Source organism: Streptomyces sp. NPDC127177 (genome assembly GCF_042672475.1).
GTDB lineage: Bacteria > Actinomycetota > Actinomycetes > Streptomycetales > Streptomycetaceae > Streptomyces.
The window spans coordinates 1-111,427 of sequence record NZ_JBHXUW010000004.1 but is presented as its reverse complement, the minus strand read 5'-3'; the positions used below and the strand labels follow the sequence as shown (position 1 = coordinate 111,427).

Here is a 111,427-nt window from a genome sequence, read left to right as displayed (position 1 = left end):
TCGACGCCCGATGCCTCCAGGCCCGATTCAGCGAGCAGACGGCGCAGCCCTTCATCGACCTCGTGGATCACCGGCGGGCCATCTCGCGGGGCGGCTGCCAGTTGCCGATGACCACCAGGAAGTCGGTTCTCACCGGGGAGAACCCCGGCCCCCTGGCCGTGATGGTGCGCGGTCCCGTCTCGTCCTTGGCGAGGATGAGCAGCTGGCCGATGAACGTGCCGTCCGGCTTCGGCACGGTCGGCGCCGCGGCCGCGGTGATCCCCGGCTTCCAGGTGAACCGCACGGGTGCTCCGGGCGGGAAGTCCTTGCCGCGCACCGAGGTCACGAAGCCGGGTTTGCCGATCGCAGGCACGGCGACGATGCGCGGCTGGAGGATGCGCAGTCGCTGCCGCGCGGTGTTGTCGCGCGGGTCGGCGTCCGTTCCGGTGGTGGTGAGTCTGCCGGTGACCTGGCCGGTCAGGGCCTTGTCCGGGCTGAGGACGACGCGGACGACGGTGCTCGCACCCGGGGCGAGGTCCGGCAGCGCGCACACCCAGGAGGTGTCGCAGCCGGGCGGGGGTCCGTTGTCCGGGATGCCGGCGGGCAGGCCGACGCGCAGTCGCAGCCCGGTCGCCAGTGCCTCGCGGCCGTTGCGCACGGTGTACGTCACCACGACGCGTCCGCCGACGTAGCCGGGGTTCGGCTGGGCGGTGACGCGTACCCCGGGCCCGGCTTCGGGCTCGTCCGGCTGCGGGGGAACGGTGGGTGGCGTGGTGGTGGGTGGCGCACGGGTCGGTGTCGGGGGCGCCGGTGTCGTGGTCGGCGGCGGGGCGTCCTCACGCACCGGCACGACGGTCCGCCCGGCGTTGTCGCTGGGCTGCGGGTCCTGAACGGCGCCCGTGACCGACCAGTCGAACGGTGCGTCGCCGGGGGTGACTCCGACGACGGTGACGTCCACCGGGACGGTCGCGCCCGGCGGGACCACTCCCACATCGCACTGGAGGGAGTCGGCGTCGCAGGTCCCATCCGGCGGGGTCAGTCGGGTGATCCGCGCCCCGGGTGGCGGAGCTATGGTCAGCCGGGTGCCCGGAGAGGCGGCGGGGCCGTTGTTCACCACATCGACGCGGACCGTCGTGGAGCGGCCGACGGCGACCGCCGGGACGTTGGCGGGCGCGTGGACCGCGAGGTCGACGGACTGCTGGACGCTGGGCTCCTTCTGACGTCCCGGGAGGCCCGTGGTGAGGGGACTGAGGGCGCAGGTCGCGATGTCCAGGAGGTACAGCTTCTCGGGGCTGTTGGCCGGGAGCGCTTCGCGGGAGCTGATCACCAGGCCCGTCCCGTCGGAAGTCCAGGCGGCGTCCCGCGGCTGGAACGGGCCTGTTACCGAGGTGTCCGGCAGCTCCTGCCGACAGCCGTCGGGGACGTTGTGTGCGGCTTCCGGGAGCAGTACCTGGCAGCCGCCGTCGGCCGTCGACACCAGGAGGATGCCGTTGTGCTCGTCGGTCCGGCCGCCGCCGTTCTTCCGGTTGAAGGCGATGCTGAGCCCGTCCGGTGAGAAGGCCGGGCTGTCGTCGATGACCTCGCAGTCGCCCGGGCAGACCGTGGCGCTCAGATCGCGCTGGGCGGTCAGGTCGTCGACCGGCGCGGTCCAGATGTGTTTGTTGCCGCCGCCCCCGTCGATCACCTGGTTGCGGGTGAAGGCCAGGGTGGTGCCGTCGGAAGACCAGGTGGGCTGGGCGTCACCGCCCTGGGGCTGCCCGGCCGGTGGGGTGACCTCGCCGGTGATCGCGCCGGTCGCCACGTCCGCGACGAGGATGCGGCTGGGACCCGCCGCTTCACCGACGCCGCCCGGCGAGGTGCGGGTGAAGGCGAGGTGCTTGCCGTCCGGAGAGAAGGTCGGGTCGGTGTCCCAGTCGTTCGCTTCGCGTCCGTCGAGCTGCATGTACTTCTCGTTGGTGCCGTCGGCATCCGCTCTCCAGATGCGTTCGACACGGTTCTCGGGTGTGCCCTCGAAGCGGGTCAGCACGATCCCGCGGCCGTCGGGCGTGTAGTTCTGCCGTTCGGTCCACGGGTCGGACCCTGCCCCGGGCCGGAAGAGCGGGTCGTGGGACGGATCGGTGTCGGTGTCGGCGGCCGGGTCCTCGTTGAGGATCGTCAGGCCGAGGTCGCGCGGGTCGGACCCGTCCGACCTGGAGTCCTGCAGCGTCACCACGTGCGGTCCGGACGCCGAGGTGCGCTCGACCACCACTCCCCCGCCGCCGAGCGAGCCGATCCAGGTGGGCGACTCGACCTCCCGGTCCTCGCTGAGCACCAGCTCCGGTGTGCTGTCCGAGTGTTTGGGCACCCTGAACACGTGGTCCCAGTCGCCCTCGCAGTCACAGGTGCGGTCGGGGCTCAGGAACAGCACACCGTCCCCGTCGGGCAGCCATGCTGCCCCGTGGGTACGCCACTGTGCCTGTACGCCCGCGAGCAGCTGCTCGTCGGTGCGCCCGTCGGTGACCCGCAGCCGGGGGCCCGCGTCGGCCGAGGCGGTGTACGCGATCAGGTCCCGGTGGGCGGCGTCGTCGACCGGATTCCACGCGGGCTCGGTTGCCTCGCCGTTGGCGGGGTCGGTGACCCGGGTGGTGGTGCCGCCGCCCAGCGGACGTACGTAGATCTGCATGCCGGCCGCCGGGTCGCTGCCGCCGGAGTACGCCAGGCGCTGCCCGTCCGGGGAGACCGTCGGGCACTCCTCGTCCCAGGGGGTGTCGGTGAGCCGCTTCAGGCCGGTGCCGTCGGTCCGCACCGTCCACAGGTCGCGCTGCTTGCCGCCGTCGGTGCCGCCTGGTTCGGCCGAGTCGAACACCACGGACCGCCCGTCCGGTGTCAGTTGCGGGTGCCCGGCGTACCGGCCGCTGGTCAGCTTGCGCACCGAACCGTCGGCGGCCCGCAGGTAGACCTGCGGTGCCTTCTCGTCGCGGCGGCTGACGAAGACCATCGTGTCGCCGAGAGCGGACGGCTGGAGGTCGAGGTGGGCGGGGCCGTCGCCGAACAGCGGAGGGCTGGTGGCGTCGGTGTCGGGCGCCACGGTCTCGACCCGGCCGAGACTGCGGTGCCGGGTGCCGGCGTACGCGATCCGGGTGGCCGCGGCGTCGGCCGCCTGCGGCCGGGATTCGGCGCTGCCCTCCCCGGAGGCCGTCGTCACCACGAGGAGCGGGATCAGGAGCAGCAACGAGGCCCCGAGTCTTCCCGGGCGGAACCGCCCACCGGGGCCGGCGGTGCGCATCACGGTCCACCTCGCAGTCTGGTGCGTCATCTGGTTCTCCCCCGCCACCCTGCGACAGCCGCGAACGGTGCGGCAGGGCGGCGGGGCCGTACCCGGGGGAAGCGCGTGGTGCGCTTTCGGGCAGTTCCGGATGGCCCGGACGGCCTCAGATCAGGCCGTTGCGCAGTGCGTAGCCGACCGCGTGGGCCCGGTTGCGCAGTTGCAGGCGCGTGATGATCTCGTGCAGGACGTTCTTGACGGTGCGTTCGGAGTACGCGGTCTTGCGGGCTATCTCCACGGTGTCCATGCCTTCCGACACCAGGCGGAGCATGTCCGCCTCGCGCGTGGTCAGTGTGGACAGGGACAGGCTGCGCGGGTCGAGCGCCGAGCGCTGGAGGCTGCCCACATGTGTGAGCAGCTTGCCGAGCAGGTCGCCCGGGAGTACGCCCTCGCCGTTGGCTATCGCCAGCACCAGGTGGAGGAGTTGGTCCTGGCCGGCCTCGGCGCGCCGCAGTACCGCGGCGACACCGCACTCGATGACGCGTTGCAGTGCGCCGGCTCCGAGGGTGCCGACGACGAGGCCGGTGCGGGTGGCGCTGTTGTGCCGTAACCGGTGCAGCAGGGCCGTCACGTGGTCGTCGACGGTGTCGACGACGACCAGCGACACCTGGGCCGTCTCCGCGTCGGCCTCGTCGAGGAGGCTGACCTCGGGGCGTCGGCGTAACTGCTGCACGACGCCGACGTGCAGGACCGGGTCGGCGGCGTAGACGGCCACGGTCACCTGGTCCGAGCGCTCGGGGCGCGCGGTCCGGTGCGAGGAGGCGGACTGGATGGAGACACGTGGTGCGGGAACGGACATGGCCGGGCTGTACTGCTCTGGGCAGGTCATGGGCGGGGTTCCTGTTTCATGAGTGCGTGGGCGAATGACGAAGGGGCGGGGCCGCCGGTCGGACGCGGGCGGGCGGCGCGCGCGAGACGGGCGGCAGAATCAACGGCTCACCCGTACAACGGAGTTGGTCTTGACTTCCCGGGCATCGCGGCTGCCCGGATGTTGCCCTCGTGCTCCTCGCGGCGGTCCGGGTGCGGTCCTACCGTGGCGGCGTGACGCCTTCTGCAGCCCCTTCCGGCCCCAGTGCCCCCGGCCGCGACATCCCGGCGGTGACCGTGGCCCCGGGCAGCACCGCGACGACCACCCTGACCGTCCGCAACGACAGCGACATCGTCGAGGCGTACAGCCTGGAGGTCGTCGGGGACTGTGCCCCCTGGGCCACCGTGGAGCCCCCTCGGGTCTCCCTTTACCCCGGTACCTCCGAGACGGTGACGATCCGTCTGGAGCCGCCCCGTTCTCCGGAGACCCGGCCGGGCGAGACACCTCTTGGTGTGCGGGTGCTGCCGACCGAGCACCCGGAGTCGGTGCGGGTTCCCGAAACCACCGTGCACGTGGAGGAGTTCCACGAGCTGCACAGCGAGTTGGCTCCGCGTCGCCGGCGCGGCTGGCTGCGCGGCCGCTACCGGGCGGCGGTGCGGAATCTGGGAAACGCCCCGGCGCAGGTGGAGTTCACCACCGGTCAGGCGGGCGAGGAGCTGCGGTTCACCTTCAGTCCGGCGAAGCCGAAGCTGGAGCCGGGCGAATCGGCGGAGGTCCGGCTGCGGGTGCGCACCGGCAAGCCGGTGTGGTTCGGCTCCCCGGTGGTGTGGCCGTTCACGCTGGACGCCGCCGAGTCCGTTGAGGACCAGGCCGACGCACAGCCGGACGAGATCACCGTCCGGGCGCCGCTGAACGCGGAGTTCGTCCAGATCCCGGTCTTCCCGAAGTGGCTGATCGCGGTGCTCGCCGCGCTGCTCGCGCTCTTGCTGGCCTGGTTCACCCTGGTCCGCCCGGTGGTGCGCAGCGCCGCGAAGGAGGCCGCGACCAAGGCGGTCCAGGCACGGCCGACGCCGGGCGGCACTCAGGACGGGCAGTCTCCGGGCGCCGGCTCCGGCGGCGGTGCGGACGCCGGGGCCGGCGGCGACAAGGGCGCGACGCCCGGAGCGAGTCCCGGAGCCACGGCAGGGACGGGCGGGGACGGCACTTCGGCCGGTGGGGGCCAGCAGAGCTCGGCGACCATCGACCTCAAGACATCCGGCGGCGCCTCCAACGCGGGCACCTACAAGGTGCCCGCGGACCAGGAGTTCGGGATCACGGACATCGTCGTCGCCAACTTCCAGGGTGACGAAGGGGTGCTGACCATCACGTTCGGCGACCGCAAGATCACCACGATCGCGCTGGAGACCTTCCGCAACCAGGACTATCACTGGGTCACCCCTATCAAGATCACCGAGAACGACACCGTGACCGTCAACGTGACCTGCGCGAAGCCGGGCACACCGGCCACCGGGCGTCGGGCGTCGGGCTGCCACGAAGTCCTGAATGTGAGCGGTGTGCTCAGCCCAGCCAGGCAATGAACCAGGCCTTCCGGGACAATATCGACCGGTGAGGTGCCGTCCGAAACGGGAGATTTATCGCTTCGTCCGAAAATCGACACCGGGTCCGGACACGGGCGGACACGCGACACGGTGACCTCGGACAGCGCCGCACGGAGCGCCGGCCCTCCGGCGATCCCCCACACCGCCTCACTCGCCACCCCGTATGATCCAACCGCTGACGGACGGGCCCGCCCTGGTGACGCCCGGCGCGCGGAACGTCCCGCGGGATGACAAAGTGGCCGACTTTCGCCGTGACAGGTGACAGTGCGACCGGCGTACGCCGGCGGCGCCGGCCCGCACCTCGCACGTCCGAGTGACCACCCCCTCGGAACCCTCCCCCGGCTCCCCCTGAACACCCCGGCACACGGGAACATCCGGGAACACCCGACTCCGTGCATCACCGCGCCATCAGGTCCGGCCGGAATGAATCACCGAGATGACGCGCGTGCATATATCCGCTGGCCACAGCCCTGCCGCGACCTCTCGATCACCCCTGGAAACCAAGATCTCCGGCTCCGCGCGCTAGCCAGCGTGTCACTAAGTGACATACTGTCGTTAGAAGACACGCGAGGAGAGGGTGATGACGCGCATGACGGAGAAGCAGCGCAGCGGCGGAGGGATGAGCGAGCAGCGACGGCTGCGCCTTCGTCTGGAGATCTCCCGGGAGGCGGCGCGCCTGTTCTGGGAACAGGGAGTCGCCGCCACGAGCGGTGATCAGATCGCCGAGGCCGTGGGACTCTCCACACGCACCATCTGGAGACACTTCCGCAGCAAGGAGAGCTGCGCCGAGCCGGTCGTCATGCAAGGGGTGGTCACCCTGCTGAGCGTGCTGCGCCGCTGGCCCCGGCAGAGCTCGCTCGAGGACCACCTGAGCACGGAGCTGAGCAGGCTCCGTCACGAGGCGCCGCCCGTCGACCTGGCCGACGAGATGCTCGCCATGAAGATGATCCGGCTGGCCGACACCGAGCCGGCGCTCCGCACGGCGTGGCTGATGGCCTGCGACCAGACCGAGCGGGAGATGTGCGTGATCATCGGCGACCGCCTCGAGCGCCGGACCGGCGACCTGGAGGTCCGCATGCACGCCGCGGCCGCGGCCGCTGTCGTACGGGTGCTGGACGAGCACATCGGGGCCGCCCTGCTCGCCGGCGCCGACGTCACCGAGTTCGAGGACGTGAAGGCCGTATCCCGGCGCTACGCCCACGCGATCCGCACGGCAACGGGCGGAGTCGTCGGCGACCCCGTCGCCTGAGTGCCGCCGGGCGCCCCGCGCCGGGCGCCGGACAGCAGGCGCCGCACAGCTGGAAGCCGCACCGCCCGTACCGAGACGAACCCCGAAGGAGTGTCGTCATGTCGACTGTTTCCCGAGCCACCCGCAAGGCCCCGCACCTCACCGTCGAGGAACTCTTCGGAGCGCCCGTCCGCGCCGGTGCGTCGATCTCACCCGACGGCGCCAGAATCGCCTTCCTGGCACCGTGGCGGGGGCGGCTGAACGTATGGGTGGAGGACGTCGACGGGGAGTCGGAGGCTCGCTGCGTCACTGCCGACGGCAACCGCAGCGTGCACACCTTCCACTGGACGGACGACCCCCGGTGGCTGCTGTACGAGCAGGATGGCGACGGCGACGAGATGTGGCACGTGTACCGCGTCGATCTGGAGAACCCGGATGCCGCGGCGGTCGATCTCACCCCCTTTCCCGGCGCCACGGCCACGGGCTTCGAGACGAACATCTCGCGGCCGGGCAAGGCGCTCCTGCACCTGAACCGCAGGAACCCGGTCGAGTTCGATCTCTACGAAGCCGACATCGCCACGGGTGAACTGACGATGCTCGCCGAGAACCCGGGCCATGTCGCCGGCTGGACGCACACGCCCGGCGGCGACCTCTACGCGCAGACCTGGACGGCCGACGGGCACATCGAGCTGACGCAGTGGGATGTCGGGACGGGGAACACGCGCCCCGTCACCACGTTCGACGGCACCGACCACCCCCTTGGCATCACACCGTTCCGGCTGACACCGGACGGCACCGGAGTGTGGCTCGGCTCCAACCGGCACACCGACCGGACCGTGCTGGTCCGGCTCGATCTGGCCACCGCCGAGGAGAGTCCGGTCGACAGCCACCCGCGCTACGACCTCGACACACGTTGCGCCGTCTTCCCCGCCCTTCCGTCGCCGCTCATCCACGACCGGCGCACGGGTGAGCTGATCGGCGTGCGTTACCTCGGCGAGCGGCAGGTGATCCACCCGCTGGACCCGCACTTCGCCGCAGTGCTGGAGAACCTGGAGAAACTGTCCGACGGCGACGTCGGCGCCCTGTCGAGCGACGTCGGCGGGCAGCGCTGGATCGTCCGTTTCACCCACGACCGGGACCCCGGCGTCACGTACTTCTACGACCACTCCACCGGTCGGAGCCGGCTGCTGTTCCGGCCGTACCCGCACCTCGACCCCGACACGCTCGCCCCCATGGAACCGGTCACCATCACCGCACGTGACGGTCTGGCCCTCCCCTCCTACCTGACCCTGCCCGTCGGTGTCGCGCCTTCCGCGCTCCCGATGGTCCTGCTGGTCCACGGCGGGCCGTGGAGCCGTGACAGCTGGGGCTTCGCCCCCGTCGCGCAACTGCTGGCCAACCGCGGATACGCGGTGCTCCAGGTCAACTTCCGGGGCTCGACCGGCTACGGCACGTCGTTCCTGAAGGCCGGGATCGGGGAGCTGGCGGGGAAGATGCACGACGACCTCATCGACGCCGTCGACTGGGCCGTCGACAAGGGGTACGCGGACCGGGACCGCGTCGCGGTCTTCGGCGGCTCGTACGGCGGTTACGCCGCCCTGGTCGGTGTCGCCTTCACCCCGGACGTCTTCGCCGCGGCGGTCGACTTCTGCGGCGTGTCGAACCTGGTGACGTTCCTGCGCACCGTGCCGGACTTCGCGAAGCCGCAACTGACCAACAACTGGTACCTGTACGCCGGCAACCCCGACGACCCGCGACAGGAGGCCGACATGCTGGCCCGTTCGCCGATCAGCCGGGTGGACCGGATCCGCGCGCCGCTGATGGTGGTCCAGGGCGGAAACGACGTCCGGGTGGTCAGGGCCGAGTCCGACCGCATCGTCGACGCGCTGCGCAGCCGCGGGGTCGAGGTCGAGTACCTGGTCAAGGACAACGAGGGCCACGGGTTCGTGAACCCGGAGAACAACATCGACGTGTTCCACGCCGCAGACCGCTTCCTCGCCCGCCATCTGGGCGGACGGCCGGGCGCGGAGTAGCCGAGCAGCCGTCGCTCCTCGGCGCCGGCCCGGAGCCGAACACCGGGACGCCCCGCCGGCCCACCGCAGAGGGCGGCCGCCGGAAACCGTACGGACACCCAACCACTTGGGGAGTTGAACCCGCATGACCGAACACGTACCCACCACCCACCCGGCACCCGCCCCGCAGGGGCAGGGCAACAGCCCGGGAGGTGAGCCGAAGCAGACACCTCTGGAACAGATGGGAGGCACGACGGGCCTGGTGTACATGGCGCTGCCGATCGTGGCCTTCGTCCTCGGCAACGCCTCCTTCGGACTGCCCGGTGCGATCGGCACCGCCCTCGGTGTCGGAGTGGCGATCTCCCTGCTGCGTCTGGTGCGCAAGGAGCCTCTCCAGCCCGCGCTCTCCGGCCTGTTCGGTGTCGCGGTCGCCGCGTTCGTCGCCTGGAAGACCGGATCGGCGAAGGGATTCTTCCTGACCGGCATCTGGAGCAACGTCGCACTCGGTGTGCTCTTCCTGCTCTCGGTCCTCGTGCGCCGACCGCTGGCCGGAGTCGTCTGGGGCGCGCTCAACGGCACCGGAACCACCTGGCTCAAGGACAAGGCCTCGCGGCACTACTACGACATCGCCACACTCGCGCTCGTGGGGGTGTTCGCCGCCCGGGTCGTCGTCCAGCAGTGGCTCTACGACGGGGACCGCACCGGGTGGCTGGCCGTAGCGAAGATCGCGATGGGCTACCCGCTGCTCGCACTCGCCTTCCTGGTGGTCCTCTGGGCCGCCCGGCGCTCCGGCAGCCGGCTCGGGGCGGGGGCCGCGGAGCCGCCCACCGAATCCGGCTGAGCCGCCGCCCGCCAGAGCCGCCGTCCGTGCGCCCCGTCGACAGAACGCAGAGGAAGAACGATGCGCCCGTCACTGCCCCAGAACCTGTACCTGCTCTGCTACACCGTGGACAAAGGGAAGTTCGAGCTCACCAACCTCCAGGGGCGCGGTCAGCTGCTGCGCGCGGGGGCGCTGACCGAGCTGGCCATCGACGGGCTGGTCTCCGCCGAAGGAGGGAAGGTCGCGCGCCGCGCCGCCAAGCCGCCGGGCGACCCGTTCCTCGCCGAGGTGTGGCGGGATCTGCCCACGGAGAAGCCCAAGCGGTGGCTCCAGTTCGTGCACAACAAGGCCCACACGGCCGAGAAACCAGTCCGCGACCAGCTTGCCGCGACGGGTGCGGTCACGGTCCATCACGAGAAGCGGCTGGGCCTGCTCCCCGTCGACCGGGTCGTCGTCAACGGCCCGGACCAGGTACTCGCACTGCAGGAGAGCGTACGCAACGCGGTACTCGGCGGCGCCGATCCGGCGGAGATCCCGGTGGACGAGCTGACCATGGCCGTGTTCGCCGCCGAGGTCGAGGTGACGAGCGTCCTCACCGGAAAGGAGCGTCGCGAGCACCGGTCTGTGCTGAAGACGCTCGCCGCGCGCTACGACGGCATCGTCCCGGGTCTGCGTGCGGCGCTGCGTGACTCGTATCTGTCCAGCAGGGCTGTCGGGGGCGGCTGGGGGAAGTGAGCACGGTGGCCCAGCGCCTTCCTCGCGGAGCGATTGGGGCGTTTCGGCAACGCGGCGAGGCGCCGTGGCTGACGCCGCCTGCCTCGCCAGGGGCTACGGGAAAGCCCTCAGGTGTGGCTGCCGGTCAGAGTGGCGTACACGACCACGTTGTCGGCGTAGCGGCTGTCGTCCCTGGAGTAGTCGCCGCCGCAGGTGATCAGGCGGAGCCCGGCGTGGTCGAGGTTGCGGTAGACCTCGACCGTGGGGAACCGGTCCTTGGGGTAGAGGGCGGTCCGGTCCACGGTGAAGTCCGCGGTCCGGCCGTCCGCACGCCTGACGCTGATCCGGTCGCCGGGAGCGAGCTTGCCGAGGCCGAAGAACACCCCAGGGGTGCCGTTCCAGGTGACATGGCCCGCGATCACAGCGGGCCCCACAGCTCCCGGCGTGGCGCCGGGGCGGTACCAGCCGGCCTTGGCCGGGTCCCTCGGGGTCTCCATGGCACGGTCCTTCCCGAGCCCCAGGTCCTCCAGGGTGGAGGTGACCTTCAGGGACGGGATCGTGATGCTGACGGGCCGGGACGCGGGCAGCGGTGCCGTGCGCGGCTCGCCGGCCGGCGACGAGGCCGGCGACGAGGCGGCCGGCGTCTCCTCCCGTACCGATGGCTCTGTTGCGGCCCCCTTGTCGGCGGCAGCGGGTGGGGCGGGCTGCTGGCGGCCCAGTCCCAGAGCCAGCAGCAGCCCACCGGTCAGGAGCAGAGCCGCGGCGACGGCGACGAGCACGCCATCGCGCTGCCGGAACCTCGTCCGGTGCCCGTCCTCGTCACGCGTCTCTCGCTCCTTCATCGCTCCACCTGTCCCTGAGTCTGTCGCCGGGCCCTGCCTTCACCCGGCATCGGCATCCATGGGTGCGGTATGCCTCAGCCGTCGTGCCGGACGTCGGCCGTACGCGTCCGGCGCCGTACGACGAACAGTCCGCCGGCCGCGAGGACGGCCGCGCCACCCGCTGCGAGCAGGCCGGGCGACTCGACACCCGCGGTGGTCCCGCCGCCCGTCTCGACACCGCCCGCGGGCATGGAGCCGACGGCGGCGCCCTTGACCATGCCGCAGCTCGCGGGAGCGGTGGCCTCCTGGGGCAGCTTCGGGTCGAGTTCGCTCTTGCCCTTGCCGAAGTCGTACTTGGCGTTCCCGTTCGGGTCGATACCGTGCTGGACGACGTGCAGATCCTTGATGTGGTCGGCAACGGCCTGGGAGACGGTGATGGTCCGGGAGTAGCTGACCTTGCCGTCCTTGTCGGCGACGGGCATCCGGTCGACGGCGAGGCCGCTGTCCTTGGACGTGTCGCCCTTGGTCGTCAGGGAGATGTTGATGTCCCCGTACATCGGCAGGCCCTCGGCCGTGGTGATGATGCCGTCACCGTTCTTGTCCGCGCTCTTGTCCGGGCAGCGGAAGTCATGGCCGTCGGTCGAGCCGTGGATGTGCTGGGCGTGCGGCTGACCGGGCACAAGCCCCTCGGCCTCGATCTTCACGGTGAGCTGGTCGCCCTCCACACTCACCATGGCCGTGCCGTGCGCCCCGGAGTCGTTCAACTGCTCCAGGTCGATCTGGTACGTGTCGCCGTCGGCCGCTTTCGTGGTGCTGCCGGCGGCATGGCCGTCGTGCGCCATGGCGGGCACGGCCGCGCAGAGGGTGAGTGCGGCGGGCACGACGAGCAGAGCGGTCAGACGGGTTGAACGGCGGGCTATCACGAAGACGCATCCCCTTCCGGCGGCTCCCGTACGGAACGGGAACCGCGTTCGGTCGCTGATGTCGTCTATTCGGTGCCGACGGCGAGAAGGATTGGTCCGAGTACGAAGTCCGTTGCCGTACCACACCCCGAGCACGACCAACACCCTTACCCATTAGGCGCGTTGACGACGTATGAGTGCGGTGAACGCGGGCACACGGGCTCCACCCGACACGTGGATACAGTCGAGAACAGGAGCCCGGACCATGCTCGCAATCGTCGCAGCCGTCCTCTTCTTCATCGCCTTTCTGATCAACGCCGCCGACATAGCGACGAACGACGCGTTCTCCTCCGTGAACGTGATGCTGCTCGGCCTGACGGCCCTGGCCCTTCACGTGGGCGGGATCGGCGGCGGATGGGGGCGGGGCCGGTCGCACAGGCGCTGATCCGCCGCCCCGGCCCGCCGCCGCGAACCGACCGGCGAAGGCGGGCCGGGTGGCTGCGGACGCGGGGCAACCGTCGTGACCGTCGAGTGGCGCGCCCTGGCCGGCGGACATATTTTGCCGACGAGGGGTTGTTCTGCCCCGCACTGCCCGAATGGCGGAAGGTCGAGAGTCGTGAGCCCCCACAGTGACGACCCGGAGCGCCTGGAGCCCGAGACGGGGCCCGTGCCCGAAGGGGGCCCGGAGTTCCGCCCGTACCGCCACCCCGCCGCGGGCTGGGGTGCGGCGAAGAGCGTGGGCCGGTTCCTGGCACGCGAGGGCGCGGTGGTGGACGGGCCCCGGGCGATCATGAAGATGAACCATGAGGACGGCGGGTTCGACTGCCCCGGATGCGCCTGGCCCGACGACACCAAGGGCCTGCATCTGGACATCTGCGAGAACGGGATCAAGCACGTCACCTGGGAGATGACCCGCAAGCGGGTCGGACGCGAGTTCTTCGCCGCCCACTCGGTGACCGAGCTGTCCGGGTGGAGCGACTACGACCTGGAGAACCAGGGCCGGCTGACCGAACCGATGGTCTACGACCCGGATACGGACCATTACGTCCCGATCAGCTGGAAGGACGCGTTCGAGGTCGTCGGTAGTGCCCTGCGCGGACTGGACAGCCCCGGCCAGGCCTCGTTCTACACCTCCGGCCGGCTGGGCAACGAGGCCACGTTCCTGTACCAGCTGATGGCCCGTGAACTGGGCACGAACAACCTGCCGGACTGCTCCAACATGTGTCACGAGGCCAGCGGCCGTGCCCTGCAGGCCTCGCTGGGCACGGGCAAGGGAACCGTCGACCTCCAGGACTGGGAGAGTGCCGACGCGCTGTTCATCCTGGGCGTCAACGCCGCCTCCAACGCGCCCCGGATGCTCACCGCCCTGGCCGAGGCCCACCGCCGGGGTGCCCGGATCGTGCACGTCAACCCGATGGTCGAGGCCGCCGCCACCCGCACCATCGTCCCCCACGATTTCGTGGACATGGCCCTCTTCAAGGCGACCCCGACCAGCACGCTGAACCTGCAGCCCCGCATCGGCGGGGACATGGCTCTGCTGCGGGGCATGGCGAAGGCGGTCCTGGAGCGGTCCGGGAGCGACCCCAGGGCTCTGGACCAGGAGTTCATCGACCGCCACACCACCGGCTTCGATGAGTACCGCGCACTCTGCGGGGCCACCCCGTGGGAAGAGATCGAGAAGCAGTCCGGTCTGAGCCGCGCCGACATCCTCGAAGCAGCGCGCGTGTACGGCGAGGCCGACCGCTCCATCGTCAGCTGGTGCCTGGGGCTGACCCAGCACGAGCACGGCGTCGACACCGTGCGCGAGATCGTCAACCTCCTTCTGCTGCGCGGCAATCTGGGGCGCGAGGGCGCCGGCCCCTCCCCCGTGCGCGGCCACAGCAACGTCCAGGGCAACCGCACCTGCGGCATCGACCACCGCCCCTCCGACGCGTTCCTCGACCGCCTCGCAGAGGCCTGCGACATCGAACCGCCCCGTGAGCACGGCCTGGACACCGTCCGCACCATTCCGGCGATGCACAGCGGTGACGTGAAGGTGTTCGTCGCCATGGGCGGCAACTTCGCCCTCGCCGCGCCGGACACCCCTTACACCTACGCGGCCCTGCGCTCCTGCGACCTCACGGTCCAGGTGAGCACCAAGCTGAACCGCAGCCACGTCGTCCACGGCCGCCGAGCCCTCATCCTCCCGTGTCTCGGCCGCACCGAGAAGGACCACCAGCGCAAGGGCATCCAGAGCACGTCCGTCGAGGACTCGATGAGCATGGTCCACCTGTCGGTCGGCATGAAGCGCCCCGCCTCACGGCACCTGCTCTCCGAGCCGGCCATCGTGGCGGGCATGGCACGCGCGGCCCTGCCCGACAGCGCCACGCCCTGGGAGTGGTACATCGAGGACTACGACCGCATCCGGGACACCATGTCCAAGGCGCTCGACGGCTTCGAGGACTTCAACCGCCGGGTGCGGCTGCCTCTCGGCTTCCGCATCAAGCAGCCCGCGCGCGAGCTGGTCTTCCTCACACCGTCCGGACGCGCCGAGTTCTCCACCGCCGTCCTGCCCGACGTCATCCCCGCGCCCGGCACCCTGGCACTCGGCACGATGCGGTCCCACGACCAGTGGAACACCACGATCTACTCGGACAACGACCGCTACCGCGGCATCAAGAACCTGCGCACACTCGTCTTCATGAACAGGGCCGACATGCGCGACCGCAAGATCGCCGACATGGGACCGGTGGACATCACCAGCACCGCGAAGGACGGCAGCAGGAGGTCGCTCAACGGCTACCTCGCCATCCCCTACGACATCCCCCGTGGCTGCGCCGCCGGCTACATGCCCGAGATGAACGTGCTGTGCGCACTCAGCGACTACAGCACCCAGAGCGACCAGCCGATCATGAAGCACGTCAAGGTCACCATCGGACCTGCGGCCTGAGCAAGGGCCGTTCGCGGCTTGAACGGGCCGTCACCGACAATGGGTGCGTGCTCATCATGGACGCTGTCATGGAGCCGTTCGACGCCGTGGACTTCGGCCCGTGGCCCACCGCCGCGCCGGGCCCCGACCGCCTCCTGGCCCTCTCCGACCGGATGTCACCGCTGGAGGTCGGTACGGCGATGGCAGTCCTGAGCAATTACAACGACGGCTCCGAAGATCCGGACGGCCCGGATACGGATGCCTGCGTCCGTATCCGGAGCCTGCTGAACGCCGATCCCGTCATCGCGCCGGGCGGCATCCTGCTCCAGGACACCGCGAGCGGTGCCACGAGCGGTCCGGGGTGCTGCTTCGGCCTGGAGAACTGGCGCGACTGGCTCGGCCTGATGAGCGGTGAGGATCTCTGGCTCGGCCACGACACCGCCGTGCGCGTGGAGCACAGGGACGCACTCGTCAGGTTGTGGCCCGAGGGCGGCCCACCGGCCAGGACGCCCATCGAGCTCCCCCTCGCCGATCTGCCGGGTCTCCTCCAGACCGTGCACGACAAGCTCACCGGTTTCCTGGCCCTAGCCGGGGACTGGGCGTCCCGGTCCGCGCCCGCTTCGGCTCCCGCTCTGGTCGCGAAGCTCGGCGCAGACCTCGGCATCGGGGTGGCCCCGATGCCGACGTCTGCGCCGCCGGCCGGGTAGACCGTCCTTCGTGCCCGCGGACGTCACGCCTGATGCGCGGCGCCCACAGGCCGGGGGCGCGACGGTTCCGTCCCCGACTGTGCGACCACCGAGGCCGCCACCTGCGACGCGAACGTCAGCATCTCGGCCACCCGGTCGCGGGGCAGGCGTGCGGCACCGCCGTCGCGGAACGCTCCCGCGTCGCCGAGCCAGTTGAGCACCGCGGCCATGAACGCGTCACCGGCGCCGATCGTGTTGACCACGTCGACCCGTACCGCGGGAACCGATACCGGTCCGGTGCCGCCCGTGAAGGCCGTACTGCCCGCGGAACCGCGGGTGAGCACCACCAGGCGGTTGTGCGCGGCCAGTTGCTCGCAGGTCTTCTCGGGAGCAGCGCCGGGCCAGAGCGCGGTCACATCCTCGTCGCTGACCTTGAGGATCTGGGCGAGTTCGCACAGCTCGCGCAGCCGGCGGCCGGTGGAGCCGTCCAGCGTGCGGTCCTCGCGGACGTTGGGGTCGACCACCAGCACGGAGTGTTCGGTGGCCGCCCGCGCGGTCGCCGCCACCGCCTCGGCCGCCGGCGGGACGACCGCGGCGAGTCCGCCCGCGTACACGGCGCCGAAGCGAGCGACATCGGCCGTGCGCTCCGGCAGCCGGAAGGTGGCCGTGTCCTGCAGGTGGAAGTGGTAGCCGGTGCCGTCCGGGCCGGGGTCGGCCACCGCGAGCGCGGTGGGCAGCTCCGAACGGGCGCACAGGCCCAGTTCCGTACCGGCCGAGACCAGCCGCTCCTCGATCAGCCGGCCGAAGCCGTCGCCGCCGAGCGCGCCCGCGAACCAGCTGGGTGTGCCCAGCCGGGCCAGCCCGGCGGCCACGTTGGCGGGCGCGCCGCCGGGCTGGGCCCGGTGCGTCCGCGGGTCCTCCGCGGACGGCACCAGGTCGATGAGCGCCTCGCCCATCACCAGTACGGCATCGGGGCCACCGGTCACGGCTCGACCACGATCTTGCGGCCCTGACCCGCCTTGAACCGCTCCAGTGCCTGCGGGTACTGCTCCAGCGGCAGCCGGTCGCTGATGAAGACCGCGGGATCGATGACTCCCCCGGCGAACAGGGCGGCGGCGCGCTCGTAACTGTGCAGCACGGCCATCGAGCCGGTGATCGTGATCTCCTGGTTGTAGATCTTGTACGGCTCGATGACGGCCGTCGTCGCGTAGTCGGCGACGCCGAACTGGAGGAAGGTGCCTCCCTTGGCGACCCGGGCGAGGCCGTCCTGGATGGCGCCCGCGTTGCCGGTGGCGTCAACGACGACGTCCCAGCCGCGTACCGTCTCCAGTTCGTCGGCCGAGGCTGCGGAGCGCGACACGCCGAGGCCGACCGCGGTGGTCAGCCGGTCCGGGTTGACGTCCAGGATGTCCACGGAGGCGGCGCCGGTGCGCTTGGCGAGCTCCAGCATCATCAGTCCCATGGTGCCGGAACCGTAGATGAGCACCTTGGCTCCCAGCGTGGAGCTGAGGACGTCGTAACCGCGCACCGCGCAGGAGAGCGGTTCGATCAGGGCGGCGGTGGCGACGTCGACGTGGTCCGGGAGCTTCACGCAGTTCGCCACCGGGGCGACGGCGAACTCGGCGGCACCGCCCGGCTTGCTGACGCCGATCGCGTTCCAGTTGTCGCAGAGGTTCCCGCGCCCGCTGCGGCAGTAGTGGCACTCGTGGCAGTGCAGCGACGGGTCGACCGCGACGTTGTCGCCGACGGCCAGCTCGGTCACCTCGGAGCCGATCTCCACGATCTCCCCGGCGAATTCGTGACCGGGGATGATCGGCAGCGAGGGTGCGAACTCGCCCTGCAGGATGTGCAGATCGGTCCCGCAGAGCCCGCAGGCCTTGACGGCGACGACGACGTCCCGGGGCCCCGGGGTGGGGTCGGGGACGGTCTCGACCGAGACCTTGCCGACGGACTCGATGATCGCAGCCCTCATTTGACAGCTCCAAGCGAAAGGCCCTGGACGAGTTTGTCCTGGGCGGCGAAGCCGGCGGCGAGCACCGGCAGGGACACGACGACGGACGCGGCACACAGCTGGGCGAGGAAGAGCCCCTGACTGGTGACGACGCTCGTCAGGAAGACGGGGGCGGTCTGGGCCGTCACCCCGGTGAGCACGCGGGCGAAGAGCAGCTCGTTCCAGCTGAAGATGAAGCAGATCAGCGAGGTGGCCGCGATTCCGGGTGCTGCCACCGGAGCCACCACCCTGGCCAGCACCGTGGGCAGCCGGGCGCCGTCGACCTGTGCGGCCTCGATGATGGAGACCGGTACGTCCGCCAGGAACGACTGCATCATCCATACCGCGATCGGCAGGTTCATCGACGTGTAGAGGATGACGAGGAACCAGATGTTGTCCAGCATCCCGGTGTTCTTGGCGAACAGGTACACGGGAAGCAGCCCCGCGACGACCGGCAGCATCTTCGTGGACAGGAAGAAGAACATCACGTCCGTCCACTTCTCCACGCGCTTGATGGAGAGCGCGTACGCGGCGGGCAGCGCGAGCACGAGCACGAAGAGCGTGGAGAAGACCGACGCCGTCACGGAGTTGATCAGCGGCGGCCAGGGGCTCGCCCCGCCGCCGGCGCCGAAGAACACCCGGTAGCCGTCGAGGGTGAGGGGCGCGCCGAGCGACGGCGGGTTGGTCGCCGCGTCGGCCTCCGAGTGGAAGGAGGTGAGCAGCATCCAGAGCGCGGGTGCGCAGAAGGCGATGCCGACGATCCAGGCGAGCAGGCCGAGGACGGTGGAACGCCGCCTGCCCCTGCGTGCCGCTCGTGCGTGGTCGGCGCGGGCCGGCTGGGCGGTGCGCGGAACGGTGAGGGTGGTCATGCGCGGTTCGCCTCCTCACTGAAGAGGGACGAGACCACACGCAGGGCGAAGGTCGCGACGACGATGGTGCCGATCACCACGACCACGCCCGCGGCGGACGCCAGTCCGTATTCGTGAGCTTGGTAGAAGGTCTGATAGATCGTGTAGGGGAGGTTCGCCGTGCCGAGACCGCCGGCGGTGATGGTGAACACCGCGTCGAAGTTCTGCACGATGTAGATCGACCCGAGCAGTACGCCGAGCTCCAGGTAGCGCCGCAGGTGCGGCAGCGTCAGGTAGCAGAACATCTGCCAGGCGTTCGCACCGTCCAGCCGTGCGGCCTCCATCTGCTCGGCGGACCGGCTCTGCAGCCCGGCGAGCAGAATGAGCATCATGAACGGGGTCCACTGCCAGACGAGGGCGGTCGCGACCGCGGCCAGCGGCATGTCGGAGATCCAGTCCGGCTGTGCGGGGCTGTCGACACCGAACAGACCGGTGAACCAGGCCCAGCCGCCGTTCAGGAGGCCGTACTCGGGGTTGTACAGCACGTGCTTCCACATCAGCGCCGCCGAGACGGGCACCAGCAGGAAGGGAGTGATCAGGAGGGTGCGGACGAAGCCACGGCCGATGAACTTGCGGTCGAGCAACAGGGCGAGGAGGAGCCCGAGCACGACGCTCACGATCACGACGCTCGCCGTGAGCAGGACCGTGGTGAACACCGAGTCCCGCAGGCTCGGGTCGCTGAACACCTCTCCGTAGTTGGAGAACGCGCTGAAGCTTCGCTTGTCGGGTGCGAGCGAGTTCCAGTCGAAGAACGAGACCACGACCGTCGCGACGAACGGAAGCTGGGTCACCGCGATCAGGAAGATCAGGGCGGGCAGCAGAGGGGCGCGGGTGGCCCAGACGCGGGCCCGGCCGGGGGCCTTCACGGCCCTGGGTGGTGCGGCGCCGGCGCCGGGGGCGCCGGCGGGCGAGACTTCCGGAGTGGAGACCGATGCACTCACTTCTGCTCCTTGCCGACCTTCTCGGCGAGTGCCTGCGAGGCCTTCAGCGCGTCGGCCACCGATTTGCGGCCGGCGATGGCTGAGCTGATCTCCTGGGAGACCTTGGTGCCCAGGTCGGTGAACTCCGGGATGTCGACGAACTGGATGCCGACGGTCGGCCGCGGCTGGGTGCCGGGGTCACGGGGGTTCGCGCTGGAGATCGCCTGCTGGGTGACGCTCGCGAACGCGGAGGCGTCCTTCAGGTAGTCCTTGTTGGAGTACGTGGACGCGCGCTTGCCCGCGGGCACGTTCGGCCAGCCGACCGTCTTGCCGACGAGGTTCTCGTAGTCCTTGCTGGAGGCCCAGGAGATGAACTTCCAGGCGCTGTCGGTCTTCTTGGACGCCTTCTGCATGCCCCAGGCCCAGGTGTAGAGCCAGCCGGAGCTGTCGGTCTTCTCGACGGGTGCGGCGACGTAGCCGACCTTGCCCTTGACCGGGGAGCCGGTCGCCTCCAGTGATCCGGCGCCCGCGGTGGCGTCGTACCACATGGCCGTCTTGCCCTGCGTCATGTTGTTGAGGCACTCGGCGTAGCCCGCCTGGGGCGCACCCGCCTCACCGTGCTTCTTCACCAGGTCGACGTAGAACTGGACGGCCTTCTTGAACTCCGGGGAGTCCAGCTTCGCGTTCCAGTCCTTGTCGAACCAGGTGCCGCCCATGGTGTTGACGACGGTGGTCAGCGGGGCGATCACCTCGCCCCAGCCGGGCAGGCCGCGCAGACAGATGCCCTTCATGCCGCTCTTGGCACCGTCCGCCTTGGCCGCCAGGTCGGCCACCTGCTGCCAGGTGGGCTTCTCGGGCATCTTCAGGTTCTTCTCGGCGAAGATGTCCTTGCGGTACATCAGGAAGGACGACTCGCCGTAGAACGGCTCGGCGTAGAGCTTGCCGTCCTCCGCGGTGAGGGATTCCTGGAGCGGCTTCAGGATGTCCTTCTGGTCGAAGGCCTTGTCCTTTGCCGTGTACTCGTCGAGCGGGTGCAGCCAGCCGTTCTTCGCGTAGAACGGCACCTCGAAGTTGCTGATGGTGGCGACGTCGTACTGACCGGCCTGGTTGGAGAAGTCCTGGGTGATCTTGTCGCGTACGTCGTTCTCCGGCAGCACGGTGAAGTTGACCTTGATGCCGGTCTCTTTGGTGAAGTTGGCCGCGGTGAGCTTCTGCAACTCGACCATCTGCGGGTTGTTCACCATGAGGACGTTGATCGATTCGCTGTCGCCGGACGTGCTGCCGCCGCCCGCGCCGCTGCACCCGGCGAGCAGAGCCGTGAGGGCGGCGCCGGCGCCCAGACGCATACTCAGCCTGCTTCGACGTTCCTGAAGGTGGGGCATGTGGTTCTCCTGATCGCTCATCATCGAGGGATTTGTAAGGGCCATGTCAGCCGATCGGGCTGACGGGCAGGGAGGCGGGTGCTGCGGTAAGTGCGGTGGGACGGGCTGGGTTCGGTGGTCAGACGCGGATGACCTGCGGGCCGAGTCGCGAGTAGCGCTGCGCCTCGGCCGAGGGCAGGCCGGTGTCCGTGACGATGTACTCGAAGTCGCCGACCTCGGCGAAGCGGCAGAAACTCACGGCGCCGAACTTGGTGTGGATTCCGGCGAAGACCCTGCGGCGGGTACTGCGCATGGCCTGGGCCTTCACTTCGCTCACGGCCGGGTCCGGCGTGGTCAGGCCGTATTCGCGGGAGATTCCGTTCGCTCCGACGTACGCCAGGTCGATGACGAATCCGGCGAGCATCCGGGTCGTCCAGTGATCGACCGTGGCCATCGTGGAGCCGCGGAGCCGTCCCCCGAGGAGCAGCACGGTGATCTTCTCCGCGTCGGCGAGGACTGTCGCCACGGCGAGGGAGGCGGTGACCACGGTCAGTGGCCGGTCCCGGGGCAGCGCCTCGGCGACGAGCATGGGGGTGTAGCCCTCGTCGACGAAGACCGTCTCCGCGTCACCGAGGAGGTCGGCCGCCGCCGCCGCGACTCGGGACTTCTGCGGGACGAGTTGGCTGGTGCGCGCGGCAAGCGTCGTCTCGAAGCCCGCGCTCTCCACCGGGTAGGCGCCGCCGTGGGTGCGGCGTACGAGGCCGTGCTCCTCCAGGGTGTGCAGGTCGCGCCGGACGGTCTCCTTGGCGACCTGAAGCGTCCCGGCCAGTGCGGTCACTTCCACCGACCCGTCCCGGCGGGCAATCTGGAGGATCTCTCGTCGGCGCTCGTCGGTGTCCACGACACACTTCCCTGTATTGCTGCGGCTCAGGCCCCGTTCGGGCTCATGAGTCGTTTGTACAAGCAAGGGACCCACGACGACCAGGCTCTTCACAGCTTCACATGTGCCCGTTCGCGCCCGCTTCACCACCGGTATACGAGCTGGTCATCCGGCATGAAGCGATTTCATTCACGGTGGCCGGTGTCCGATTGACCCAATGATCGCGCCCGAACGGCGCCCGCGGCAGACGACCGAATCCGACCGGAGCCCGAGTCGCTGCCCGTTTCGCCCGGACCCGGTACAGGTGCCTTCCGGCCACTGCCGGTGGTGGTCAGAGGACCGGGGGTCGTCCCAGCCGGGTCATCCGCCACACCGTGCGCCACTTCATGGCTCCGCGGGGGCCGCACGGCGTCCGCAGCCCCTCGGCGAAACCACCCCACCAGGCCCTCGCACCGGCCGCCGACCGCATCCGTGCCATGGCGAGCAGAATCCACACGCCTAGGTAGACGGGGATCAGGGGGACGGGCAGACGGCGGCGCGCCAGCCACACCCGGTTCCGGGCGGTGAACCGGTAGTAGGCCGGGTGCCGGGCCGGGGACGTCCGCGGATGCTGCAGGACGAGCTCGGGTTCGTAGAGGATCTTCCAGCCCCCGTCGAGCGCGCGCCAGGCGAGGTCGGACTCCTCGTGGCCGAAGAAGAACTCCGCCGGCCACAGGCCGATCCGCTTGAGCATGGGGATCGAGAAGGCGTGTCCGCCGCCCAGGAAGGCGGTGACCGGACCACCCCGCATCGGATCGTCCGCGCGCAGCCGCGGCACCCAGCGGCGCTCCGTCACCCCGTGCTCGTCGGCGACCCGGAAGCCGACGACGCCCAGCTCGGGGTCGTCCGCGAACAGGTCCCGGACCCTGCGGAACACATCGTCGGCGATGAGCAGTCCGTCGTCGTCCAGTTCGACGACGACATCGACATCGCCCGACTCGCTCAGCATCTCCAGTCCGACGTTGCGTCCGCCCGGGCAGCCCAGGTTCTCTTCCAGCGGGATCTTGGTGACGTCCGCCGCGACATCGGTGAGGGGCGTCGCGTTGCCCACCAGGACCACTCTCGCCGCGGGCACGTCCTGCTTCGCCACCGAGGCGAGCAGATCGTCCAGTTCCCTCGGGCGCGTGCCCATCGTGACGATGACGACTCCGAGGCGAGGCAATGACATGGCGGCGTACTCCAGCGATCGGCGAAGCTGCTGATCCTAGTGCCGGGCGGTCGACCCCCCGCTCACCGCGCGAGGGCGCCCAGGGCGGCCTTCGCCGCGCCGGCGATGAGCGCGTCGTCGCGCTCGGCGTCCTTGGTGCTGCGGCGGGAGAGGACGGCGAGGACGATCGGGGCCGCGCCGGGCGGCCAGATGACGGCGATGTCGTTGCGCGTGCCGTAGCCCCCCGTACCGGTCTTGTCGCCGACCCGCCAGCCGCCGGGGGTACCGGCGCGGATGGTGTGGTCGCCGGTCGTGTTGCGCCTGAGCCAGTCGGTCAACACGGCCCGCTTGTCCGCGGGGAGGGCGCTGCCGAGGACGTACGCGCGCAGGTCGGTGGCGAGGGCGCGCGGTGTGCTGGTGTCACGGAGATCGCCGGGGGTGGCGTCGCTGAGCGCCGTTTCGTAGCGGTCGCAGCGGGTGACGTTGTCGCCGAGAGAGCGCAGGGCGTCCTGCAGGACCCTGGGCGAACCCAGTTCGTGGAAGAGGAGGTTGGCCGCGGTGTTGTCGCTGTAGCGGATGGCGGCGTCGCACAGCTCGCGCAGCGTCATTCCGTCGGCGACGTGCCGCTCGGTGACCGGCGAGGCGCTGACGAGATCGTCCCGGCCGTAGCGCACCAGCCGGTCCATCTGCCGGAGGGAGTTCCGGTCCAGCACCGCACCGGCGAGCAGAGCCTTGCAGGTGGAGGCGTAGGCGAAACGCTCGTCGGCCCGGTGGGTGACGGTGCGTCCGCTGCCGGTATCGAGCGCGTACACCCCCAGCCTTGCGTCGAACTTCCGCTCCAGTTCACGGAAGGCACGCTCGGTGCGCGGGTCGGCCGGGGGCGAGGAGGAGCGCGGGCCGGACGGCCTCGGCGCGGCGGCGTCGGTGCCGTTCGTACAGGCGGCGAGAGGGAGGGCGGCCAGCGCGGTCAGTACGGCGCGGCGGTGGACGAGGGTACGAGTGCGCATCGGCATACGGGCTTTCTGCTCGTCTGTTCAACGGGTCGGACTGCTCGGGAACGGGACTGCGACCGGTCCGGTGTCGGGGTCGCCGGGCGCGCCCCGCGCCTGCCCAGGAGTCAAGTCCGCCCCCCGACCGCATGTCGAATACCATCTCGGCATCTGCCTCATTCACATGCCGTATGACCGCACGCCAGGAGGTACGGAGTGCTCACCGAACGACACCTGGAAATCTTCGTCGCCCTGGCGGAGGAGGAGCACTTCGGTGCCGCCGCCCAGCGTGTCGGCATGACCCAGCCGCCTCTGTCACAGGGTCTGCGCAGAATGGAGGCGCTGCTGGGGGTCCGCCTGTTCGACCGCGAGCGGGGGGTGTTCCTCACCGAGGAGGGGGCCCTGCTGCTTCCGCACGCCCGCCGCGCCCTGGCCGCGTTCGCGGAGCTCCGCGAGACCGGTGCCCGGGAGCGGGCCGACGGCCGGCGGCTGCGGATCGGACTCGCCCCGGAGGTACCGGCACCGCTCGCGGCAGAGGTGGCGGCCGCGCCGGTCCGGGCCGGTGAGCGCGCCAGGACCGGCATGGTGACGGCACCCACCGCCACGCTGCTCGCCGACCTCGCGGCCGGGCGCGTCGACATCGCGGTGATCCGGCATCCTTCCGTACTGCACGGACTCGCCGCGGGCAGGGTGATCCTGCTCCCGACCTGGGTCCTGGCGCCTGCCGGGGCCGGCAGGGCGGTGCCGACCCGGCTGCCCGTCGCGGTACGTCCGCGCGCCGAGGCGCCGGCGGCCCATGACCTGTTCATCGACACCCTGGCCAGCCGAGGACGCCGCGTGGAGAGCGTGGTGGTCTCCGACGAGCGCGCGGGGCTCGCGCTCGTGGCAGCGGGTCAGGCGGTCCTCGTCACGGCGGACGAGGCGCTGACGGCGTCCGGCGTCGAGCGCCGGGCGGCCACGGACCCGCCGCTCCCGCTGCGCCTGCGAGTGGCCTGGGATCCCCGGCGCCCGGGTGCCGAGGAGAGTGCCGGCACGGCGCAGCTGCTCGAGGACGCCCTGGCCGGGAAGGTGGCACCGTGAGTCAGCCCCGGCGCGGCGGTGGCGTCGAGCGCACCATCCGCACCATGTTCGACGATGCGGGGGTGCGCGGCTGGCTGCACGTGGCGGAACTGCGCCGCCCGTCGGTCCGGGTGGTCATCGACGCGGACGAACAGCTGCCACTGGGCTCGGTCTACAAGGTGCCGCTGATGGCCGCCTTCTGCCGCCTCGTGGACGCGGGGCTCGTCGACCCGTGCCACCGGATCACCCTGGAGGCCGCCGACCGGGTGCCCGGCCCGACAGGCGTCTCCGTCCTGCGCGACCCCGTCACCATGTCGCTGCGCGATCTGGTGACGCTGATGATGACCATCTCCGACAACACCGCGGCCGCCGCCGTCCTGCGGTCCGTCGGCGCCGACGCGGTCGACACCGTCTGCCACGAACTGGGCCTGCCGGACACCCGCATCCACGGCGGCGTCGTCAGCACGTTCAGCCGGCTGGTCACCGAGACGGGAGCACCGTCGCTGGACGCGGCCCTGGCCCGGGTGGCGGACAACGACACCGTCGTACCGGCAGGCGTGTACGACCCGGCCTTCGAGGCATCCAGCACACCCGCGGACATGGCACGGCTCCTGCGGGCGATCTGGACCGGTGAGGCCGCATCCGCCGACGGCTGCGCGTTCATGCGCGAGGCCATGCGCAGGCAGCCCTGGACGCACCGGCTCGCCTCGGGTTTTCCCTACGACGACGTCACCGTGTACGGCAAGACCGGTACGTTCGGCTCCCTCCGTCACGAAGCCGGCGTCGTCGAACTCGCGGACGGCAGCACCTACACCGCGGTGGTCTTCACCCGGGCGGCCCGCGCCGACAGCAGGCTGCCGCGCGCCGACGCCGTGATCGGCGCCGCGGCGCGGACCGCGGTGGAGGAGCTGCGGGGACTTCAGGACACCTGAGGACCGGGCACGCGATTGCCCCGAACACCGGGCCGCCGTCCGCGTTCTTGGATAGCGTCAAGATCATGACGAGAACCGAGTGGTCCGTGCTCCAGGAAGCCCATGACTCGATACGCGCCGCCGTCGCGGGAGTACCCGCGGACGGCTGGCATCTGCCGACCCCGTGCGAACAGTGGGACGTCACCCAGGTGTTGCAGCATGCCATCGGTGACCAGGCCGCCTACGTCTCGAAGATCACGGGCGGTCCGGGGCCGTCGTACGACCCCTTCTCCCCCTCCGGCTCCCTCGACGGCTCCCCTGTCGAGCTGCTGGAAGCGGCGCTGACCGCCTCCGCGGACGCGTTCGGCCGGGTCGGCGCCGCCGACTCCGAAGTGCCGGTGCCGCTGCCCCCGTTCCAGCTCTCAGCCGAGCTGGCGGTGGGCGCCGCCGCGCTCGACCTGGCCGTCCACGCCTGGGACATCGCCGTCGCGACCGGCGGACCGTCGCCGCTGAAGCCCTCGCTCGCACAGGCGTTGCGGCCGGTCGCGGACGCCCTGGTGGAGCCCCTGCGCGGCTTCGCCTTCGGCTCGGCGATCGCACCGGCGCCGGGCGCGGACGACACCGCCTCGCTCCTCAACCAACTGGGCCGACGGGCGGACTGGAAGCCCGGCAGCCCGTCCTGAACCACGCGGGCGCCGCCCCGGTCCGGTCAGGGCCGGACGGAGCGGCGACCGCAGCGGGTCACCTCCTGCGCCACTCCTCGGCCAGCAGCTCGTACGACCGCACCCGGTCCGCGTGTCCGTGAGTGATCGTGGTGATGAGCAACTCGTCGGCTCCGGTGGCCTCCTGGAGCTGAGCCAGCTGGTCGGCGACCCGGCCGGGGGATCCGACGAACTGGGTGTCGAGGCGGTCCTGGACCAGGGCCCGGTCCGCGTCCGACCACACGTGGGCGCGGGCCTCGTCAGGTGTGGGGAACTCGATCGCGCCCTCCGCCGAACGGATGCTGCGCACCCAGGGGCCGTAGCCGGTGGCCAGTTCACGGGCGGTCTCGTCGTCCTTCGCGACCACGACGTCCGCGGAGACACTGACATAGGGCTTGTCGAGGACGTCGGAGGGCTGGAACGCGGCGCGGTAGCCCTCCGTCGCCTCCAGCACGGTGGCCGGACTGACGTGGTAGTTCGCCGCGAACCTGAGCCCGTTGCTGCCCGCCACCTGGGCGCTCTGGCCGCCGCTGCTGCCCAGGATCCAGAGCTCGATGTCGGCGCCCTCCCCCGGGACGGCACGCGCCTCGATGCCGTCCGCGGAACGGTACGTGCCCGCCAGCAGTGCCAGGATGTCGTCGACCTGCTCGCCGTAGTCCTGCGATTCGGCGTGCGGCTGCTGGAGCAGCTTGCGCTGGAGGGCGATGCGGGGCGAGCCGAGCAGATGCTCGAAGGAGAACCGGGGCGGGATGCGCAGGCCGTTGGGGGCACGGCCGTCGACCACCGGAATCGCCGGCGGCGGCGTCGCTCCCGAGCCGGGCGGCCGCCCGCCGGAACGGCCGAGCCCCAGGTCCAGCCGTCCCGGGTGCAGCGCGTCCACCAGGCCGAACTCCTCGACCGTGGACAGGGCGGTGCGGTGCCCGAGCTGCACGGCGCCCGAACCGAGCCTGATGACCGAGGTCGCGGAGGCCGTCAGGGCGAGGACGACGGCGGGCGAGGTACCGGCGACGCCCGGGTTGAGGTGGTGCTCGGCGAACCAGTAGCGGGCGTACCCGAAGCCCTCGGCCCGTCGCGCCAGGTCGATCGAGTTGCGCAGCGCCTCGGGGGCGGTGGAGCCGGACGCGACCGGGACCAGGTCGAGGACCCCGAGAGGTATGTCGGACATGACGGGAGGTCTCCTCAGTGGTCGGCGGGAACGGGTGCTGGTGCGGGCTCCGCGAGGACCGGGCCCCAGGCGAACGGCGGATCCGGGATCTCCCGGCGCAGCACGGGCGCCACGTCCGAATGGAAGAGCTCGAGCGAGTCCCGGTGCCGGCCGGCCGTCAGACCGGCCGCGTCCGCCTGCAGATGGAGGACGGTGTGTCCGAACTCCTCGTGGTAGCGGTGCACCTTCTCGATGACCTGCTGCGGGCTGCCGATCAGTGCCGAACTGCGCTCCACGAAGTCCTCGAGGGTCGTGAACACCGGGTCCAGACCCGACTTCTTCTGGAACGCCAGATTCCCCTCGAACACCGGCCGGTAGGTGTCGAGCGCCTCCTGCGAGGTCCGGGCGACGTAGAGGCCTGCCGTTCCCGCGCCCACGGCGATGTCCGCCGGATCGTGTCCGTGGAACTCCCAGCGCTCACGGTAGTAGCGGATCAACTCCGCATAGGGCTCTACGGGGTTGGTGACATTGGCGGAGAAGATCGGGTCGCCGTAGCGGGCGGCGAGATCGACCGACTCCCTGCTGGTCGCGCTGCCGTGCCAGACCCGGATCGGCTGCTGGAGGGGGCGCGGCCACACCTCCGCGTCCTTGAGCTCGGGGCGGAAGCGGGTGGTGGCGGTGACCTTGTCCTGGCGCCAGATCTGCCGGAACACCTCGTAGCTCTCGGCGTTGCGGTCCCACTGGTCCTCGGGCGTGACCTGGAACAGGTCGCGCTGGGCGGCGCCGTTGCCCTTGCCGATGATCAGTTCCAGCCGCCCGCCGGAGAGGTGGTCCAGGGTCGCGTAGTCCTCGTAGGCCCGCACCGGGTCGAGGAGGCTGAGGGTGGTGACGGCCGTGAACAGCCGGATCCGGGAGGTGAGGGCGGCTATGTGGCTGAGCACGACCGGTGGTGAGGAGGAGATGAAGGGACGCTCGTGGCGCTCCCCCACGCCGAAGCCGTCGAAGCCCAGTTCCTCGGCGAGGAGCGCGTTGTCGAGCACTTCCCGGAACCGGTCGTTGGTCGGCTTCTTCACCCCTGTCACGGGGTGCGGGGCGTGCACGATCAGGGTGATGGCGAGGAATTTCATGATGCCTCACGCTCGTCGCGTACGTCGTCGGGGTGGTCCAGGCCGAGATGGTCGCGCAGGGTGGTGCCCTCGTACTCCGTCCGGTACACACCGCTTTCCTGGAGCAGCGGGACGACCCGGTCGGCGAATTCGTCGAGGCCACCGGGTGTGATGTGCGGGGCGAGGATGAAGCCGTCGGCGGCGTCGGCCTGGACGAAGTCGTTGATCGTGGTGGCGATGGTGGCCGGGGAGCCGACGAAGGACTGGCGGTTCCCGGTCTCGATGACCAGGTCGCGGATGGACCACTTGTTGGCGGCCGCTCGCTCGCGCCATTCGCGGGCGGTGGCCAGCGGGTCACGGTACATCCGCACCTGGGCACGGCCGCGGGCGATGGTGTGCTCGCCGAGGTCGGGGTCGATGTCGGGGAGCGGGCCGTCCGGGTCGTACCCGGACAGGTCCCGGTTCCAGACGAATTCGAGGTGCTTGATCGCGGTCGCGCCGCTGACCTGCCGGCGGCGGACCTCGCGGGCCTGCTCCTCGGCTTCGGCGTCGGTGTCGCCGATGACGAAGGTGGCCGCGGGAAGGATCAGCAACTGGTCGGCGCGGCGGCCGTACCGGGCGAGGCGGCCCTTGACGTCCGTGTAGAACGCCTGTCCCTCCTTGCGGGTGGCGTACCGGCTGAAGATCGCGTCCGCGCCGGCCGCCGCGAATTCGCGGCCCTCCTCGGAGTCGCCCGCCTGGAAGATCACCGGGCGGCCCTGCGGGGAACGCGGGACGTTGAACTGCCCTTCGATGTCGAAGTGCTGCCCCTTGTGCACGAAGGCCCCGGCCTTCGCGTCACTCAGGAACGTGCCGGTCTGCCGGTCGGCCACGATCTCGTCCCCGCGCCAGGAGTCGAAGAGCTCGTTCGTGGTGGACAGGAACTCCTTGGCCCGGGAGTAGCGCTCCTCCTGCGGGAGGAAGCCGCCGCGGCGGAAGTTCTCGCCGGTGAAGGCGTCCCAGGAGGTGACCACGTTCCAGGCGGCGCGTCCGCCCGAGAGGTGGTCGAGGCTGGCGAACTGGCGGGCCACCTCGTACGGCTCGTTGAAGGTCGAGTTGATGGTGCCGGTGAGGCCGAGGTGCTCGGTGACGGCGGCGAGCGCGGTGAGGACGGTGAAGGTGTCCGGGCGGCCCACTACGTCCAAGTCGTATATCCGGCCGCCCTGTTCGCGCAGCCTCAGCCCTTCGGCGAGGAACAGGAAGTCGAACTTCGCCCGTTCGGAGGTGCGGGCGAAGTGCGCGAAGGAGCTGAACTCGATGTGGCTGCCGGCCTCCGGGTCGCTCCACACCGTGGTGTTGTTGACTCCGGGGAAGTGGGCCGCGAGATGGATCTGCTTGAGCGGTTTGCTCATGGTCGGGGGTCCTTCCGGCTCAGGCGGTCGCGGTGGCGGCGTAGCGGTTGGCGGGGCGGGTGAGCCCCAGCAGCCCGCGCAGGGTGTCGGCCTCGTACTCCCGGCGGAAGACGTTCCGGCGCTGGAGTTCGGGGACCAGCCCCCGGGTGATGGCCGGAAGGTCGTGTCCGGCCACGGCGGGGCGCAGCCGGAATCCGGTCAGTCCGGCCGCCGCCAGGTCCTGGAGCAGATCGGCGAGCTGGGCGGGCGTTCCGGTGAAGATCTGTGCGTCACTGGTGTAGGGGCTGCCGGCGAGATCGTCCAGGCGTTCCCGGCGGGCGGCGGCCTCGGCGGGGTCGTCGTCCAGGAAGACCACCAGGTCGCCGAAGATGTGCAGGGTCTCGTCGGCGCGGCCGGCCACTGCCTGTTCGGTGCGGATCTCCGCGGCGATGGCGCGGGCCTCGTCGGCGTCGTGCGGGGTGACGTAGCCGATGTCCGCGGAGCGGGCCACCAGCCGGTACGGGACGCTCGCGTGGGCCAGGGCGCTGACGATCGGCTGGCCCTGGGGCGGCCGGGGCGTGATCGAGGGGCCCTTCACCCGGAAGTGCGAGCCCTCGAAGTCGATGTAGTGCAGTTTCGCGCGGTCGATGAAACGGCCGGTGGCGACGTCCCGGATCTCCGCGTCGTCCTCCCAGCTGTCCCAGAGCCGTCGCACGACCTCGACGTAGTCGGCGGCCTCGTCGAACACGCCGTTCACCAGTTCCTGCCCGGCAGGGGTCCCGTAGTCCTCGATGCCGAACGGCGGGAACGTGCGGCGGCCGAAGTGCGCGGCCTCGTGCCGGCGGATCGTGACCTTGAGGCGCAGTCCCGCGCGACCGGTGCTCACGTAGTCGAGGGTGGCGATGGCCTTGGATATGTGGAACGGCTCCGTGTGCGTCGCCACCACCGTCGGGACCACGCCGATGTGCCGGGTCAGGGGGGCGACCCGGGCCGCGATGAGGACGGCGTCCAGGCGTCCGCGTACCTGGTCGGTCCGGTCGTCCGGCTCGGAGTAGGAGGAGGACTGGAGGCCGAGGGCGTCCTCGATGGTGACGAAGTCGAGCAGTCCTCGCTCGGCCTCGGTGACGAGGTCGGTCCAGTAGGCGGCGGTGAGCAGTTCACTGGGGCGGGCCACCGGTTCGCGCCAGGCGGCGGGGTGCCAGCCCGCGCCGTCCAGGGCCACGGCGAGATGCAGAGGAGAGGGTGACGAGGACACGAGAGAGGTGCCTTCCTGATCGACCGTACGAGGAAGCCGGGCCCGGACACGGGGGCGGCTGCGAGGGCTACAGGTCAGGAACAACAGAGCGCGCCGGCGACGCGCAGGAGGTCGATGTGCTGCCGGGAGTAAAGGAGCGGGCGGCTCGGCATGGCGGCATGGCGGCGGGACACGGTACGCACCTGCCTCACCTCCGCCTCCCCGGCGCGGCGGGACCCGGGGTCCTCGCCGTCCTCGCGCACGCGGACCCCTGGGGGGCCCGCCCGGTCGTCCTCAAGCACAACTGCACGGCTACGCCATTTCTTCCGGCTGCCGGGCCTCTTCTTCTTCCGGTTGTCGCGGCTGTCCGTCCGGGGTACGGACGAGCAGGAACCGGGTGCGGCGGCGCAGGGTGAAACCGATCGACTCGTAGAGCCGGATCGCGGGGGTGTTGCTCGCGGCCGCGTGGAGGAAGGGGGTGTCGCCGCGTTCCCTGATGCCCGACGCGACCGCGCGCACCAGCCGGGTGGCGAGTCCGCGGCCCCGGTGGTCGGGGTGGGTGCAGACGGCGCTGATCTCGGTCCAGCCCGGCGGGTGCAGGCGCTCCCCTGCCAGGGCGATCAGCCGTCCGCGGTCCCGGATGCCGAGGTAGTCGCCGAGGTCGATGGTGCGGGGCAGGAAGGGGCCCGGCTGGGTGAGGGCGATCAGGTCGAGGATCTCCGGTACGTCGGCGGGGCCGAGCCGCAACGCCTCGGGGGCGGGTTCGGCGCGCAGCGTCGTGTCGACCAGTTGGACTCCGTCGCCACTGCGCTCGACCGTCCACCCGTCCGGCACCGTGCGGGCGCCCGAGACGGGGGTGCTGGCGCCGGGGCCGACCAGTGCGGCGAGGTCTTCCCAGGCCTGTGGGTCGGCGGGGTCCGCGAGGGCGCTGAACGGGGAGACGTCCGTGGGGTAGCGGGCGGCGAGTCCGACCCGTTCGGCGAGGTGGGCGTGCGGGCCGGTCAGCGCGGCCCAGGCGGCGTTGTCCAGGATGTGCGGATGTGCCGGTCTCGGTGGCGGGGCGTGATGGACGCTGGTGGACATGGCGGTGCGGAGTCTCCGTATCTGGGACGTGGCCGGGACGGCGCCGGGCTCGTGGCGGCGCCGTCCTCGGCGTGGGCGCGGGTCAGGAGTTGTCGAGCGGCAGACCGGGCGGGTTGACCAGGGAGGAGGGGACGGCCTCGTTGGAGAGGTTCCAGGCGGCGAGCCACTTGGCGTACTGCCCGTTCTTGATCAGGTGGTTGATCGCGTCGGCGAGGGGCTTCGCCAGTCCGCTGTCCTTCTTCGCGGTGGCCGCGATCAGCCCCTGGAGCGTCTCCCCCGCGCCGGAGAACTTGCCGGCGTTACGCGTCGGGTTGGGGGTCTTCGCGGTCTGGGTGATGTGGTACGAGATACCGGGGTTGGGGCCGAACGAGAGGTCGATCTTCCCGCTGGACAGGGCGAGGGCCGTGGCGTTGTTGTCCCGGTAGTACTTGACGGTGAGCTTCTTGCCCGCCTTCGCCAGCTTCGCCTTCCACTCCAGCAGGATCCTCTCCTGGTTGGTGCCGGCGCTGACGGCGACGGTCCGGCCGGCCAGGTTCCGGTAGTCGCCATCGAAGTTCCAGGTGCTCTTCTTCAGCGCCTCGAAGGCGAGGTTGTCCTGCCGGTACGAGGCGAACTCGTACTTCTTCTTGCGTTCCTCGGTGTCGGTGACGTTCGCGATGGCCACATCGACCTTGCCGCTGTCGACGCCGACGAACATGTTCTCCCAGGTCGAGTTCTTCAGCTCGGGCTCCAGTCCGAGGACGGCCGCGACCAGTCGGCCGAGGTCGGGTTCCGCGCCGGTGAGGGTCTTCTGGTCCTCACCGACGTACGCGAGGGGCGCGAACCCGGCGGGAAGCGCACCCACGCCGATCACCAGCTTGCCGCTGCCGGCAACCGACTTGGGCAGCTCGGCGCTGATCGACTTCACCTCGGACACCTTGATGTCGGTCGGCTTGGCTGCGCCGTTGGAGAGCCGGCCGACCGCGACCGTTCCGGACGGTGCGCTGTCGGTCCTGGCCGCGGCGTCGCCGTCACCACCGCACGCGGCGAGCCCGGTGGCGAGCGAGGCGATGGCGGCGGAGGCGGCGATACCGCGACGGAGTGCGCTGCGGCGTCCGCTGCGGAGGATGAGGGTGCGCATGGTGGCTGTCCTTGTCGGGTGCGGTGAGGGTGTGCGGGGAAGATGGAGGGGGCTGGGCCCGGCGGCTTCAGAAGGAGCCGCCGGGGTCGTGCCACGGAGCGGCCAGGGGCCGTGCCACGGAGCCGCCGGGGTTCGTGCCACGGAGCCGCAGGGCCGGGGTCAGAGCACCTTGCTCAGGAAGTCCCTGGTCCGCTCGTGCCGCGGGTGGTCCAGTACCTGCTCGGGCGGGCCCTGTTCGACGATCCGGCCGCCGTCCATGAAGACGACGCGGTCGGCGACCTCGCGGGCGAAGCCGATCTCGTGCGTGACGACCAGGAGGGTGGTTCCGCTGCCGGCCAGATCCTTGATCACGGCCAGCACCTCGCCGACCAGTTCGGGGTCGAGCGCGGAGGTCGGCTCGTCGAAGAGGATCACGCCGGGCCGCAGGGCCAGGGCGCGGGCGATGGCCACACGCTGCTGCTGCCCGCCGGAGAGCTGACGCGGGTAGGTGTCCGCCCGGTCCGCGAGCCCCACCCGGGCGAGCAGGCCGCGGGCCAGCTCCCGTGCCTCGGGTTTGGTCAGCTTCCCCGTCGCCACGGGAGCCGCGGCCACGTTGTCCAGGACGGTCAGGTGCGGGAAGAGGTTGAAGTTCTGGAAGACGAAGCCGATCCGGCTGCGCTGCGCCAGGATCGCGCGCTCGCTCAGCTCCTTGAGACGGCCGCGCTGCCTGCGTACGCCGATCAGCTCGCCGTTCAGGCTGACGTGGCCGATCTCGGGCTTCTCCAGGTGGTTGATCACCCGCAGGAGGGTGGACTTGCCGGAGCCGGACGGACCGAGGACGACCGTGACCTCCCCTGGCCGCACGGTCAGCGCCACGCCGTCCAGGACGCGTTGGGAGCCGTACCACTTGTGCACGTCGTGCACCTCGACAGCCGCGGGACGCACCACTGGCGTCCCGGCCGCGTCCGCCGCCGGCGTCGCGTCCGTCTCCCCTGTCGTCACAGCCGATTCGGTCGACTCCGCCGTCCCGGTCGCCTTGGCGCTCATATCGCCGTCTCCTTCCGGACCCGGGCCCGCAGATCGCCGAGGCCGGTCCGCAGCTTCTGCAACGGGGTCGGGGGCAGGGTCCGCAGCGCGCCCCGCGAGTAGTGCCGCTCGACGTAGAACTGGATGACGGACACCACGCTGGTGAGGATCAGGTACCAGGCGGTTGCGACCAGCAGCAGCGGCACGATGTCGCCGGGGTAGGTGCTGCCCATGCTCTGTACGGAGCCGAACAGGTCGAGCAGCGAGACGTAGAACACCAGCGAGGTGCCCTTGATCAGGCCGATCAGCTGGTTGACGTAGTTCGGGGTGATGGAGCGCAGCGCCTGCGGAAAGACGATCTTCGCGAACTGGTACCGCTTCGGGAGTCCGAGGGCGGAGGCCGCCTCGTGCTGGCCCTGGTCCACCGAGAGGATGCCGCCGCGCACCACCTCGGAGGCGTATGCCGCCTCGTTCAGGCTGAGGCCGATGACGGCGACGACCATGTCGGTGGCCAGGCGCGACTCGTCGAAGCTGAAGAACGCGGGGCCGAACGGCACACCGACGCTCAGCGTCCGGTAGAGCGCGCTGAAGTTGTAGAGGAACAGCAGGACGACGATCAGCGGCACCGATCGGAAGAGCCAGGTGTAGAGCCAGCTGACCGCGCGCAGCACCGGGCTCGGGGAGAGCCTCGCCAGGGCCAGCAGCACACCGCCGAGGAGTCCCAACGCGGCGCTGTACACGGCGACTTCGAGGGTGATGAGCAGTCCGTCGAGAATGGTGGGGCGCAGGAACCAGTATTGGAACCGGTCCCACTGGTAGAAGGGGTTGGTCACCAGGCCATGGAGGATCTGGGCGGCCAGTACGAGTACGACGGCCGTGACGATCCAGCGGCCGGGACGCAGCAGCGGGCGGACCCGCTGCGCGGCCAGGGGCTTCGGCTCGGCAGGTGGAGCGGGGCGGGGGGCCGCCTCGGTGGGCGGCGCCGAGCCGGAGGACACAGCGACGCCTGGGGATTCACTCACGGAGGGCTCCAGCGGATACGGACAGCCCGGACCGCTGACGGCAGCGGCGCCGCACCGGTCGGACATGACTCGGCGGGACGCGGCGCACAGCACGGGACGGGGGCCGGGCGGGGAGAGGACACACCGCGAAAGCGGTGGACGTCAGAAGCTCAGAAGGCCGGTCAGCCTTGACAGAGCGCGCGACAAGCGGCGGTACACAGAGCGCTGTTGACGCGCTGCAGGTCGACGGAGCGGTTCGCGCAGAGCAGGACGCGGCCGCGGGACCGCCAGGCAGCCATCCCCTCAGCTGCGTTCATCGCCCTCACCGTCACCATTCCGCCCCGCGGGGCCTCGCGCTCACCGAACGTCGTCAGGTCCGGTCCTCACCTGGGGCACCCCACCGCCGGGCGGCGGGCCAGGGCGTTCAGCGAATCCCCGGCGCCGTTCTGCGCCGCAAGTTAGGCATGCACCGAAAGGAATGTCAACGCCGGTGACCACCAGGCGAGACGGCCCGTACGGCCTTCTTGACGGCGTCACGCGGCGCACCGAAACTGGCATGGACGGTCACGATTGTCAGCGCCCCCTGCGCGGGATCCTTCCTGCTCACGAGGTCATCGGCCCCGGCCCGCTGGCAGGCAACCCTTCCACCGCGACGGGGTGCCCCGGGTGACGACCGGGTCCCGCCGGCGCGGCGGGGCAAGCGTGGTCTCGCGTCTCGCGAGCCCCGGAGTCGGGACCGGTGGGATTTGTCCAGGAACGGCTTGACGAGGCGCCTGCACATCGATCTGCTGCGTGTCTCCAGCGCTTACTAGCCCGGCAGACCCGGACGCGTACAGGTCCGTCCGATCGTGATCCGGACCGGTGCGAAAGCGCAGTCGTTCCCCACCCGGCCGCCCATGCCCACAAGGCGGCGGTGGCTTCCTCGTTCCCACAGGGATCCCCAAAGGGAGAGTCATGCCCGAGACAGCTTCGCGCGGTTCCAGCACAGCCAACTCGATCACATGCGGCTCGATTTCACCCGGACCGAGCCCACGCGCCGCACATCCGCGTCCGCCGGCGGCCGTACCGTCCTCCCCCATCCACAGCCGGATCGGCGTCGGTCTGGCCGGTGGCTTCTATCCGGCTCCGCACCGCTACGAGCTTTTCCTGTCGGCGAGTTGTCCGCGCTCGCTGCGTATCTCGATCACCCTCGGCCTGCTCGGTCTCCAGGACTCGGTCGCCACCACACGGCTGGGACACCCCGCCGAGACGCCCGAAGCCTTCGCCTCGCTGCGCAGCGCGTACGAGGCCACCATGCACCACTACGACGGGCCGCTGACCGCGCCCGCGCTGTGCGACCGGTGGAGCGGACGGATCGTCAGCAACCACACCCCCGACATCCTCAGGGACCTGGCCGGCCTGCTCTCCGGGCACGACGAGGCCTGCCCCTCCACGCTGCGTCCGCCGGAGCTCGCCGCGGACATCGAAGCCCTCCGTGACCTGCTGGACCAGCACGTCACCCCGTCCGCCGAGCCCTCGGAGCGATCGGCGGCGCTCGACCTGGTGGATCAGTACCTCGCCCCGCGGCCCTATGTGCTGGGTGAGGAGCTGACGGCTGCGGATGTGGACCTGTGGGTGGCGCTCGTCCATCTCGGGCCGGCCGTCCTCGCCACACACCCCCGGCTCGGGGACTACGTGCGCCGCCTCGGCGGCCACCCCGCCTTCCCCGACAGCAACGACGTGGCGACCGTCACGGCTTCCGGTCAGGCGCCGACGTAGGCGGCGAGGTGCTCGCCGGTGAGGGTGGAGCGGTCGGCGACGAGGTCGGCTGGGGTGCCCTCGAAGACGAGCCTGCCGCCGTCGTGGCCGGCGCCGGGGCCCAGGTCGATGATCCAGTCGGCGTGCGCCATGACCGCCTGGTGGTGCTCGATCACGATGACCGACTTACCCGAGTCCACGAGCCGGTCGAGCAGGCCGAGCAACTGCTCGACATCGGCCGGGTGGAGTCCGGTGGTCGGCTCGTCGAGCACGTAGACGCCGCCCTTCTCCCCCATGTGCGTGGCCAGCTTCAGCCGTTGCCGCTCACCGCCGGAGAGTGTGGTGAGCGGCTGGCCGAGGCTGAGGTAGCCGAGCCCGACCTCGGAGAGTCTGCCGAGGACGCGGTGCGCGGCCGGGGTGTGCGCCTCGCCGCCGCCGAAGAACTCCTCGGCCTCCGTCACCGACATCGCGAGCACCTCGCTGATGTCGCGGCCACCGAGGCGGTATTCGAGCACCGAGGCCTGGAACCGCTTCCCCTCGCACTCCTCGCAGACGGTGGCGACGCCCGCCATCATCGCGAGGTCGGTGTAGACGACACCCGCGCCGTTGCAACCGGGGCAGGCGCCGTCGGAGTTCGCGCTGAACAGCGCCGGCTTCACATCGTTGGCCTTGGCGAACGCCTTGCGGACCGGGTCGAGCAGTCCGGTGTACGTCGCGGGGTTGCTCCGTCGTGAGCCACGGATCGCGCTCTGGTCGATCGGCACGACGCCGTCCAGGCCCGAGACCGAGCCGTGGATCAGCGAGCTCTTTCCGGAACCGGCGACGCCGGTGACGACGGCCAGGACCCCGAGCGGGATGTCGACGTCGACGCCGCGCAGGTTGTTCTCCTCCGCGCCGCGGATCTCCAGCGTGCCGGTGGGCTCGCGCAGCGACTCCTTGAGGGCGGCCCGGTCGTCGAAGTGGCGTCCGGTGACCGTGCCCGCTGACCGCAGCCCGTCGACCGTTCCCTCGAAGCAGACGGTGCCGCCAGCCACGCCGGCGCCGGGACCGAGGTCGACGACGTGGTCGGCGATCGCGATGGTCTCCGGCTTGTGCTCCACGACGAGCACCGTGTTGCCCTTGTCCCGCAGGCGCAGCAGCAGGCTGTTCATCCGCTGGATGTCGTGGGGGTGCAGGCCCGCGGTGGGTTCGTCGAAGACGTAGGTGACGTCGGTGAGGGAGGAGCCCAGGTGCCGGATCATCTTGACGCGCTGCGCCTCGCCACCCGACAGCGTTCCCGACGGCCGGTCGAGTGCGAGGTAGCCGAGGCCGATCTCGACGAACGAGTCCAGAGTCTGCCGCAGCGCGGTGAGCAGGGGTGCCACCGAGGGCTCGTCGAGACCGCGGACCCATGCGGCCAGGTCGCTGATCTGCATCGCGCAGGCGTCGGCGATGCTGATCCGCTTGATCCTGGACGACCGGGCCCCTTCGCTGAGCCGGCTACCGTCGCACTCGGGGCAGGTGGCGAAGGCGACCGCCCGCTCCACGAAGGCACGGATGTGGGGTTGCAGCGCTTCCTTGTCCTTGGACAGGAACGACTTCTGGATCTTGGGGATCAGTCCCTCGTAGGTGAGGTTGACGCCCTCGACCTTGACCTTGGTCGGCTCCCGGTAGAGAAAGTCCTGCATCTCCTTCTTGGTGTACTTGCGGATCGGCTTGTCCGGGTCGAGCAGCCCCGACTCGGCGTAGACCCGGACGGTCCAGAAGCTGTCCGACTTCCAGCCGGGAATGGTGAACGCGCCGTCGGCCAGCGACTTGGAGTCGTCGTAGAGCTGGGTGAGGTCGATGTCGGAGACGGTGCCCCGGCCCTCGCAACGGCTACACATGCCTCCGGTGCGGTTGAAGGTCGCCTTCACCGCCTTCTTGTTGCCGCGCTCGACGGTGATGGCGCCGCTGGCCCGGACGGAGGGAACGTTGAAGGCGTACGCACCGGGCGGGCCGATGTGCGGCTTGCCGAGCCGGCTGAAGAGGATGCGCAGCATCGCGTTGGCGTCGGTGACCGTGCCGACGGTGGAGCGCGGATCGGCGCCCAGTCTCTGCTGGTCGACGATGATCGCGGTCGTGAGCCCGTCCAGGACGTCGACCTCGGGCCGGGCCAGTGTGGGCATGAAGCCCTGCACGAAGGCGCTGTAGGTCTCGTTGATCAGCCGCTGCGACTCGGCGGCGATCGTGTTGAACACCAGCGAGGTCTTGCCCGATCCGGAGACACCGGTGAACACCGTGAGCCGCCGCTTCGGGATCTCGATGCTGACGTCCTTGAGGTTGTTCACGCGCGCGCCGTGCACACGGATCATGTCGTGGATGTCGGCAGCGTGCGGGGCAGGCGACTTGGCGTCCGTCCTGGTGGCCATGGTGATCGTTTCTCCATCTGTCCGTCGGGGGCCGGGCCTGTGATCGCTGCCCAGCATTCACGCTAGCCGCGGCGCGTGGAGCACGCTTCTTCATTCCTGACCGGCCCCGCCGGCCGCCACCGCCCGTGTGACGCCCCTGGACCGTTTCCGCGCCCCAGGTCAGGGGCGGTAAGCAGGACATATTGCCACTGCCCGGCACCGGGTCCATGCTTGTGGGCATGGGTGACGAGGCCGGCCCCGAACTCACCGCGTACGTCAAGCGCGCTCTCCGAGTCATGGAGGCCGCCGGGGCGCACGCGGCAGGAGCGCCCGTCCAGCAGCTGGCCAGGGAGGCCGGACTGCCCCTGACGACCGTCCAGGAGCTGCTGAAGGAGCTCGCGCGGGACGGCTATCTGACCGTGCTGGACGACGGCATGGTCACCCTCTCCGGCAGCCGCTCCCCGCTGGGTGCCGGGCGCGACGACACGCAGTCGCTGAGCCGGGTCCGGCCCGTCCTGACGTCCTTGCGCAACGACCTCTCGGCCGCGGTCTACCTGACGGTGTACGAGGAGGGCGAGATCCGTGTGATGGAGATCGTCGACAGCGCCCGCGCGCCCCGCGTGGACCTCTGGGTGGGTTTCCAGGACGCCGGACACGCCACGGCGCTGGGCAAGGCCGTGCTGCGCGAACTGGACGAGCAGGCGCGCGCCGATTACTTCTCCCGGCACCCTCTGACCGATCTCACGCCCCGCACGATCACGGGCCGTGAGGAACTGTTGCGTCAGCTCGACTCCTCGCCCGCCGGACCGGTCGTCATGGACCGCGAGGAGTACGCGCGCGGCACGACATGCGTCGCTGTGCCCGTGTACAGCGGGGACCGGATCGGCTCGCTCGGTATCTCCTTCCGCTCGGACCGGATGTACCGGACCAGCCGGGTCCGTGCCGAGCTGCTGTCGTCGGCGATGCGCGTGACCCTGGGCCTCTCGCTCCCCGACCAGGGCGGTCCTTGACCAGGGCGGCCCTTCCGGCAGTCCGACCGGAAACCCCTGGAAGTCCGGTGCCCGGCGCGATACGGTCGCCGGGATGACAATCCACTCTGTTCACAGATTGGGGGACCCGTCCGCGCAAGGTGAGTGCTGATGCTCACCGAGACCGCGAACAGGGACTCCTGTTTCCCCTACTGGCTGCGCGTGCGCGAGTTCGCCGTGCCGCCCTCCATGATCGAGACCGCGACCGCCCGCCGTTCCGCCGGGGACTGGGCAGGTGCGTGCGCCGCAGCGGGCGTCGACGTGGATCTGAATCTGCGTGCCGTCGCACGCGCTCATGGCAGCGCCCTCGCCACCCGAATCAGGGCGGATCTGCGGCATCTGGCCCCTGACCTGCTGCGTTGGCATATGCCGCGGATCGCCCCCGACGGTCTTCTGCGCCCCGGCCTGACCATCGCGCTGGCCCGTTACGGAACCGGCGACCGCGAAGGACCGCGAGCGGTGCAGCTCGTGGTCCGGACCCCGCCGGCCTGGGCGGACGGCGGTCAGCGGATCAGCCTCGCGCTGTGGGACGGTTCCCTCTCCGGGACGGGCGCCCGCGGCCATCCGCATCCGCGCCCCGGCCGGCGGTTCCGGCTCGACCTGCACCGCCACCTGTGGGACGCGCGCAGTTCCGACGAACTGCGGGCCCGGTCAGGAGCGGGCCCGGTCCGCCCCGACGACCGTCATGTGCTGACCCCGGAGGCGCTCGGACCGGGGCCGCGGCTGTACCGCCCTGCCGTCGGCCGGTGGGCGGACGAGGCAGGAATCCTGCTCCGCGCCGAGGGTCTGCCGCCGGCCGCGGCCGTGGTCGTGCGGCTCGGGGCCCGGCGCCGGCTGCGCCTGGAGCCGCCGCCGGGGGCCGCGCACGGCCCGCCCTCACTGGTGGTCCCGGCGGCGCCCGGTGACGAGGGCGTCCGCGCGCTGCCGGTCCTGCCCGACGCCGCGACCTGGCTGCCACCCGACCTGGACCTGCTCCGCGCCGGTGAGATCGGGGCCGACCGGCTGCACCCCCTGGTCGCCGCGGCGCTCGTGCCGGGCCATCCGCCTGCCGCTTCCCGCCGGACGCCGGACCGGGCGGGAGAGCCCCGTCCGGTCGAATGCCGCGGCGACCTGCATCGCATCGGCCTGGTCGACGGGGTGCTGGCGGCGCTCGACCACGACCCGGCCGAGATCCGCCGCGAGGAACTCCTGGTCGCCCTGACCGGCACTCCGCTCCCCTGCCTGCGGGCCATCGACGAGGCACACCGGGAGCCGCACTGCCTCGCCGGCGTCCGTGACCGGCTGATCCATGGCGACACCGCCGGTGCGCTGGCTGTCGTCGAGGGTCTGCTGGGCCCCGACGCGATGCTGCGCAACGGCGCCCTCCGGGACGAACTGGAGGCGGCCGCGCGACGACGGGTCGTCTACGGACTCTTCAGAGCGGGCCTGACCGGAGGCGCGCCCGGCCCTGGGCGCGACCGCATCCCTCCGAACGGTTCCCATCCCCGTTCCCGCTCCTGCGACCGCACCCCGCGTCCACGCCTCGCGACCCTTCGCTGACCCGGGGCCCCGCCCTCCGCCCACGCCCACCACGAACCCGTAGCCCCACGCGCCCACGCGCCCCATCACGGTCCCGCGCTGCCCCGCGCCCGCCACGAACCCCAAGGTGATGAGACATGACCACATGTGCCCCGCCCGACGCGACCGGCGTCCCCGCCACCCCCACCGTTACCCCTGTCCCCCGGCTCGACGTCGCCGGTGAGCTGCTCGGCCTGCTGCGCGACACCGGAACCGAACCACGCCCCGACGCACAGCTGGAGGCGCTGACCCTGGCGGTCGCCGCCGATCTGCCGGTGCTTCTGTGGGGCGAACCGGGGATCGGCAAGACCGCCGCCCTGACCCAGCTCGCGACGGCCCTGGATCTGCCGCTGACCACGGTCATCGCCAGCGTGCACGAGCCGTCCGACTTCTCGGGGCTGCCCATCGTCGGGGAGGACCCCGCGGAGCAGGGCGTTCCGATGGCCCCGCCGGACTGGGCGGTGCGACTGGCACGGGCAGGCCGCGGGCTGCTGTTCCTCGACGAACTGTCCACCGCTCCCCCGGCCGTTCAGGCCGCACTGCTGCGTCTGGTCCTCGAACGCCGCATCGGTTCGCTGCGACTTCCGCCCGGCGTGCGGATCGTGGCGGCCGCCAATCCGCGGTCGTCGGCGGCCGACGGCTGGGAACTGAGCCCTCCCCTGGCCAACCGGTTCGTCCACCTCCAGTGGACCCACGACCACGAGGTCGTGGTGCGCGGCCTCGGTGGGGTCTGGCCCCGGGCGACACTGCCCCGGCTCGCCCCGGACAAGCTCCCGGACGCGGTGGACTTCGCCCGCCGTGCCGTCTGCGGACTCCTCTCCGCCCGCCCCGCGCTCGTGCACCGGCTGCCCGGCAACGAGACGCGCAGGGGCGGACCGTGGCCCTCGCCCCGGAGCTGGGACATGACGCTCACCCTGATCGCCTTCGCGACCGCGGCGGGCTCCTCCCGCGAGGTGCTGTCCTCGTTGGTACGCGGCACCGTGGGCGACGGTCCCGGCCTCGAACTGCTGGCGAGCCTGGACCGGATGGACCTTCCCGACCCCGAGACGCTGCTCGCCGACCCGGAGCGTGCCGAGCTGCCCGAGCGGGGGGATCTGCGTCAGGCCGTGCTCGACGGGGTGGTGGCCGCGGTCCGCAACCGCCCCGAGAAGTCCCGATGGGACGCGGCGTGGGCGCTCCTCGTACGGGCCCTGGAGTCGGGGGCGCCGGATCTGGTGGTCGTCCCCGCGACCACGCTCGCCGCGCTGCGGCAGGAGGACTGGGACGTCCCCGCGTCGATCGAGCAGCTCGCCGGGGTCGTGTCCCTGTCCCGCCGGGCCGACCGGGCCGCGGTCCGTACCGCGACCGCCGCCGCGAAAGCCCGCCGATGACGGCCCGGACACCGGGAGCGCCCGGAGCACCGGGCGCACTGGACCTCGACAAGCTCTTCGCGGCCAGACTGCACGCCGCCCGCGTGCGCCCCTACCTGGCGACGGCGCTGTTCGCCCTGCACACCGTCGAGTCGTGGCGGGTACCGACGATGGCCGTGGACCGGCACTGGCGGTGCTACGTCTCCCCCGCGTTCGTGGCCGCGACTCCGGTGGAGGAACTGGCGGGGGTGTGGGTGCACGAGATCTCCCATCTGCTGCGCGACCACCACGGGCGCGGCGACCGGGTCGCACGGGAGCGCGGGCTGAACGGCCCCGGGGACCGGCTGCGGATGAACATCGCGGCGGACTGCGAGATCAACGACGACGTGTTCGGGGAGGGGCTGGCCCGGCCCGAGGGCGCCGTCGATCCGGAGTCCATGGGACTCCACGACGGCGAGCTCATGGAGGACTATCTGCGGCAGTTCCGGCTCGGACCGCACACGCGGGACCTCGTCTGGCTGGACTGCGGCAGCGGCGCCGACGGACTGGAGAGGGAATGGGACCTCGGACCGAACGGTGCGCACGGACTCAGTGCGCAGGAACGGGACATGGTCCGGTTCCGGGTGGCCGAGGGCATCAGGGGGCGCCCGGGAAGCGCCCCGAAGGGGTGGCAGCGGTGGGCGGAGGAGGCGTTCCATCCCCCGCAGGCGTGGCGGGAGTTGCTGGGCGCGGCCGTGCGCTCGGCGGCCTCGGGCTCCGGGGCGGGCCAGGACTACACCTACGGCCGGCCGTCCCGGCGCTCGGCGGGGGTGCCCGGCGCGGTGCTGCCGAGCCTCCGTCGCCGGCCGCCCCGGGTCTCGGTGATCATCGACACCTCCGGCTCGGTCAGCGACGCCGAACTGGGCAGCGCGCTCCTAGAGGTCGCGTCCATCTCCCGCGCCGTGGGCGGCCGTCGGGACCTGGTCGGCGTCCTGTCGTGCGACGCGGCCGCCGGCGTCGTGCATCCGCTGTGCCGTGCCGAGGGAATTCCCCTGATGGGCGGTGGCGGTACGGATCTGCGCTCGGGTTTCGCCGAGGCGGTCCGGGCACGGCCCCGCCCGGACGTCATCGTGGTCCTCACCGACGGGCAGACGCCCTGGCCGGACACCCGGCCAGGGTGCCGGACGGTGGTGGGGCTGTTCCCCCGGGAGCACTCGCGCCGGTCGTGGAGCGAGGAGGACCCCGACTACGTGCCGGACTCACCGCCCGATTGGGCGCGCACGGTCGTCATCGGTTCGGCTCCCGGCGGCCGGTGAGCCCTGGGGCGGGTGCGGGGAGACGAAGTCGGCGGCGCGCCCGTCACCGCCCGTCACCGCCCGTCACCCTCCCGGGGCGACGACGGATAGCACACGAAGAGGATGCCGTGGACGTCCGCGTCCACCGCGCTGTAGACGTGGGGCACGTCTGCCCGCCAGTGCGCGGAGGCTCCGGGGCCGACCGTCGTCGTGTCGTGCGGCGGGCCGACGACGGCGGTGCCGGTCAGCACCATCAGGCTCTCCCCCGTGCCCGGTACGTGCGCGTCGGACTCCTGCGTGACGCCCGCACGGATGGTCACACGGAACACATCGGTCACCGCGGCGCCGTCCTCGTGCCGCTCCAGCAGCATCGCGGTGACGGCGCTGCCCGACACACCGGGGAGAGCCGCGCCGGAGGCGCTCTCCGGCGCGGGGTCGCTCAGTACGGCACTGAGCGGGCAGCCGAGGGCGGTGGTGAGCGCGTACAAGGTCTCGAGGGTGGGGTTGCGCAGTCCGCTCTCCAGCTCGGACAGCGTGCCCTTTCCCACCCTCGACCGCCGGGACAACTCCGAGAGGGAGAGGCTCTGTTCGCGCCGCAGCGCCCGCAGCCTGCGCCCCAGGTCCTCGTTCAGTCCCATCGGCGTCCACCCACTCCGCGTATCCGGTTGACGGGTGTCGGCCCGCCTCTCTAGTGTTCCACAAACAGAACGTTCCGTATACGGAACACACTCGCACCGTACAGGGGAAGTGGCCCACTCATGCTCGCGATCAGCCGCATACGCTCGGCCGCACCACCCTCGGCCGTGGCCGCCGGACTGATCGCCGTCATGGTGGGGGTCACCAGCTCGGCGGCCCTGGTGTTCACGGCCGCCAAGGCGGCGGGAGCCGACTCCCGCGAGATCTCCTCCTGGATGCTCGCACTCGGCGTCGGTCTGGCCTGTACCTGCATCGGCCTTTCGCTGCGCTACCGGGCCCCTGTCGTCACCGCGTGGTCGACGCCGGGGGCCGCACTCCTGACGACCGGTCTGAGCGGAGTGTCCATGGCACAGGCCGTCGGTGCGTTCGTCTTCTCCGCGCTGCTCATCCTCGTCAGCGGGGTGACCGGATGGTTCGGCCGTGTCATGAGCCGGATCCCGGTGCCGCTGGCGGCCGCACTGCTGGCCGGAGTCCTGCTGCGGTTCGGCACCGGGCTGTTCAGCACGATGCACGGCAGCTTCGGCGTCGCCTTCCCGATGTTCGTGCTCTATCTGCTGGGCCGCCGCCTGCTCCCCCGTTACGCGGTGCTGCTGGCGCTGGCCGCGGGGGTGGTGGCCACGGTGTTCACCGGCGGGTGGCAGCTGGGCAAGGTCACGTTCGCCCTGGCCACACCGGTCTTCGTCACGCCGGAGTTCGACTGGAGGGTCCTCGTCAGCGTCGGCGCACCCCTGTTCGTGGTCACGATGGCCTCGCAGAATCTGCCCGGTGTCGCGGTGATCCGCGGCGCGGGCTACGACGTGCCGGTGTCCCCGCTGATGAAGTGGACCGGGGCCGCCAACGCCGTACTGGCACCGTTCGGTGCGTTCGGCCTCAACCTCGCCGCCATCACGGCCGCCATCTGCACCGGCGAGGAGGCGCACCCCGACCGGGACAGGCGCTACCTGGCGGCCGTCTGGGCGGGCGTCTTCTACCTCTGCGTGGGTCTGCTCGGAGCGACCGTGGCCTCGCTCCTCACCGCGATGCCGCAGGCACTGGTCCTGGCCATCGCCGGAATCGGCCTGCTCGCCACGATCGAGTCCTCGCTGACCACCGCCCTGGCCGAAAAGTCGTCGCGGGAGGCAGCAGTCGTGACCTTCCTCGCCACGGCTTCCGGAGTGACGCTCCTGGGGATCGGGTCGGCTTTCTGGGGGCTGCTGGCCGGTCTGATCACCAGCGCGATCGCCTCGATGGGGCGCCCCGGTCGCAAGGCCTCCGCGCCGGCTCCCGCCCCCGAACCCACACCGCGCCAACTCCGCGTCCCGTAGCGCCCGTCGGGCCCGCCACCCACCGGGGCCGCCGCCCCTCGGCACTCCCCCGTCCCGTCCGTTGTCCCGTCCGTTGTCCCGTCCGTGGGACGGGGTTGCCGTGCGCGGCAGGAGCGCGGTGGGATGGACTCCATGCCGAAAGCGCTTCCACCCGTCTCCGCCGAAACCCTGGCGCCCTTCGACCACCTGGACCACCGCTACCGCGGTGAGAATCCGATACGCACCCTCGGCCATCTCTTCCACCCCGACCGCGGCAAGCTGGCGCTCGCGGTCCTCGTCTTCATCGTGAAGCACAGCCCCATCTGGCTGCTTCCGCTGATCACGGCCACCGTCCTCGACGTGGTCGTCCAGCACGGCCCGGAATCCGGACTCTGGCAGTCCTCCGGCATCCTGCTCTTCATCCTCGTCATCAACTACCCGCTCCACCAGTGGTACGTACGGCTCCTCGGCGGCAGCATCCGGCGGATGGGCACGACTTTGCGCTCCGGGCTGTGCCGCCGGATGCAGCAGCTCTCCATCGGCTATCACGCCCGGGTCAGTTCGAGCGTCCTGCAGGCCAAGGTCGTCCGCGACGTGGAGTCGGTGGAACAGATGGTGCAGCAGAGCGCCGACATGGGGCTCGGCGCCGTCGTGACCCTGGTCGGCGGGCTCGTCGTCATCGGCGTGCGCGTGCCCGCGTTCCTGCCCGTCTTCCTCGTCGTCGTGCCCGCGGCCGGTCTCCTGGTGATGAAGCTGCGCGCGCGGCTGCGCAGCCACAACGAGTCCTTCCGCCGCGAGGTGGAACAACTCTCCTCCCGCGTGGGCGAGATGACCACGCTCATCCCCATCACCCGGGCCCATGGTCTGGAACGGACCGCTCTGGTCAGGGTCGACGGCTCGCTGAAGCAGGTGTTCGCCGCCGGTCTGCGCCTGGACACGGTCAACGGCCGGTTCGGGTCACTGGCGTGGGTCATCCTGAACACGCTCGGCGTGCTGTGCCTGACGGGCTCCGCCCTGGTCGCCTACCACGGCTGGATGCCCGTCACCGCCGGTGACGTGGTGATGCTCAGCTCCTTCTTCACCGTACTGACCGGATCCGTGACCACGCTGCTCGGTCTGGCCCCCGTGCTCACCAAGGGGCTGGAGTCGGTACGTTCGGCGGGCGAGGTGCTCCAGGCCCCCGACCTCGAACGCAATGCCGGCAAGACGCAGGTGGAACAGGTGACCGGCCGGATCGACTTCGAGGACGTCGGATTCGCCTACGACGACGCGGCCCCGGCGGTCGACGGGTTCACCCTCTCCGCACGGCCGGGCGAGACCATCGCGCTGGTCGGAGCCTCGGGTGCGGGCAAATCGACCGTGCTCAACCTGCTCATCGGCTTCATCCGCCCCACCTCGGGCCGCATCATGCTGGACGGGACGGACATGGCCGGCCTCGACCTTCGCAGCTACCGGCGGTTCCTGTCGGTCGTGCCGCAGGAGTCGATCCTCTTCGAGGGCAGCATCCGCGACAACGTGACCTACGGAATGGGGGACACGGACGAGGCCACGCTGACCCGCGCCCTGGAGGACGCGAACGCGCTGGACTTCGTACGGGAACTGCCGCTCGGTCTGGACACGGTCGTCGGCCAGCGCGGCGCACGGCTCTCGGGCGGTCAGCGGCAACGGCTCGCCATCGCCAGGGCGCTGATCCGTGACCCCCGGGTACTGGTACTGGACGAGGCCACGTCCGCACTGGACAACCGCTCGGAGGCCCTCGTCCAGGAGGCCCTGTCGCGCCTGGTGCACGGCCGGACCGTCTTCGTCGTCGCCCACCGCCTCTCCACGATCCAGGGCGCCGACCGCATCGTGGCGATGGAGGGCGGCCGGATCTCGGAGGTGGGCACGCACGACGAACTGCTGGTCAGGGGCGGGGTGTACGCGGGACTCCAGCCGGCCCACCCGTGACCCGGGAGCCGACCCGTCCGTCCGGGCCCGGCCGGTGACACGGCCGGGGCCAACCACGGCGCATCACGTCGGCCGATCATAAGGTGTCCCGTGTGATCGTCAGTGAGCGTGGAGTGAGACGTCGGCCGGGCTATGCGGCCGCGGCCGTGGTGTTCGCCATCGGGATGGCGGGCACCACCCTGCCCACACCGCTGTACGGGCTCTATCAGGAACAGATCGGCTTCTCCGAGCTGATGGTGACCGTCGTCTTCGCCGCCTACGCCATCGCGGTCATCACCGTGCTGCTGCTGGCGGGCAACTACTCGGACAAGGTCGGCCGCCGGCCCGTGCTGCTGTGCGCGATGGTGTTCTCGGCCGCGAGCGCCGGCTGCTTCCTCCTGGAGCGCGGTCTGCCGCTGCTCTTCGCGGGACGGCTGCTGTCCGGCTTCGCGGCCGGGCTGCTGAGCGGTGCGGCAACGGCTGCGGTCATCGAACTGGCGGCGCCCGCGCAACGGGCGCGGGCCGGGTTCGCCGCCACGGCCGCGAACATGGGGGGCCTGGGCTGCGGGCCACTGCTGTCCGGGCTCCTCGCGCAGTACACGCCCTGGCCGTTGACGCTGCCGTTCTGGGTCCATCTGGGACTGGTCGCGGCGGCGTCCGCGATCACCTGGTTCCTGCCGGAGACCGTGGCGGAGCCGAAGCGGTGGCCGCGGCCGACGCCCCAGGGGATGACGGTGCCACCCGAGGTGAGGGGCGTGTTTCTGCCGGCTTCGGTGGCCGCCTTCGCGGGCTTCGCGCTGCTCGGGCTGTTCACGGCCGTCGCGCCGAGCTTTGTCTCGCAGACGCTGGACGTGCACAACATGGCCGTCACCGGGGCCGTGGTGTTCTCCGTCTTCCTGGCCTCGACCGCCGGGCAGTCCCTGACGCAACGCATCGGCGCACGGCACGCGCTGCCCGTCGGGTGCGGCATCCTCATGGCAGGCCTGTTGCTGGTGGCTTCTTCGCTGGTCGTGGAGTCCCTGGTCCTGCTGGTGCTCGGCGCGCTGTGCGGGGGCACCGGGCAGGGGCTGGCCTTTCGAGCGGCGCTCACCCTGGTCAGCGGCGCGGCCCCGGCGGAGCACCGCGGCGGCACGATCTCGGCGTTCTTCGTCGTCGCGTACACCGGGATCTCGGTACCGGTGGTGGGGGTCGGAGCCATCGCGACATGGCTCGGTCTGCGCCAGGCCGGACTCGTCTTCACCGGCTGCGTGCTGCTGCTGGCGGCCGGAGCGGGTGCGTATTCGGCGCTGAGGCCGCCGCCGGGGACCTGAGCGGGCGCGTTCGGGCACCCGCCGCCACCGTCCGGTGTGCGCCGCTGCGGAGACGGCGCGTCAGTTCCGCGCGAGTATCCGGTCGGTGAGGCCGGTGTGCGGCCTCCGGGTCGAAGGCCCTGGTGTCCACGGGCTGCGGCGGCCTTCGACGTACGCGCTGAGCGGCTCGCGGGGCGGTGTTTCGATGGCGGCGACGATGCGCTGGTAGTCCGGCGGGAGCATGTCTTCGTCCACGCCCGGCTCGCGGTGCGGGATCAGCACCACCGCCCGGCCGCCCACCTGCGCGGGTATCGGCACGGTCTGGGCGCGTTCGTCGGCGAGTTGCCTGCTCACCCGCTCAAGGACACGCTCGGCGACTGCGAGCTCGTCCCGCCCAGCCCGCACTTCTGCCGGCTGCTCGGCCGGCTGTTCTTCGAACTCGTCCAGTTCCGCACGTCGCGCGGTGATCCGTTCCAGCAGTTCGGGATCCAGCATGCATCAGATCGTAGAAGGCATCCGGGCGACACCGAGGAGAAATCGACGGGCTGGTTGAGGACGGCTGCTCACGCCGTGGCCAGCCGTTCTCGCCCGTCCATGTCACTTCAATTCCAGTGGGCCCGCGATCGCCGTCAGGGCGGCAAGATGGCGCCGGTAGGCATCAGCTCCGTCCTCGGTCAGACGCAACCAGGTCCGCGGCCGACGTCCGACCTGTCCTTTCTCAACTGTCACCCAGTCTGCTTGCTCCAGGCGCGAGACCTGTTTCGACAACGCGGAGTCGGTGATCTCCACGAGATCCCGCACGTAGGCGAACTCGGCCTTCTCCACAGCAGCGAGAGCCGCGACGATCGACAGACGCACAGGCGAGGCCAGAAGAGGAGCGAGGCCGTGTCGGGGGTGAGGGCTGGGCCCTGCGCCGGCCGAGGCTTCCTGCGTCATGCGACGCGCGCTTCCCGCCAGGCCGCCGCGGAAGCCGGCAGCGCGCACACGAGAGCAGCCACGGCGGCGAAGGCGACACTGCTCACGAAGACCGTCGAGCCAAGCACGAGGGCCAAGACGTAGGCGGCCGCCCAAGCGCCGATCACTTTGATGTGCAGGCGGCCATAGCCGCGCGGAGTCACGGGCTGTCGTACGGCGAACAGAGACAGCCCCATGACCACGAGGGCATTTGCAAGCGTGCTGACCAGCGCCCCCATTGCCCCGTGCCACAGCAGCACAGCAGGGACAAGGACCAGCTGCCAGGCGGCGAACAGCCACAGATAGCCCACGTACCAGCGGCTTCGCACCCGCGCGGTCGCCTCGATCCGCGCAGTCCCCTTCAACGCTGCGGTTGCATCCGCCTGTTCACGCATGACACACCCCTCCCGTCGCCGCCGAAAGACCACTCTTTCGACTCCGGCATCTACTTGCCACAGTAGCAACTACTTGACGACCTGGAGAGTCGGCAGCCTGTATGCGCACCTATCCGCTCGATTTGCCCTCACCGACCTGTCGGCACCGCTCGAAGACATGGCACACCAGCTCCTGCCGCGGCACTGCGACGAGCGGTCCCGAGCGCTGCGGCCGCTGCTCCACGCGGAGATCACCCAGTTCCCCGAACTGCTGGAGACCACCCGGTCGCTCCGGGAGTGCCGGCTCAGGGAGGCGCTGGGCACCGGCTCGACCGGCTCGCCCCGGCCGGGCGGCTGCGCCGCTGCGATCCGGCAGAGGCGGCCGAGCGGTTCCTCGCGCTGCTGACCGGCCCGCTGGACGCCAGGTCCCGGTTCGGCACCCGGGACGTGCCCGAAGCGGAGCTCCGGCAGGTGGGGCGGTCGGCCCTATGCACCTTCCTCCGGGCCTACGGAGTGCCGAGTCCCGCCCTGGGGCAGGGCGTTGAGGCCGCTGGGGTCAGCCGTCGGTCCGGCGCAGGACCAGGCTGACGAAGCCCCAGGTGTCCCGGTATCCGCGCAGCCATTCCGAGCGGCGGGTAGCGGCGAAGGCGAGCACCTCCGGGCCGTCGGGGTGGTCCAGCGCCCAGTCGGCCAGCGTGCCCCAGCAGGACCATTCGTAGTCGTCCAGTTCCTGGCGCGTACTGACGTGCCCGTGGACGGGCGTCCAGCCGTCGGCGAGGACCCGGTCCACGGTCGTCGCCAGGTCGGCGAAGTCGCCCAGCATCTCGATGGCCTCCTGTGACGGTTCCCGCTCCCAGAGCCCGTCACCGACCAGGACACGCCCGCCGGGGGCCAGATGTTCGCGTGCTGCTGCCAGGGTGGGGAGCAGGCCGCCGAAGGCGTGGGCGGCGCCGAAGCTCAGGACCACGTCGAACGCGTGCGGGGAGACGAAGTCGGCGGCCGGCATGTGGTGGAGCGTGAGGCGGTCCTCCACCCCGAGCCGGGCGGCCCTCGCCCGGGCGTCCGTCAGCGCGCCCTCGGAGATGTCGACCCCTTCGGCCCGTACTCCGGGCCGGGCGGCCAGTGCGCGCAGGAGCCACTCCCCGGAGCCGCAGCCGAGGTCCAGCACGCGCTCGTCACCGCGCGAGATGCCGTGTTCCAGCAGCCGGCGCACCGAGTCGTCGTCGAGAGGGGACTTGATCGGGTGGCGGGTATGGGCGATCGCGGAGAGCTCTTCTCGGTTCACCGGCGCATCCTGGCAGCACCGACAGCCGCACGCACCCGCTTTTGACGGTGTGCGGCGGCCGAGGGGGCGGGGACCACCCAGCCCGGTGCGGCCCGCCGGCACCCCGCCACCACCGCCACGCGTCAGACGGTGGCGAAGAGCAGGTCCTCTCCGCTCGCCGGACGAAGACCGTCGGCCCGGTCGGCGAAGTAGCGTTCGCCGAGCGTGGTGCCCACCACGTGCCGGGGGTCTTCGAAGCCGGAGTCGCGAGCCAGTGCGAGCATCTCCTTCGGGGTGTAGAAGCTGATGAAGGGCGTCCCGGACGCCCGCGCCCGGGGCTTGGTCGCCTCCAGTGCGTCCCGGTCGGCGTCGTCGATGAGCTCGGCCGGCAGCATGAACGTCATGACGAGCGTCGAGCCGGGGGCCAGCCCGGCGAGCCGCCGCAGGTTCGCCTCGGTGGCCTCCTTGGTGAGGTACACGGTGACGCCGGTGCAGACGACGACGGCCGGCCGGCCTGTGTCGAAGCCCGCGGCGGAGAGCTGCTGCCACCAGTCCCCGCCCTCCTCGAAGTCGACCGGCACCAGGGTCAGTCCGTCCGGGATCCCGTAACCGAGTTCCGTCAGCCTTCGGCGCTTCCAGGCCTGTGTGGCCGGCTGGTCGATCTCGAAGACCCGCAGACGGGAGGCGAGCTCCGGCCGGCGCTGGACGAAGGTGTCGAGTCCCGCCCCCAGGACGACGTACTGGTCGACGCCGCGCTCGGCCTGCTCGGCCACGAGCTCCTCGATGAACCGGGCGCGGGCCACGATGGCCGCCCGGAATCCGCTGGTTTCCTGCGGGTCCATGTCGGGGCGGCTGCGCCAGTCGTCCTGGGGGGCCGCCAGCTCCAGACCGATCTCGTCCTCGAACACATGAGGCGGCGCGTCCGCCCTGAGGTGCAGCGCCCGCCAGAGTGCCACCCGCTCCGCGGTGCTGTCCGGAGCCACTTTCTCTTCGTCCGCCATGGCTGTCTCCACTCCTCGCGGTCCTGTCCCGGGCGGGACCCGGCGCCTTCGAGTATGTCCGGCCGCGCCCCGGACGGCCGCCCCATCGGCCCGGGGCATGCCGGCCCCGCGTAACCCAAATGGGTCTATATTTATGTTTTCCCTGCATTTCATACCATCCGATTCGGGGGTTCGACCCGAACGAGGGAGGTGTGCCCGATGACGGTTCCCAACCGGATCCGCACCGTGCTGGCCGGCGCCGCGGCGACCGGCCTGCTCGCGGGTGCCGCAGCTCTGGGTACCGCCGGCGCGGCCGAGGCCGCTCCGGCGTCGGCTCCCGTCCCGGCCACCGCGTACACCACCGGTCACCACGACGACAGGTGCACATGGCAACCGGGCCACTGGCAGAAGCAGTGGGCCGGGGGGCATTGGCAGAAGCAGTGGGTCAAGGGCCTCCACTCGGTCCACCGGACCTGGCACCCCGGTCACCACGACCACCACGGCACGTGGCACCGCGGCTACTGGAGCAGCCACAGCCGGTGGTACGAGGGCCACTGGAGCCATGTGTACGTCCCCGGCCACTGGGACACCCACTGGGCGAAGGGCCACTGGAACTGCCGCCACCGCTGAGCCGGCGGCGGTCGGTGTACACCACACGGAAAGGGGTTCGGGGCCACGGTCCGCGAACCCCTTCCGCTGCCCTGACGTGCGAATTCAGTGAACCGGGTCACTTAGGGACGGTCTTCGCGCATGGCTTCGCCCTTCCGGGGAAGAGGCCCAGACCGCCGGGGTTCACCCGGCGTCAGACGTACGGCCACCGAAAGGGCAGCACACGACGTGTCGGCACAACACACGATCCAGGTAGCGGGAGAGTGGCGAGCCGCCGCATCCGCCGCCACTCGCGAGATCCTCGACCCCGTGGACGCGACCGCGTTCGCCGTCGTGGCGGAGGGGGACGCCGTCGACGCGGATGCCGCCGTGGCCGCGGCCCGGGCCGCCTTCGACACGGGGCCCTGGCCGCACACCTCCGTCGGGGAGCGGGCCGCGCTGCTCAGGCGCGTGGCCACCCTGCTGGAGCGCGACCGGGAGAAGATCGGCGCCCTGGAGTGCCGTGACGCCGGCAAGACGCTCGAAGAGGGCCGGGTGGACGTGGACTGCGTGCGCGACGCCTTCCGCTACTTCGCCGACCTTGTCATGAACGAGGGCGGCGGCCGCGTCGTCGATGCCGGGTCCGAGGAGATCCACAGTGTCGTCGTGCATGAACCGGTCGGCGTCTGCGGACTCATCACGCCGTGGAACTACCCGCTGCTCCAGGCCAGTTGGAAGATCGCCCCGGCTCTCGCAGCGGGCAACACCTTTGTGATCAAGCCGAGCGAGATCACCCCGCTGACCACGGTCGCCCTCATCGCGCTGCTCACCGAGGCCGGTCTGCCGGCCGGAGTGGCCAACATCGTCACGGGCCCCGGTGCCACGGTCGGCGCCCGGCTCGCGGACCACCCCGATGTCGACCTGGTCTCCTTCACCGGCGGGCTCACCAGCGGTACGAAGGTGATGCGGGCCGCAGCCGACACCGTCAAGAAGGTCGCGCTCGAACTCGGCGGCAAGAACCCCAACGTGGTGTTCGCGGACGCGTGCGCCACCGAGGAGGGCTTCGACACCGCGGTCGACCAGGCGCTCAACGCCGCCTTCATCCACAGCGGCCAGGTCTGCTCCGCCGGATCACGGCTGATCGTCGAGGAATCCGTGCGCGAGCGGTTCGTCACCGAAATCGCCCGGCGCGCCGAGCGGATCAGGATCGGCCGCGGCACGGACGCCGGCGTCGAGTGCGGTCCGCTCGTCTCCGCCCAGCAGCTCGCCAGGACCGAGGAGTTCGTCGCCTCCGCGCTCAAGGAGGGCGCGGTGCTGCGGGCGGGCGGCGAGCGCCCCGAGGGCCCCGGCTACTTCTACCGTCCGACCGTCCTGGACCACTGCGACCGCTCCATGCGCGTCGTGCGCGAGGAGGTCTTCGGACCGGTGCTGACCGTCGAGACCTTCCGCACCGAGGACGAGGCCGTGACTCTCGCCAACGACACCGACTACGGCCTGGCCGGCGGTGTGTGGACCTCCGACGCGGGCCGCGGGCGCCGGGTCGCGGCTCGGCTGCGCCACGGCACCGTCTGGATCAACGACTTCCACCCCTACCTGCCGCAGGCCGAGTGGGGCGGCTTCGGGAAGTCCGGCATCGGCCGGGAGCTGGGCCCGACGGGTCTCGCCGAGTACCGCGAGTCCAAGCACATCTATCAGAACCTCGCTCCGCGCCCGGTGCGCTGGTTCGCGGGCTGAGCGGGAGCAGAGGCGATGGAGAACATGACCCACTACGACTACGTCGTCGTCGGCGGCGGCACCGCGGGTTCGGTGATCGCGTCCCGGCTGACCGAGGACCCCGATGTCACCGTCGCCCTCATCGAGGGCGGACCGAGTGACGTGGGACGCGACGACGTCCTGACCCTGCGCCGCTGGATGGGCCTCCTCGGCGGGGAGCTCGACTACGACTACCCCACGACCGAGCAGCCACGTGGCAACTCGAACATCCGGCACAGCAGGGCGCGGGTGCTCGGCGGATGCTCGTCCCACAACACGCTGATCGCGTTCAGGCCGCTGCCGTCCGACTGGGACGAGTGGGCCGAGGCCGGCGCGGACGGCTGGGACTCCGCCTCGATGGACCCGTACTTCCACCGGCTGCGCAACAACATCGTCCCCGTGGACGAGGCCGACCGCAACGCCATCGCCCGTGACTTCGTCGACGCGGCGCGGACGACGCTCGGCGTGCCGCGGGTCGAGGGCTTCAACAAGGCGGCCTTCCAGGACGGAGTGGGGTTCTTCGACCTCGCCTACCATCCCGAGAACAACAAGCGCTCCTCCGCCTCGGTCGCCTACCTGCACCCCTTCCTCGACCGGCCGAACCTCCATATCGCCCTGGAGACCTGGGCGTTCCGGCTGGAGCTCGACGGCACCCGGGCCACCGGTGTGCAGGTGCGGACCGCGGACGGCGAGGAGCGGCTCGTACGCGCCCGGCGCGAGGTGATCGTGTGCGCGGGCGCGGTGGACACCCCGCGGCTGCTGATGCACTCCGGGATAGGTCACCGCGCGGAGCTCGAGAAGCTCGGCATTCCCGTGGTGCACGACCTGCCGGGTGTGGGTGAGAACCTGCTCGACCACCCGGAGTCGGTCATCGTCTGGGAGACGCACGGGCCGATACCCGAGAACTCCGCGATGGACAGCGACGCCGGACTGTTCGTACGGCGGGACCCGCAGAGCCCGGGGCCCGACCTGATGTTCCACTTCTACCAGATCCCGTTCACGGACAACCCGGAACGGCTCGGTTACGAGCGTCCGCCGCACGGGGTGTCCATGACGCCGAACATCCCGAAGCCGAGGAGCCGGGGCCGGCTGTATCTCACCAGCCCGGACCCCGAGGTCAAACCCGCCCTGGACTTCCGCTACTTCACCGACGCGGAGGACTACGACGGACGGACGCTCGTCGACGGGATCAGGATCGCCCGTGAGATCGCCGCGCAGGAGCCGCTGGCGGGCTGGCTGAAGCGGGAGGTCTGCCCGGGGCCCGAGATCACATCGGACGAGGATCTGAGCGAGTACGCGCGCAAGGTCGCGCACACCGTCTACCACCCGGCCGGCACCTGCCGGATGGGCGCGGCCGACGACGCGCTCGCCGTGGTCGCACCCGATCTGCGGATCCGCGGCCTGGACGCCGTCCGTATCGCCGACGCGTCGGTCTTCCCGACCATGACGACCGTCAACCCGATGATCGGTGTGCTGATGGTCGGGGAGAAATGCGCAGATCTGCTCCGCGCCACTACTGGGGGTCATGCCCGATGAGTACACCGCCGCACGTCTTCTCCGTGAACAACCTCTGGAAGGTCTTCGGGCCGAAGGCCGACCGCGTGCCGGGCGACGCCGAGCTCGCCGCACTGGACGCCGCCGAACTGCGCAGGCGTACCGGCTGCACCGCCGCCGTGCGTGATGTCTCCTTCGACGTCCGCAAGGGTGAGGTGTTCGTCGTGATGGGCCTGTCCGGGTCCGGGAAGTCCACCCTCGTACGCTGCCTCACCCGGCTCGTCGAGCCGACGTCCGGCGAGATCACCATGGACGGCGAGGACGTGCTGTCCATGGACTCCGGACGGCTGCGTGAACTGCGCCGGCACCGCGCCGCCATGGTCTTCCAGCACTTCGGTCTGCTGCCGCACCGCTCGGTCCTGGACAACGTCGCGTACGGGCTGGAGATCCAGGGCATGGGCCGGGTCCAGCGGCGTGAACGGGCCGCCGAGTTCATCGGCAAGGTCGGCCTGGACGGTCTGGAGAACCGGCGCCCCGGGCAGCTGTCCGGCGGTCAGCAGCAGCGTGTCGGGCTCGCGCGGGCACTCGCCGTCGATCCCGAAGTGCTGCTGTTCGACGAGCCGTTCAGCGCCCTCGACCCACTCATCCGGCGCGACATGCAGGAGGAGGTCGTACGGCTGCACGGCGAGGAGGGCCGCACGATGGTCTTCATCACCCATGACCTCAACGAGGCGCTGAAACTCGGTGACCGGATCGCACTGATGCGGGACGGGATGATCGTGCAACTCGGCACGCCGGAGGAGATCGTGGGATCGCCGGCCGACGACTACGTCCGGGACTTCGTGCGTGACGTTCCGCGCGAACAGGTCATGACGGTGAGGGCTGCCATGCGTCCCGCCGCCGGCGCGGAGAGCGGCTCGGGTCCCGCCCTGACACCGGACACCACCGTGTCCGAGGCGATCGAGGCGGTCGTCCGCACCGGCGAGACCGCCCGTGTCGTGGACGGTGGCCGCTGCCTGGGCGTGGTCGACCACGCCTGTCTGCTCGGTGTCGTGGCCGGGGCCCCCGCCGTGAAGGAGGCCGCGTGATGCGGATGACCCATTCACCGGCCCCGCCGGGCCGCACCCCCCTCCCCTGTCCGCGGCGGGCCGCGGCGCCTGCCGTCACGAGCGTGAGGTGGCCGCGATGAGCGTCACCACCACCGCGCGTCCCACCGGGCTCGGAGCCTCCGCGACCATCGCCTCACTCGCACGGCGACGCACCGGCCTCCTGCTCGCGGGAGCGGTCCTGCTGCTCGTACTCGGTACGTTCCTCGTCGGCGGGGGCGAGTGGCCGAGCGCCCTCACCGTCGACCTCAGCGGTCCGCTCGGCAGGGTCAGCGACTGGATCATCGACAACCGGGACACCCACCCACTGTTCCTGTACTTCTTCGGGCACATCAGCAACGCCGTCGTGCTCTCGGTGCGCGGGGTCTACCTGGTCCTGCTCGCCGCGGGCTGGGCCGGTGTCACGGCGGCCGTCGGGCTGCTCGCCTGGCGGGTGGCGGGCGTCCGGCTCGCCCTGTCCGGCGTCGTCGCGTTCCTGCTCTGCGGACTGCTCGGCATGTGGGTGCCCACCATGCAGACCCTGGCTCTGATGGTCGTCGCGGTCCTGGTGTCCGTGGCGTTCGGAGCGCTCCTCGGTCTGGCCGCGGGGCTGTCGGACCGGGTCTTCCGCCTGCTGCGGCCGGTACTCGACACCATGCAGGTGATGCCGGCCTTCGCGTATCTGCTGCCGGTGGTGCTCGTCTTCGGGATCGGCGTGCCGGCCGCGGTGCTGGCGACGGTCGTGTACGCGGCGCCGCCGATGGCCCGGCTCACCGCGCTCGGGCTGCGTGACGCCGACGCGGGCGTGATGGAGGCAGCCGCCTCGCTCGGTGCCACCGGACGGCAGCGGCTGCTGACGGCCCGGCTCCCGCTGGCCCGCAAGGAACTGCTGCTCGGCCTGAACCAGACGATCATGATGGCGCTCTCGATGGCCGTCATCGCCTCCGTGATCGGTGCGGGCGGACTCGGTGACCGCGTCTACCAGGCCCTCGCCTCCGTCGATGTCGGGGCCGCTCTGGCGGCCGGCATCCCGATCGTGCTGCTCGCCGTGGTGCTCGACCGGGTCACCGGCGCGGCAGGCGGCAACATCGGCGCCGCGCCGCGTCCCGGATCGGCCCGGCTCGGCTGGGCCGTCGCGGCGGCCGGCACCGTGGTCGTCGCCGTCGTGGCACGTCTCGTCTCCGGTACGAGCTGGCCGGACGGCTGGACGGTCGCCGTCGCCGAGCCCGTCAACAGGGCGGTCGACTGGATGACCGGCCATCTGTACTCCGGTGTACCGGTCGTCGGCGGGACGGCCGACTGGGCCGGCCACTTCACCACCTGGGTCCTGGACCCGGTGCGCGACGGACTGCAGTGGCTGCCCTGGTGGGCCGTGCTCCTGCTGATCGCCGTGCTCGCCATGCTGATCGGCACCTGGCGCACCACCGTGACCGCCGTCCTCGCGATGGCCGCCATCGGGGTGCTCGGCGTCTGGGACCCGGCCCTCGACACGCTCTCCCAGGTGCTGGCCGGTGTCGTGGTCACCCTGGTCGCCGGTTTCGCCGTAGGCATCGCCGCTTCCCGCAGCGAACGGGTGGAACGGCTGCTGCGCCCCGTGCTGGACGTGTTCCAGACGATGCCGCAGTTCGTCTATCTCATTCCCGTCGTCGCCCTGTTCGGCGTCGGCCGCGCACCGGCGGTGGCCGCCGCCGTGGTCTACGCGCTGCCGGCGGTCGTCCGCATCACCACCCAGGGCCTGAACGGCGTCGACGCGGCCACCATGGAATCCTCGCGCTCCCTCGGCGCGACCGGGGCCCAGCAGCTGCTCAAGGTCCAGCTTCCGCTGGCCAGGCCCGCGCTGCTCCTGGCCGTCAACCAGGGGGTCGTCCTGGTGCTCGCCGTCGTGGTCATCGGCGGTCTCGTCGGTGGCGGGGCGCTCGGTTACTCCGCGGTGTTCGGCCTCGCGCAGGGCGATCTCGCGACCGGGCTGGTCGCCGGCGCCGCGATCGTCCTCCTCGGCCTGATGCTCGACCGCGTCACCCAGCCGACGGCCCGTCACTCCGGAAAGGGGGCCTGACATGGCTCGTCCGCGCACTCCACTCATCGCGCTCGTCTCCGCCACGGCACTGGTCGCCGTGGCCGGATGCGGAGCTGCGGACATGACCCAGCAGTCGTCGCCGTTCGCCAACGCGCAGGGCGCGAAGACCGTGACCCTGTCCGTGCAGTCGTGGGTCGGCGCCCAGGCGAACGTGGCCGTCGCCCAGTACCTCCTGGAACACGAGCTGGGCTACCGCGTCGACACCGTCCAGATCGACGAGGTGCCCGCCTGGGACGCCCTCAGCCAGGGCCGGGTGGACGCGATCCTGGAGGACTGGGGCCACCCGGACCAGGAGGCCAGGTACGTCAAGGACAAGAAGACGATCAGTCCGGGCGGCGATCTGGGCGTCACCGGGCACATCGGCTGGTTCGTGCCGACGTACTTCGCCAAGCAGCACCCCGACGTCACCGACTGGCACAACCTCAACAAGTACGCCGATCAGTTCCGCACGGCGGAGAGCGGCGGCAAGGGCCAGTTGCTGGACGGCTCCCCGTCCTACGTCACCAACGACAAGGCCCTGGTGCAGAATCTGGGCCTGGACTACCAGGTCGTGTTCTCCGGGTCGGAAGCCGCTCAGATCACACAGATCAAGCAGTTCGCCAAGGAGAAGAAGCCGTTCCTCTCCTACTGGTACAAGCCGCAGTGGCTGTTCGAGAAGGTGCCGATGACGGAGGTGAAGCTGCCCGCGTACAAGGACGGGTGCGACGCCGACGCGAAGAAGGTCGCGTGCGCCTACCCGCAGACACCGCTGCAGAAGTACCTCAACGCCCGCTTCGCGGGCAGCGGCGGCAAGGCTGCCCAGTTCCTCAAGAAGTTCTCCTGGAACACCGAGGACCAGAACAAGGTCGCCCTGATGATCGCCGATCAGAAACTGTCCCCCGAGGACGCGGCGAAGAAGTGGGTGGACGAGAACGAGAAGACGTGGCGGGCCTGGATCCCCCGCTGACGCCTGTGGGCTGACCGGACGTCGTCCGTCCGGTCAGCCCGTGCCGGTATGCGGGCGCTACGGAACGAGCAGGTGGAGCAGATGGGCGCAGGCTGTCGATTCGTCCGGGTGCCGGGCGATCACCTCGTAGCTGCCGCGTTCGTACGCCCCGGTCTCCCAGTCCCCGTCGGACGCCTGCCGCAGGAACAGGAAGTCGGGCGGGGTGGGGGCCGGTTCGTGAACCCCCTCGATGCGGTAGTAGCCGTCGGCGACTCCTGCCTCGCTCAGTGCGGCCCGCAGTTCCCGGCGTTCCACGTCGGTACTACGCGCCGGCCGGGGCGAGGTAGTCGTGCTCCAGCAGCCACTTGACGTTCAGCCGTTCGCCCTGGCCCGGGTCGAGGAAGACCGCGTCGAGCTTGATCTGCTGGCCGCCGCCCGACTGCTCGAACCAGGGGGCGATGCTGCCCTGCCAGACCCAGAAGGGCTTGGCGACCTTGTACACCCGGTAGTCGCAGGGAAAGGCGGCCTCACGGGTGTTGAGGTTCTGCGGCGGCAGAGCCCGCTCGGCGTACGAGTCACCGGCAGGGGCCAGGTAACCGCCGTACTCCGAGCCGAAGCGGTCCAGGCGCTGGCCGGGGCGCAGTTTCGTCGGCTCCTTGTCGACCTGGCCGTTGACCTCGCCGAAGCCGTCGTTGGGCGGGTACTTCCAGCTTCCGGTGTCGGCGGGCCCCTCCCAGTACTTCTTCAGGAAGGCCTGGGGGGACAGCCCCCCGGTGCGCTGGTAGCCCTTCAGGAGCGGGCCGACCGGGGCCAGGTTCTTGTTCGGCAGCCACTGGGGGCCGAGCCGCGCGTCGTCGTGGAACTCGCCGGTGCAGGGCTCGTGCCGGACCGTGGCCGCGGAAGGCCGGTTCTCCGGCTTCGCCGCGGCGCTCGCCGCGGGGGCCGTGATCAGTCCGGCAGTGATGCCGAGTGCGGCAAGTACGGTGCGCATGCGGTGCATTCAGATGTCCCCTCGAGTACTGATGATCTATCAGTGAGGTGACAAAGAGTATCCGCACGAGCACAGCGGGTTTCGACACCATGCCGTTTCACGCGACGAGGGCGTGGCGCCCCGCTCTCATCCGGCCGTGCCGCCCCCGGTCTCGGGGGCTGCCTCGGTGAGCGCGAACCAGGCGGTCTTGCCCTCGGGTTCGGGACGCACACCCCACTGATCGGCCAGGATGTCGAGCAGCAGAAGTCCGCGCCCCGAGGAGGCGAGTTCGCCAGGGGTCCGCTGGTGGGGCAGCTCGTCGCCGCGGTCCATGACCTCGACGAGCAGCCGCCGGCGGCCGGTCTCCCCGGTGACGTACGCGGTGAGTGAGCCGTCCTGGTCGGTGTGCACGAGGACGTTGCCGAGGAGTTCCGTCGCCAGGAGCACCGCGGTGTCCACCTGGTCCGGCCGTGCCCAGTCGTACAGCAGCGCCTTCAGTTCGGCGCGCGCCTCGGACAGCCCCTCGCCCTGGTCCTGGCCGATGCTCAGCACCAGCCGCCGCCGGTTCACCTCGGCCTGCGGCTGCCCGGAGTCCCGGCGCAGGAGCAGGAGGGCGATGTCGTCGCCGTCGCGTGCGGCAGCGGCCTCCCGGGCACCGGGTTCGGGGCTGAGCACGGCCGACATCAGCCGGTCCGCCATCCCCTCCAGGTCCTCGACGGGTCCGGGCGAGAACGCGTCGCGCACCCGCACCCAGCCGCTGTACATGTCGTGGCCGCCGTTCTCGATCAGCCCGTCCGTGCACAGCATCAGGACCTCGCCCTCGTGCAGGCGCACGGTGTCGACGGGGTAGTCCTCCTCGCCGGGCATCAGTCCGAGCGGCAGGCCGCCGCTGATGTGCTTGATCAGACAGGTGCCGTCGGGTGTGCGCAGGACCGGGTGCGGATGGCCGGCCCGCGCGATGTGCAGGTTGCCGGTGGACGGGTCGGCCTCGATGTAGAGGCAGGTGGCGAACCGGTCCTGGTCGAGAGTGGTCAGGAAGCGCGAGGCCCGTGCCAGTACGGCGTCCGGCCCGTGCCCCTCGGCGGCGTAGGCGTGCACGGCCGTGCGGAGCTGGGCCATCAGTCCGGCGGCGTGCACGTCGTGCCCCTGCACGTCGCCGATGACCAGGGCCAGCCGGCCGTTGGGCAGGTCGATGCTGTCGTACCAGTCCCCGCCGACCATGAGCCCTCCCCCGGTCGGCACGTAGCGCGTCGCGACGCTCAGGCCGGTCAGGGCCGGGCCGGCGGTGCGCATGCTCCGGCGCAGTCCCCGGGAGAGGGCCAGTTCGGCGCGGCTGGCACGGGCGCGTTCCAGGACCTGGGCGATCATCCTGCCGGTGACGGTCAGCAGGGCGCGCTCGCTCGTCGTGAACTCCACCGGCGAGCGGAAGGCGGCGAGCCACACCCCCACCACCCGCCCGGCGGTGACGAGCGGCAGGAACGCCCACGCGTTGCGGTCCTTGCGGGCGGACAGGTACCAGGTGGCGGGAAACCTGCGGCGGTACTCCTGCGTCGAAGGGAGAAAGACGGCCCGGCCGGTCCTGGCCACCTCGGTGGCCGGGTAGCCGGTGGCGAGCGGCATCCGGAATCCCGGGTCGGGCGCACCGCCGGGGCGGAATCCGTACTGGCCCAGGGCGCTCAGGGACCCCTCGTCGATGCCGAACACACACTGTCCGTCCAGCGGGAATTCCGGGGCGTACAGCCCGGCCACCAGCCTCAGCGCCTCGTCGAGCGAGTCGGACTCCGCGAGGGTGTGACCGGTGGTGAGCAGGAGCGAGTCGCGGCGTCTGGCCGCCTCATCGGCCGGGGCGCCGACAGCCGGTGCCGGGGTGTCGACAGCCGGTGCCGGGGCGCCGCGCTGTTCCGGACGAGGCGTGTCCATGCTGTTCAGCGCGGCGATCTGGTCCAGCTCGGCCTCGAACTCGTCCGGCGGCGGCTCATGCCCTTCACCACCCATCCGGCATCCCTTCGTCCCGATGTCGTCGCCGACTGCTCGTTCCATGCTCCGACGGCGGAGCCGGGTCCGCAGTGCGAGAGACCGGAACGGGGGCGCGCCGGGCGCCGGGGAGCAGGGGACCGCGGGGCCCGCAGGACCTTGCAGGACAGGGCCCGGGGCGTGTCCCGAAGGCCCCGCCCGCCCCGCGGCGTCCGGCACGCTCGCGGCGTTACGGGGCCCGGCCTGCGGGCGAGGACGGCAGTTCGACGACAGGCCCTAGCGGTACGCCGCCGACCTGCGTACATCGCTGAAGTCGATGGCCCGGTCGGCCTCGCGCAGAGTCTCCTCAGCCACTCGGCGCACCTCCGCCGGAACATCCCCGTGCTCCTCCACGAGACCGGCGTAGATCGGTGCCTCGGAACTGTCTGTGAAACTCACGTCGAACTGCCTCAATCGGTTGGTTATGCCATCGTTCGGCCGGAAACAGGGGCCGATTCTACGTGGTCCCCCATTTGGTCGGCGGGCGGCACCGAGGAGTGGGCATCCGGCCGCCGCCCGGCCCCGGCTCACGATCTTCCGCCGCCATTTCCCCGTCCTTGCGGGAATGATGGCGCCATGGTGAATCCCACGATCCTGAGCGTCGACGACGACCCGGCCGTCTCCCGGGCGGTGGCCCGCGACCTCCGGCGCCAGTACGGCGACCGCTACCGCATCGTGCGGGCCCTCTCGGGCGGTGACGCGCTCGACGCGCTGCGCGAGATCAAGCTCCGCGGCGACCGGCTGGCACTGATGCTGGCCGACTACCGGATGCCGCACATGAACGGCATCGAGTTCCTGGAAGCGGCGATGGACCTGTTCCCGCTGGCCCGCCGGGTGCTGCTGACCGCGTACTCCGACACGGAGGCGGCCATCGACGCCATCAACGTCGTGGATCTGGACCACTACCTCCTCAAGCCCTGGAGCCCGCCCGAACAGCATCTCTACCCGGTGATCGACAACCTGCTGGAGCTGTGGCAGACCACGCCGGACCCGGGCGAGACGCAGATCCGGGTGGTCGGGCATCGCTGGTCGGCGCCGTCCTTCGCCGTCCGCGACTTCCTCACCCGCAATCTGGTGCCCTACCGGTGGCTGCTGTCGGACGAGCCGGAGGGACAGCGGCTGCTGGCAGCCGCTGGGCTGACCGCGGCGGACGTGCCGCTGGTCGTCACCCCGGAGGGCAAGCCCCTGGTCTCCCCCACCGAGCGGGAGCTCGCCGCCCAGGCCGGCCTCAGTACCCTGCCCGCGTCGGACTTCTACGATCTCGCGGTGGTCGGCGGCGGGCCCGCCGGTCTCGGCGCGGCCGTCTACGGCGCATCGGAGGGGCTGCGCACCATCCTGGTCGAGGAGCGGGCGACCGGCGGGCAGGCCGGGCAGAGCAGCCGGATCGAGAACTACCTCGGCTTCCCCGACGGTGTCTCCGGATCCCAGCTCACCGACCGGGCCCGCCGCCAGGCACTGAAGTTCGGGGCGGAGATCCTCAGCGCGCAGCGGGTCGTCGCCCTGGAGGAGGCGGGGGCGGGCCGGGTGCTGCATCTGGGTTCCGAGAGCTCGATCGCCGCCCACACCGTGGTGCTGGCCACCGGTGTCTCCTACCGGAGGCTGGACGGCACCGGGCTGGAGGAGTTCGCCGGGGCGGGGGTCTTCTACGGCTCCGCCGTCACCGAGGCGCCGAGCTGTTCCGGGCAGGACGTCTACATCGTCGGCGGCGCCAACTCCGCGGGCCAGGCGGCGGTGCACTTCTCGCGGTACGCGCGGCGGGTCCACGTCCTGGTGCGCCAGGGCGATCTGACGCGTTCGATGTCCAGCTATCTGATCGACCAGATCAGCGGCATCGACGCGATCGAGATCCACCCGTGGACCGAGGTGTCCGGCGGTGCGGGCGACGGGCACCTCCAGCGGCTCACTCTGCGCGACAGCCGCTCGGGCGCGGAGCACACCGTTGACGCCTCGTGGCTGTTCGTCTTCATCGGCGCCGAGCCGCGCACGCAGTGGTTGGAGGGGGTCGTCGCACGCGACGAGCACGGCTTCGTCGTGACGGGACCGGATCTGGTGGCCGGCGGCGGGCGTCCGGCCGGCTGGCAGCTGCCCCGGGACCCGTATCACCTGGAGTCGAGCGTCCCGGGGGTCTTCGCGGCGGGGGACGTACGTTCCTCGTCGGTGAAGCGGGTCGCTTCGGCCGTCGGCGAGGGAGCCATGGCGGTCTCCCTGGTGCATCGCTATCTGGAGGCGCAGTGACCGAGTCGGACCGGCTTTCGCCGGAGCAGTTGCGGACCCTGTTCCTGTTCGAGGAGCTGAGCGATGAGCAGCTCGGCTGGCTGGCGGAACGGGGCCGCAGGGAACAGCGCCCGGCCGGCACCGTGGTGTACGAGGAGGGCGAGGCCGCCACCTGCTTCTACGTGCTGCTCGGCGGGGCGATCGCGCTCAGCCGGGTGCTGCACGGCGACGACGTGGAGGTCAACCGCACCGATCAGCGCGGGGTGTACACGGGTGCGACCCGCGCCTATCTGGGTGACCGGGTCGAGCAGCGGTACGCCCATACCCTGCGGGCCGTCACCGACGCCGAGTTCTTCGTGCTGCCGGCGGAGGAGTTCGCGTACGCGGTGCGGACCTGGTTCCCGATGGCGCTGCATCTGCTGGACGGGCTGTTCTTCGGTACCCGGGCGGCCAACACGATCGTCAACGAGCGGGAGCGGCTGCTGGCCCTGGCCTCGCTGTCGGCGGGCCTCACCCACGAGCTGAACAACCCCGCGGCCGCCGCGGTGCGGGCCACCGCGGCACTGCGGGAGCGGGTGGCCGGGATGCGCCACAAGCTCGCCATGATCGCCGACGGCCGGCTGGACGGCTCCGAACTGCACCGGCTGGTCGAGCTCCAGGACGACGCGGTGCACCGGGCGGCCAAGGCCACCGGGCTGCCCGCCCTCGCGGCCGCCGACGCCGAGGACACGGTCGGCGACTGGCTGGAGGACAACGGCGTGACGGACGGCTGGGATCTGGCGCCGACCCTGGTCTCGGCGGACATCGGCGTTCCGTGGCTGTCCTCGGTCGCCGAGTCCACCGGCAGGGAGAATCTCGGCTCCACGGTGCGCTGGCTGGCCTACACGGTGGACGCGGAGCTGCTGATGGGCGAGATCGACGACGCCGTCACCCGGATCTCGGGACTGGTCGGCGCCGCCCAGCAGTACGCCCAGCTGGACCGGGCGCCGCAGCAGACCGTTGACGTGCACACCCTGCTGGACGCGACGCTCACGATGCTCCAGGCGAAGATCCCGTCCGGGGTCCGGGTGGTCAGGGAGTACGACCACGAGCTGCCGCCCGTCGCGGCGTACGGCGCCGAGCTCAACCAGGTGTGGACGAACCTGATCGTCAACGCGGTCGACGCGATGCCGGACGGGGGCACACTGACGATCCGCACCTGGCGGGAGGACGCCCGGCTGCTCGTCGAGGTGGCCGACACGGGTGCGGGCATCCCGGCCGCGATCAGGCCTCGGATCTTCGAGCCCTTCTTCACGACCAAGCCGGTCGGTGAGGGCACGGGGCTGGGGCTGGACATCTCGTACCGCATCGTCGTCAACAAGCACCACGGTGACATCCGGGTCTCCTCGGAGCCGGGCGACACCCGGTTCCAGGTGTGCCTGCCGATCGGTCCGCCGGAGGAGGACTGAGTTCCCGGGCTCCGGACGCGCCGAGCGCGATTGACCTCAAGTCCGCTTGAGACCTTAGCGTTCTGTCCGCACCCCGCAGCCGTGTCCGGCCGCCGGGAGCATCGACCCGCCGGATCCCGGAGGCACGCATGAGTATGGAAGTCACCGCTTGGTCGTCGCTGCACAGCGCGATCAACGCCCAGCAGGACCGCCGGCCCTTCTCCCGGGCCACCGTGCGTCGGATCGGCGCGTTCGCCGCGCCGCGCCGCCGCGAGCTCTACCGTTTCCTGCTGCTGAGCGTGGCCACCGCGCTGCTGGCGGTGGCCACCCCGGTGCTGGCGGGCCGGGTGGTCGACGCGATCGTGCAGGGCGGGGAGAGCGGCACGGTGATCCGGCTGGCTCTGCTGATCGCCGTGATCGCCGTGGCGGAGGCGGGGCTCGGCCTGCTGACCCGTCTGCTGTCGGCCACCCTCGGTGAGGGGCTGATCCTGGATCTGCGCACCGCGGTCTTCGACCATGTCCAGCGGATGCCGGTCGCCTTCTTCACCCGGACCCGCACCGGCGCCCTGGTGAGCCGGCTCAACAACGACGTCATCGGGGCACAGCGCGCGTTCAGCAACACCCTGTCCGGGGTGGCCTCCAACCTGGTGACGCTGCTGCTGACCCTCGGGGTGATGCTCACCATCTCCTGGCAGATCACCCTGCTCGCACTCGTCCTGCTACCGGTGTTCGTCGTACCCGCGCGGCGGATGGGCTCCAGGATGGCCCGGATGCAGCGTGAGGCCGCCGGTCACAACGCCGCCATGGGCACGCAGATGACCGAGCGCTTCTCGGCTCCCGGCGCGACCCTGGTCAAGCTCTTCGGCCGGCCTGCCGACGAGTCCGCCGAGTTCGCCGCCCGCGCCCGCCGGGTTCGTGACATCGGCATCCGTACCGCCATGGCGCAGTCGACGTTCATCACGGCGCTGACCCTGGTCTCGGCGCTGGCTCTGGCGCTCGTCTACGGGCTCGGCGGCTACTACGCGATCCGCGGCAGTCTGGAACCCGGCGCGGTCGTCGCGCTCGCACTGCTGCTCACCCGCCTCTACGCCCCGCTGACGGCGCTGGCGGGTGCCCGGGTGGAGGTGATGAGCGCGCTGGTGAGCTTCGAGCGCGTCTTCGAGATCCTCGATCTGAAGCCGCTGATCGCCGAGAAGCCGGACGCCCGCAAGGTGCCGGAGGGGCCGGTGTCGGTGGAGTTCGACCAGGTCTCCTTCGGATATCCGTCCGCCGACAAGGTCTCGCTCGCCTCGCTGGAAGAGGTGGCCACGCTGGACAGCCGGGGCGGTACACAGGTGCTGCACGAGGTGTCCTTCCGCGCCGAACCGGGCCGGATGGTCGCCCTGGTCGGCTCCTCCGGCGCCGGCAAGTCGACGATCGCGCAGCTGCTGCCCCGTCTGTACGACGCCGACTCCGGGTCCGTACGGCTGAACGGCGTCGATGTGCGCGATCTGAGCGCGACGTCGATCCGCGAGACGCTCGGAATGGTCACCCAGGACGGGCACCTCTTCCACGAGTCCATCCGGGCCAATCTGACCCTCGCCAGGCCCGGGGCGAGCGAGGACGACATCTGGGACGCCCTGCGCCGCTCGCGCCTGGACGGGCTCGTGGCCTCGCTGCCCGACGGGCTCGACACGGTGGTGGGTGAACGCGGCTACCGGCTCTCGGGCGGTGAGCGGCAGCGGCTGACCATCGCCCGGCTGCTGCTCGCCCGGCAGCGCGTCGTCATCCTCGACGAGGCGACCGCGCACCTCGACTCGACCTCGGAGGCGGCGGTGCAGGAGGCACTGGCCGAGGCACTGGAGGGTCGCACCGCCGTGGTGATCGCCCACCGGCTCTCGACCGTGCGGGCGGCCGACCTGATCCTGGTCGTCGAGGAGGGACGGGTCGTCGAACGCGGCACCCACAGCGAGCTCCTTGCCGCGGGCGGCAGGTACGAGGAGCTGTACCGGACGCAGTTCGACTCGCCCGAGGCTGCCGGGACGCGGGTGGAGTCCGTACCAGCCGAATGAGAGCCGCAGGAGCGTGAAGCCGCCCCCGGTCCGTGCGGACCGGGGGCGGCTTTCGACGGGGCTTCGTACTGCGGGCGGGTCAGTCGTTGTCGACGTCCTCGCTGACGACGGTGCCCTTGGCCGCGTCGACGTCGACGGTGGTCTTCTTCCAGTCCTTGCCGACGACGTCGACGGACCAGACGAGGACGTTCTTGTCGTTCTCGTCCAGGTCGACGGAGGTCACGGTGCCCTTGACCTTGTCAGTCGCGGTCTTGGCGGCCTTCTGCGCCGTCTGGGTGGCCTTGGCGATCCTGTCGGCCGTGCGGCTCTTGTCCTCGGTGTCCTGTCCCTGCTTCTCGACGGTCTGGAGCACCTTGCCGGAGACCGCGTCGACACGCACGGTGTGCTCGGTGCCGTCCTTCGCGGCGACCGTCGCGACCCATTCCGGGCCGGTGGGCGAGGGCGAGGGGCTGGCGGACGGCGAGGAACCGGCACCGCTCGGGGAGGCGCTCGCACTCGCGCTCGCACTCCCACTCGCGGACGCGCTCGCGGACGCCGACGCGGACGCGTCGGTGTCGTCGTCCGACTTCTCCGGGCCCTTGAGGTCGAGCTCGATCAGCTTGCCGCCGGGGACCGCTCCCACGGCGGTGGTGACCGCCTTGTCGAAGGTGATCTTGGTGGAGTCCAGCAGCTTCTTGCGCTCCTGCTGGTCCTCGCTCAGCGAGGCGCTCGGGCTGGGCGAGGCGGTGGTCGTCCGCTCCGGGACGGCGCGCGCGGCTTCGGAGGTCTCCGTGCTCGCCGACTTGCTGCCGCTGTCCTGGCCGCAGCCGGTGAGCAGGGCCGCCGTCAGGACGACGCAGGCGGCGCCGGCCGCACGGAGGCGGTGGGCACGGAGGAGTCCGGTCTTCTTGGGGGGTTCACATGTCATGCCCGCATGCCTAACCGCCCTGCGCGTCCGGCATGTGGGGTAAGCGGTCGGTATCACCCGATCACCCGTGTTCCGGTCCGGAAGGGTGTCCGGAAGTCCTTGCGAATATTGGTTCCCCGCGGGTCGCGATCCGGCGGCTTTGGTGCGAGCCTGGGAGTATGACCTGGGCGTCCTGGACGACTCGCGGAGTGTATTCGGGGCACGGCGGCGTGCTCACCGAAGAGGTCGGGCCGCTGTCCGGCGATCTGACCGTGCACACCACATGGGCCGATGACACCGCACAGATAACCGTGCAGTACACCGACGCAGCCGACTGGTTCACCATGGCGGGCAGCCCCGTGCCCTGTTCCTCGGAAGGGGACAGCCGTGCGCTGCACGAGGCCGTGGTGAACGCCGTCCGGCGGGGTTCCGCGGCCACGGTTCCGACCGCGTGCCTGGAGCCCGGCGGACAGGCCGGCACCACCACCGCCCCCGAGTAGAACCGCGAGCCGTCAGAGCTGAAGCACGAGCGTGCGCCCGCACGCGGACCGTACGGGCGCACCATGAGGCGTGCGTCAGTGCGCCTTCTTCACGAACTCCGTGGTGTACGTCTTGGAGAGGTCCACGTCGGCGTTCTTCAGGTTGGGGTTGAAGGCCTTCAGGACCCGCTCGACGGTGGCCGGCCCGTCGGCGGGCATCACGCCGTCCGTGGTGAACATCGGCAGCGTGTTCTTGATGGACTGCGCGTAGAGGGCCGCCCCGCCGCCCTGCGCGTAGTCGGCCGGCATCTTCGCGGCGATCTCGTCCGCGCTGTGCGTCGACATCCACTTCAGGGTCTTCACGAAGGCGTTGGCCAGCTTCTGCACGGTCGCCTTGTGACCGTTGACCCAGTCGGTCTGCATGTAGAGGCTGGAGGACGGGTACAGCCCGCCGAGCGCCTTCCTGGAGCCCTCCGGCGTCCTCATGTCGATGAGGATCCTGCCCAGCTTCTTGTCCAGCACGGTGGCCACGGTGGGATCGGTCGTCATACCCCCGTGGATGGAACCCTGCTGGAGCGCGGAGATGAACGTCTGCCCGGCTCCGACCGCGACGGGGGTGAACTCGCTGGTCTCTACGCCGTTCTTCACGGCGAGGTACTTCGTCAGGAAGTCGGTGGATGAGCCGAGCCCCGTCACGCCCAGCCTCTTGCCCTTGAAGTCCCCGGCCGAGCCGATGTCGCCCGCCGCCTTGTTCGAGACCATCTCGACCTCTCCCGGTGCCTGGGAGAGCTGGACCACCGACTGGACGTGCTTGCCCTTCACCTGGAGGTCCAGCGTGTGGTCGTAGAAGCCGACCGTCCCCTGCACATCGCCGGAGACCAGCGCGGTCTCCGCCTGGACACCGGCGGGCTCGGTCAGCAACTGGACGGCCACGCCCTCGTCCTTGAAGTAGCCGAGCCGCTCGGTGAGCATCGCCGGCAGGTAGATGACCTTGTCCAGGCCACCCACCATGATCTTGACCTTGTCGTTCTTGTCGCCTGACGCGGAGGTGGAGTCGCCTCCGCAGCCGGTCAGGCTCGCCGCGGCGAGCACTCCGGCGACGGCGAGTGCCGGGATCCGTGGGGACATACGCATCTGGTTTCACGTCCTTGTGAGAAACAGCCTGGGAAGCAGTCTGAGTAACAGCGGAGGGGGCGGTGCCCGGGGAGGGGAGACGCTCAGCGCGCGGTGTCGGCGTCGGCCGGCTTCCAGCGGAAGAGCTTCTTCTCCAGGAAGGTGAGCAGCCCCTCGGCGAGCAGGGCGACGACCGCGAGGATGACCATGGCGGCGTAGACGCCGGCCGCGTTGAAGGTGCCCTGCGAGGCGGCGACCAGCAGACCGAGCCCCTTGGTGGCGCCGATGTACTCACCGACGATCGCGCCGATCAGCGCGAAGCCGAAGCTGACGTGGAGGCTGGTGAAGATCCATGAGGTGGCCGAGGGGATGACCACCTGAAGGGTCACCTGCCGGTTGCTGGCGCCCAGGATGCGGGAGTTGGCGACGAGGTTGCGGTCGACCTCCCTGGCCCCTTGGAAGGCGTTGAAGAAGACGGGGAAGAACACCAGGACGACCGCGGAGGCGACCTTCGAAGCCGGGCCGAGGCCGAACCAGATCAGGAAGATCGGCGCGAGCACGATACGCGGGAGCGCGTTGAGCACCTTGATGTACGGGCCGAGGACATCGGCGGCGAAGCGGACCCGGCCCAGCGCGATACCGAGCAGCACCCCGGCGATCACACCGATGACCCAGCCGAGCAGCGCCTCGTAGAGCGTGTACCAGATCTGCTCCCACAGGGAGCCCTGGGCGGTGCCGTCGGTCACCCAGACGCGTATCTGGTCCCAGATCTTCGACGGCATGGAGAAGTTGAACGGGTCGATGACCGCGGTCCTGGCCAGCCACTCCCACAGCCCGACGACCGCGACGAGCACGGCGATCCGGCTGCCCAGCACCAGCAGCCTGCGGTTGCGGGCGGCCCGCGCCCTGGCCTCCGTGCGTCCCGACTTGGTCACGGCGACATCCTTGGTGAGGGTCTCAGGCGGCATCTGCGGCACCCCTCTCACGGGTGATGCGGACCTCTTCGCCGAGCGAGGACCAGATCTCCCGGTAGATCTCCAGGAACCGGGGCTCCAGCCGTACCTGCTCCACCTTGCGCGGGCGCGGCAGGCCGATCTCGAAGACCTCCTTGACCGTGGCCGGTCCGGCCGTCATGACGACCACCTTGTCGGCCAGGGCGATGGACTCCTCCAGATCGTGTGTGACGAAGACGACGGAGGCTCCCGTGCCGCCCCACAGCTCCAGCAGTTCGTCGGACATCAGCGCCCGGGTCTGTACGTCGAGCGCCGAGAACGGCTCGTCCATCAGCAGGATCTCCGGGTCGTTGACGAACGTCGCCGCGAGTGCGACCCGCTTGCGCTGACCGCCGGAGAGCTGGTGCGGATAGCGGTCCTCGAACGTGGACAGCCCGACCCTGTCGAGCCAGGCCCGCGCCCGTTCCTTCGCCTCCGCCTTCGGCACGCCCCGGAAACGGGGGCCCGCCATCACATTGGACAGAACGGTCCGCCAGGGGAAGACGGCGTCCTGCTGGAAGACGAAGCCGACCTTGTCGCCGATGCCGCGCACCGGCTCGCCGGAGACCAGCACCTCGCCCTCGGTGGGCTCCTCGAGGCCGCTGATCAGGGTCAGTGTCGTCGACTTGCCGCAACCGGTCGGGCCGACGACGGCGACGAACTCGCCCCGGCCGATCGTCAGGTCAAGATCCCGTACGGCGGTGTGGAGCGCCCCCGACGGAGTCCGGAACGCTTTGCTCGCCCCCCGCAGCTCGATGGCGGGGCTCGTTTCGCTGTTCATGGGCCGGGACGCTAGGGGCCCTCCGGCGGCAGCGGGAGCCTTGCGCCCACAACCGTGGGTTCTGCCCGTTACCCATGGTTGTGCTCATTGTGCTCACGCCCGTACAACGAAGCGGAGACGGGGGCTAGGCAGCGAGGTCGGTGCCGTTTACGTTGCGTTCACACCGAACGAATCGGAGCGCCGGATTCGAGGACCGCCGAAGAGCAGGGGACACAGGCATGCGGATTCACTGGCCCCGCCGTGTCTTCGCCCAGGTCCTGCTCACCCAGGTGGTCATCACGACGGGGGTGGTCATGCTCGTCACGGGGCTCTTCCTGGCCCCCCTCAGCCATGAGCTCGACGACCAGGCGATGCGCCGGGCCCTGTCGATCGCCCAGACCACCGCCGCCGAACCCGGCCTGGTCGACAAGCTGCTGACCACCGATCCCGACCCGTCGGGGCCCGTGCAGGCCGAGGCGGAGCGGATCCGGTGGGCCACCGGGGCGTTGTACATCGTGGTGATGGACACCCGGGGGGTGCGCTGGTCGCACACCGAGACCGACCGGATCAACGAGCGCGTCTCCACCGATCCGGGTACGGCGCTGAGCGGCCGCGAGGTCATGCAGATCGACATCGGCACCCTGGGCCGCTCGGCCCGGGCGAAGGTGCCGCTGCGCGACCGTTCCGGCACCGTGGTCGGGGCCGTCTCGGTGGGGATTGCCTACAAGAACGTCCGGCAGGGGCTGCTGAGCACCATTCCGGTGCTTCTGCAGTACGCGGGCGCCGCACTGGCCGCGGGGGTGCTGGCAGCGCTCGCCGTCTCCCGGCGCCTCCAGCGCAGCACCCACGGACTGGCGTTCGCTGACATCTCGGCGCTGCTGGACGAGCGCGAGGCGATGCTGCACAGCATCCGGGAGGCCGTGCTCGCACTCGATTCGCGCGGCCGCATCCGGCTGCTCAACGACGAGGCGCAGCGGCTGCTGGAGCTGACCGCGGACGCCGTCGGCAGGACGCTGGGCGAGGTGCTGCCACCGGGCCGTACGGCGGAGGTACTGGCAGGCCGGGTCGACGGCACCGATCTGCTCACCGTCTCCCGGGGGCGGGTGCTGATCGCCAACCGGATGCCCACCGGCGACGGCGGGGCGGTCGTGACGTTGCGCGACCGTACCGAGCTCGAACTGCTCGGCCGCGAGCTGGATTCCACGCACGGGCTGCTCGACGCGCTGCGCGCCCAGGACCACGAGCACGCCAACCGGCTGCACACCCTGCTGGGGCTGCTGGAGCTCGGCAGGCACGAGGCGGCGGTGGAGTTCGTCACCGAGGTGGCCGACGGGCACCGGGCGTCGGCCGAGCAGGTCGCCGAGCGGGTGAACGATCCGCTGCTGTCGGCCCTGCTGGTGGGCAAGTCGGCCGTGGCCGCCGAACGCGGGGCGGTCTTGCGGGTGTCCGCCGCGACCCGGCTGCCCGATGTCGTGGTGGACCCGCGCGATCTGGTGACCGTCCTGGGCAACCTGATCGACAACGCCCTGGACGTCGCGACGCTGGTCGAGGTCGAGGTGCTCGCCGAGGGCACCACCGCGGTTCTGCGGGTCAGCGACAACGGACCCGGGGTGCCCGTGGCGGCGCGGGAGCAGATCTTCACGGAGGGCTGGTCGACCAAGGAGTCCCCCGCCCACCGGGAACGCGGACTCGGGCTGGCGCTGGTGCGCCGTCTCGCCGAGCGCTACGGCGGTGCGGCCCGGGTCACCGCCAGGGCCGGCGGCGGCGCGGTGTTCACCGTGGTCCTGCCTGAGGCGCTCGCCGTCCGGCAGCGAGCCGAAGTGGGAGAGTCGAAGTGATAGACGTTCTGGTGGTCGACGACGACTTCCGGGTTGCGGAGATCAACGCCGCCTATGTGGCCAAGGTGCCGGGGTTCCGTGTCGTCTCCCGCGCCCACACGGCCGCGCAGGCGCTGTCCGTGCTGACCCGCGAACACGTCGATCTGATCCTGCTCGATCACTATCTGCCGGACCGGACGGGGCTCGCACTGGTGCGTCAGCTGCACCAGCTCGGCCATCCGGCCGACGTGATCATGGTGACGGCCGCCCGCGACGTCGTGACCGTGCGGACCGCCATGCGGTACGGCGCCCTGCAGTACCTGGTCAAGCCGTTCAGCTTCGGCGGCCTGCGTTCCAAACTGGAGAGTTACGCGACGCTGCGGCGCACTCTGGAGGGCGTGGAGAGCCGTCGCGGCGAAGCGGGCCAGGAACAGGTCGACCAGATCTTCGGGGCGCTGCGCACCTCGCAGGCCGTATCAGCTGCCGGCCTGCCCAAGGGGCACTCGGCGCCCACCGCCGACGTCATCCGCCAGGTCCTGTCGGCGGCCGGTGAGCCCTTGTCCGCGCACGAGGTCGCCGCCCGTGCCGGACTGAGCCGCTCGACGGCCCAGCGCTACCTCAAGTACCTGGAGGGGGCGGGCCGGATCAGCCTCAGTCTGAAGTACGGCGACACCGGCCGGCCGGAACACCGCTACGCCTGGGCGGCGGCGGGCTGAGGTGGCCGGCCGGCGCAACCCTTCTGCAACGTCCGGCCTGGTTGTATGGGAACCATGTACGCACCGCGTTCCGCCAGGTGCGGGGAGAGGGGCCGATCCGTGAACCGATCCGAGGTGCCGCTGCCATGAACTCCGCTGACGTGCAGCCGGTGGAACTCACCCCCGCCGCCGCCGATCTGGTGCGGCGGCTGCGTGAGCTCCACGGGCCGTTGATGTTCCATCAGTCGGGCGGCTGCTGCGACGGAAGCGCACCCATGTGCTACCAGGACGGCGAGTTCCGTACCGGCGGCTCCGACGTGGTGCTCGCCTCCCTGGAGGTCGACGGGGTGGCGGAGCGCGTCCCGTTCTGGATGTCGAGGAGCCAGTTGGAGGTGTGGGCGCACACCCGGCTGATCGTGGATGTGGTGGAGGGCCGGGGCAGTGGCTTCTCGCTGGAGGCCCCGGAGGGGGTGCGGTTCCTGATCCGCTCACGGCTCGTGGGCGGCTGAGCGGGAGCGGCACCCCGGTCCGGGTGGTGTTGCCCGGTCACGCGCCTTCCGGACGTGTCCGGCCGGGCCTCCCGCGGCGCTCCCCGGTGCGGCGGTCGAGCATCTCGCGCCGGATCCCGGCAGCCGTGGCCCTGGCCCGGTCCGAGGTCGCCCGGCGGTCCGCCTGGGCGGGTACGAAACGATGCAGCGCGTGCGCGCACTGCGGGCACGCGGCGTCGGTGTGGATCAGCCGGCCGTCCTCGCACTGCGGGTCGGCACAGAGCGCCCCGCGGAGCAGCTGTTCGGCGATCTCCAGGAGCGACCGGCGGGGCCCGCCCTCCTCGTTCTTCTCCTGGAGCGTGTGCGCCCAGCGGGCGTTCCACCGCCGCTCGACCCGGTCCAGGAGCTGATCCGCGCTGCGCCGGCCGAGCTCCAGGTGGATCAGTTCGACGAGTTCGGACGGATATCGGCCGCCGAACTCCCGCATCAGGGGCTGCGGAAGCGCGTGCAGGAGATAGCCGACCGGGTCCGCCCCCGCCCGTTGCCACTTCCGGCACTGGCAGTCGCCGTCCGCCGAAAGCGGCGTGCGGCACCGGCCGCACAGCCCTCGGCAGTCACCGCACAGCCCGTGGTCGAGCCCGTCCAGATGCCGGGCGGGCGCCCGGCCGCACTCACGACAGCAGGAGGCGCACAGCCCGCAGAGCCGCTCGAAGCCGACCGCCGTCGTCCAGGGCCGCTGCTGGCACCGGCAGCAGCGGCTGCTGTTGCAGTGCTCGTGGTGCACGGCGGCCGGTTCACGGCCGAGTGGGGCGTACGACATGCTGCGTTCTCCGGGTCCCGGCTCGATGCGTCACCCGGTGGCCGTTGCCGTGCCGGACAGGTCGCGGCCCCTGTCCCACCGCACCCCATCCGACCGTTTCACAGCTGGATGACCACGGTCTCCGAATGGTCGCACAATGCCACCGAGTGACCGAAATGACCACATCACGGATCGATCGGGACCCGCCCGTGCGCGCTTTCGTGCCGCTGCCTGACCTTACCGCCGGCGGCAGGGTTGGACGATGCCGCAGTGAACAGCATGACGGCCCCGCCGCACGGGACCACCGGACCGGGTCAGGGCCTGATGCTGCTGACGACGTCGGCGGTGGCTGTGAGGCCCTCCTGGATGGTGGGCGCCATGCTCGTCCCCGCGAGGAAGAAGCCCAGCAGGGCACAGACCAGCGCGTGCGAGACCTTCAGTCCGCCATTGCGCAGGAAGATCACCGCCAGGATCAGCAGAAGCAGCACCAGTGAGATCGAAATGGCCATGGCCAACCTCCTCCGCCGCGCCGGAATTGCGGCATTCGGCCGCCAGTGTGGCGTAGCGGAGGAGCCATCCGGCGCACTGGCGTATCCGCCAAACGGGTACGCCTGGGCGATCGCCGACGGGGCGGAGCGCACAGGTCGGACAGTCGCACCGGGGCTCGCCCCGGGCCGCCTCCGTCGTACGTACGGAGAAGGCCGGCGAGCCCCGCCGGATCATCGGTCGCGCGGCGGTGTCAGGGCGCCGGCAGCTCCATCAGTTCCGCGACGGTCTCGCGGTGGCGGCCCGCCGTGCCGTACGCGATCGAGTCCGCCTTGGCGCGCTTCAGGTACAGGTGCGCCGGATGCTCCCAGGTCATCCCGATGCCGCCGTGGAGCTGGACGCACTCCTCCGCCGCGTGGACGGCCACCTTGGAGCAGTACGCCTGCGCGACAGCCACCGCCAGCGGTGTGTCGGGGCTGCCGGTGGCCAGCGCGTCCGCGGCGTTGCGCGCCGCGGCCCGCGCGGAGACGACCTCGAGCCAGAGCTGCGCCATGCGGTGCTTGAGCGACTGGAACGAGCCGACCGGGCGGTTGAACTGGTGACGCTCACGCGTGTACCGGACCGTCTCCGTCAGGCACCACTCGGCGAGTCCGAGCTGTTCGGAGGCGAGCAGCCCGGCCCCGGCCAACAACCCCCTGCGGACGGCCTCCTGCGCCGTCCCGGGGTCCGCGAGGCGGGTTCCGGTGGCGCCGGCGAGGGTGATTCGGGCAAGCGGGCGGGTCAGGTCGAGCGCCACGAGCGGTTCCACGGTGACGCCGTCGGCGGCCGCGTCCACGGCGTACAGGCCGTCGCCGGTGGGCACCAGCAGCACATCGGCGGCGGTCGCGTCGGCGATCGGGCCGAACGTCCCGTCGAGGGTGCCGGTGAAGGTGGCGGGGTCCGGCGCGGCGGCGGCGAACGGTACGGCGAGTACGGCGGTCTTGCGGCCCGCGGCGAGTTCGGCGAGGAGACCGGCCACCGGCTCGTCCTGCCCTCCGAGCGCCAGCAGTGTCTCGGTCGCGACGACCGCGCTGGTCAGGTAGGGGGCGGGGGCGACGCTGCGCGCGAGTTCCTCGATGACCACCGCGGCCTCGCGGTGGGTGGCGCCCTGCCCGCCGAGCTTCTCGGGCACCAGGAGTCCGGCCGCGCCGATGTCGGCGGCGAGCGCCTTCCAGAGCCGGGGGTCGTACGGCGTGCCGGACTCGGTACGGGCGATCACCGCCGGCGCGTCGCACCGGTCGTCGAGCAGCGAGCGGACGGCTGCCCGCAGGTCCTCCTCGGCCTCCGAGTAGAGGAGGTCGGGAGTCCGGCTCTCTTCGGTCCGTGCGGTCATCGGGACAGGTCCTTCCAGGCGACGTCCTTGTCGTTGCGCGGCTCGGCCGGCAGGCCGAGCACGCGTTCGGCGACGATGTTGAGCAGTACCTCGCTCGTGCCGCCCTCGATGGAGTTGCCCTTCGAGCGGAGGTAGCGGTAGCCGGCGTCGCGTCCGGTGAAGTCGACGAGGTCGGGGCGGCGCATCGTCCAGTCGCTGTACAGCAGGCCCTCGTCACCGAGCAGTTCGACCTCGAGGCCGCTGATCTCCTGGTTGAGCCCGGCGAAGGCGAGCTTCATGCCGGAACCCTCGGGGCCGGGCTGCCCGGCGACCAGCTGCTGGCGCAGGCGGGTGCCGGTGAGCCGGGCGACCTCCGCCTCCACCCAGAGGGTCAGCAGGCGCTGGTGCAGGTCCGGGGTACGCAGCTCCGGGCGTTCGCGCCAGGTCCTGGCGACCGGGCCGATCATGCCGCCCTCGCGCGGGATACGGGCTCCGCCGATGGAGACGCGCTCGTTCATGAGTGTCGTCTGCGCGACCTTCCAGCCCTCTCCGACCGGGCCGAGCCTGTGGCTGTCGGGGATGCGCACCCCGGTGAGGAAGACCTCGTTGAACTCGGCCTCACCGGTGATCTGGCGCAGCGGCCGCACCTCGACGCCGGGGTCGGTCATATCGCAGATGAAGTAGCTGATGCCTCGGTGCTTGGGCGCGTCCGGGTCGGTGCGGGCGATGAGGATCGCCCAGCGCGCCACATGGGCGCTGGACGTCCAGACCTTCTGCCCGTCGATCACCCAGTCCTCGCCGTCGCGCACGGCGCGCGTGCCGAGGGCGGCCAGGTCGGAGCCGGCTCCCGGCTCGCTGAAGAGCTGGCACCACACCTCGTCGCCGACCCACAGGGGGCGCAGGAAGCGCTTCTTCTGCTCGTCGGTTCCGTAGCCGAGGACGGTCGGGGCGGCCATGCCCAGGCCGATGCCGATGCGGCGCGGATCGTTGTCCGGCGCGTTCGCCGCTTCGAGTTCGGCGTCGACGACCGGCTGCAGGGAGCGCGGCGCGTCAAGTCCGCCGAGCCCGGCCGGGTAGTGCACCCAGGCCAGTCCGGCGTCGAAGCGCGCCTTGAGGAAGTCGGTGCGGTCGGTGGTGGCCGGCGGGTGGGCGGCGAGGAGTTCCCGGGTGCGGCGGCGCAGTTCGGCGGCGTCGGGGGCGGTCATCGGGCGGCTCCCGAAGGGAGGACGACGATGCGGCCGGTGCTGGTGCCGTCGGCGACGCTCTGGACAGCGGCGGCCGCGCCTGCCATCGGGACGCGTTCGCTGATCAGCGGCTTGACGACGCCCTCGGCGGCGAGCCGGGTCAGCTCCTGGTGACAGTCACGGACCGCCTGCGGGTCCTTCGTGTTGTACAGACCCCAGTGGAGGCCGAGGACCGAGTAGTTCTTCACCAGGGCGTGGTTGAGCGCGGGGGTGGGGATGACACCGCCGGCGAAACCGACGACGACGATCCGGCCCTCGAAGGCGATGCACTTCACGGACTTGGCGTAGGCGTCGCCGCCGACCGGGTCATAGACGACGTCGGCGCCGCGCCCTCCGGTGGCCTCCTTGACGGCCGCGACGATGTCGTCGGTGCGCCGGTCGATGACCAGGTCACAGCCGAGTGCGGTGGCCGCCTTCGCCTTCTCGGGGCCGCCGACCACACCGATGACGGTGGCGCCCGCCGCCTTGCCGAGCTGGACGGCCGCGCTGCCGACGCCGCCGGCCGCGGCGTGGACGAGCAGGGTCTCGCCCGCCTGGAGGCGGGCCCGGCGGTGCAGTCCGAACCAGCCGGTCTGGTAGCCGATGTGCAGGGCGGCTGCCTCCGCGTCGTCGAGGGCCTCGGGTGCGGGCAGCAGGGCCGCCTCGTCCGCGACGACGTACTGGGCGAATCCTCCGTCGGGCAGGGCGGGGGTGGCGAGTACCCGGCGCCCGTCCTCGGTCCTGCCGCAGATCTCCACGCCGGGCGTGAACGGCAGCGGCGGCCGTACCTGGTACTGGCCGCGGCAGAGCAGCGCATCGGGGAAGTTGATGTTCGCCGCGAGCACCTCGATGAGCACCTGCCCGTCGCCGGGCGTGGGCCGGTCCGTCTCTTCCAGCCGCATCACCTCGCTCGGCTCGCCGTTCCGGTGCACTCGCCATGCCTGCATGAGGGGCCTCCACAACACTGTCGGCATTACCACTGCTCCGGCGCATACTAAGCGGTCGCTTGCCCCTCTGGGAACAACCTGCGGCGGGTGACCGTTCTCACCGGAGCGTGACGTGGGTGTGCGCCCGGCCCCGCCCACGAGAGTGCGGCGGCGCCGGACGCACGGCGGGACCGGCCGGCTACTCGCCCACCACCACCTCCGCGATCTGCGGCGCCGGGGCGCCCTTGCGCCAGGCGAGCCTCACCGCGTCGGCGGTCCCGCCTCGGGTGTCGATCCTGGTGTACGGCCCGGCGAGCTTCCCGACGGTCCGCCAGCCGCCGTCCCCGTTCCGCAGCTGGATGTCCGCCGCGCTCCCGGATCCGGCCGGCTGGAGGACCGTGACGGTGCCGGCCGCACGCGCGGCGCCGAGTCCGATCTCCAGGGACTCGCCCGTCCCCGGGGCGCGCGCCGCGCGGTAGACGGTGCCCGGGTCTCCGTCGGCCGCCGACGCCAGGGCGGATCCGGTGGCCGCCGGCGGGTTGCCGGTGACCGTGGCCTGCGTGGTCGTGACGTGGAACTCGCGGACGACCACCCAGCTGGTCTGGTCCGCGGTCGCCCTCGCCCGCACATAGCGGGCCTTCGTGCCGGCGGGCGGGGCCGCGGTGACGTCCGCCTGCCCGGAGAAGTCGGCGAGCCGCTCCCAGCTCCTGCCGTCGGCCGAGTACTCCAGCACCCCCGCGTGCAGGTAGTCGTCGGTACTGCCGGGCTTGCCCATGGCCAGCGCGATGTCGCCGATGCCCCTGGAGCCGCCCAGGTCGACGGTGAGCTGATCGTCCACCGCGGGTGCCCCGTCGCTCCAGAAGTACGTGGAGTCGTCGCCGTCGAGGACCCGGGAGACGTCATTGGTCTGGTACGTGCCGAGGTTCGTCGACGCGGTGGGCCTGCCGCTCACGCCGAGCGTCCGGTCGTGCTCGGCGGTCGCCGCCCCGATGAACGCGTCCAGCACCCCGTCACCGACGTGGACGGGCACCTTGCCGCCGTCGAGCCCCGTGTAGACGAAGGACTTGGCCTTCTCCACCTGCGCGGGCAGCTGCTGCCGGAGCTCCCAGGCCCGCGCCCCCTTGCCCGCGCGGGCCGCCTCGACCATGCGCAGGGCGGTGCGGGAGGCGGTCGCCCAGGACTCGGTGGCGTCCAGCCAGGGCCCCGAGTCGTCGATGAAGCCCCGGTCCGGAAGTCCTGCGCGCAGCCGGGCGGGGGCTGCGCCGAGGTCTCCGAGGACGAAGGTGAGCCGCTTCGCGTCGCCGGTCTTCCAGTAGCGTGCGAACTCCGCCGCCAGCTCCGGCGCCTTGTCGGTGTTGAGCGCGGAGCTGTAGTTGACGTCGGCGAAGGCGCGCAGCGCCCGCTGGGTGCGGACGTCCCCACCCGCGTACTCCTTGAGACCCTTGCCCCATGAGGTGCGCGGATCGTACGCGGCGTCGTTCCAGGAGTAGTCCGCGACGGTGTACAGCGAGAGCTTCGAGGCGTACGGCTGGATCATCGGGTTGGCGGTGATGCCGGCGAGCCTGCCCGGCAGACCCTTCTCGCGTCCGTTGAACGGGCCCAGGAGCAGACGGTCGGTCGCGTAGTCGTTCACCGGGTAGTTGTCCCAGGTGAGGATCGGATGCCCGAACACCTCGCGGGCTGCGTCGGCCTGGGCGACCGTCATGGTCGGTGCGACCACTCCCACTCCGGTCCACTCGACGAGAACGTCCGGGTCGAGCTGCTCCGACAGCGCCGACTTGTACGCGGATCCGCTGACGTTGTAGTACTCGGTGGGGACCATCTGGAGCGGCTGGGCGCCGGGGTGGGTCGCGACGAACTCCTTGTTGACCCGGTTCAGCAGGTAGGCCTGAGCGGCGCCCGCCGCACCGCCGCCGGTCCCCCACTTCGCCTTGTCGGCATCGCAGTTCCAGTCGGTGTAGCTGATGTCGTCGAGCGGCACGGCGAAGGTCCGTACGCCGATGTCCCAGATCGTCTGGAACTTGTCGACGAGCGCCTGCACGTCCTGGTCCGAGCTGTAACAGACCGACAGACCGGGTGAGAGCGCGTACGTGAACTCGACGTGCCGCTCGACCGCCCGGTCGGTGAGCTGCTTGATCTGCGCCAGTTGATCGGCGGGGTAGGGGTCGCGCCACTTCTCACGGAGGTAGGCGTCGTCCTTCGGCGAGTACACGTAGATGTTCATCTTGTGCTCGCCGTAGTAGTCGAGCTGGTCCAGCCGGGCCTCGTGCGACCAAGGGGTGCCGTAGAAGCCCTCGATGACGCCGCGCAGTGCGGTACCCGGCCAGTCGCGCACCGCGAGTCCGCCGACCCCGGCCCCCGGGGCCTTCCGGTGCGGCAGGACCTGGCGCAGGCTCTGCGCGGCGTAGTACGTGCCGGTGGTGTCCTTGCCGGCGAGGACGATGCGGCCCGCACCGATGCCGAGGACGTACCCGTCGGCGGGCAGTTCGGATGGGCCTTGAAGCTTCTGGGCGGCGAGCGCGCCGGCGTCACCGACGTGGACGGTGAGGCCGGTCGCCGACGGCCGGGAGGCCCGGACGACGCGGTTGGCGCCGGCCTGTTTCAGGGCCGTCTCCACCACGTCGAGCGAGGACGCGTCGGCCGTCTCCCCGGCCACCACGGTCACGGTGGGGGTGACGGTGATCCGGTCGGACCGCCTCTTCACGGACTGCGGGGTGGGGGTGATGACGGGATTCGCGGGGTCGTCCTGGGCCTTCGCCGGGGTGCCGGCCCCGGTGGGGCCCGCCGCTTGGGCGGACGGCCCGGCGGCCAGCAGACCACCTACGAGCATGGCCGCCGCCGCGGCGAGAGCGGTGAGGCGGGGTGGGCGAGGCGTCACAGATCCTCCATTGATCACTTAAGTCACCAGAGTCGCGCAACACAACAAGACCGAATTCAACATCCTGGCGCTTACATGTCAATGGTCTGGACAACATCACCGCGTGGACCTGGAGTTCTCTCGTCCGACGCGGTAGTTGTGCGCCATGACGGAGACGATGCGCACCCCCAAAACCGCCACCCCTCCCCCGCTCGGCGCCAGCGCGTTACCGCCCGGTACGTACGACGGGAGCGTGGTACTGGTGACCGGCGGCGGCTCGGGGCTCGGCAAGGCGACAGCGGCCGAGTTCGCCCGGCTGGGCGCCGGTCTGGTGCTCGTCGGCCGGAACGCCGGCCGGCTGGCCGCAGCCCGGGGCGAGCTCGCGGAACTGACCGGCGGCCGGGTCATGACCGTCGCCTGCGACATCCGCGACCCCGACCGGATCACCGAGGTGTTCGACGCGGCCGAGGCCGAACTGGGGCCGCCGGACGTGCTGATCAACAACGCGGCGGCCAACTTCCCCTCCCCCGCCGAAGACCTGTCGCCGAACGCCTGGCGGTCGGTCCTCGACATCACACTGACCGGCACGTGGTTCATGACCCGGGAGTTCGGGCGCCGCCACCTCGCGGCCGGGACGGCGGGCTCGATCGTGAACGTCGGGGCCACCTACGCCTGGACCGGTGGCCCCGGCCACGCCCATTCGGCCGCCGCGAAGGCCGGGGTGAAGAACCTGGTCGAGACTCTCGCCGTGGAGTGGGGTCCGTACGGGATCCGGATCAACGGGCTGGTGCCGGGGCTGATGCCGCACGAGGACATGAGCGCCGACATCCGCGGCAACCTGGACCGGGCAGGCGGGACGGAGCCCGCGCTCGACGCCCGCCAGCCGGCGCTGCGGGTCGGGCTGCCGCGGGAGCTGGGCTGGGCGGCGACATTCCTGGCCTCGCCCTACGCCGGGTTCATCACCGGCCACTCACTCGTGGTCGACGGGGCCAACTGGCAGCGGCGCGCGGTGGTTCCGCCGCCCGTGGTGCCCGTGCGCGAGCAGCTCGGACGCGGCCCGTTCGCACCGCCCGGACCCGGCGCGCGGTGAGTCAGCGGCCCTCGAAGCGCGGGGGCCGGCGGGCCGCCTTGGCGGCATAGCCCTCGGCGCAGTCCTGCGAGGTGAGGGTGAGGGCGGCGGCCAGAGCCGTACGGTCGAGCGCGTCCGTCATCCCGGCATCCGCGAAGACGTCGACCGACCGCTTGATGTGCCGCACGGCCAGCGGGGCGTTGGCCGCGACCGCGTCGGCCAGGGACCGTGCGGTGCGCTCCAGTTCACCGGCCGGCGTGACGCCCTGGAGCAGCCCGATCCGCTCGGCGGTCGCCGCGTCGATCCGGCGGCCGGTGAGCGCGAGGTACTTGGCCCAGCCGGCTCCCGCATCGCGGGCGATCCGCATGTCGCCGCCCGCGTCGACCGCGACGCCGATACCGGCCTCCGGCAGTGCGAACACGGCGTCATCGGCGGCGATCCGGATGTCGGCCATGAGCGCCAGCTCGAATCCGAACCCCAGGCAGTAGCCCTGGACCGCGGCGATCACCGGCTGCGGAAGCCCGGCGAACGCGGCGAAGCGCTCGTGTGCCCAGCGGATGCCCTCGTAGTAGCGGTGGGTGCGCTCGGACGGGGACCGCCCGGTGATGTCGCCGCCGGGCGCCGTGACGTCGATCCCGGCGCAGAAGGCCCGGCCCTCGCCGCGCAGCAGCACGACCCGTACCGAGTCGTCGAACCTGATCCGGTCCGCCATGATGCCGAGCTGCCTGCTGGACTCCCAGCTCCAGCCGTTGAGCCGATCGGGGCGGCAGAGGGTCAGCACACCCACGCCGTCCTCGATCCGGAGCGTGATCCGCTCCTCGCCGTCCCGGATGTCGTGGTCGAGGACATCGAGCAAGGCCGCCACCCCTCCGCTGGCTGACGCATCGTCAGCATCCCTTACGGGGGCCAGGGTACGGCGGGGCGCCCGGAGCGGCCAGGCCCGGTGCGGCTCAGCGGGTGAAGAGCTCGAAGGTGACGGCGGGCGTGCCGCCGAAGCGTTCGGCCGAGGCCGCGGCATTGCCGGCCAGGAAGGTACGGCAGTACTCCTCCGGGTCCTGGTCGGTGAGCACGTCGATGTACGTGCGGTGGGCCAGCAGCGACTGCACCGAACGCTCCATGCCCGGCGTCGCGTCGACGGCGTGCGTGGGCGTGGCCGATCCCGCGACGGCCACCCAGCGCACCCCGTCCCACGGTTCGAGCCCCTGCCCGGTCAGCTCCGGGAAGATCCAGCGGTTGCCCGCGTCGGCCGTCGCGTCCAGGGTCGCCCGGCCCACCGCACGGTGGTCGGGGGTGTTCCAGGCGACGCCGCCCCAGGTGTCCCGGTGGTTGAGCGTGACGATCAGCTCCGGCCGGTACCTGCGGATGGCTGCCGCGATGTCACGGCGCAGGGCCGGCCCGTACTCGATCACCCCGTCACGGTGGTCCAGGAACTCCACCCGGGACACCCCGACGACGGCCGCGCTCGCGCGCTGCTCCCGCTCGCGCAGCGGCGCGCACTCCTCGGGTGCGAGGGTGTCGATACCGGCCTCGCCGCGGGTGGCCAGGAGGTAGGTGACGTCCCGCCCGCCGTCGGTCCAGGCGGCGACGGCCGCAGCGCAGCCGTACTCCAGGTCGTCGGGATGCGCGACGACGGCGAGTGCGCGCCGCCAGTCCGTGGGCATGACTTCCAGCTGCTCGGTCATATCGGCAGGCTAGCGGGGCCGGACGGGCCCACCCGGGTGCCGCACACGAGGCCCGGCACGTTCACACGAACCGCCGGATCGCGGCGGCCCCGGGGCCGACTTTGCATGATCATGCGTAATGGCGCATACTCTTCCCATGTCTAAGGTTCTTACCTCCCTGCCGGCCGGCGAGCGCGTCGGCATCGCCTTCTCCGGCGGCCTCGACACCTCCGTCGCGGTCGCGTGGATGCGCGACAAGGGTGCCGTCCCGTGCACCTACACCGCCGACATCGGCCAGTACGACGAGCCCGACATCGCGTCGGTGCCCGGCCGCGCGTCGGCCTACGGCGCCGAGATCGCGCGTCTGGTCGACTGCCGTGCGGCGCTGGTGGAGGAGGGGCTGGCCGCGCTCACCTGCGGCGCGTTCCACATCCGCTCCGGCGGGCGGGCCTACTTCAACACCACACCGCTCGGGCGCGCCGTCACCGGCACCCTGCTGGTCCGGGCGATGCTCGAGGACAACGTCCAGATCTGGGGCGACGGCTCGACCTTCAAGGGCAACGACATCGAGCGGTTCTACCGCTACGGGCTGCTCGCCAACCCGCACCTGCGCATCTACAAGCCGTGGCTCGACGCGGACTTCGTCCACGAGCTGGGCGGCCGCAAGGAGATGTCGGAGTGGCTGCTCGCCCACGACCTCCCCTACCGCGACAGCACCGAGAAGGCGTACTCGACCGACGCCAACATCTGGGGCGCGACCCACGAGGCCAAGACCCTCGAGCACCTCGACACCGGCGTCGAGACCGTCGACCCGATCATGGGCGTGCGGTTCTGGGACCCCGAGGTCGAGATCGCCACCGAGGACGTCACGATCGGCTTCGACCAGGGCCGCCCGGTGACGATCAACGGCAAGGAGTTCGCCTCCGCCGTCGACCTGGTGATGGAGGCCAACGCCATCGGCGGCCGCCACGGCATGGGCATGTCCGACCAGATCGAGAACCGGGTCATCGAGGCCAAGAGCCGCGGCATCTACGAGGCCCCGGCCCTGGCGCTGCTGCACGCCGCGTACGAGCGGCTGGTCAACGCGATCCACAACGAGGACACCGTCGCGCAATACCACAACGAGGGCCGGCGCCTGGGCCGTCTCATGTACGAGGGCCGCTGGCTCGACCCGCAGGCGCTGATGATCCGGGAGTCCCTCCAGCGGTGGGTGGGCGCTGCGGTCACCGGAGAGGTGACGCTGCGGCTGCGGCGCGGCGAGGACTACTCGATCATGAACACCTCAGGCCCGGCGTTCAGCTACCACCCGGACAAGCTCTCCATGGAGCGCACCGACAACTCCGCGTTCGGCCCGGTGGACCGGATCGGCCAGCTGACCATGCGCAACCTGGACATCGCCGACTCCCGCGCCAAGCTGGAGCAGTACGCCGATCTCGGCATCGTCGGCAATACGCACGCGACGCTCATCGGCGCCGCCCAGGCGGCCTCGACGGGGCTGATCGGCGCGATGCCGCAGGGCGGCGCCGAGGTCATCGCCTCCCGCGACCGGGCCGAGGGCGACGACGACCAGATGCTCGACCGCGCCGCCATGGAGTTCGGCACGGACTGACCCGGGCCCGTTCCGGATCCGCCCGCCGGGCAGGGGTGCCTCACCGGTACCCCGCCGGGCGGGCGGAGTCGCTCCCCCGGAATTTTCGGCGCCCCGGGGCGTTCACCGACCCAGGGGGCCGAGGAGCGGTGCGAGATCACCGACCGCCGTGTCGGGCGCCGCACACCCGCCCGCGGATACCCCGACGGGTACCCTGGCCCGTCCGGGGCAGGAGAGACCGGAATCCTGCCCCACCCCGGTGAACGAAAGGAAAAACTGCTCGTGACCAGCCCTGTATCCCTCTCACCAGCCCAGGCCGCGGCCCGTCTCACGGAGTTCACCGTCATCGATGTGCGGGCCCCGGGCGAATACGCCTCCGGACACGTTCCCGGCGCCCTGAACATTCCGCTCGACCGTCTCTCGGAAGCGGTTCCCGCCCTCAAGTCCGCGTCGGCGCGCGGCGCCCTGCTCGTCGTCTGCGCCTCCGGGGTGCGCTCCACCCGGGCCTGCGACATCCTCTCGGCCGCCGACATCGACGCCGCGACACTGACCGGCGGCACCTCCGCCTGGGAGGGCGAGGGCCACGGCCTGGACCGTCCCGCCGGGGGCCGGGCGACCTGGCCGATGGAGCGGCAGGTGCGGCTCGCCGCCGGTTCGCTGGTGGTGGCCGGACTGCTCGTGGGAGTCCGCCACCCGGCCGCACGCTGGCTGTCCGCCGGCATCGGCACGGGTCTCGTCTTCTCCGCGGTGACCAACACCTGCGGCATGGCAGCCGTCCTGTCCAAGCTCCCCTACAACCAGGACCCGCGCGCCGCCGCCAACCTCGACGCGACGCTGGACGCCCTCCAGAGCTGACCGCTGCCGGGCGGCTCCCGGAAGGAGCCGAGCCAAGTCCGCACGCGGAAGGAGCCGGACGCACACGGGGTGCGTCCGGCTCCTTCCGCATCGGGGATCAAGGAGTGCCGACGCGGACGGCACTGGTCGCCAGAGTGGTGTACAGCATGGTGAATCGGCCCCCCAGGGCGTCAATCGCCTCCCCCACCGCGCTCAGGATCCCGGCCAGCTGATCGGAACCGAGCCGGGTGAGGCCGCCGGTGGTGGGCAGCAGGTCCAGCCACTGATCGCGGGTACATGACTGTTCCCAGTCGAATCGCCACTGCTCCGGTTCGTGGAACAGCCCCGTCTCGCGGATCCTTTCGGCGACCTGTTCGTATCCCGCCCGGTACGCCTCCAGTGGACGTCGAGCCGGCTGCCTGCTGAACGGCGAGTCGGGCGCCACCCGCCGGAAAGCCGCGGAGAAGGGCTCGGCCACCTCCGCGGGCGGCTCGAATACGTGCCCGAAGATCGCCAGGCGCCCGTCCGGACGCAGCACCCGAGCCGCCTTCGCAGCTCCTTGGGCCGGATCCACCCAGTGCCACGACTGGGCGGCGGTCAACGCGTCGAACGTTCGACCGGCCGGCTCCCAGTCCTCGAAGGTCGCCACCTCGACCCGCAGCCCGCGGGCCCGCGCGAGAGAGGCCATCCGAGCATCCGGCTCGACGCCGAGCACGGTGCAGCCGGCGGCCTGGAACTGGCGGGCCGCGATACCCGTGCCGCAGCCGATGTCGAGCACGTCGGGCCCCGGGCTCCCGGTGACGATCCGAGCCACCAAGCCGTCCGGGTAGCCGGGCCGGGCCCGGTCGTAGCGCTGTGCGTCCGTGCCGAACGATTCAGCTGTCCGCCGAGCCTGGTGCGGCGACGGTTCCGGTTGCTCCCGCGGTAGAGTGGGCATGCGTTCACCTTAGTGGGCAAGCGCCCACTCGGCAACGTATTCCAGGAGTCCGCCCTACGAGAGGATCTGTGAGTGCCGACCGGTGTGCACCTTCGCGACGCGCGGCAGCAACTGTTCGACGCCGCCGAACGCGTGCTGCTGCGTGACGGCCCGAGCGAACTGACCAGCCGGGCCGTCACCGACGAGGCGGGCTGCGCGAAAGGCGTGCTGCACCGGCACTTCACGGACTTCGACGCCTTCCTCACCGACCTGGTGCTCGACCGGGCCGCACAGCTCGACGGACCGGCGCGTTCGCTGCGGGAGGCCGTCGGCACGGGCACCGTGGCCGACAACCTCACCGTCGCTCTGACCACCCTGTTCGGGCCGGTTCCGGTGGCGATCATCCCGCTGATCACCTTCCGGGACGAACTGCGCGCCCGGCTGCGGGACGCCAGGCCCGGGGGCGGTCTCGCGATCCTCACCCAGATCACGGCCGCGGTCTCCGCCTACCTGGCCGATGAGCGTGACATGGGGCGCATCGCGGCCGGCACCGACATCGACTCGTTGACCCTCTCCCTGGTCGGCGGCGGGCATCTGCTGTTCGCGGACCGCGACCCGGACCCGCCGGCCACGGCCACCGTCGACAAGCTCGTGACCACGGCGCTTGCGGGCGTCCTGCCGAAACGGCCCGGCCGGGCCTGACGTGCGGTTGGCACAGCGCCGCCCGCAGCGGGTGACGCTGTGTCCGGTGTTCCCCGGCCCCCGGCTCAGACCTCGCCGCGGACCAGGGCGAGCAGCCGGTCCAGCACCCTCGGGCCTCCGGCACGCAGCCCGTCGTGCTCGAACTCGTCGGTCACCCAGGTGCGAAGGCCGCGGATCGACGCGGCGGTGCGCAGGGCGTGGGCGGTGTCCACGTACATGTCGTCGTGGTAGACGGCGGCGGCGACCGGTACCTCGTTGGCCGCCAGGCGCTCGGCGTCGTACAGCGGCTCCCAGTCGCCTCGGGTGGCGAGCAGTTCGGCCGTCTCGCGCAGCGGCCGAAGAGCCGGGTCCACCTCGAAGTGCCAGGGGTGGATGCTCTCACCGGTGAAGAGGACCGGGCCGTCCCCCTGGAGGGCGGTCACCGCGTCGAACTGCGGGAACTCGGCACGCACCCGCTCGGCCGCCCAGCCGGTGGGGCGTTCGTCCTGGCCGTAGATCGCCTCGTGCAGAAGCGCGTACAGGGGATGCCCGGCGAACGAAACCGCCGTACGCATGGCCTCCTGGAACGTGTCCGAGAGCTCGGTGCCGTGCGGGGTGCGGACGAAGGCGTTCTCCAGCAGGTAGTGGAGCTGATGGCTGCCCGAGCCACCGCCCAGCAGGATGCCCAGTGACTGGAAGCCCTCGGGCGTCAGCCGGTGTCCGGCGCTCTCCGGGCGGTGCTCCGCGAGGTGAGCGGTGATCTCCCGGGCGCGCTCGACGTCCTGCGGGTAGCGGGCGTAGTGCGCGGCGACCTTGCGCTCGATCCTCGGGTACGCGGCGCGGTAGACGTCGTCGGGGTGGGCGTCGAGCGAGGGCAGGCCACCGGTGATCAGGACGGTGCTGAGTCCCTGCGGCGCGGCGGAGAGGTAGCGGACGGCGCAGAAGCCGCCGAAGGACTGGCCGAGGACCGTCCAGGGCTCGCCGCCGGTCAGCTGCGGGCGGATCAGCTCGCAGTCGCGCACGATGCTGTCCGAGCGGAAGTGCGCGAGGTAGTCGGCCTGCTCGCGCGGACCGCCGCGCAGCGGCAGCGTCTGCCGGTTGGCCGGGGTGGACAGTCCGGTGCCGCGCTGGTCCAGGAGCAGCACCCGGAACTCCCGCACCGCCCGACCGAGCCAGGCCTCCGCGCCGGTGAAGCGCCGGGCGCCGAAGCCGGGTCCGCCCTCCAGGTACAGCAGCCACGGCAGCTGTTCGCCCTCCCGGGAGGCGGCCACCACCTCTCGGCCGAAGATCTCGATCTGCTCACCGCCGGGGTCGGTGTGATCGAGCGGCACGGTGAAATGGCGGTCCGTGAGGACGAGGCCGGGCTGACGGTAGCTGTTCAAGGGTGCTCCTGAATCCGATTCTCCACGGACAGTTCAGCACACCTCCGTGACCCGTACAGTCCCGGCCCGTGTGCGGTGGGACCGGCTGGCTCCTAACGTGCAGTCATGATCCGGTTCGAGCAGGTCGGCAAGGTCTATCCGGACGGCACGACGGCGGTCCACGATCTGTCCTTCGAGGTCGCCGAGGGGGAACTGGTAACCCTGGTAGGGCCGTCCGGCTGCGGCAAGACGACCACGATGATGATGGTCAACCGGCTGATCGAGCCGACGTCGGGACGGATCCTGGTCGACGGCAAGGACATCTCGACTGTCGACCCGGTACGGCTGCGCCGCGGGATCGGCTACGTCATCCAGCAGGTCGGACTCTTCCCGCACCGGACGGTCCTCGACAACACCGCCACCGTCCCCGCCCTGGTCGGCTGGAAGCGGTCCAGGGCGCGGGAGCGCGCGGCCGAGCTGCTGGACCTGGTGGGTCTCGACCCGGCGACGTACGGCTCGCGGTATCCCGCCCAGCTCTCCGGCGGGCAGCGCCAGCGCGTCGGCGTGGCGCGGGCCCTGGCCGCCGATCCGCCGGTGCTGCTGATGGACGAGCCGTTCGGCGCGGTGGACCCGGTGGTACGCGAGCGGCTGCAGAACGAGTTCCTGAGCCTGCAGGCCACGGTCAGGAAGACCGTGCTGATGGTCACCCATGACATCGAGGAGGCGGTGCGCATGGGCGACCGGATCGCGGTCTACGGGGAGGGGCGCATCGAGCAGTTCGACAGCCCGGGGGCGGTGCTCGGCTCCCCGGCGACCCCCTACGTGGCGCGGTTCGTCGGGGCCGACCGAGGGCTCAAACGGCTGTCGGTCACGACGATCGAACCGGAGGACCTGGAGGAGCCGCCGGTCGCCTGGCTGGATGAGCAGGCCCCGGTGGTGGCCGCCCGGCTGGGCGCCGCAGGCTCACGGTGGGCCGTCGTACTGAACGGCGGCGGAGAACTGCACGGCTGGGTGGCGGCGGACGCGCTGCGGATCGCCGGGGAGCACGGCACGGTGGGCGAACTCGCCCGCCGGATGGACGCGTGGGTACCGGTCGGCGCGCCGCTGAAGCAGGCGTTCAGCGAGATGCTCCAGCACGACGCCGGATGGGTGGCGGTGCTGGACGGCGCTCGGTTCCTCGGCGTACTGACTCCGGCCAAGCTCCACGAGGCCCTGCGCCGCTCGGTGGACGCGGACGCGCAGGGTGTCGGGCGCGACGAGGTCGACTTCGACTCGGTGGCGGATGCCTGACGCCTGCCGGACGCCCTGATCCGGGTCTCAGACGCTCGCAGCGTACCGCCAGAAGTCCCCCATCAGCACGGGCGGTGTGGGGCCGGTCATCCCCACCTGGCTGAGCAGGACGGCGACGGTACCGGTGGCCGGGACGAGGTGGGCCGTCGTCCCGGTGCCGCCGACCCAGCCGTAGCGCCCGGGCACGTTCCACGGGTCGAGCCTCTCGACGTCGACCGAGCCGCCGAACCCCCAGCCCTGGCCCTCGGTGAACAGTCCGCTGGCGGCGCGCTGTTGCGGTGTCAGGTGATCGGTCGTCATCTGCCGCACCGATTCCGGCGTCAGCAGACTGCGGCTGCCCACGGCCCCCTCGTCGAGCAGCATCCTGGCGAAGGCGTACCAGTCGTCCACGGTCGAGACGAGCCCCCCGGCACCGGACGGGAAGTCCGGCATACGGCTCCACTGACCATCGGGAGCGTCCACCTGCTGGAGCTTCCCCTCCGTACCGGGCCGGTAGTAGTGGGTGAACCGGCCGATGCGGTCAGCCGGCACGGCGAACCCGGTGTCGGTCATGCCGAGCGGCTCGAACAGCCGCTCCGCCATGAACTCCGGCAACGGCTGTCCCGAGACCCTGGCGATCAGCACGCCCAGGATGTCGGAACAGGTGTTGTACAGCCACGCCTCCCCCGGCTGGTGAAGCATCGGGATACGGGACAGGGCCGCCATCCAGGCATCCGGGGCCGCGGCGCCCTGCGGCTCCGGCGTCCCCTGGTTCAACTCGTCGAACAGGGGCGCGACGGCGGGCAGCGAGAAGTCGGACGGGAATCCGTACCCGGCGCGGAAGGTGAGCAGGTCGAGCAGGGTGATCGGCCGGGCGGCCGGCACCACGTCGTCGACCGGGCCGTCCGGGGTACGCACGACCATCGGTGCCGCCAGTTCCGGCAGCCACGGCCCGACCGGGTCGGCCAGGGCGATCCGGCCGTCCTCGATCAGCAGCATGGCCGCCGCGGCGGTGAGGGGTTTGGTGATCGAGGCGATCCGGAAGAGGGAGTCCCGGGCCATCGGCGTGCCCCCGCCGACGTCGGCGTTCCCGACCGCCTGCACGTCCACCCGGTTTCCACGGGCCACCAGGCCCACGGCTCCCGGCACCGATCCGTCACGCACGTGCTCCTCGAGTACTTCGCGCAGGGTGCTCATCGCTCCGCCTTCTCAGCTGTGGGGTTCACAGGATGATGACTCCGGCGGCGGCCCGGACTCATCGGACCGCGCCGCCCGGCCCGGCGCGCTCACCCCCCGCGCGCCGGCCGCGCGGCAGTGGGGCCCAGGCCGGTGCCGCGCCCCGCCGGACGGACGCGGTGCGGCACCGGCCGGTCAGCCGGGGATGAGGCCCTTGGACCGCAGGTAGGTGCGGGCCACGTCCTCGGGGAGCCGCCGCCAGCTGTCCACCTGCTCGTTCAGCCGGGCCAGGTCCGCGGTGGTCAGTACGGTGTTCAACTTGCCCAGGGCCTTGCGCACGCCTTCGCTGCCGGCCCGGGCCCTGTTGACGACGGGGACGAGGTAGTCGGCGTTCTGCAGATGCTTGTCGTCGGCGAGCAGCACGAGCCCGAAGTCGTCCAGCGTGGCGTCGGTGGTCGTGGTCAGCACCATCTGGTCCCGTCCGCTCTGGACGGCCTGCTTGGCCTGGGTGGTGCCGACGCCCTTGGGGTCGACGGCGGTGATGTCGATCCCGTACGTCTTCTTCAGCCCCGGTGCGCAGTAGGGACGCTGCACGCACTCGTCACCCGCCGCCAGCCGGACGGGCAGCCCCGACTTCCCCAGATCGCTCAGCGATTTCAGATGGTGTTTCCTCGCGTAGGCGGAGGTGACCGCGAAGGCGTTCTGGTCGACGGCACGGCCGGGGTCCAGGACGGTGAGGCCGCGCGGTGCGGCCAGGGCGCGCAGGGCCTTCATGGTGGTGCCGAGGTCCGGCGAGCCGACCGGGGCGGCGTCGGCACCGTTCTTCTTGGCGTTCAGCCAGTCGGCGAAGGTGGCGGCGTACTCCGGCACGACGTCGATCTGTCCGCTCTCCAGCGCCGGTTCGTAGATCTCCCGGTTGGTGACGGAGATGACCTTCGTGGAATAACCGGCCCGGTCGAGCAGCAGGGCGTACATCTGGGCCAGCAGATCGCTCTCCGTGAATCCGGCCGAGCCGATCGTCAGATGCCTGCTGTCGCCGGGCGGAGCGGTGACCTCGCCCTGGTTCTCCAGCGCGGGCCCCGTGGTGCAGGCGGTCACCGGAAGCAGGCACAGCAGGATCGCGGAGACCGTGTGGCGGGCCCTCATCCGGCGTTCCCGTCGCGCACCCAGTCGGGCGCGATCCGCTGCGCCACTTCGAAGAGCCCCTCGACGATCAGCGCGAACACCGCGACCAGCACCGCCCCGGCGACCACCTGCGCGGTGGAGGCGAGATTGAAGCCGGCGGTGATGATCCGGCCCAGGCCGCCGCCGCCGGCCAGTGCGGCGATGGTGGCGGTGGCGACGAGTTGCACGGCCGCGATCCGGACGCCGGTGAGGATGAGCGGCAGGGCGAGCGGCACCTCGACCTGGAACAGCAGCTGCCGGCCCGTCATGCCCATGCCCCGGGCGGCCCGTACGACGTCCTGGTCGACCTCCCGCATGCCGACGTAGGCGTTGGTGAGCAGCGGCGGTACGGCGAACAGGACGAGGGCGACGATGGTCGGCCCCTCCCCGTACCGTCCGACCGGGGTGAGCAGGAGCAGTACCAGGACGGCGAAGGTGGGGACGGCCCGGCCGACGTTGGAGATGTTCACGGCGAGGGCGCCGCCCCTGCCGAGGTGGCCGAGGACCAGTGCCACGGGCAGCGCGATGAGGCAGCTGATGAGCAGGCAGACGACTGTGAGGTAGAGGTGCTGGCCGAGACGGGCCCAGATGCCGTCGTCGCCGTACCAGTGCGCGGAGGTGGTGAGCCAGGACCAGGCGTCGCCGAGTGTGTTCACGACTGCCTCCGCGTCCAGGGGGTCAGCAGGCGTTGCACCAGGAGGAGCAGGAGGTCGGCTGCGACGGCGATGACGACGCAGAGCACCGAGGCGGTGAGCACCTGGGCCTTGAAGTAGGTGTTCATCCCGGAGTAGATGAGGTTGCCGAGTCCGCCGTAGCCGACGATCGCTCCGATGGTGACCAGGGAGACCGCGGAGACGGTGGCGATGCGCAGGCCCGCCATCGCGGCGGGCAGGGCGAGCGGCAGCTCCACGGCGACCAGCAGCCGTACGGGTCCGTATCCCATGCCGCGAGCCGCCTGCCGGGTCTCTTCCGGTACGGCTCGGAGTCCGGCCAGGATGTTCCGCACCAGGAGCGTGAGGGAGTACAGGACGAGGCCCGCGACGACGAGCGCGGCGGAGAGCCCGTACACCGGCAGCAGCAGCGAGAACATGGCGAGCGACGGCACGGTGTAGAGGATGGTGGTCACCCCGAGCACCGGGCCGGCCGCCCAGCGCCAACGGCGGGCGGCGAGGGCCAGCGGGAGCGCGAGGACCAGGCCGATGAGCACCGCGATGACGGTCAGCTGGAGATGCTGGAGTACGGCGTCCCAGAGGATGTGCCGACGGCTGGTCAGGTAGGCGCCGCAGATCCATTCGTTGCGCGCGAGGCAGTCGTCCGGGGGCGCGGTCACCTTCCCATTGCAGCCCGGGACACCGCTCGGGCGCGCGCCCTGATCGGCTGTTCGAGGGAGCCGGCCCGCGCAGGGCAGCCGCTCGGCACCGGCAACCGGTTGTCCCCGGACACGTGCCGGCCCGTGCGGGCCGGTGCGGATCAGGGCTGTGCGGCGGCCCCGGTCAGAACCCGGACCAGCTCCTCCGGCTGGGAGAACATCGGCCAGTGCCCGGTCTTCATGGTGACCAGCTCCCAGCCCTCCTCGGCCAGCAGCGCGGCGACGTCGTCGCTCGGTTCGGGGTCGTCGAGCAGGCATTTGATGTAAGTGGCCGGGAGGTTGCCGAGCGGGCGGCTCAGCACGGCACGGTCGCGCAGTGAGGCCCCGGGGTGCGGCGTCGAGCCGGCCACGATCCGCGCGATCTGTTCGTCGGTGAGCCCCTGGCCCTCGAAATCGGCCGCGGCCAAGGGCGCCCAGGAGCCGCCGTTGCCCGCGAGTTCGGCCTCCAGGGCCGCCGGGCCCTGCCACCAGGTGGAGACGAAGGACTCCCCGTCCGCCGGGATGCTGGCGTCCACGAACACGACGCGGGTCAGTCGGTCACCGATTCGCTGGGCGGCCTGACCGACCGGGATGCCCGAGTAGCTGTGTCCGACCAGCACGACATCGCGCAGGCCGAGGCGCTCCACCTCGTCCACGATGTCCGCCACATGGGTCTGCCGGCCGACCGGCAGCCCCTGCTTCTCACCGACGCCGGTCAGCGTCACCGGGTGCGCGCCGTGCCCGGCCGCGCGCAGCCCCGGCATCACCTCGTCCCACGCCGACGCTCCCAGCCACGCACCCGCCACCAACACGAATTCAGTCATGGGAAGAAGCTAACCGAGAGGTCTGACAATGCCGTTCACCAGCGGCGCGACAGTGTTCCCGGGGCCGGGCCCGGCGGCGGGGCAGGCACCTCCTCAGCCCGGCGGCCGGCCCGGCGCTGCGGCTTCCGCTCGGTGCCCGGCGGACCGCGGGTCCGTGGGGGTGCCTGCCGCCGAGGCCGCGCGCCGGTCCAGGATCTCCAGCACCCTCTCGCCCCAGCGCAGGTTCTCCTCCTCGAAGGACCGTCCGCGCATCAGCGTCAGATAGGGGCCGATGCGCCCGGCCTCCGCCACGAAGGTCTCCTCGTCGCGGCCGTCCAGCAGGCGGTCCCTGAGCCGTTCGTAACGGGCGATCTTGGCGCGCGCCCACTCCATGCGTTCCTCGACCGAGGCACGTACCGCCTCCGCGTCACCGCCGTCCAGGGCCTGGGTCATGACGAGGAGCTCGTCACGGATGGCGGTGGGGCGGGGCGGCCGGGCGGTGAACGCGCCCAGCGATTCGTGGCCCGCCTCCGTGAGCGTGAACACCCTCTTGTTGGGCCTGCGCTGCTGCTCGACCACGCGCGCCTCGATCAGTCCGCTCCCGGCCAGCCGGTCCAGCTCGCGGTAGAGCTGCTGCGGTGTGGCGGACCAGAAGTCCGCCACCGAGACGTCGAAGACCTTGGCCAGGTCGTAGCCGGAGGCCTCACCTTCCAGCAGCGCCGCGAGGACCGCGTACTTGAGAGACATCTGGACAGGCTAGCAGCGATGTGATTAATCTCTTCCACACCTATTAAACAAATTGACTATGGAGTGGCACATGCACCCCTTCCGCAAGGCCGTCGAGGCGCACGAGCTCGACTCGGTCGAGGCGCTGCTGGCCGAGGACGTCGTCTTCACCAGTCCGGTCGCGTTCAAGCCCTACTCCGGCAGGCCCATCACCGCGGCGATCCTGCGCGCGGTCTCCGAGGTGTTCACGGACTTCCGGTACGTCCGGGAGATGACGAGCGAGGACGGTCGCGACCACGCTCTCGTGTTCACCGCGAAGGTGGGCGACCGGGAGATCAGCGGCTGCGACTTCCTGCACATGAACGAGGCGGGCGAGATCGACGACCTGATGGTGATGGTCCGGCCCCTCTCCGGAGCGCAGGCACTGGCGGCCGCCATGGGCGCCCGGTTCGACTCGATCACCCAAGAGGCGTCGGCGGGCTGACCGCGGCCGGTCGCGGACGTCCGGCCCCGGTGAACGGAGTTGATACGATCGCCGCCCTATGGACACAGTCACGGACATCCGGATGATCACCGTCCCAGCGGGCCCGGTCACCCTGTCGGACCGGCGTACGCAACGCAGTTGGACGGTGGAGCTCACTCCGTACCGGCTCGCGGCGTCCACGGTGACCCAGGACCTGTACGCGCGGGTCACCGGCGAGCACCCGTCGACCGCGCAGGGCGACCGGCTGCCCGTCGAGGGCGTTTCCTGGCTGGACGCCGTCCGGTTCTGCAACGCGCTTTCGCTGCGGGCCGGGCTGACCCCCGCCTACATCCACACCGACGTCGAAGGCGTCGGCTGGGACACGGCCGCCGACGGGTACCGGCTGCCCACCGAGGCGGAGTGGGAACACGCCTGCCGCGCCGGCACGACGGGCGCGCGCTACGGGGAACTCGACGACATCGCCTGGCATCGCGGCAACTCGCAGGAGCGGATCCATGAGGTGGGCGGGCGGCGACCCAACGCGTGGGGGCTGTACGACACCCTGGGCAACGTGTGGGAGTGGTGCTGGGACGTCTACGACGCCGAGGTCTACGGCAGCTACCGGGTGCTGCGCGGCGGCGGCTGGTTCGACGAGCGCTGGAGCTGCCGGGCCTCGGTGCGGCGCCGCAGCCACCCGACGTTCCGGATCGACGACACGGGGTTCCGGGTGGCGCGTTCCGTTCTCTGACCAGCCGTGCGGAGCTCCTCGCCGACGCTCCGGCGGGATGGCCGCCACCGTCGGCTTGCGGGCCGCCGGCGGATGGGGTTCATTCGAGGCAGGTGTGCAGGTGACTGACTTCCCTCTCCCGGTCTGGGGTGAATCCCCGTGCACTTCTCCGACCGCGCCGACGCGGGACAACGGCTCGCCGACGCCCTGCGCCCCTTGGCGAAAAGCGATCCCGTCGTGCTGGGCCTGCCCCGCGGCGGTGTCCCGGTGGCCTTCCGGGTAGCCCAGGAGCTCGGTGCACCGCTCGATGTGATCGTGGTCCGCAAGCTCGGCGTTCCGCACCACCCGGAGCTGGGCTTCGGTGCCATCGGCGAGGGCGGGGTGCGGGTCATCAGCGAGGACATCATGCACCGCAGCCGGACGTCGGATGCGGATCTCGCCGCTGTCGAGCGGGCCGAGACGGCCGAGCTCCTGCGGCGGGCCCGGGCCTTCCGCGGCGACCGGCCGCGCATTTCGCTGGACGGGCGCACGGTGGTCATCGTGGACGACGGCATCGCCACCGGCGCTACCGCGCTGGCCGCGTGCGAGGTGGCACGGGCGCAGGGTGCGGCACACGTCGCCCTGGCCGTGCCGGTGGCCGCCCCGGACGCCGCCGAGCGGCTGCGCGGCCGGGTGGACGAGTTGGTGTGCCTGTCCACGCCGACGCGCTTCTCAGCGGTGGGCGAGTGGTACCGGGGGTTCGGCCAGACCCCGGACGAGGAGGTCGTCGCGCTGCTGACCCGGGCCGCGGACCGGGCCGCCGCGCGGCCCGCCGTCGAGGTGGGCGTGGAGGCGGGCGGTGTCGTACTGCCGGGCGAGCTCACCCGGCCCGGCCCCCGCGGGGCTCTCGTGATGTTCGCCCACGGCTCCGGCAGCAGCCGGCACAGCCCGCGCAACCGCTCGGTGGCGGCGGCCCTGCAACGGGCGGGCCTGGGCACCCTGCTCTTCGACCTGCTCACACCGGCCGAGGAGGCGGACCGCGCCAACGTCTTCGACATCGGGACCCTGGCCGAGCGACTGGTGGACGCCACCGGCTGGCTGCACCGCCGGGAGTCCGTTCCCGTCGGCGTTTTCGGCGCGAGCACGGGGGCCGCGGCCGCGCTGCGGGCGGCGGCCGCACTGGGAGCCGATCGCGACACCGGGATCGGCGCGGTGGTCTCCCGGGGCGGCCGGCCCGATCTCGCGGGCCCCCTCCTCGGGGACGTCAGGTCGCCGACACTGCTGATCGTGGGCGGCGACGACCCCCGCGTCCTGGAGCTGAACCAGCAGGCGCAGGTGGAGCTGCGCTGCGAGAACCGGCTCGATGTGGTGACCGGCGCGACGCACCTGTTCGAGGAGCCGGGCGCACTGGACGAGGTCGCCGCGCTGGCCCGGGAGTGGTTCACCGCGCATCTGGCGGTCCGGTCCGGCTGATCCGCGAACCGCGTCCGGCGCCGGTTCACGCATCGACGGCGATCGCGAAGCAACCCTGGGCGCGCATCCGCCGTCTTGATCCACAGCAAGGCGGTACGCCGCACACGACAAGCCTCGTCCGACCCCCCATGAGCGCACGGGCCAGAGCACCGGGCGACTATGCACTGAATGTATACATCATGCGCATAGTCGATGTGCCGGCCCGTCCGCCCGCGAAAGGCTCCCATGCACAGCAAAGCACTGGCGCCCGAGTACCAAGGCGCCCTCACCAAGATGTCCGTGAACGCCTCCCTCACCGACGTACTGGCCGAGGGGGAACGCCACTTGAGGGCCGCCGAACTCTCCGGCTCCCAGCAGGAGGTGGCCCGTACCGGACTCGCGGTGGCCGAGGCACACCGAAGGCTGGGGCATGTGCGGGAGGCCGACCGTGCCTGGAAGGCCAGCTACCGGGCCGCCAGGTCGGCCGAGGACACCGGGGCGATGGCATGGGCACTGTGGAGCGGCGGCACGCTCGCCCGCCAGCGGGGCGCGCTGCGCCTCGCCTTCCGCCTGCTGGGCCTTGCGGCCGACCTCGGCAAGAAGGGCGGCGACGTGGTCGCCCGCGGCTATTCGCTCGCCGGGCTCGCGGAGACCGGGCGCATACAGGGCGACTACCGGACCGTGGCGGCACTGCACGAGCAGCTGCTCGCCGAGGCGCGCACCCGTGGCGAGGCACGCCACACCGTCTGGGCCCTGGAGGGCATCGCCCAGATCCACCGCAACACCGGTTCGTTCGACACCGCCCTGGAGATGTTCGAGGAAGCGGCGCAACTGGCCGGGGACGCGGACGACCGGCGCGGCCGGGCCTGGGCGCTGCGCGGCATGGCCGACATCATCTCCGTACGGGACAACGACCCGGAGCGCGCACTCGCCCTGCTGGCGGAGGCGGAAGTCACCTGCCGCGCGATGAACCTGTCCAGCGCCCTCGCCTACAACCACAAGATGCGCGCCAACGTGCTCTACCGTGCCGGGCGGTACGAGGAGGCGCGGGAGGTCTACCAGGAGGCGCTGGGGGAATTCCGCGAGATGACGGAACCCCGCGGTGAGGCGCTGGCCACGCTCGGTCTGGTGAAGTCACTGGCCCGGCTCGGCCGCGACCGTGCGGAGACCGCCACGGAGCTGGACGGGCTGCGGGTCACACTCGACCGGATCGGGCTGCTCAACGCCCGGGACATGGTCGACAAGGCCTACGCGGAACTCGGTGTGGCACCGGCCGGTGACGCGGTGTCCGGGGAAGCCGGCCGCCGATGACGCCCCCGGTGACGCAGCAGACCACAGCGCCGGAGATACTCGCCCGCTGCCGCGCTCTCGTCCGTCCGGCTCTGGGCCGTGCCGTGCGGCAGCTGCATCCGTGGCACGCCGAGATCACCGCGTTCTCGCTCGGCTGGGAGGGGCCCGACGGGCGAGCCGTCCCCGGCGCGCAGGGCAAGGGGGTCCGGCAGGCTCTCACCGTGCTCGCCGCCGAGGCGGTCGGCGCGCCTGGGCAGAGCGCGGTCCGCGGCGCCGTGGCGGTCGAGCTGATCCACACGTTCTCCCTGCTCCACGACGACATCATGGACGGCGACGAGACCCGCAGGCAGCGCGCCACCGCCTGGAAGGCGTACGGGACCGGACCCGCCGTCCTGGCGGGTGACGCGCTCTTCGCGCTGGCCGTGCAGGTACTGGCCGATGCCCCCGGCACGCACTGCGCACCGGCGGTGCGGCTGCTGGCCGGGACGCTCAACGATCTGGTCCGCGGTCAGGCGGACGACCTGCTCTTCGAGACCCGGCCGTGGACCGGGCCCGATGCGGTGCAGCCGCACGAGTACCGGCTGATGGCCGAGCACAAGACGGGCGCGCTGCTGGGCTGCGCCGCCGGTCTCGGTTCCGTGCTGGGCGGGGCGGGGCGGACGGAGACCGACGCCCTCACCGCCGCGGGACGCCATCTCGGGGTGGCCTTCCAGGCCATGGACGACGTGCTCGGAATCTGGGGCGATCCGGAGGTCACCGGAAAGCCGGTGCACAGCGATCTTCGCCGGCACAAGAAGACGTACCCCGTCCTGACCGCTCTCGCCGCGGGCGACCGGGCGGCGCTGCGGCTGGGCGCGCTCCTGCGTTCCGGCGAGGAGCTCGACGACGGAACGGCCAGGCGCGCGGCCGCTCTCGTCGAGGAGGCCGGCGGGCGCTCGGCCACGGTGGCCGAGGCCCACCGGCACCTGGAGAGCGCCCGCGCCTGTCTGGACAGCGTCTCGCTGGCGCCGGACGCCGTCGGGGAACTCCTCGCGCTCCTGCCGTACTTCGTGGAACGCACGGTGTGACACGGCCGGCCAAGGGCCCGGTGTCATCGGGCCCCGCCCACGCCGGTCCGTCGGCGAGGACGTTCAGGAGTGCATGGACGCACCCTTGAGGATCTTGTCCACGGCGTTGCGGGGACCGTGCACCGCCAGCCCGACCAGGTCCATGTCAGCCCGCGGCACCGCCCGCACGGCGGCCCGGTTGTCCCGGTCGTTGCCCGTCGTGAAGAGGTCGGAGGTGAACACCGACAGGGTCACGCCCCGGCTGACCGCACGGGTGTGCGCCGTCGTGAGCATCTCCTTCCCTCCTTCGAGGACCAGGACCGGCTGCCGGAACATCGGCAGGTAGGGGGTGCCGTCCGCGTCGGCGTACGGTTCGCCGACCAGCTCGGGCACCGCCGTTCCGAGGCCGCTGACCAGGAACGCCGTGACGTTCAATCGCTGCCAGGTCTGCAGGTCGTCCCGGAGCAGGACGGCGATCTTGGTGTCGAAGCGGACGGGGGCTGTTTCGTCTGTCATGGCTCCGAGCCTGCACGGCCCTCCCCCGGGCCGTCTTGTACGAACTTTGCGTGCCGGCGGCGGGTACCCGACCGGAGCCGGCCGACCGGCCGCCGGGCGTACGATCGGCTCATGGCAGCTCGTCCGGACATCACCGCGTGGTGCCCGCCCGTGGAGGGGATCGAAGAGGTCTTCCACGCCCACTTCATCGATCACTCCTACCCCATGCACACCCACGAGGCCTGGACGCTGCTCATCGTGGACGAGGGCATGGTCCGCTACGACCTGGACCACCACGAGCACGGAGTGCTCACCCACGTGGTGACGCTCCTGCCCCCGCACGTGCCGCACAACGGCGGGGCCGCGACGGCCGAGGGCTTCCGCAAACGCGTCCTCTACCTCAGCACCGAGCAGGTCGACGAGGAACTGATCGGCATGGCGGTCGACAGCCCCGTGCTGCACGATCCGGCGCTGCGCCGCCGGATCGACCGGCTCCACACGACGCTCGCCGAACCGGGCGACGAGCTGGAGGCGGCCAGCCGGCTCGCCCTGGTCGCCGAGCGGCTCGACCGGCATCTGCGCGACCGGCTGGAGCCCGTCCGGTACGTACACGACCGCAGGGTCGCGCACCGGCTGCGTGATCTCCTGGACGAACGGTTCGTGGAGGGGGTCACGCTCCAGGAGGCGGCCCTGCGGCTGCATGCCCATCACACCCACCTGGTGCGGGCCTTCAGCCGGGAGTTCGGGATGGCGCCGCACCAGTACGTGACGGGGCGCCGTGTCGACCTGGCCCGCCGGCTGCTCCTCCAGGGGCTGCCGGCACCCGATGTGGCGGCGTCCGCCGGCTTCTACGACCAGTCCCATCTGGCGCGCCACTTCAAGCGCGTCGTGGGCACCAGCCCCGGGCGCTACGCACGCGGCCGGGGGCCCCTCGCGGTGCCCGGCGCCCGATGACGGCTACCGGCGTTCCAGCGAACCGCGTACGAAGGCCGCCTGCCCGACGTGCTGGAGATCGTCCGACAGCACGCTGAGCAGCCGTACACCCAGGGTGACCGGCGGCGACCAGGCCTCGTCCACGACACGGTCCAGCGCCTTGCCGTCGAGACCCTGGAGGAAGCCGATGGTCTGGAGGTGCACGGCGTCGTAGTAGCCGAGCAGCAGCTCGGCGGAGCCCACCTGTACGGCCGCGACCTGCTTGCTGCTCTGCCCGTAGCCGGTGGCGTCCTCGGCGAAGGGCAGGTCGAAGCGGGCGGCCCAGTCCTGGGTGAACCAGACCTGCTGGATGCCGGCGGCGTCCGCGATGTGGTCGTCCTGGACCCGGGTCAGATGCCATACGAGCCAGGCGATCGAGTTCGCGCCCGCGTCGAGGCGGGCGTGGAGGTCGTCGGGTTCCAGGCCCTCGACGGTCGAGTGCACTGTCTCCCGGATGCGGGTGAATCCATCCACCAGAATATCTGCGACGTTCATGTCATCACCATGCCGCTCGCCTGCCCCGGCCCGCCGACGACACGCCCCCGGGGGCTACGGCACGAGGTGTGCGGCCTCGGTGGGCCGTTCCGTGCGCCCACCGACCCCGGCGGCCCGCGCGGCGGCGTGCAGGGAGCGCAGCGCCAGCATCAGGAAGCCGATGTCGTCGAGGTACACGGGGTCCGGCAGCAGGTCGACGGGCGAGACGGTGTAGATCACCGCTGCCCAGACCAGTGCCTTGTTGTGCAGTGGGATTCCGGCGTCGACCAGCAGCTTCCTGGCGCGGAACACCCGCACCAGAAGGACGCCGGCGATGCCCACGGTGAGCAGCACGAGAACCGCGCCGATGACGATCCAGGCCGATGTGTCCATGCCTCATCGTGTACCCGTCTGCGGCGCAATCACCACGTGGAGGGGCCGCCAGTGGTGTGACAACGGCCTCGTCGTCATCCGTGGTCCTTGGCCCGCCTGCGGCTGCGGCGCTTCAGGGCGCGCCGCTCGGTCTCCCCGAGGCCGCCCCACACACCCGAGTCCTGGCCGTTCTCCAGGGCCCAGTGCAGGCACTCCTGCCGTACGGGGCAGCCGTGGCACACCGCCTTGGCGTCCTCGGCCTGTACGAGCGCGGGGCCGGTGGTCCCGATGGGGAAGAAGAGGTCCGGATCCTCGTCGCGGCATGCCGCGTGCTCGCGCCAGTTCAGCACGGGGTCTCACTCCTTACGTTCGTGTGCGTGTGGTCGGATCGGTACGCTGCGGGTGACCGCCCTGAGGCTTGTGAAACCCCCTGCGGCAGGATCTCCGGGTCCGCAGGAGCTGCGGGAGCGGTGGCTCCGGGGCGACCATGGGAGACAGCGAACCTTGCGTCCGGGCACGGTGACGGCATGGGAAGGATGGCCCGTGGGCGGCACTGACGACATGCGGACCGGCTGGGGCGACGCACTCCCGGCGGATGTGCGCCGTCCCGGGGGCAATCTCGTGGACGTACTGGGGACGGCCGCGATGGTGCTGGACACCGAGGGCCGCATCGCGCTGTGGAGCCCGCAGGCCGAGCGGCTGCTGGGCTACACGCCACAGGAGGCGCTGGGCCGCTTCGCGGCCCGCATCCTGATCGACGAGGAACACTTCGATCTGGTGCTGCGGCTGTTCTCCCGGGTGATGAGCAGCGGCGAGGCCTGGGCCGGGAGCTTCCCCGTACGGTGCAAGGACGGCACCAGCAGGCTGCTGGAGTTCCGCAACATGCGGCTCCAGGACGACCGCGGCGACTTCTACGCCCTCGGGCTGGCCACGGACGGGGCGACGCTGCGGCAGGTGGAGCGCGATCTGGCGCTGTCCGTGCGGCTGGTCGACCAGTCCCCGATCGGGCTGGCCGTCCTGGGCAGCGACCTGCGGTATCTGGCGGCCAACCCGGCGCTGGAGCGGATGGACGGGCTCAGTTCGGCCGAGCATCTGGGCCGCCGGGTCGGGGAGACGCTGCCGTTCCTGGACGCCGACGTGGTCGAGGCGGCGATGCGCGAGGTCCTGAAGAGCGGCGTGCCACAGGTGGGTCATCAGGTGGAAGGCCGTACGGCGGCCGATCCGGACACCGACCGGGCCTGGTCCATGTCGCTGTACCGGCTGGACGACTCCGGGGGCCAGGTTCTGGGGCTCGCCGTATCGCTGATCGACGTGACCGACCACCAGCGGGCCGCGGCGGAGGCCGAGCGTGCCAGGCACCGGCTGGCGCTGATCGCGGACGCCTCGGTGCGGATCGGCACCACTCTGGACCTGGAGCAGACCGCGAGGGAGCTGGCCGAGGTCACGGTGCCCGAGCTCGCCGACGTCGCGGCCGTCGACGTGCTGGACAGCGTCCTGAAGGGGCGTCCCAGCCGGACCGAGGGCCCGGCCCTCATCCAGGCCCTGGCCGTCGTCGCCGCACGGCCCACGCCGGTCGTGGAGGCGGCCGACCCACCGGGCCACGCGGCCCAGTACGGCGCGGACCGGCTGATCACCCGGTGTGTGCGCACGGCCAAGCCGGTCCGGGAGTCCTATCTCGACGCGGAGAAGCTGTCACGCATCGCCCGCGACAGCCACTCGGCGGGGCTGCTCGCCGAGGCCGGTGCGCACTCCTACCTGGCGGTGCCGCTGATCGCCCGGGGCGAGGTGCTGGGCGCCCTCGACCTCATACGGACGGACAATCCGCTCCCGTTCACCGAGGACGACGAGGTGCTCGCCTGCGAGCTGGCCGCGCGCGCGGCGGTCTGCATCGACAATGCCCGGCTGTTCCGGCAGCAGCGGGAGACCGCGCTCGCCCTCCAGCGCAGCATGCTGCCGCACAACCACCACGATCCGGTGGGTCTGGAGGTGGCGTCCCGCTACCGGCCGGCCGCGTCCCGGTACGAGGTCGGTGGTGACTGGTTCGATGTCATCCCGGTGCGGGACGGCGGGACCGCTCTGGTGGTCGGCGATGTCATGGGCAGCGGTATCAACGCGGCCGGCACGATGGGGCGGCTGCGCACCGCCACCCAGACCCTGTCCAGGATCGGCCTGCGCCCCGCCGAGGTGCTGCAACACCTCGACGAGATCACCGCCGACCTGGACCCGTGGTTCGCCACCTGTGTGTACGCCGTGTACGACCCGGCCGGGAACACCTGCCGGGTGAGTACCGCCGGGCACCTGCCGCCGGTGCTGATCCCGGCGGGGGGCCCGCCGCGGCTGGTCGATCTGCCGGCCGGGGCGCCGCTCGGTGTGGGCGGTGTGCCGTTCAGCGACGTCACGGTCGACCTCGGGCCGGGTGACCGGCTCGTCCTGTACACGGACGGTCTGGTCGAGACCCGGGACGAGGACATCGACACGCGGCTGGAGGCTCTGCTGGGGCTGCTCCGCCAGCCGGATCCGTCGCTGGAGGCGTCCTGCGACCGGCTGCTGCACGAGCTCAGGGACCCCAGCCACCACGACGACGTGGCGCTGCTGATGGCCCGGGTGCGGAGCTGACGCCGGGCGGTGGCACGGGTCCCGCGCCACCGCCCGGCGTCAGGTGGTTCAGCGGCAGCACCCGCGGCGCCGGCCGCGACGGCGGGCCGGCTTGCCGATGCGGTGCGAGCCCGCACCGAGGAAGCCGAGCCCGATGCCGAACATCCAGGCGTCCTTGGCCAGCGGGACACCGGCCTGGCTCGGGCGCACGCTGCCCGGCTCCCGCATTCCCGGAACCCGCAGGTACAGGCCGAGCAGCCCGCCGGAGAACCCGGTCAGTGCCAGTCCGGCGAGCCTGGTCGGCACGAAGGGGACGAGCAGGGTGCCACCGACCGCGATCTCGGACCAGGCGAGCAGTCGGGTGAACCGCTCCGCCTCGATCTTCTCCAGGAACGGGTAGGCGGTGCAGGCCATGCCGTGCAGCGACTGCGCGGTCTCCTCGTCGGCCTTGAGCTTGCCGAGGCCGGAGTTGAGGATGAACGCGCCGGTGGCGAGGCGCGGAGGGATGTCACGCGGTTCGAGCACAGAAAGCATCGGAAAGCCTCCACAGATCAGGTTCCAAGGCCCCCGACCGATGATAGTCAGCGGGCGGCCGGGCCGCTCGCAGAGAATGGCCGTCGGCGACGTCACGGGGCGGCGATACTGGGTCGCGGCGGGACTGGAGAGGCGGCACAGTGAACCGACAACAAACCGAATACGACGTCCTGGTGGTCGGCGGCAGCGGAGTGGACACGATCGTCCGCGTCGACACGCTGCCGGTCCCGCTCGCCGACTCGGTCATGGTCGGCCCGATCGAGGAGTGGCCCGGCCACACCGGGGCCAACGTGGCCCTCGGCGCAAGGGCGCTCGGTCTGGGCGCGGCCCTGCTCGACTGCATCGGCGACGACCGGACGGGCAGCCTGGTACGCGAGCGGCTGGCCGAGGGAGATGTGGAGTTCCATCCGCTGATCTCCGCGGCGGGCACCCGTCGCGCGGTGAACCTGGTGGACGCGAAGGGCCGGCGGATGTCGTTCTACGACGCCCGCGATCCGGAGGATCTGCGGATGCCGCAGGAGTTCTATCTGCCCCGGCTGCGGCGCACCCGCCACGTCCACCTGTCCATCATGAACTTCACGCGCTTCCTCTTCGACGACATCGAGGCCCTCGGCGTCCCCGTCTCCACCGATCTGCACGACTGGGACGGACTGAGCGAGCACCAGAGGGAGTTCGCCCTGCGCTCCGATCTCGTCTTCCTCAGCGCGGCAGCGACGGGTGAGCGCGCGCCCGCGCTGATGCGCCGCATCCTGGACGAGGGCCGTGCGGAGACGGTGGTCGCCACGGCGGGCGTCGAAGGTTCCTACGTGCTCACCCGCGACGGCGGCCCCGACCCGCACCACGTCCCGGCGACCGTCCCGCCCGCACCGGTGGTGGACTCCAACGGCGCGGGCGACGCGTTCGTCACCGGGTTCCTGTACGGGCGGCTGGACGGCCGGGACGTCCGAGCCTGCGCCCGGCTGGGGGCGGTGGCGGGTGCCTACGCCTGCACGGCCCCCGGTTCGACCGCCCTGATCGGCCGCGAGGCCCTGCTGGCGGCGGAGACCGGCGGTTCCCGGAGCATGGTCCAGAAGTAGCGCCGTCCGCCCTCGGGGCAGGCGGGACTACCGAACGCGCCCTGGAGGCGCCCGTGCATC

At 71.3% G+C, this 111,427-nt stretch carries 105 protein-coding genes and 1 riboswitch (1 of these 106 cut by a window edge); of the genes, 47 read left to right on the top strand and 58 right to left on the bottom strand.

Going from position 1 to position 111,427, the window contains the following annotated elements; genetic code table 11:
• The 3 genes from ACFVJX_RS04990 to ACFVJX_RS04980 form a co-directional block, all read right to left on the bottom strand.
• On the bottom strand, positions 1–71 hold the 5' end (the start) of the coding sequence (locus tag ACFVJX_RS04990; RefSeq protein ID WP_384123919.1) for a DUF4255 domain-containing protein. The gene continues 634 nt to the left of window position 1, outside the view; 71 of the gene's 705 nt are visible here — the first part of the coding sequence; it begins with the start codon at positions 69–71; its stop codon lies beyond the left edge, outside the window.
• A complete protein-coding gene (locus ACFVJX_RS04985; protein ID WP_384124074.1) occupies positions 68–3,244 on the bottom strand; it encodes a hypothetical protein in 3,177 nt (1,058 codons plus the stop codon). The genes ACFVJX_RS04990 and ACFVJX_RS04985 overlap by 4 nt, the downstream gene beginning before the upstream one ends.
• Before the next feature lie 145 nt (positions 3,245–3,389).
• On the bottom strand, positions 3,390–4,112 hold the full coding sequence (locus tag ACFVJX_RS04980) for a LuxR C-terminal-related transcriptional regulator (RefSeq protein WP_384123917.1): 723 nt from the start codon (positions 4,110–4,112) through the stop codon (positions 3,390–3,392).
• Between the two features lie 212 nt (positions 4,113–4,324).
• On the opposite strand from ACFVJX_RS04980, the gene ACFVJX_RS04975 reads away from it, so the two are divergent.
• The 5 genes from ACFVJX_RS04975 to ACFVJX_RS04955 all read left to right on the top strand — a co-directional run bounded on the left by ACFVJX_RS04975 (position 4,325) and on the right by ACFVJX_RS04955 (position 10,484).
• Positions 4,325–5,668, top strand: coding sequence for a hydrolytic protein (locus ACFVJX_RS04975; protein WP_384123915.1), 1,344 nt, complete (start codon positions 4,325–4,327; stop codon positions 5,666–5,668).
• Positions 5,669–6,269: 601 nt separating this feature from the next.
• Complete coding sequence (locus ACFVJX_RS04970; RefSeq protein WP_384123913.1) at positions 6,270–6,938, top strand: TetR/AcrR family transcriptional regulator; 669 nt, start codon at positions 6,270–6,272, stop codon at positions 6,936–6,938.
• A gap of 98 nt (positions 6,939–7,036) precedes the next feature.
• On the top strand, positions 7,037–8,950 hold the full coding sequence (locus ACFVJX_RS04965) for a S9 family peptidase (protein WP_384123912.1): 1,914 nt from the start codon (positions 7,037–7,039) through the stop codon (positions 8,948–8,950).
• A gap of 124 nt (positions 8,951–9,074) precedes the next feature.
• The gene (locus ACFVJX_RS04960) at positions 9,075–9,770 is read left to right on the top strand and encodes a DUF3159 domain-containing protein (protein ID WP_384123910.1); all 696 of its coding nucleotides are present in this window, start codon (positions 9,075–9,077) and stop codon (positions 9,768–9,770) included.
• A 60-nt stretch (positions 9,771–9,830) separates the two neighbouring features.
• The gene (locus ACFVJX_RS04955; RefSeq protein ID WP_384123908.1) at positions 9,831–10,484 is read left to right on the top strand and encodes a GPP34 family phosphoprotein; all 654 of its coding nucleotides are present in this window, start codon (positions 9,831–9,833) and stop codon (positions 10,482–10,484) included.
• A 107-nt stretch (positions 10,485–10,591) separates the two neighbouring features.
• Here the strand turns inward: ACFVJX_RS04955 and ACFVJX_RS04950 are convergent, their stop codons facing one another.
• Together ACFVJX_RS04950 and ACFVJX_RS04945 are read right to left on the bottom strand one after the other, a co-directional pair.
• Positions 10,592–11,305 (bottom strand): class F sortase, encoded by a 714-nt coding sequence (locus tag ACFVJX_RS04950; protein ID WP_384123906.1) that lies wholly within the window; start codon positions 11,303–11,305, stop codon positions 10,592–10,594.
• A 74-nt stretch (positions 11,306–11,379) separates the two neighbouring features.
• Complete coding sequence (locus ACFVJX_RS04945) at positions 11,380–12,207, bottom strand: hypothetical protein (protein WP_384123905.1); 828 nt, start codon at positions 12,205–12,207, stop codon at positions 11,380–11,382.
• Positions 12,208–12,451: 244 nt separating this feature from the next.
• Here ACFVJX_RS04945 and ACFVJX_RS04940 point away from each other — a divergent pair, with 244 nt between their 5' ends.
• The 3 genes from ACFVJX_RS04940 (at position 12,452) to ACFVJX_RS04930 (ending at position 15,801) form a co-directional block, all read left to right on the top strand.
• Complete coding sequence (locus tag ACFVJX_RS04940) at positions 12,452–12,631, top strand: hypothetical protein (protein ID WP_384123903.1); 180 nt, start codon at positions 12,452–12,454, stop codon at positions 12,629–12,631.
• Positions 12,632–12,802: 171 nt separating this feature from the next.
• The gene (locus tag ACFVJX_RS04935) at positions 12,803–15,115 is read left to right on the top strand and encodes an FdhF/YdeP family oxidoreductase (protein WP_384123901.1); all 2,313 of its coding nucleotides are present in this window, start codon (positions 12,803–12,805) and stop codon (positions 15,113–15,115) included.
• A gap of 56 nt (positions 15,116–15,171) precedes the next feature.
• The gene (locus tag ACFVJX_RS04930) at positions 15,172–15,801 is read left to right on the top strand and encodes a hypothetical protein (RefSeq protein ID WP_384124072.1); all 630 of its coding nucleotides are present in this window, start codon (positions 15,172–15,174) and stop codon (positions 15,799–15,801) included.
• Positions 15,802–15,824: 23 nt separating this feature from the next.
• On the opposite strand, the gene ACFVJX_RS04925 is transcribed toward ACFVJX_RS04930, so the two are convergent.
• The 8 genes from ACFVJX_RS04925 to bla form a co-directional block, all read right to left on the bottom strand.
• Positions 15,825–16,766 carry a PfkB family carbohydrate kinase gene (locus tag ACFVJX_RS04925; RefSeq protein ID WP_384123899.1) on the bottom strand — a complete coding sequence of 314 codons (942 nt, stop codon included), beginning with the start codon at positions 16,764–16,766 and terminating at the stop codon, positions 15,825–15,827.
• Entirely contained in the window at positions 16,763–17,752 is a 990-nt protein-coding gene (locus tag ACFVJX_RS04920; RefSeq protein ID WP_384123897.1) for a zinc-dependent alcohol dehydrogenase family protein, read from the bottom strand. Before ACFVJX_RS04920 ends, ACFVJX_RS04925 begins: the two co-directional genes overlap by 4 nt.
• Entirely contained in the window at positions 17,749–18,639 is an 891-nt protein-coding gene (locus ACFVJX_RS04915) for a carbohydrate ABC transporter permease (protein ID WP_384123895.1), read from the bottom strand. Before ACFVJX_RS04915 ends, ACFVJX_RS04920 begins: the two co-directional genes overlap by 4 nt.
• Entirely contained in the window at positions 18,636–19,544 is a 909-nt protein-coding gene (locus tag ACFVJX_RS04910; RefSeq protein WP_384124070.1) for a carbohydrate ABC transporter permease, read from the bottom strand. Before ACFVJX_RS04910 ends, ACFVJX_RS04915 begins: the two co-directional genes overlap by 4 nt.
• Before the next feature lie 71 nt (positions 19,545–19,615).
• Entirely contained in the window at positions 19,616–20,980 is a 1,365-nt protein-coding gene (locus ACFVJX_RS04905; protein ID WP_384123893.1) for an ABC transporter substrate-binding protein, read from the bottom strand.
• Between the two features lie 118 nt (positions 20,981–21,098).
• The gene (locus ACFVJX_RS04900) at positions 21,099–21,860 is read right to left on the bottom strand and encodes a DeoR/GlpR family DNA-binding transcription regulator (protein ID WP_384123891.1); all 762 of its coding nucleotides are present in this window, start codon (positions 21,858–21,860) and stop codon (positions 21,099–21,101) included.
• 310 nt (positions 21,861–22,170) lie between these two features.
• Positions 22,171–23,046: a glycosyltransferase family 2 protein gene (locus tag ACFVJX_RS04895; protein WP_384123889.1), complete on the bottom strand. Its 876-nt coding sequence runs from the start codon at positions 23,044–23,046 to the stop codon at positions 22,171–22,173.
• A 62-nt stretch (positions 23,047–23,108) separates the two neighbouring features.
• Positions 23,109–24,032 carry a class A beta-lactamase gene (bla, locus tag ACFVJX_RS04890; protein ID WP_384123887.1) on the bottom strand — a complete coding sequence of 308 codons (924 nt, stop codon included), beginning with the start codon at positions 24,030–24,032 and terminating at the stop codon, positions 23,109–23,111.
• A 198-nt stretch (positions 24,033–24,230) separates the two neighbouring features.
• Here bla and ACFVJX_RS04885 point away from each other — a divergent pair, with 198 nt between their 5' ends.
• The 3 genes from ACFVJX_RS04885 (at position 24,231) to ACFVJX_RS04875 (ending at position 26,667) form a co-directional block, all read left to right on the top strand.
• Entirely contained in the window at positions 24,231–25,094 is an 864-nt protein-coding gene (locus ACFVJX_RS04885) for a LysR family transcriptional regulator (RefSeq protein ID WP_384123885.1), read from the top strand.
• Positions 25,091–26,005 carry a serine hydrolase gene (locus ACFVJX_RS04880; RefSeq protein ID WP_384123883.1) on the top strand — a complete coding sequence of 305 codons (915 nt, stop codon included), beginning with the start codon at positions 25,091–25,093 and terminating at the stop codon, positions 26,003–26,005. The genes ACFVJX_RS04885 and ACFVJX_RS04880 overlap by 4 nt, the downstream gene beginning before the upstream one ends.
• Positions 26,006–26,070: 65 nt before the next feature.
• Positions 26,071–26,667, top strand: coding sequence for a TIGR03086 family metal-binding protein (locus ACFVJX_RS04875; protein ID WP_384123881.1), 597 nt, complete (start codon positions 26,071–26,073; stop codon positions 26,665–26,667).
• Positions 26,668–26,725: 58 nt separating this feature from the next.
• On the opposite strand, the gene ACFVJX_RS04870 is transcribed toward ACFVJX_RS04875, so the two are convergent.
• The 9 genes from ACFVJX_RS04870 to ACFVJX_RS04830 all read right to left on the bottom strand — a co-directional run bounded on the left by ACFVJX_RS04870 (position 26,726) and on the right by ACFVJX_RS04830 (position 35,769).
• Positions 26,726–27,850 (bottom strand): LLM class flavin-dependent oxidoreductase, encoded by a 1,125-nt coding sequence (locus ACFVJX_RS04870; protein WP_384123879.1) that lies wholly within the window; start codon positions 27,848–27,850, stop codon positions 26,726–26,728.
• Positions 27,851–27,864: 14 nt separating this feature from the next.
• Positions 27,865–28,956 (bottom strand): LLM class flavin-dependent oxidoreductase, encoded by a 1,092-nt coding sequence (locus ACFVJX_RS04865; protein ID WP_384123877.1) that lies wholly within the window; start codon positions 28,954–28,956, stop codon positions 27,865–27,867.
• Positions 28,953–30,326 (bottom strand): NtaA/DmoA family FMN-dependent monooxygenase, encoded by a 1,374-nt coding sequence (locus tag ACFVJX_RS04860; protein ID WP_384123875.1) that lies wholly within the window; start codon positions 30,324–30,326, stop codon positions 28,953–28,955. The genes ACFVJX_RS04865 and ACFVJX_RS04860 overlap by 4 nt, the downstream gene beginning before the upstream one ends.
• A 19-nt stretch (positions 30,327–30,345) precedes the next feature.
• Positions 30,346–31,560, bottom strand: coding sequence for an LLM class flavin-dependent oxidoreductase (locus ACFVJX_RS04855; RefSeq protein WP_384123873.1), 1,215 nt, complete (start codon positions 31,558–31,560; stop codon positions 30,346–30,348).
• Between the two features lie 74 nt (positions 31,561–31,634).
• Positions 31,635–31,712 carry a putative leader peptide gene (locus tag ACFVJX_RS04850; RefSeq protein ID WP_384124068.1) on the bottom strand — a complete coding sequence of 26 codons (78 nt, stop codon included), beginning with the start codon at positions 31,710–31,712 and terminating at the stop codon, positions 31,635–31,637.
• A 139-nt stretch (positions 31,713–31,851) separates the two neighbouring features.
• Entirely contained in the window at positions 31,852–32,622 is a 771-nt protein-coding gene (locus ACFVJX_RS04845; protein WP_384123871.1) for a GNAT family N-acetyltransferase, read from the bottom strand.
• A gap of 82 nt (positions 32,623–32,704) precedes the next feature.
• Positions 32,705–33,742: a transporter substrate-binding domain-containing protein gene (locus tag ACFVJX_RS04840; protein WP_384123870.1), complete on the bottom strand. Its 1,038-nt coding sequence runs from the start codon at positions 33,740–33,742 to the stop codon at positions 32,705–32,707.
• Positions 33,743–33,901: 159 nt separating this feature from the next.
• On the bottom strand, positions 33,902–34,666 hold the full coding sequence (locus tag ACFVJX_RS04835; RefSeq protein WP_384124066.1) for an amino acid ABC transporter ATP-binding protein: 765 nt from the start codon (positions 34,664–34,666) through the stop codon (positions 33,902–33,904).
• A 98-nt stretch (positions 34,667–34,764) separates the two neighbouring features.
• Positions 34,765–35,769 (bottom strand): amino acid ABC transporter permease, encoded by a 1,005-nt coding sequence (locus ACFVJX_RS04830; protein WP_384123868.1) that lies wholly within the window; start codon positions 35,767–35,769, stop codon positions 34,765–34,767.
• 580 nt (positions 35,770–36,349) lie between these two features.
• A riboswitch (SAM riboswitch) is annotated at positions 36,350–36,457 on the top strand.
• Positions 36,458–36,702: 245 nt separating this feature from the next.
• Between ACFVJX_RS04830 and ACFVJX_RS04825 the strand changes: the two genes are divergently transcribed.
• Positions 36,703–37,506 carry a glutathione S-transferase C-terminal domain-containing protein gene (locus ACFVJX_RS04825; protein WP_384123866.1) on the top strand — a complete coding sequence of 268 codons (804 nt, stop codon included), beginning with the start codon at positions 36,703–36,705 and terminating at the stop codon, positions 37,504–37,506.
• On the opposite strand, the gene ACFVJX_RS04820 is transcribed toward ACFVJX_RS04825, so the two are convergent.
• The gene (locus tag ACFVJX_RS04820) at positions 37,491–39,875 is read right to left on the bottom strand and encodes an ATP-binding cassette domain-containing protein (protein WP_384123864.1); all 2,385 of its coding nucleotides are present in this window, start codon (positions 39,873–39,875) and stop codon (positions 37,491–37,493) included. The two genes, ACFVJX_RS04825 and ACFVJX_RS04820, sit on opposite strands and share 16 nt — an antisense overlap.
• 218 nt (positions 39,876–40,093) lie before the next feature.
• On the opposite strand from ACFVJX_RS04820, the gene ACFVJX_RS04815 reads away from it, so the two are divergent.
• From ACFVJX_RS04815 to ACFVJX_RS04800, 4 genes are all read left to right on the top strand, one after another.
• Positions 40,094–40,864, top strand: coding sequence for an IclR family transcriptional regulator (locus ACFVJX_RS04815; protein WP_384123862.1), 771 nt, complete (start codon positions 40,094–40,096; stop codon positions 40,862–40,864).
• Positions 40,865–40,993: 129 nt separating this feature from the next.
• On the top strand, positions 40,994–42,421 hold the full coding sequence (locus tag ACFVJX_RS04810) for a hypothetical protein (RefSeq protein WP_384123861.1): 1,428 nt from the start codon (positions 40,994–40,996) through the stop codon (positions 42,419–42,421).
• A 116-nt stretch (positions 42,422–42,537) separates the two neighbouring features.
• Entirely contained in the window at positions 42,538–43,809 is a 1,272-nt protein-coding gene (locus ACFVJX_RS04805; RefSeq protein WP_384123859.1) for an AAA family ATPase, read from the top strand.
• A complete protein-coding gene (locus tag ACFVJX_RS04800; protein ID WP_384123857.1) occupies positions 43,806–45,083 on the top strand; it encodes a VWA-like domain-containing protein in 1,278 nt (425 codons plus the stop codon). The genes ACFVJX_RS04805 and ACFVJX_RS04800 overlap by 4 nt, the downstream gene beginning before the upstream one ends.
• 53 nt (positions 45,084–45,136) lie before the next feature.
• Here ACFVJX_RS04800 and ACFVJX_RS04795 read toward each other — a convergent pair whose 3' ends face one another.
• Positions 45,137–45,700 (bottom strand): helix-turn-helix domain-containing protein, encoded by a 564-nt coding sequence (locus tag ACFVJX_RS04795; RefSeq protein WP_384123855.1) that lies wholly within the window; start codon positions 45,698–45,700, stop codon positions 45,137–45,139.
• Positions 45,701–45,820: 120 nt separating this feature from the next.
• Between ACFVJX_RS04795 and ACFVJX_RS04790 the strand changes: the two genes are divergently transcribed.
• From ACFVJX_RS04790 to ACFVJX_RS04780, 3 genes are all read left to right on the top strand, one after another.
• Positions 45,821–47,062, top strand: coding sequence for a benzoate/H(+) symporter BenE family transporter (locus ACFVJX_RS04790; RefSeq protein ID WP_384123853.1), 1,242 nt, complete (start codon positions 45,821–45,823; stop codon positions 47,060–47,062).
• Positions 47,063–47,194: 132 nt separating this feature from the next.
• Positions 47,195–48,988: an ABC transporter ATP-binding protein gene (locus ACFVJX_RS04785; protein ID WP_384123851.1), complete on the top strand. Its 1,794-nt coding sequence runs from the start codon at positions 47,195–47,197 to the stop codon at positions 48,986–48,988.
• Between the two features lie 164 nt (positions 48,989–49,152).
• Complete coding sequence (locus tag ACFVJX_RS04780; protein ID WP_384124064.1) at positions 49,153–50,277, top strand: MFS transporter; 1,125 nt, start codon at positions 49,153–49,155, stop codon at positions 50,275–50,277.
• A 60-nt stretch (positions 50,278–50,337) separates the two neighbouring features.
• Here ACFVJX_RS04780 and ACFVJX_RS04775 read toward each other — a convergent pair whose 3' ends face one another.
• The 3 genes from ACFVJX_RS04775 to ACFVJX_RS04765 all read right to left on the bottom strand — a co-directional run bounded on the left by ACFVJX_RS04775 (position 50,338) and on the right by ACFVJX_RS04765 (position 51,605).
• Positions 50,338–50,751, bottom strand: coding sequence for a hypothetical protein (locus ACFVJX_RS04775; protein WP_384123849.1), 414 nt, complete (start codon positions 50,749–50,751; stop codon positions 50,338–50,340).
• Between the two features lie 102 nt (positions 50,752–50,853).
• Positions 50,854–51,192, bottom strand: a complete 339-nt coding sequence (locus tag ACFVJX_RS04770; protein ID WP_384123847.1) for a winged helix-turn-helix domain-containing protein — start codon at positions 51,190–51,192, stop codon at positions 50,854–50,856.
• Positions 51,189–51,605, bottom strand: coding sequence for a hypothetical protein (locus ACFVJX_RS04765; protein ID WP_384123845.1), 417 nt, complete (start codon positions 51,603–51,605; stop codon positions 51,189–51,191). The genes ACFVJX_RS04770 and ACFVJX_RS04765 overlap by 4 nt, the downstream gene beginning before the upstream one ends.
• Positions 51,606–51,762: 157 nt before the next feature.
• On the opposite strand from ACFVJX_RS04765, the gene ACFVJX_RS04760 reads away from it, so the two are divergent.
• Entirely contained in the window at positions 51,763–51,990 is a 228-nt protein-coding gene (locus ACFVJX_RS04760; RefSeq protein WP_384124087.1) for a hypothetical protein, read from the top strand.
• Positions 51,882–52,172, top strand: coding sequence for a TetR/AcrR family transcriptional regulator C-terminal domain-containing protein (locus ACFVJX_RS04755; RefSeq protein ID WP_384123843.1), 291 nt, complete (start codon positions 51,882–51,884; stop codon positions 52,170–52,172). Before ACFVJX_RS04760 ends, ACFVJX_RS04755 begins: the two co-directional genes overlap by 109 nt.
• Here the strand turns inward: ACFVJX_RS04755 and ACFVJX_RS04750 are convergent.
• Together ACFVJX_RS04750 and ACFVJX_RS04745 are read right to left on the bottom strand one after the other, a co-directional pair.
• The gene (locus ACFVJX_RS04750) at positions 52,141–52,869 is read right to left on the bottom strand and encodes an SAM-dependent methyltransferase (RefSeq protein WP_384123841.1); all 729 of its coding nucleotides are present in this window, start codon (positions 52,867–52,869) and stop codon (positions 52,141–52,143) included. The genes ACFVJX_RS04755 and ACFVJX_RS04750 overlap by 32 nt on opposite strands.
• A gap of 122 nt (positions 52,870–52,991) precedes the next feature.
• Positions 52,992–53,849 carry a class I SAM-dependent methyltransferase gene (locus tag ACFVJX_RS04745; protein WP_384123840.1) on the bottom strand — a complete coding sequence of 286 codons (858 nt, stop codon included), beginning with the start codon at positions 53,847–53,849 and terminating at the stop codon, positions 52,992–52,994.
• A gap of 198 nt (positions 53,850–54,047) precedes the next feature.
• Here ACFVJX_RS04745 and ACFVJX_RS04740 point away from each other — a divergent pair, with 198 nt between their 5' ends.
• From ACFVJX_RS04740 to ACFVJX_RS04715, 6 genes are all read left to right on the top strand, one after another.
• The gene (locus ACFVJX_RS04740; protein ID WP_384123838.1) at positions 54,048–54,458 is read left to right on the top strand and encodes a hypothetical protein; all 411 of its coding nucleotides are present in this window, start codon (positions 54,048–54,050) and stop codon (positions 54,456–54,458) included.
• Positions 54,459–54,665: 207 nt separating this feature from the next.
• Positions 54,666–56,150: an aldehyde dehydrogenase family protein gene (locus tag ACFVJX_RS04735; RefSeq protein ID WP_384123836.1), complete on the top strand. Its 1,485-nt coding sequence runs from the start codon at positions 54,666–54,668 to the stop codon at positions 56,148–56,150.
• Positions 56,151–56,165: 15 nt separating this feature from the next.
• Complete coding sequence (locus tag ACFVJX_RS04730) at positions 56,166–57,704, top strand: GMC family oxidoreductase (protein ID WP_384123834.1); 1,539 nt, start codon at positions 56,166–56,168, stop codon at positions 57,702–57,704.
• Positions 57,701–58,750: a glycine betaine/L-proline ABC transporter ATP-binding protein gene (locus tag ACFVJX_RS04725; protein WP_384123832.1), complete on the top strand. Its 1,050-nt coding sequence runs from the start codon at positions 57,701–57,703 to the stop codon at positions 58,748–58,750. The genes ACFVJX_RS04730 and ACFVJX_RS04725 overlap by 4 nt, the downstream gene beginning before the upstream one ends.
• 97 nt (positions 58,751–58,847) lie before the next feature.
• The gene (locus ACFVJX_RS04720) at positions 58,848–60,803 is read left to right on the top strand and encodes an ABC transporter permease (protein ID WP_384123830.1); all 1,956 of its coding nucleotides are present in this window, start codon (positions 58,848–58,850) and stop codon (positions 60,801–60,803) included.
• Position 60,804: 1 nt separating this feature from the next.
• Positions 60,805–61,770: an ABC transporter substrate-binding protein gene (locus ACFVJX_RS04715; RefSeq protein WP_384123828.1), complete on the top strand. Its 966-nt coding sequence runs from the start codon at positions 60,805–60,807 to the stop codon at positions 61,768–61,770.
• Positions 61,771–61,827: 57 nt separating this feature from the next.
• On the opposite strand, the gene ACFVJX_RS04710 is transcribed toward ACFVJX_RS04715, so the two are convergent.
• From ACFVJX_RS04710 to ACFVJX_RS04695, 4 genes are all read right to left on the bottom strand, one after another.
• Positions 61,828–62,064 carry a hypothetical protein gene (locus tag ACFVJX_RS04710; RefSeq protein ID WP_384123826.1) on the bottom strand — a complete coding sequence of 79 codons (237 nt, stop codon included), beginning with the start codon at positions 62,062–62,064 and terminating at the stop codon, positions 61,828–61,830.
• A 7-nt stretch (positions 62,065–62,071) separates the two neighbouring features.
• Entirely contained in the window at positions 62,072–62,749 is a 678-nt protein-coding gene (locus tag ACFVJX_RS04705) for a TNT domain-containing protein (protein WP_384123824.1), read from the bottom strand.
• A 117-nt stretch (positions 62,750–62,866) separates the two neighbouring features.
• Entirely contained in the window at positions 62,867–64,714 is a 1,848-nt protein-coding gene (locus tag ACFVJX_RS04700; RefSeq protein ID WP_384124062.1) for a SpoIIE family protein phosphatase, read from the bottom strand.
• Positions 64,715–64,969: 255 nt separating this feature from the next.
• The gene (locus ACFVJX_RS04695; protein ID WP_311308524.1) at positions 64,970–65,131 is read right to left on the bottom strand and encodes a hypothetical protein; all 162 of its coding nucleotides are present in this window, start codon (positions 65,129–65,131) and stop codon (positions 64,970–64,972) included.
• 177 nt (positions 65,132–65,308) lie between these two features.
• Here ACFVJX_RS04695 and ACFVJX_RS04690 point away from each other — a divergent pair, with 177 nt between their 5' ends.
• From ACFVJX_RS04690 to ACFVJX_RS04680, 3 genes are all read left to right on the top strand, one after another.
• A complete protein-coding gene (locus ACFVJX_RS04690) occupies positions 65,309–66,967 on the top strand; it encodes an FAD-dependent oxidoreductase (RefSeq protein WP_384123821.1) in 1,659 nt (552 codons plus the stop codon).
• Entirely contained in the window at positions 66,964–68,394 is a 1,431-nt protein-coding gene (locus ACFVJX_RS04685) for an ATP-binding protein (RefSeq protein WP_384123819.1), read from the top strand. Before ACFVJX_RS04690 ends, ACFVJX_RS04685 begins: the two co-directional genes overlap by 4 nt.
• Before the next feature lie 128 nt (positions 68,395–68,522).
• Positions 68,523–70,424, top strand: coding sequence for an ABC transporter ATP-binding protein (locus ACFVJX_RS04680; protein ID WP_384123817.1), 1,902 nt, complete (start codon positions 68,523–68,525; stop codon positions 70,422–70,424).
• 79 nt (positions 70,425–70,503) lie between these two features.
• On the opposite strand, the gene ACFVJX_RS04675 is transcribed toward ACFVJX_RS04680, so the two are convergent.
• A complete protein-coding gene (locus ACFVJX_RS04675) occupies positions 70,504–71,331 on the bottom strand; it encodes a PepSY domain-containing protein (protein ID WP_384123816.1) in 828 nt (275 codons plus the stop codon).
• 158 nt (positions 71,332–71,489) lie between these two features.
• Here ACFVJX_RS04675 and ACFVJX_RS04670 point away from each other — a divergent pair, with 158 nt between their 5' ends.
• Entirely contained in the window at positions 71,490–71,810 is a 321-nt protein-coding gene (locus ACFVJX_RS04670; protein WP_384123814.1) for a hypothetical protein, read from the top strand.
• A gap of 75 nt (positions 71,811–71,885) precedes the next feature.
• Here ACFVJX_RS04670 and ACFVJX_RS04665 read toward each other — a convergent pair whose 3' ends face one another.
• The 3 genes from ACFVJX_RS04665 to ACFVJX_RS04655 all read right to left on the bottom strand — a co-directional run bounded on the left by ACFVJX_RS04665 (position 71,886) and on the right by ACFVJX_RS04655 (position 74,675).
• The gene (locus ACFVJX_RS04665) at positions 71,886–72,923 is read right to left on the bottom strand and encodes an ABC transporter substrate-binding protein (RefSeq protein ID WP_384123813.1); all 1,038 of its coding nucleotides are present in this window, start codon (positions 72,921–72,923) and stop codon (positions 71,886–71,888) included.
• Positions 72,924–73,006: 83 nt separating this feature from the next.
• Positions 73,007–73,870 (bottom strand): ABC transporter permease, encoded by an 864-nt coding sequence (locus ACFVJX_RS04660; protein ID WP_384123811.1) that lies wholly within the window; start codon positions 73,868–73,870, stop codon positions 73,007–73,009.
• Entirely contained in the window at positions 73,860–74,675 is an 816-nt protein-coding gene (locus ACFVJX_RS04655; protein ID WP_384123809.1) for an ABC transporter ATP-binding protein, read from the bottom strand. The genes ACFVJX_RS04660 and ACFVJX_RS04655 overlap by 11 nt, the downstream gene beginning before the upstream one ends.
• A 218-nt stretch (positions 74,676–74,893) precedes the next feature.
• On the opposite strand from ACFVJX_RS04655, the gene ACFVJX_RS04650 reads away from it, so the two are divergent.
• From ACFVJX_RS04650 to ACFVJX_RS04640, 3 genes are all read left to right on the top strand, one after another.
• Entirely contained in the window at positions 74,894–76,492 is a 1,599-nt protein-coding gene (locus tag ACFVJX_RS04650; RefSeq protein ID WP_384123808.1) for an ATP-binding protein, read from the top strand.
• The gene (locus ACFVJX_RS04645; protein ID WP_384123806.1) at positions 76,489–77,187 is read left to right on the top strand and encodes a response regulator; all 699 of its coding nucleotides are present in this window, start codon (positions 76,489–76,491) and stop codon (positions 77,185–77,187) included. The genes ACFVJX_RS04650 and ACFVJX_RS04645 overlap by 4 nt, the downstream gene beginning before the upstream one ends.
• 125 nt (positions 77,188–77,312) lie before the next feature.
• On the top strand, positions 77,313–77,675 hold the full coding sequence (locus ACFVJX_RS04640) for a DUF779 domain-containing protein (RefSeq protein ID WP_384123804.1): 363 nt from the start codon (positions 77,313–77,315) through the stop codon (positions 77,673–77,675).
• Between the two features lie 37 nt (positions 77,676–77,712).
• Here the strand turns inward: ACFVJX_RS04640 and ACFVJX_RS04635 are convergent, their stop codons facing one another.
• The 6 genes from ACFVJX_RS04635 to ACFVJX_RS04610 form a co-directional block, all read right to left on the bottom strand.
• Positions 77,713–78,474 carry a hypothetical protein gene (locus tag ACFVJX_RS04635; protein ID WP_384123802.1) on the bottom strand — a complete coding sequence of 254 codons (762 nt, stop codon included), beginning with the start codon at positions 78,472–78,474 and terminating at the stop codon, positions 77,713–77,715.
• 293 nt (positions 78,475–78,767) lie between these two features.
• Positions 78,768–78,962, bottom strand: coding sequence for a hypothetical protein (locus tag ACFVJX_RS04630; RefSeq protein WP_350998335.1), 195 nt, complete (start codon positions 78,960–78,962; stop codon positions 78,768–78,770).
• A gap of 230 nt (positions 78,963–79,192) precedes the next feature.
• The gene (locus ACFVJX_RS04625; protein WP_384123799.1) at positions 79,193–80,311 is read right to left on the bottom strand and encodes an acyl-CoA dehydrogenase family protein; all 1,119 of its coding nucleotides are present in this window, start codon (positions 80,309–80,311) and stop codon (positions 79,193–79,195) included.
• Entirely contained in the window at positions 80,308–81,495 is a 1,188-nt protein-coding gene (locus ACFVJX_RS04620) for an acyl-CoA dehydrogenase family protein (RefSeq protein WP_384123797.1), read from the bottom strand. Before ACFVJX_RS04620 ends, ACFVJX_RS04625 begins: the two co-directional genes overlap by 4 nt.
• Positions 81,492–82,460 (bottom strand): NADPH:quinone oxidoreductase family protein, encoded by a 969-nt coding sequence (locus ACFVJX_RS04615; protein ID WP_384123795.1) that lies wholly within the window; start codon positions 82,458–82,460, stop codon positions 81,492–81,494. Before ACFVJX_RS04615 ends, ACFVJX_RS04620 begins: the two co-directional genes overlap by 4 nt.
• A gap of 178 nt (positions 82,461–82,638) precedes the next feature.
• Positions 82,639–85,317 (bottom strand): beta-N-acetylglucosaminidase domain-containing protein, encoded by a 2,679-nt coding sequence (locus ACFVJX_RS04610; RefSeq protein WP_384123793.1) that lies wholly within the window; start codon positions 85,315–85,317, stop codon positions 82,639–82,641.
• 157 nt (positions 85,318–85,474) lie between these two features.
• Between ACFVJX_RS04610 and ACFVJX_RS04605 the strand changes: the two genes are divergently transcribed.
• Positions 85,475–86,386 carry an SDR family oxidoreductase gene (locus ACFVJX_RS04605; RefSeq protein WP_384123791.1) on the top strand — a complete coding sequence of 304 codons (912 nt, stop codon included), beginning with the start codon at positions 85,475–85,477 and terminating at the stop codon, positions 86,384–86,386.
• 1 nt (position 86,387) lies between these two features.
• On the opposite strand, the gene ACFVJX_RS04600 is transcribed toward ACFVJX_RS04605, so the two are convergent.
• Both ACFVJX_RS04600 and ACFVJX_RS04595 read right to left on the bottom strand, forming a co-directional pair.
• Positions 86,388–87,221 carry an enoyl-CoA hydratase/isomerase family protein gene (locus ACFVJX_RS04600; protein ID WP_384123789.1) on the bottom strand — a complete coding sequence of 278 codons (834 nt, stop codon included), beginning with the start codon at positions 87,219–87,221 and terminating at the stop codon, positions 86,388–86,390.
• Positions 87,222–87,315: 94 nt separating this feature from the next.
• Positions 87,316–88,047 carry a PIG-L deacetylase family protein gene (locus tag ACFVJX_RS04595; protein ID WP_384123787.1) on the bottom strand — a complete coding sequence of 244 codons (732 nt, stop codon included), beginning with the start codon at positions 88,045–88,047 and terminating at the stop codon, positions 87,316–87,318.
• Between the two features lie 136 nt (positions 88,048–88,183).
• Here ACFVJX_RS04595 and argG point away from each other — a divergent pair, with 136 nt between their 5' ends.
• Together argG and ACFVJX_RS04585 are read left to right on the top strand one after the other, a co-directional pair.
• Positions 88,184–89,635: an argininosuccinate synthase gene (argG, locus tag ACFVJX_RS04590; RefSeq protein ID WP_384123785.1), complete on the top strand. Its 1,452-nt coding sequence runs from the start codon at positions 88,184–88,186 to the stop codon at positions 89,633–89,635.
• 261 nt (positions 89,636–89,896) lie between these two features.
• The gene (locus ACFVJX_RS04585; protein WP_384123783.1) at positions 89,897–90,469 is read left to right on the top strand and encodes a rhodanese-like domain-containing protein; all 573 of its coding nucleotides are present in this window, start codon (positions 89,897–89,899) and stop codon (positions 90,467–90,469) included.
• Between the two features lie 97 nt (positions 90,470–90,566).
• Here the strand turns inward: ACFVJX_RS04585 and ACFVJX_RS04580 are convergent, their stop codons facing one another.
• Positions 90,567–91,385, bottom strand: a complete 819-nt coding sequence (locus ACFVJX_RS04580) for a class I SAM-dependent methyltransferase (protein WP_384123781.1) — start codon at positions 91,383–91,385, stop codon at positions 90,567–90,569.
• A 72-nt stretch (positions 91,386–91,457) separates the two neighbouring features.
• Here ACFVJX_RS04580 and ACFVJX_RS04575 point away from each other — a divergent pair, with 72 nt between their 5' ends.
• Complete coding sequence (locus tag ACFVJX_RS04575) at positions 91,458–92,066, top strand: TetR/AcrR family transcriptional regulator (protein ID WP_384123779.1); 609 nt, start codon at positions 91,458–91,460, stop codon at positions 92,064–92,066.
• A 65-nt stretch (positions 92,067–92,131) separates the two neighbouring features.
• On the opposite strand, the gene ACFVJX_RS04570 is transcribed toward ACFVJX_RS04575, so the two are convergent.
• The gene (locus ACFVJX_RS04570; protein ID WP_384123777.1) at positions 92,132–93,427 is read right to left on the bottom strand and encodes an alpha/beta fold hydrolase; all 1,296 of its coding nucleotides are present in this window, start codon (positions 93,425–93,427) and stop codon (positions 92,132–92,134) included.
• Between the two features lie 105 nt (positions 93,428–93,532).
• On the opposite strand from ACFVJX_RS04570, the gene ACFVJX_RS04565 reads away from it, so the two are divergent.
• Entirely contained in the window at positions 93,533–94,696 is a 1,164-nt protein-coding gene (locus ACFVJX_RS04565) for an ABC transporter ATP-binding protein (protein ID WP_384123776.1), read from the top strand.
• A 27-nt stretch (positions 94,697–94,723) separates the two neighbouring features.
• Here the strand turns inward: ACFVJX_RS04565 and ACFVJX_RS04560 are convergent, their stop codons facing one another.
• The 6 genes from ACFVJX_RS04560 to ACFVJX_RS04535 all read right to left on the bottom strand — a co-directional run bounded on the left by ACFVJX_RS04560 (position 94,724) and on the right by ACFVJX_RS04535 (position 99,913).
• Positions 94,724–95,872: a serine hydrolase domain-containing protein gene (locus ACFVJX_RS04560; RefSeq protein WP_384123774.1), complete on the bottom strand. Its 1,149-nt coding sequence runs from the start codon at positions 95,870–95,872 to the stop codon at positions 94,724–94,726.
• A gap of 174 nt (positions 95,873–96,046) precedes the next feature.
• Positions 96,047–96,997 carry an ABC transporter substrate-binding protein gene (locus ACFVJX_RS04555; RefSeq protein WP_384123772.1) on the bottom strand — a complete coding sequence of 317 codons (951 nt, stop codon included), beginning with the start codon at positions 96,995–96,997 and terminating at the stop codon, positions 96,047–96,049.
• Positions 96,994–97,671 carry an ABC transporter permease gene (locus tag ACFVJX_RS04550; protein WP_384123770.1) on the bottom strand — a complete coding sequence of 226 codons (678 nt, stop codon included), beginning with the start codon at positions 97,669–97,671 and terminating at the stop codon, positions 96,994–96,996. The genes ACFVJX_RS04555 and ACFVJX_RS04550 overlap by 4 nt, the downstream gene beginning before the upstream one ends.
• Positions 97,668–98,345, bottom strand: coding sequence for an ABC transporter permease (locus tag ACFVJX_RS04545; protein ID WP_384123768.1), 678 nt, complete (start codon positions 98,343–98,345; stop codon positions 97,668–97,670). The genes ACFVJX_RS04550 and ACFVJX_RS04545 overlap by 4 nt, the downstream gene beginning before the upstream one ends.
• Before the next feature lie 140 nt (positions 98,346–98,485).
• Complete coding sequence (locus ACFVJX_RS04540) at positions 98,486–99,187, bottom strand: alpha/beta fold hydrolase (protein ID WP_384123766.1); 702 nt, start codon at positions 99,185–99,187, stop codon at positions 98,486–98,488.
• Between the two features lie 93 nt (positions 99,188–99,280).
• Entirely contained in the window at positions 99,281–99,913 is a 633-nt protein-coding gene (locus ACFVJX_RS04535) for a PadR family transcriptional regulator (protein ID WP_384123764.1), read from the bottom strand.
• Positions 99,914–99,983: 70 nt separating this feature from the next.
• On the opposite strand from ACFVJX_RS04535, the gene ACFVJX_RS04530 reads away from it, so the two are divergent.
• The 5 genes from ACFVJX_RS04530 to ACFVJX_RS04510 all read left to right on the top strand — a co-directional run bounded on the left by ACFVJX_RS04530 (position 99,984) and on the right by ACFVJX_RS04510 (position 104,870).
• Positions 99,984–100,376: a nuclear transport factor 2 family protein gene (locus tag ACFVJX_RS04530; protein ID WP_384123762.1), complete on the top strand. Its 393-nt coding sequence runs from the start codon at positions 99,984–99,986 to the stop codon at positions 100,374–100,376.
• Between the two features lie 58 nt (positions 100,377–100,434).
• Positions 100,435–101,103, top strand: a complete 669-nt coding sequence (locus ACFVJX_RS04525) for a formylglycine-generating enzyme family protein (protein WP_384123760.1) — start codon at positions 100,435–100,437, stop codon at positions 101,101–101,103.
• Positions 101,104–101,241: 138 nt separating this feature from the next.
• Positions 101,242–102,534 carry a phosphoribosyltransferase family protein gene (locus ACFVJX_RS04520; protein ID WP_384123758.1) on the top strand — a complete coding sequence of 431 codons (1,293 nt, stop codon included), beginning with the start codon at positions 101,242–101,244 and terminating at the stop codon, positions 102,532–102,534.
• Between the two features lie 225 nt (positions 102,535–102,759).
• Positions 102,760–103,824, top strand: a complete 1,065-nt coding sequence (locus ACFVJX_RS04515; RefSeq protein ID WP_384123756.1) for a tetratricopeptide repeat protein — start codon at positions 102,760–102,762, stop codon at positions 103,822–103,824.
• A complete protein-coding gene (locus tag ACFVJX_RS04510; protein ID WP_384123754.1) occupies positions 103,821–104,870 on the top strand; it encodes a polyprenyl synthetase family protein in 1,050 nt (349 codons plus the stop codon). The genes ACFVJX_RS04515 and ACFVJX_RS04510 overlap by 4 nt, the downstream gene beginning before the upstream one ends.
• A gap of 63 nt (positions 104,871–104,933) precedes the next feature.
• On the opposite strand, the gene ACFVJX_RS04505 is transcribed toward ACFVJX_RS04510, so the two are convergent.
• Positions 104,934–105,365, bottom strand: coding sequence for a DUF2000 family protein (locus ACFVJX_RS04505; protein ID WP_384123752.1), 432 nt, complete (start codon positions 105,363–105,365; stop codon positions 104,934–104,936).
• A gap of 111 nt (positions 105,366–105,476) precedes the next feature.
• Between ACFVJX_RS04505 and ACFVJX_RS04500 the strand changes: the two genes are divergently transcribed.
• Positions 105,477–106,298 (top strand): helix-turn-helix domain-containing protein, encoded by an 822-nt coding sequence (locus ACFVJX_RS04500; protein ID WP_384123750.1) that lies wholly within the window; start codon positions 105,477–105,479, stop codon positions 106,296–106,298.
• Positions 106,299–106,301: 3 nt separating this feature from the next.
• On the opposite strand, the gene ACFVJX_RS04495 is transcribed toward ACFVJX_RS04500, so the two are convergent.
• From ACFVJX_RS04495 to ACFVJX_RS04485, 3 genes are all read right to left on the bottom strand, one after another.
• Positions 106,302–106,811, bottom strand: a complete 510-nt coding sequence (locus tag ACFVJX_RS04495) for a DUF664 domain-containing protein (protein ID WP_384123748.1) — start codon at positions 106,809–106,811, stop codon at positions 106,302–106,304.
• Positions 106,812–106,865: 54 nt separating this feature from the next.
• Complete coding sequence (locus ACFVJX_RS04490) at positions 106,866–107,183, bottom strand: YkvA family protein (protein ID WP_384123746.1); 318 nt, start codon at positions 107,181–107,183, stop codon at positions 106,866–106,868.
• Between the two features lie 74 nt (positions 107,184–107,257).
• A complete protein-coding gene (locus tag ACFVJX_RS04485; RefSeq protein ID WP_384123744.1) occupies positions 107,258–107,512 on the bottom strand; it encodes a WhiB family transcriptional regulator in 255 nt (84 codons plus the stop codon).
• A 211-nt stretch (positions 107,513–107,723) separates the two neighbouring features.
• Here ACFVJX_RS04485 and ACFVJX_RS04480 point away from each other — a divergent pair, with 211 nt between their 5' ends.
• The gene (locus tag ACFVJX_RS04480; RefSeq protein ID WP_384124061.1) at positions 107,724–109,778 is read left to right on the top strand and encodes a SpoIIE family protein phosphatase; all 2,055 of its coding nucleotides are present in this window, start codon (positions 107,724–107,726) and stop codon (positions 109,776–109,778) included.
• 48 nt (positions 109,779–109,826) lie between these two features.
• Here ACFVJX_RS04480 and ACFVJX_RS04475 read toward each other — a convergent pair whose 3' ends face one another.
• The gene (locus tag ACFVJX_RS04475; RefSeq protein WP_384136908.1) at positions 109,827–110,291 is read right to left on the bottom strand and encodes a hypothetical protein; all 465 of its coding nucleotides are present in this window, start codon (positions 110,289–110,291) and stop codon (positions 109,827–109,829) included.
• A gap of 140 nt (positions 110,292–110,431) precedes the next feature.
• Here ACFVJX_RS04475 and ACFVJX_RS04470 point away from each other — a divergent pair, with 140 nt between their 5' ends.
• Positions 110,432–111,367 (top strand): carbohydrate kinase family protein, encoded by a 936-nt coding sequence (locus tag ACFVJX_RS04470; protein WP_384136906.1) that lies wholly within the window; start codon positions 110,432–110,434, stop codon positions 111,365–111,367.
• Positions 111,368–111,427: the final 60 nt, after the last annotated feature.

Bases quoted from the DNA above. Each gene is read 5' to 3' on its own strand.
- ACFVJX_RS04985 (WP_384124074.1), bottom strand. From the start codon at position 3,244: ATGCGCACCGCCGGCCCCGGTGGGCGGTTCCGCCCGGGAAGACTCGGG.
- ACFVJX_RS04980 (WP_384123917.1), bottom strand. From the start codon at position 4,112: ATGACCTGCCCAGAGCAGTACAGCCCGGCCATGTCCGTTCCCGCACCA.
- ACFVJX_RS04970 (WP_384123913.1), top strand. From the start codon at position 6,270: ATGACGCGCATGACGGAGAAGCAGCGCAGCGGCGGAGGGATGAGCGAG.
- ACFVJX_RS04965 (WP_384123912.1), top strand. From the start codon at position 7,037: ATGTCGACTGTTTCCCGAGCCACCCGCAAGGCCCCGCACCTCACCGTC.
- ACFVJX_RS04960 (WP_384123910.1), top strand. From the start codon at position 9,075: ATGACCGAACACGTACCCACCACCCACCCGGCACCCGCCCCGCAGGGG.
- ACFVJX_RS04955 (WP_384123908.1), top strand. From the start codon at position 9,831: ATGCGCCCGTCACTGCCCCAGAACCTGTACCTGCTCTGCTACACCGTG.
- ACFVJX_RS04950 (WP_384123906.1), bottom strand. From the start codon at position 11,305: ATGAAGGAGCGAGAGACGCGTGACGAGGACGGGCACCGGACGAGGTTC.
- ACFVJX_RS04940 (WP_384123903.1), top strand. From the start codon at position 12,452: ATGCTCGCAATCGTCGCAGCCGTCCTCTTCTTCATCGCCTTTCTGATC.
- ACFVJX_RS04930 (WP_384124072.1), top strand. From the start codon at position 15,172: ATGGACGCTGTCATGGAGCCGTTCGACGCCGTGGACTTCGGCCCGTGG.
- ACFVJX_RS04920 (WP_384123897.1), bottom strand. From the start codon at position 17,752: ATGAGGGCTGCGATCATCGAGTCCGTCGGCAAGGTCTCGGTCGAGACC.
- ACFVJX_RS04915 (WP_384123895.1), bottom strand. From the start codon at position 18,639: ATGACCACCCTCACCGTTCCGCGCACCGCCCAGCCGGCCCGCGCCGAC.
- ACFVJX_RS04905 (WP_384123893.1), bottom strand. From the start codon at position 20,980: ATGCCCCACCTTCAGGAACGTCGAAGCAGGCTGAGTATGCGTCTGGGC.
- ACFVJX_RS04895 (WP_384123889.1), bottom strand. From the start codon at position 23,046: ATGTCATTGCCTCGCCTCGGAGTCGTCATCGTCACGATGGGCACGCGC.
- bla (WP_384123887.1), bottom strand. From the start codon at position 24,032: ATGCGCACTCGTACCCTCGTCCACCGCCGCGCCGTACTGACCGCGCTG.
- ACFVJX_RS04875 (WP_384123881.1), top strand. From the start codon at position 26,071: ATGACGAGAACCGAGTGGTCCGTGCTCCAGGAAGCCCATGACTCGATA.
- ACFVJX_RS04870 (WP_384123879.1), bottom strand. From the start codon at position 27,850: ATGTCCGACATACCTCTCGGGGTCCTCGACCTGGTCCCGGTCGCGTCC.
- ACFVJX_RS04865 (WP_384123877.1), bottom strand. From the start codon at position 28,956: ATGAAATTCCTCGCCATCACCCTGATCGTGCACGCCCCGCACCCCGTG.
- ACFVJX_RS04860 (WP_384123875.1), bottom strand. From the start codon at position 30,326: ATGAGCAAACCGCTCAAGCAGATCCATCTCGCGGCCCACTTCCCCGGA.
- ACFVJX_RS04850 (WP_384124068.1), bottom strand. From the start codon at position 31,712: ATGCCGAGCCGCCCGCTCCTTTACTCCCGGCAGCACATCGACCTCCTG.
- ACFVJX_RS04845 (WP_384123871.1), bottom strand. From the start codon at position 32,622: ATGTCCACCAGCGTCCATCACGCCCCGCCACCGAGACCGGCACATCCG.
- ACFVJX_RS04840 (WP_384123870.1), bottom strand. From the start codon at position 33,742: ATGCGCACCCTCATCCTCCGCAGCGGACGCCGCAGCGCACTCCGTCGC.
- ACFVJX_RS04825 (WP_384123866.1), top strand. From the start codon at position 36,703: ATGCCCGAGACAGCTTCGCGCGGTTCCAGCACAGCCAACTCGATCACA.
- ACFVJX_RS04820 (WP_384123864.1), bottom strand. From the start codon at position 39,875: ATGGCCACCAGGACGGACGCCAAGTCGCCTGCCCCGCACGCTGCCGAC.
- ACFVJX_RS04815 (WP_384123862.1), top strand. From the start codon at position 40,094: ATGGGTGACGAGGCCGGCCCCGAACTCACCGCGTACGTCAAGCGCGCT.
- ACFVJX_RS04810 (WP_384123861.1), top strand. From the start codon at position 40,994: ATGCTCACCGAGACCGCGAACAGGGACTCCTGTTTCCCCTACTGGCTG.
- ACFVJX_RS04805 (WP_384123859.1), top strand. From the start codon at position 42,538: ATGACCACATGTGCCCCGCCCGACGCGACCGGCGTCCCCGCCACCCCC.
- ACFVJX_RS04800 (WP_384123857.1), top strand. From the start codon at position 43,806: ATGACGGCCCGGACACCGGGAGCGCCCGGAGCACCGGGCGCACTGGAC.
- ACFVJX_RS04795 (WP_384123855.1), bottom strand. From the start codon at position 45,700: ATGGGACTGAACGAGGACCTGGGGCGCAGGCTGCGGGCGCTGCGGCGC.
- ACFVJX_RS04790 (WP_384123853.1), top strand. From the start codon at position 45,821: ATGCTCGCGATCAGCCGCATACGCTCGGCCGCACCACCCTCGGCCGTG.
- ACFVJX_RS04785 (WP_384123851.1), top strand. From the start codon at position 47,195: ATGCCGAAAGCGCTTCCACCCGTCTCCGCCGAAACCCTGGCGCCCTTC.
- ACFVJX_RS04780 (WP_384124064.1), top strand. From the start codon at position 49,153: ATGGCGGGCACCACCCTGCCCACACCGCTGTACGGGCTCTATCAGGAA.
- ACFVJX_RS04775 (WP_384123849.1), bottom strand. From the start codon at position 50,751: ATGCTGGATCCCGAACTGCTGGAACGGATCACCGCGCGACGTGCGGAA.
- ACFVJX_RS04770 (WP_384123847.1), bottom strand. From the start codon at position 51,192: ATGACGCAGGAAGCCTCGGCCGGCGCAGGGCCCAGCCCTCACCCCCGA.
- ACFVJX_RS04765 (WP_384123845.1), bottom strand. From the start codon at position 51,605: ATGCGTGAACAGGCGGATGCAACCGCAGCGTTGAAGGGGACTGCGCGG.
- ACFVJX_RS04760 (WP_384124087.1), top strand. From the start codon at position 51,763: ATGGCACACCAGCTCCTGCCGCGGCACTGCGACGAGCGGTCCCGAGCG.
- ACFVJX_RS04745 (WP_384123840.1), bottom strand. From the start codon at position 53,849: ATGGCGGACGAAGAGAAAGTGGCTCCGGACAGCACCGCGGAGCGGGTG.
- ACFVJX_RS04740 (WP_384123838.1), top strand. From the start codon at position 54,048: ATGACGGTTCCCAACCGGATCCGCACCGTGCTGGCCGGCGCCGCGGCG.
- ACFVJX_RS04730 (WP_384123834.1), top strand. From the start codon at position 56,166: ATGGAGAACATGACCCACTACGACTACGTCGTCGTCGGCGGCGGCACC.
- ACFVJX_RS04725 (WP_384123832.1), top strand. From the start codon at position 57,701: ATGAGTACACCGCCGCACGTCTTCTCCGTGAACAACCTCTGGAAGGTC.
- ACFVJX_RS04720 (WP_384123830.1), top strand. From the start codon at position 58,848: ATGAGCGTCACCACCACCGCGCGTCCCACCGGGCTCGGAGCCTCCGCG.
- ACFVJX_RS04715 (WP_384123828.1), top strand. From the start codon at position 60,805: ATGGCTCGTCCGCGCACTCCACTCATCGCGCTCGTCTCCGCCACGGCA.
- ACFVJX_RS04705 (WP_384123824.1), bottom strand. From the start codon at position 62,749: ATGCACCGCATGCGCACCGTACTTGCCGCACTCGGCATCACTGCCGGA.
- ACFVJX_RS04700 (WP_384124062.1), bottom strand. From the start codon at position 64,714: ATGGGTGGTGAAGGGCATGAGCCGCCGCCGGACGAGTTCGAGGCCGAG.
- ACFVJX_RS04690 (WP_384123821.1), top strand. From the start codon at position 65,309: ATGGTGAATCCCACGATCCTGAGCGTCGACGACGACCCGGCCGTCTCC.
- ACFVJX_RS04680 (WP_384123817.1), top strand. From the start codon at position 68,523: ATGAGTATGGAAGTCACCGCTTGGTCGTCGCTGCACAGCGCGATCAAC.
- ACFVJX_RS04675 (WP_384123816.1), bottom strand. From the start codon at position 71,331: ATGACATGTGAACCCCCCAAGAAGACCGGACTCCTCCGTGCCCACCGC.
- ACFVJX_RS04670 (WP_384123814.1), top strand. From the start codon at position 71,490: ATGACCTGGGCGTCCTGGACGACTCGCGGAGTGTATTCGGGGCACGGC.
- ACFVJX_RS04665 (WP_384123813.1), bottom strand. From the start codon at position 72,923: ATGCGTATGTCCCCACGGATCCCGGCACTCGCCGTCGCCGGAGTGCTC.
- ACFVJX_RS04660 (WP_384123811.1), bottom strand. From the start codon at position 73,870: ATGCCGCCTGAGACCCTCACCAAGGATGTCGCCGTGACCAAGTCGGGA.
- ACFVJX_RS04655 (WP_384123809.1), bottom strand. From the start codon at position 74,675: ATGAACAGCGAAACGAGCCCCGCCATCGAGCTGCGGGGGGCGAGCAAA.
- ACFVJX_RS04650 (WP_384123808.1), top strand. From the start codon at position 74,894: ATGCGGATTCACTGGCCCCGCCGTGTCTTCGCCCAGGTCCTGCTCACC.
- ACFVJX_RS04640 (WP_384123804.1), top strand. From the start codon at position 77,313: ATGAACTCCGCTGACGTGCAGCCGGTGGAACTCACCCCCGCCGCCGCC.
- ACFVJX_RS04635 (WP_384123802.1), bottom strand. From the start codon at position 78,474: ATGTCGTACGCCCCACTCGGCCGTGAACCGGCCGCCGTGCACCACGAG.
- ACFVJX_RS04630 (WP_350998335.1), bottom strand. From the start codon at position 78,962: ATGGCCATTTCGATCTCACTGGTGCTGCTTCTGCTGATCCTGGCGGTG.
- ACFVJX_RS04625 (WP_384123799.1), bottom strand. From the start codon at position 80,311: ATGACCGCACGGACCGAAGAGAGCCGGACTCCCGACCTCCTCTACTCG.
- ACFVJX_RS04620 (WP_384123797.1), bottom strand. From the start codon at position 81,495: ATGACCGCCCCCGACGCCGCCGAACTGCGCCGCCGCACCCGGGAACTC.
- ACFVJX_RS04615 (WP_384123795.1), bottom strand. From the start codon at position 82,460: ATGCAGGCATGGCGAGTGCACCGGAACGGCGAGCCGAGCGAGGTGATG.
- ACFVJX_RS04605 (WP_384123791.1), top strand. From the start codon at position 85,475: ATGCGCACCCCCAAAACCGCCACCCCTCCCCCGCTCGGCGCCAGCGCG.
- ACFVJX_RS04595 (WP_384123787.1), bottom strand. From the start codon at position 88,047: ATGACCGAGCAGCTGGAAGTCATGCCCACGGACTGGCGGCGCGCACTC.
- argG (WP_384123785.1), top strand. From the start codon at position 88,184: ATGTCTAAGGTTCTTACCTCCCTGCCGGCCGGCGAGCGCGTCGGCATC.
- ACFVJX_RS04580 (WP_384123781.1), bottom strand. From the start codon at position 91,385: ATGCCCACTCTACCGCGGGAGCAACCGGAACCGTCGCCGCACCAGGCT.
- ACFVJX_RS04565 (WP_384123776.1), top strand. From the start codon at position 93,533: ATGATCCGGTTCGAGCAGGTCGGCAAGGTCTATCCGGACGGCACGACG.
- ACFVJX_RS04560 (WP_384123774.1), bottom strand. From the start codon at position 95,872: ATGAGCACCCTGCGCGAAGTACTCGAGGAGCACGTGCGTGACGGATCG.
- ACFVJX_RS04555 (WP_384123772.1), bottom strand. From the start codon at position 96,997: ATGAGGGCCCGCCACACGGTCTCCGCGATCCTGCTGTGCCTGCTTCCG.
- ACFVJX_RS04540 (WP_384123766.1), bottom strand. From the start codon at position 99,187: ATGACTGAATTCGTGTTGGTGGCGGGTGCGTGGCTGGGAGCGTCGGCG.
- ACFVJX_RS04535 (WP_384123764.1), bottom strand. From the start codon at position 99,913: ATGTCTCTCAAGTACGCGGTCCTCGCGGCGCTGCTGGAAGGTGAGGCC.
- ACFVJX_RS04530 (WP_384123762.1), top strand. From the start codon at position 99,984: ATGCACCCCTTCCGCAAGGCCGTCGAGGCGCACGAGCTCGACTCGGTC.
- ACFVJX_RS04525 (WP_384123760.1), top strand. From the start codon at position 100,435: ATGGACACAGTCACGGACATCCGGATGATCACCGTCCCAGCGGGCCCG.
- ACFVJX_RS04515 (WP_384123756.1), top strand. From the start codon at position 102,760: ATGCACAGCAAAGCACTGGCGCCCGAGTACCAAGGCGCCCTCACCAAG.
- ACFVJX_RS04510 (WP_384123754.1), top strand. From the start codon at position 103,821: ATGACGCCCCCGGTGACGCAGCAGACCACAGCGCCGGAGATACTCGCC.
- ACFVJX_RS04505 (WP_384123752.1), bottom strand. From the start codon at position 105,365: ATGACAGACGAAACAGCCCCCGTCCGCTTCGACACCAAGATCGCCGTC.
- ACFVJX_RS04500 (WP_384123750.1), top strand. From the start codon at position 105,477: ATGGCAGCTCGTCCGGACATCACCGCGTGGTGCCCGCCCGTGGAGGGG.
- ACFVJX_RS04495 (WP_384123748.1), bottom strand. From the start codon at position 106,811: ATGAACGTCGCAGATATTCTGGTGGATGGATTCACCCGCATCCGGGAG.
- ACFVJX_RS04490 (WP_384123746.1), bottom strand. From the start codon at position 107,183: ATGGACACATCGGCCTGGATCGTCATCGGCGCGGTTCTCGTGCTGCTC.
- ACFVJX_RS04480 (WP_384124061.1), top strand. From the start codon at position 107,724: ATGCGGACCGGCTGGGGCGACGCACTCCCGGCGGATGTGCGCCGTCCC.
- ACFVJX_RS04475 (WP_384136908.1), bottom strand. From the start codon at position 110,291: ATGCTTTCTGTGCTCGAACCGCGTGACATCCCTCCGCGCCTCGCCACC.